This window comes from Bradyrhizobium sp. Bra78, assembly GCF_024519855.1.
Lineage (GTDB): Bacteria > Pseudomonadota > Alphaproteobacteria > Rhizobiales > Xanthobacteraceae > Bradyrhizobium > Bradyrhizobium japonicum_G.
Map to the genome: position 1 here is coordinate 1 of NZ_JALJRE010000014.1, position 113,055 is coordinate 113,055.

Annotated in this window: 107 protein-coding genes and 2 tRNA genes (1 of these 109 only partly in view); 49 read left to right on the forward strand and 60 right to left on the reverse strand. The window is 64.5% G+C overall.

The window, feature by feature from the left end:
• Positions 1-262: 262 nt before the first annotated feature.
• The 12 genes from OC450_RS26995 to OC450_RS27050 all read right to left on the reverse strand — a co-directional run bounded on the left by OC450_RS26995 (position 263) and on the right by OC450_RS27050 (position 13,554).
• Positions 263-1,348, reverse strand: coding sequence for a phospholipase D family protein (locus tag OC450_RS26995; protein ID WP_262048976.1), 1,086 nt, complete (start codon positions 1,346-1,348; stop codon positions 263-265).
• Positions 1,342-4,590, reverse strand: coding sequence for a hypothetical protein (locus OC450_RS27000; protein ID WP_262048977.1), 3,249 nt, complete (start codon positions 4,588-4,590; stop codon positions 1,342-1,344). The genes OC450_RS26995 and OC450_RS27000 overlap by 7 nt, the downstream gene beginning before the upstream one ends.
• Entirely contained in the window at positions 4,587-6,707 is a 2,121-nt protein-coding gene (locus tag OC450_RS27005) for an SAM-dependent methyltransferase (protein WP_262048978.1), read from the reverse strand. The genes OC450_RS27000 and OC450_RS27005 overlap by 4 nt, the downstream gene beginning before the upstream one ends.
• Positions 6,694-8,553 carry a DNA methyltransferase gene (locus tag OC450_RS27010; RefSeq protein ID WP_262048979.1) on the reverse strand — a complete coding sequence of 620 codons (1,860 nt, stop codon included), beginning with the start codon at positions 8,551-8,553 and terminating at the stop codon, positions 6,694-6,696. Before OC450_RS27010 ends, OC450_RS27005 begins: the two co-directional genes overlap by 14 nt.
• A 29-nt stretch (positions 8,554-8,582) precedes the next feature.
• Positions 8,583-8,804: a ribbon-helix-helix domain-containing protein gene (locus OC450_RS27015; RefSeq protein WP_262048980.1), complete on the reverse strand. Its 222-nt coding sequence runs from the start codon at positions 8,802-8,804 to the stop codon at positions 8,583-8,585.
• 447 nt (positions 8,805-9,251) lie between these two features.
• Positions 9,252-9,340: transfer RNA gene (locus tag OC450_RS27020), tRNA-Met, on the reverse strand.
• 65 nt (positions 9,341-9,405) lie between these two features.
• Positions 9,406-9,482 (reverse strand) — tRNA-Arg (locus OC450_RS27025).
• Positions 9,483-9,586: 104 nt separating this feature from the next.
• Positions 9,587-10,543 (reverse strand): tripartite tricarboxylate transporter substrate-binding protein, encoded by a 957-nt coding sequence (locus OC450_RS27030; protein WP_262048981.1) that lies wholly within the window; start codon positions 10,541-10,543, stop codon positions 9,587-9,589.
• A gap of 47 nt (positions 10,544-10,590) precedes the next feature.
• Positions 10,591-10,962 carry a dimethylsulfonioproprionate lyase family protein gene (locus OC450_RS27035; RefSeq protein ID WP_211386194.1) on the reverse strand — a complete coding sequence of 124 codons (372 nt, stop codon included), beginning with the start codon at positions 10,960-10,962 and terminating at the stop codon, positions 10,591-10,593.
• Positions 10,963-10,989: 27 nt separating this feature from the next.
• Entirely contained in the window at positions 10,990-11,628 is a 639-nt protein-coding gene (locus tag OC450_RS27040; RefSeq protein WP_211386193.1) for an RraA family protein, read from the reverse strand.
• A gap of 15 nt (positions 11,629-11,643) precedes the next feature.
• On the reverse strand, positions 11,644-12,369 hold the full coding sequence (locus OC450_RS27045; protein WP_262048982.1) for an AMP-binding enzyme: 726 nt from the start codon (positions 12,367-12,369) through the stop codon (positions 11,644-11,646).
• A gap of 156 nt (positions 12,370-12,525) precedes the next feature.
• The gene (locus OC450_RS27050) at positions 12,526-13,554 is read right to left on the reverse strand and encodes an alpha/beta hydrolase (protein WP_262049045.1); all 1,029 of its coding nucleotides are present in this window, start codon (positions 13,552-13,554) and stop codon (positions 12,526-12,528) included.
• A 209-nt stretch (positions 13,555-13,763) separates the two neighbouring features.
• Between OC450_RS27050 and OC450_RS27055 the strand changes: the two genes are divergently transcribed.
• The gene (locus tag OC450_RS27055; RefSeq protein ID WP_211386191.1) at positions 13,764-14,396 is read left to right on the forward strand and encodes a hypothetical protein; all 633 of its coding nucleotides are present in this window, start codon (positions 13,764-13,766) and stop codon (positions 14,394-14,396) included.
• Between the two features lie 120 nt (positions 14,397-14,516).
• Here OC450_RS27055 and OC450_RS27060 read toward each other — a convergent pair whose 3' ends face one another.
• A complete protein-coding gene (locus tag OC450_RS27060; protein WP_262048983.1) occupies positions 14,517-14,729 on the reverse strand; it encodes a hypothetical protein in 213 nt (70 codons plus the stop codon).
• A 25-nt stretch (positions 14,730-14,754) separates the two neighbouring features.
• Positions 14,755-15,756 carry a 2-dehydropantoate 2-reductase gene (locus tag OC450_RS27065; RefSeq protein ID WP_256805497.1) on the reverse strand — a complete coding sequence of 334 codons (1,002 nt, stop codon included), beginning with the start codon at positions 15,754-15,756 and terminating at the stop codon, positions 14,755-14,757.
• A gap of 144 nt (positions 15,757-15,900) precedes the next feature.
• Here OC450_RS27065 and OC450_RS27070 point away from each other — a divergent pair, with 144 nt between their 5' ends.
• Together OC450_RS27070 and OC450_RS27075 are read left to right on the forward strand one after the other, a co-directional pair.
• On the forward strand, positions 15,901-16,503 hold the full coding sequence (locus tag OC450_RS27070) for a YidB family protein (protein WP_262048984.1): 603 nt from the start codon (positions 15,901-15,903) through the stop codon (positions 16,501-16,503).
• 42 nt (positions 16,504-16,545) lie between these two features.
• Positions 16,546-16,818 carry a GlsB/YeaQ/YmgE family stress response membrane protein gene (locus tag OC450_RS27075; RefSeq protein WP_211386187.1) on the forward strand — a complete coding sequence of 91 codons (273 nt, stop codon included), beginning with the start codon at positions 16,546-16,548 and terminating at the stop codon, positions 16,816-16,818.
• 155 nt (positions 16,819-16,973) lie between these two features.
• Here OC450_RS27075 and OC450_RS27080 read toward each other — a convergent pair whose 3' ends face one another.
• Complete coding sequence (locus OC450_RS27080; RefSeq protein WP_256805495.1) at positions 16,974-17,759, reverse strand: SDR family NAD(P)-dependent oxidoreductase; 786 nt, start codon at positions 17,757-17,759, stop codon at positions 16,974-16,976.
• A gap of 247 nt (positions 17,760-18,006) precedes the next feature.
• On the opposite strand from OC450_RS27080, the gene OC450_RS27085 reads away from it, so the two are divergent.
• From OC450_RS27085 to OC450_RS27095, 3 genes are read left to right on the forward strand one after another with little or no spacing between them, the layout of a single operon-like run.
• Positions 18,007-19,071, forward strand: a complete 1,065-nt coding sequence (locus OC450_RS27085; protein ID WP_262048985.1) for an acyl-CoA dehydrogenase family protein — start codon at positions 18,007-18,009, stop codon at positions 19,069-19,071.
• Between the two features lie 18 nt (positions 19,072-19,089).
• Positions 19,090-20,250 carry an acyl-CoA dehydrogenase family protein gene (locus OC450_RS27090; RefSeq protein ID WP_211386184.1) on the forward strand — a complete coding sequence of 387 codons (1,161 nt, stop codon included), beginning with the start codon at positions 19,090-19,092 and terminating at the stop codon, positions 20,248-20,250.
• Between the two features lie 16 nt (positions 20,251-20,266).
• Positions 20,267-21,079 (forward strand): enoyl-CoA hydratase/isomerase family protein, encoded by an 813-nt coding sequence (locus OC450_RS27095; protein WP_211386183.1) that lies wholly within the window; start codon positions 20,267-20,269, stop codon positions 21,077-21,079.
• 93 nt (positions 21,080-21,172) lie between these two features.
• On the opposite strand, the gene OC450_RS27100 is transcribed toward OC450_RS27095, so the two are convergent.
• The 4 genes from OC450_RS27100 to OC450_RS27115 all read right to left on the reverse strand — a co-directional run bounded on the left by OC450_RS27100 (position 21,173) and on the right by OC450_RS27115 (position 26,265).
• Complete coding sequence (locus tag OC450_RS27100; RefSeq protein ID WP_262048986.1) at positions 21,173-23,287, reverse strand: acetate--CoA ligase family protein; 2,115 nt, start codon at positions 23,285-23,287, stop codon at positions 21,173-21,175.
• Between the two features lie 58 nt (positions 23,288-23,345).
• A complete protein-coding gene (locus tag OC450_RS27105) occupies positions 23,346-24,098 on the reverse strand; it encodes a hypothetical protein (RefSeq protein ID WP_211386181.1) in 753 nt (250 codons plus the stop codon).
• Between the two features lie 2 nt (positions 24,099-24,100).
• Complete coding sequence (locus OC450_RS27110; RefSeq protein ID WP_211386180.1) at positions 24,101-24,892, reverse strand: enoyl-CoA hydratase; 792 nt, start codon at positions 24,890-24,892, stop codon at positions 24,101-24,103.
• Positions 24,893-25,059: 167 nt separating this feature from the next.
• Positions 25,060-26,265, reverse strand: a complete 1,206-nt coding sequence (locus OC450_RS27115) for an ABC transporter substrate-binding protein (protein ID WP_211386179.1) — start codon at positions 26,263-26,265, stop codon at positions 25,060-25,062.
• 251 nt (positions 26,266-26,516) lie between these two features.
• On the opposite strand from OC450_RS27115, the gene OC450_RS27120 reads away from it, so the two are divergent.
• Both OC450_RS27120 and OC450_RS27125 read left to right on the forward strand, forming a co-directional pair.
• The gene (locus OC450_RS27120; protein WP_262048987.1) at positions 26,517-27,368 is read left to right on the forward strand and encodes a thermonuclease family protein; all 852 of its coding nucleotides are present in this window, start codon (positions 26,517-26,519) and stop codon (positions 27,366-27,368) included.
• A gap of 134 nt (positions 27,369-27,502) precedes the next feature.
• Positions 27,503-28,894, forward strand: a complete 1,392-nt coding sequence (locus OC450_RS27125) for a M48 family metalloprotease (protein ID WP_249129490.1) — start codon at positions 27,503-27,505, stop codon at positions 28,892-28,894.
• 30 nt (positions 28,895-28,924) lie between these two features.
• Here the strand turns inward: OC450_RS27125 and OC450_RS27130 are convergent, their stop codons facing one another.
• The 3 genes from OC450_RS27130 to OC450_RS27140 all read right to left on the reverse strand — a co-directional run bounded on the left by OC450_RS27130 (position 28,925) and on the right by OC450_RS27140 (position 32,848).
• Positions 28,925-30,592 (reverse strand): PAS domain-containing protein, encoded by a 1,668-nt coding sequence (locus tag OC450_RS27130; protein WP_211386177.1) that lies wholly within the window; start codon positions 30,590-30,592, stop codon positions 28,925-28,927.
• A gap of 182 nt (positions 30,593-30,774) precedes the next feature.
• Positions 30,775-32,436, reverse strand: coding sequence for a pilus assembly protein TadG-related protein (locus OC450_RS27135; RefSeq protein ID WP_262048988.1), 1,662 nt, complete (start codon positions 32,434-32,436; stop codon positions 30,775-30,777).
• A 1-nt stretch (position 32,437) separates the two neighbouring features.
• Entirely contained in the window at positions 32,438-32,848 is a 411-nt protein-coding gene (locus tag OC450_RS27140; protein WP_256805489.1) for a TadE/TadG family type IV pilus assembly protein, read from the reverse strand.
• A 243-nt stretch (positions 32,849-33,091) separates the two neighbouring features.
• Between OC450_RS27140 and OC450_RS27145 the strand changes: the two genes are divergently transcribed.
• On the forward strand, positions 33,092-33,988 hold the full coding sequence (locus OC450_RS27145) for a LysR family transcriptional regulator (RefSeq protein ID WP_211386174.1): 897 nt from the start codon (positions 33,092-33,094) through the stop codon (positions 33,986-33,988).
• Positions 33,989-34,033: 45 nt separating this feature from the next.
• Here OC450_RS27145 and OC450_RS27150 read toward each other — a convergent pair whose 3' ends face one another.
• The gene (locus OC450_RS27150) at positions 34,034-35,362 is read right to left on the reverse strand and encodes an MFS transporter (RefSeq protein WP_211386173.1); all 1,329 of its coding nucleotides are present in this window, start codon (positions 35,360-35,362) and stop codon (positions 34,034-34,036) included.
• Between the two features lie 180 nt (positions 35,363-35,542).
• On the opposite strand from OC450_RS27150, the gene cyoA reads away from it, so the two are divergent.
• From cyoA to OC450_RS27185, 7 genes are read left to right on the forward strand one after another with little or no spacing between them, the layout of a single operon-like run.
• A complete protein-coding gene (gene cyoA, locus OC450_RS27155; RefSeq protein WP_211386172.1) occupies positions 35,543-36,703 on the forward strand; it encodes a ubiquinol oxidase subunit II in 1,161 nt (386 codons plus the stop codon).
• Between the two features lie 39 nt (positions 36,704-36,742).
• Positions 36,743-38,740, forward strand: coding sequence for a cytochrome o ubiquinol oxidase subunit I (cyoB, locus tag OC450_RS27160; protein WP_211386171.1), 1,998 nt, complete (start codon positions 36,743-36,745; stop codon positions 38,738-38,740).
• Complete coding sequence (gene cyoC, locus OC450_RS27165; RefSeq protein ID WP_256805486.1) at positions 38,741-39,370, forward strand: cytochrome o ubiquinol oxidase subunit III; 630 nt, start codon at positions 38,741-38,743, stop codon at positions 39,368-39,370. It abuts the gene before it with no gap.
• Positions 39,367-39,747: a cytochrome o ubiquinol oxidase subunit IV gene (gene cyoD, locus OC450_RS27170; RefSeq protein ID WP_262048989.1), complete on the forward strand. Its 381-nt coding sequence runs from the start codon at positions 39,367-39,369 to the stop codon at positions 39,745-39,747. Before cyoC ends, cyoD begins: the two co-directional genes overlap by 4 nt.
• Positions 39,744-40,592 carry an SURF1 family protein gene (locus tag OC450_RS27175; protein ID WP_262048990.1) on the forward strand — a complete coding sequence of 283 codons (849 nt, stop codon included), beginning with the start codon at positions 39,744-39,746 and terminating at the stop codon, positions 40,590-40,592. Before cyoD ends, OC450_RS27175 begins: the two co-directional genes overlap by 4 nt.
• Entirely contained in the window at positions 40,564-41,943 is a 1,380-nt protein-coding gene (locus OC450_RS27180; RefSeq protein WP_211386167.1) for an ATP-binding protein, read from the forward strand. Before OC450_RS27175 ends, OC450_RS27180 begins: the two co-directional genes overlap by 29 nt.
• Complete coding sequence (locus OC450_RS27185; protein ID WP_211386166.1) at positions 41,933-42,466, forward strand: response regulator transcription factor; 534 nt, start codon at positions 41,933-41,935, stop codon at positions 42,464-42,466. Before OC450_RS27180 ends, OC450_RS27185 begins: the two co-directional genes overlap by 11 nt.
• 304 nt (positions 42,467-42,770) lie before the next feature.
• Here OC450_RS27185 and OC450_RS27190 read toward each other — a convergent pair whose 3' ends face one another.
• From OC450_RS27190 to OC450_RS27210, 5 genes are all read right to left on the reverse strand, one after another.
• Positions 42,771-43,634: a CarD family transcriptional regulator gene (locus OC450_RS27190; protein ID WP_262048991.1), complete on the reverse strand. Its 864-nt coding sequence runs from the start codon at positions 43,632-43,634 to the stop codon at positions 42,771-42,773.
• A 344-nt stretch (positions 43,635-43,978) separates the two neighbouring features.
• Positions 43,979-44,317: a ferredoxin FdxA gene (gene fdxA / locus OC450_RS27195; RefSeq protein WP_211386164.1), complete on the reverse strand. Its 339-nt coding sequence runs from the start codon at positions 44,315-44,317 to the stop codon at positions 43,979-43,981.
• A gap of 132 nt (positions 44,318-44,449) precedes the next feature.
• Positions 44,450-44,719 (reverse strand): RNA-binding S4 domain-containing protein, encoded by a 270-nt coding sequence (locus OC450_RS27200; protein WP_256806189.1) that lies wholly within the window; start codon positions 44,717-44,719, stop codon positions 44,450-44,452.
• Positions 44,720-44,740: 21 nt separating this feature from the next.
• Positions 44,741-48,139 (reverse strand): helicase-related protein, encoded by a 3,399-nt coding sequence (locus OC450_RS27205; RefSeq protein WP_262048992.1) that lies wholly within the window; start codon positions 48,137-48,139, stop codon positions 44,741-44,743.
• Positions 48,140-48,750: 611 nt separating this feature from the next.
• Positions 48,751-49,614, reverse strand: a complete 864-nt coding sequence (locus tag OC450_RS27210; protein ID WP_211386294.1) for a DUF3108 domain-containing protein — start codon at positions 49,612-49,614, stop codon at positions 48,751-48,753.
• A gap of 435 nt (positions 49,615-50,049) precedes the next feature.
• Between OC450_RS27210 and rpmB the strand changes: the two genes are divergently transcribed.
• The 3 genes from rpmB (at position 50,050) to OC450_RS27225 (ending at position 51,642) form a co-directional block, all read left to right on the forward strand.
• A complete protein-coding gene (rpmB, locus tag OC450_RS27215) occupies positions 50,050-50,361 on the forward strand; it encodes a 50S ribosomal protein L28 (protein ID WP_211386162.1) in 312 nt (103 codons plus the stop codon).
• A gap of 181 nt (positions 50,362-50,542) precedes the next feature.
• Positions 50,543-51,247 carry a hypothetical protein gene (locus tag OC450_RS27220; protein WP_262048993.1) on the forward strand — a complete coding sequence of 235 codons (705 nt, stop codon included), beginning with the start codon at positions 50,543-50,545 and terminating at the stop codon, positions 51,245-51,247.
• Positions 51,244-51,642 (forward strand): hypothetical protein, encoded by a 399-nt coding sequence (locus OC450_RS27225; protein ID WP_262048994.1) that lies wholly within the window; start codon positions 51,244-51,246, stop codon positions 51,640-51,642. The genes OC450_RS27220 and OC450_RS27225 overlap by 4 nt, the downstream gene beginning before the upstream one ends.
• Positions 51,643-51,747: 105 nt before the next feature.
• Here OC450_RS27225 and OC450_RS27230 read toward each other — a convergent pair whose 3' ends face one another.
• The 3 genes from OC450_RS27230 to OC450_RS27240 all read right to left on the reverse strand — a co-directional run bounded on the left by OC450_RS27230 (position 51,748) and on the right by OC450_RS27240 (position 52,783).
• The gene (locus OC450_RS27230; RefSeq protein ID WP_262048995.1) at positions 51,748-52,026 is read right to left on the reverse strand and encodes a DUF1488 domain-containing protein; all 279 of its coding nucleotides are present in this window, start codon (positions 52,024-52,026) and stop codon (positions 51,748-51,750) included.
• Positions 52,027-52,226: 200 nt separating this feature from the next.
• Positions 52,227-52,523, reverse strand: coding sequence for a hypothetical protein (locus OC450_RS27235; protein ID WP_211386158.1), 297 nt, complete (start codon positions 52,521-52,523; stop codon positions 52,227-52,229).
• Positions 52,520-52,783 (reverse strand): hypothetical protein, encoded by a 264-nt coding sequence (locus tag OC450_RS27240; RefSeq protein WP_211386157.1) that lies wholly within the window; start codon positions 52,781-52,783, stop codon positions 52,520-52,522. Before OC450_RS27240 ends, OC450_RS27235 begins: the two co-directional genes overlap by 4 nt.
• Before the next feature lie 326 nt (positions 52,784-53,109).
• Between OC450_RS27240 and OC450_RS27245 the strand changes: the two genes are divergently transcribed.
• The 3 genes from OC450_RS27245 (at position 53,110) to OC450_RS27255 (ending at position 55,490) form a co-directional block, all read left to right on the forward strand.
• Complete coding sequence (locus OC450_RS27245; protein ID WP_211386300.1) at positions 53,110-53,451, forward strand: hypothetical protein; 342 nt, start codon at positions 53,110-53,112, stop codon at positions 53,449-53,451.
• A 265-nt stretch (positions 53,452-53,716) separates the two neighbouring features.
• Entirely contained in the window at positions 53,717-55,075 is a 1,359-nt protein-coding gene (locus tag OC450_RS27250; RefSeq protein ID WP_262048996.1) for a DUF2235 domain-containing protein, read from the forward strand.
• Between the two features lie 169 nt (positions 55,076-55,244).
• Complete coding sequence (locus OC450_RS27255; protein ID WP_211386155.1) at positions 55,245-55,490, forward strand: PilZ domain-containing protein; 246 nt, start codon at positions 55,245-55,247, stop codon at positions 55,488-55,490.
• 177 nt (positions 55,491-55,667) lie between these two features.
• On the opposite strand, the gene OC450_RS27260 is transcribed toward OC450_RS27255, so the two are convergent.
• From OC450_RS27260 to cobS, 6 genes are all read right to left on the reverse strand, one after another.
• Positions 55,668-56,075 carry a hypothetical protein gene (locus tag OC450_RS27260; RefSeq protein WP_211386154.1) on the reverse strand — a complete coding sequence of 136 codons (408 nt, stop codon included), beginning with the start codon at positions 56,073-56,075 and terminating at the stop codon, positions 55,668-55,670.
• A gap of 132 nt (positions 56,076-56,207) precedes the next feature.
• Positions 56,208-57,320 (reverse strand): NADH:flavin oxidoreductase/NADH oxidase, encoded by a 1,113-nt coding sequence (locus OC450_RS27265; RefSeq protein WP_262048997.1) that lies wholly within the window; start codon positions 57,318-57,320, stop codon positions 56,208-56,210.
• Positions 57,321-57,549: 229 nt separating this feature from the next.
• Positions 57,550-58,623, reverse strand: coding sequence for an esterase-like activity of phytase family protein (locus OC450_RS27270; protein WP_262048998.1), 1,074 nt, complete (start codon positions 58,621-58,623; stop codon positions 57,550-57,552).
• Entirely contained in the window at positions 58,620-60,527 is a 1,908-nt protein-coding gene (gene cobT, locus OC450_RS27275) for a cobaltochelatase subunit CobT (protein ID WP_211386151.1), read from the reverse strand. The genes OC450_RS27270 and cobT overlap by 4 nt, the downstream gene beginning before the upstream one ends.
• A complete protein-coding gene (locus tag OC450_RS27280; RefSeq protein WP_211386150.1) occupies positions 60,524-60,934 on the reverse strand; it encodes a GNAT family N-acetyltransferase in 411 nt (136 codons plus the stop codon). The genes cobT and OC450_RS27280 overlap by 4 nt, the downstream gene beginning before the upstream one ends.
• 4 nt (positions 60,935-60,938) lie before the next feature.
• Positions 60,939-61,922 carry a cobaltochelatase subunit CobS gene (gene cobS / locus OC450_RS27285; protein WP_372702951.1) on the reverse strand — a complete coding sequence of 328 codons (984 nt, stop codon included), beginning with the start codon at positions 61,920-61,922 and terminating at the stop codon, positions 60,939-60,941.
• Positions 61,923-62,244: 322 nt separating this feature from the next.
• Between cobS and OC450_RS27290 the strand changes: the two genes are divergently transcribed.
• Positions 62,245-62,904: a DedA family protein gene (locus OC450_RS27290; RefSeq protein ID WP_262048999.1), complete on the forward strand. Its 660-nt coding sequence runs from the start codon at positions 62,245-62,247 to the stop codon at positions 62,902-62,904.
• Between the two features lie 137 nt (positions 62,905-63,041).
• On the opposite strand, the gene OC450_RS27295 is transcribed toward OC450_RS27290, so the two are convergent.
• Positions 63,042-64,268: a citrate synthase family protein gene (locus tag OC450_RS27295; protein WP_211386147.1), complete on the reverse strand. Its 1,227-nt coding sequence runs from the start codon at positions 64,266-64,268 to the stop codon at positions 63,042-63,044.
• Positions 64,269-64,346: 78 nt separating this feature from the next.
• Here OC450_RS27295 and OC450_RS27300 point away from each other — a divergent pair, with 78 nt between their 5' ends.
• Positions 64,347-65,441, forward strand: coding sequence for a citrate synthase/methylcitrate synthase (locus OC450_RS27300; RefSeq protein ID WP_262049000.1), 1,095 nt, complete (start codon positions 64,347-64,349; stop codon positions 65,439-65,441).
• A gap of 454 nt (positions 65,442-65,895) precedes the next feature.
• Here OC450_RS27300 and OC450_RS27305 read toward each other — a convergent pair whose 3' ends face one another.
• Positions 65,896-66,531, reverse strand: coding sequence for a J domain-containing protein (locus OC450_RS27305; RefSeq protein WP_211386145.1), 636 nt, complete (start codon positions 66,529-66,531; stop codon positions 65,896-65,898).
• Between the two features lie 180 nt (positions 66,532-66,711).
• On the opposite strand from OC450_RS27305, the gene OC450_RS27310 reads away from it, so the two are divergent.
• Positions 66,712-66,990: a BolA family protein gene (locus OC450_RS27310; RefSeq protein WP_410050526.1), complete on the forward strand. Its 279-nt coding sequence runs from the start codon at positions 66,712-66,714 to the stop codon at positions 66,988-66,990.
• A gap of 29 nt (positions 66,991-67,019) precedes the next feature.
• Here OC450_RS27310 and OC450_RS27315 read toward each other — a convergent pair whose 3' ends face one another.
• From OC450_RS27315 to OC450_RS27325, 3 genes are read right to left on the reverse strand one after another with little or no spacing between them, the layout of a single operon-like run.
• Positions 67,020-68,324, reverse strand: coding sequence for an HlyC/CorC family transporter (locus OC450_RS27315; protein WP_211386143.1), 1,305 nt, complete (start codon positions 68,322-68,324; stop codon positions 67,020-67,022).
• 44 nt (positions 68,325-68,368) lie between these two features.
• The gene (gene aroB, locus OC450_RS27320) at positions 68,369-69,517 is read right to left on the reverse strand and encodes a 3-dehydroquinate synthase (RefSeq protein WP_262049002.1); all 1,149 of its coding nucleotides are present in this window, start codon (positions 69,515-69,517) and stop codon (positions 68,369-68,371) included.
• Positions 69,514-70,137 carry a shikimate kinase gene (locus tag OC450_RS27325; RefSeq protein ID WP_256805468.1) on the reverse strand — a complete coding sequence of 208 codons (624 nt, stop codon included), beginning with the start codon at positions 70,135-70,137 and terminating at the stop codon, positions 69,514-69,516. The genes aroB and OC450_RS27325 overlap by 4 nt, the downstream gene beginning before the upstream one ends.
• 170 nt (positions 70,138-70,307) lie before the next feature.
• On the opposite strand from OC450_RS27325, the gene OC450_RS27330 reads away from it, so the two are divergent.
• From OC450_RS27330 to OC450_RS27345, 4 genes are all read left to right on the forward strand, one after another.
• Positions 70,308-70,454, forward strand: a complete 147-nt coding sequence (locus tag OC450_RS27330) for a histidine kinase (RefSeq protein ID WP_211386140.1) — start codon at positions 70,308-70,310, stop codon at positions 70,452-70,454.
• Positions 70,455-70,471: 17 nt separating this feature from the next.
• Positions 70,472-71,443, forward strand: a complete 972-nt coding sequence (gene xerD / locus OC450_RS27335) for a site-specific tyrosine recombinase XerD (protein ID WP_256805467.1) — start codon at positions 70,472-70,474, stop codon at positions 71,441-71,443.
• A gap of 309 nt (positions 71,444-71,752) precedes the next feature.
• Positions 71,753-72,715 carry an acetyl-CoA carboxylase carboxyltransferase subunit alpha gene (locus tag OC450_RS27340; RefSeq protein ID WP_211386138.1) on the forward strand — a complete coding sequence of 321 codons (963 nt, stop codon included), beginning with the start codon at positions 71,753-71,755 and terminating at the stop codon, positions 72,713-72,715.
• A 375-nt stretch (positions 72,716-73,090) separates the two neighbouring features.
• Positions 73,091-74,614: a murein L,D-transpeptidase family protein gene (locus OC450_RS27345; RefSeq protein WP_262049003.1), complete on the forward strand. Its 1,524-nt coding sequence runs from the start codon at positions 73,091-73,093 to the stop codon at positions 74,612-74,614.
• 248 nt (positions 74,615-74,862) lie between these two features.
• Here the strand turns inward: OC450_RS27345 and OC450_RS27350 are convergent, their stop codons facing one another.
• The 7 genes from OC450_RS27350 to OC450_RS27380 form a co-directional block, all read right to left on the reverse strand.
• The gene (locus OC450_RS27350; RefSeq protein WP_211386136.1) at positions 74,863-75,558 is read right to left on the reverse strand and encodes an ABC transporter ATP-binding protein; all 696 of its coding nucleotides are present in this window, start codon (positions 75,556-75,558) and stop codon (positions 74,863-74,865) included.
• Complete coding sequence (locus tag OC450_RS27355; RefSeq protein WP_262049004.1) at positions 75,551-76,285, reverse strand: ABC transporter ATP-binding protein; 735 nt, start codon at positions 76,283-76,285, stop codon at positions 75,551-75,553. Before OC450_RS27355 ends, OC450_RS27350 begins: the two co-directional genes overlap by 8 nt.
• Positions 76,272-77,378: a branched-chain amino acid ABC transporter permease gene (locus tag OC450_RS27360; protein WP_211386134.1), complete on the reverse strand. Its 1,107-nt coding sequence runs from the start codon at positions 77,376-77,378 to the stop codon at positions 76,272-76,274. The genes OC450_RS27355 and OC450_RS27360 overlap by 14 nt, the downstream gene beginning before the upstream one ends.
• 6 nt (positions 77,379-77,384) lie before the next feature.
• Positions 77,385-78,602: a substrate-binding protein gene (locus tag OC450_RS27365; protein ID WP_211386133.1), complete on the reverse strand. Its 1,218-nt coding sequence runs from the start codon at positions 78,600-78,602 to the stop codon at positions 77,385-77,387.
• 4 nt (positions 78,603-78,606) lie between these two features.
• Positions 78,607-79,464 carry a branched-chain amino acid ABC transporter permease gene (locus OC450_RS27370; RefSeq protein WP_028141883.1) on the reverse strand — a complete coding sequence of 286 codons (858 nt, stop codon included), beginning with the start codon at positions 79,462-79,464 and terminating at the stop codon, positions 78,607-78,609.
• Positions 79,465-79,500: 36 nt separating this feature from the next.
• Positions 79,501-81,015 carry an amidase gene (locus OC450_RS27375; RefSeq protein ID WP_256805464.1) on the reverse strand — a complete coding sequence of 505 codons (1,515 nt, stop codon included), beginning with the start codon at positions 81,013-81,015 and terminating at the stop codon, positions 79,501-79,503.
• A 157-nt stretch (positions 81,016-81,172) separates the two neighbouring features.
• A complete protein-coding gene (locus OC450_RS27380; protein ID WP_211386131.1) occupies positions 81,173-82,357 on the reverse strand; it encodes a substrate-binding domain-containing protein in 1,185 nt (394 codons plus the stop codon).
• A 178-nt stretch (positions 82,358-82,535) separates the two neighbouring features.
• On the opposite strand from OC450_RS27380, the gene OC450_RS27385 reads away from it, so the two are divergent.
• Positions 82,536-82,973 (forward strand): MarR family winged helix-turn-helix transcriptional regulator, encoded by a 438-nt coding sequence (locus OC450_RS27385; protein WP_211386130.1) that lies wholly within the window; start codon positions 82,536-82,538, stop codon positions 82,971-82,973.
• A gap of 162 nt (positions 82,974-83,135) precedes the next feature.
• Here OC450_RS27385 and secA read toward each other — a convergent pair whose 3' ends face one another.
• On the reverse strand, positions 83,136-85,976 hold the full coding sequence (gene secA, locus OC450_RS27390) for a preprotein translocase subunit SecA (RefSeq protein ID WP_262049005.1): 2,841 nt from the start codon (positions 85,974-85,976) through the stop codon (positions 83,136-83,138).
• A gap of 354 nt (positions 85,977-86,330) precedes the next feature.
• Between secA and OC450_RS27395 the strand changes: the two genes are divergently transcribed.
• The 3 genes from OC450_RS27395 to OC450_RS27405 all read left to right on the forward strand — a co-directional run bounded on the left by OC450_RS27395 (position 86,331) and on the right by OC450_RS27405 (position 89,083).
• A complete protein-coding gene (locus tag OC450_RS27395; protein ID WP_211386128.1) occupies positions 86,331-87,290 on the forward strand; it encodes a peptidylprolyl isomerase in 960 nt (319 codons plus the stop codon).
• A 130-nt stretch (positions 87,291-87,420) separates the two neighbouring features.
• Positions 87,421-88,662, forward strand: coding sequence for a bifunctional glutamate N-acetyltransferase/amino-acid acetyltransferase ArgJ (argJ, locus tag OC450_RS27400; protein ID WP_256805462.1), 1,242 nt, complete (start codon positions 87,421-87,423; stop codon positions 88,660-88,662).
• 10 nt (positions 88,663-88,672) lie between these two features.
• Complete coding sequence (locus OC450_RS27405; RefSeq protein ID WP_262049006.1) at positions 88,673-89,083, forward strand: (deoxy)nucleoside triphosphate pyrophosphohydrolase; 411 nt, start codon at positions 88,673-88,675, stop codon at positions 89,081-89,083.
• 115 nt (positions 89,084-89,198) lie between these two features.
• On the opposite strand, the gene OC450_RS27410 is transcribed toward OC450_RS27405, so the two are convergent.
• Entirely contained in the window at positions 89,199-90,092 is an 894-nt protein-coding gene (locus OC450_RS27410; RefSeq protein ID WP_262049007.1) for a class I SAM-dependent methyltransferase, read from the reverse strand.
• 19 nt (positions 90,093-90,111) lie between these two features.
• Here OC450_RS27410 and OC450_RS27415 point away from each other — a divergent pair, with 19 nt between their 5' ends.
• Genes OC450_RS27415 through OC450_RS27430 form a run of 4 tightly spaced genes read left to right on the forward strand, consistent with a single transcriptional unit; the run spans position 90,112 to position 92,590 of the window.
• Positions 90,112-90,909, forward strand: a complete 798-nt coding sequence (locus OC450_RS27415) for a ComF family protein (protein WP_262049008.1) — start codon at positions 90,112-90,114, stop codon at positions 90,907-90,909.
• 48 nt (positions 90,910-90,957) lie between these two features.
• A complete protein-coding gene (grxC, locus tag OC450_RS27420) occupies positions 90,958-91,233 on the forward strand; it encodes a glutaredoxin 3 (RefSeq protein ID WP_211386124.1) in 276 nt (91 codons plus the stop codon).
• Entirely contained in the window at positions 91,230-92,108 is an 879-nt protein-coding gene (locus tag OC450_RS27425) for a carbon-nitrogen hydrolase family protein (RefSeq protein WP_211386123.1), read from the forward strand. Before grxC ends, OC450_RS27425 begins: the two co-directional genes overlap by 4 nt.
• Positions 92,105-92,590 (forward strand): DUF1178 family protein, encoded by a 486-nt coding sequence (locus OC450_RS27430; RefSeq protein ID WP_211386122.1) that lies wholly within the window; start codon positions 92,105-92,107, stop codon positions 92,588-92,590. Before OC450_RS27425 ends, OC450_RS27430 begins: the two co-directional genes overlap by 4 nt.
• Before the next feature lie 13 nt (positions 92,591-92,603).
• Here the strand turns inward: OC450_RS27430 and OC450_RS27435 are convergent, their stop codons facing one another.
• The 3 genes from OC450_RS27435 to OC450_RS27445 all read right to left on the reverse strand — a co-directional run bounded on the left by OC450_RS27435 (position 92,604) and on the right by OC450_RS27445 (position 94,953).
• Positions 92,604-93,503 (reverse strand): EamA family transporter, encoded by a 900-nt coding sequence (locus tag OC450_RS27435; protein ID WP_211386121.1) that lies wholly within the window; start codon positions 93,501-93,503, stop codon positions 92,604-92,606.
• A gap of 194 nt (positions 93,504-93,697) precedes the next feature.
• Positions 93,698-94,471 (reverse strand): bifunctional 2-polyprenyl-6-hydroxyphenol methylase/3-demethylubiquinol 3-O-methyltransferase UbiG, encoded by a 774-nt coding sequence (gene ubiG / locus OC450_RS27440; protein WP_211386120.1) that lies wholly within the window; start codon positions 94,469-94,471, stop codon positions 93,698-93,700.
• A gap of 14 nt (positions 94,472-94,485) precedes the next feature.
• Positions 94,486-94,953 carry a PH domain-containing protein gene (locus OC450_RS27445; protein ID WP_211386119.1) on the reverse strand — a complete coding sequence of 156 codons (468 nt, stop codon included), beginning with the start codon at positions 94,951-94,953 and terminating at the stop codon, positions 94,486-94,488.
• A 146-nt stretch (positions 94,954-95,099) separates the two neighbouring features.
• Here OC450_RS27445 and OC450_RS27450 point away from each other — a divergent pair, with 146 nt between their 5' ends.
• The 5 genes from OC450_RS27450 to OC450_RS27470 all read left to right on the forward strand — a co-directional run bounded on the left by OC450_RS27450 (position 95,100) and on the right by OC450_RS27470 (position 102,191).
• Positions 95,100-96,356, forward strand: a complete 1,257-nt coding sequence (locus OC450_RS27450; RefSeq protein ID WP_262049009.1) for an aspartate kinase — start codon at positions 95,100-95,102, stop codon at positions 96,354-96,356.
• 269 nt (positions 96,357-96,625) lie between these two features.
• On the forward strand, positions 96,626-98,893 hold the full coding sequence (ptsP, locus tag OC450_RS27455; RefSeq protein WP_262049010.1) for a phosphoenolpyruvate--protein phosphotransferase: 2,268 nt from the start codon (positions 96,626-96,628) through the stop codon (positions 98,891-98,893).
• 57 nt (positions 98,894-98,950) lie between these two features.
• Positions 98,951-100,036 carry a peptide chain release factor 1 gene (gene prfA, locus OC450_RS27460; protein WP_262049011.1) on the forward strand — a complete coding sequence of 362 codons (1,086 nt, stop codon included), beginning with the start codon at positions 98,951-98,953 and terminating at the stop codon, positions 100,034-100,036.
• 7 nt (positions 100,037-100,043) lie between these two features.
• Positions 100,044-100,925, forward strand: coding sequence for a peptide chain release factor N(5)-glutamine methyltransferase (gene prmC, locus OC450_RS27465; RefSeq protein ID WP_211386115.1), 882 nt, complete (start codon positions 100,044-100,046; stop codon positions 100,923-100,925).
• 465 nt (positions 100,926-101,390) lie between these two features.
• Positions 101,391-102,191 (forward strand): DUF4167 domain-containing protein, encoded by an 801-nt coding sequence (locus OC450_RS27470; protein WP_262049012.1) that lies wholly within the window; start codon positions 101,391-101,393, stop codon positions 102,189-102,191.
• Positions 102,192-102,265: 74 nt separating this feature from the next.
• Here the strand turns inward: OC450_RS27470 and OC450_RS27475 are convergent, their stop codons facing one another.
• Positions 102,266-103,012 carry a methyltransferase domain-containing protein gene (locus tag OC450_RS27475; protein ID WP_211386113.1) on the reverse strand — a complete coding sequence of 249 codons (747 nt, stop codon included), beginning with the start codon at positions 103,010-103,012 and terminating at the stop codon, positions 102,266-102,268.
• 108 nt (positions 103,013-103,120) lie between these two features.
• Here OC450_RS27475 and gloB point away from each other — a divergent pair, with 108 nt between their 5' ends.
• Positions 103,121-103,888, forward strand: coding sequence for a hydroxyacylglutathione hydrolase (gene gloB, locus OC450_RS27480; RefSeq protein WP_256805456.1), 768 nt, complete (start codon positions 103,121-103,123; stop codon positions 103,886-103,888).
• A gap of 9 nt (positions 103,889-103,897) precedes the next feature.
• Positions 103,898-104,320: a cupin domain-containing protein gene (locus OC450_RS27485; RefSeq protein ID WP_256805453.1), complete on the forward strand. Its 423-nt coding sequence runs from the start codon at positions 103,898-103,900 to the stop codon at positions 104,318-104,320.
• Between the two features lie 48 nt (positions 104,321-104,368).
• Here OC450_RS27485 and OC450_RS27490 read toward each other — a convergent pair whose 3' ends face one another.
• From OC450_RS27490 to OC450_RS27500, 3 genes are all read right to left on the reverse strand, one after another.
• A complete protein-coding gene (locus OC450_RS27490; RefSeq protein WP_256805452.1) occupies positions 104,369-105,238 on the reverse strand; it encodes a DMT family transporter in 870 nt (289 codons plus the stop codon).
• Positions 105,239-105,369: 131 nt separating this feature from the next.
• On the reverse strand, positions 105,370-106,095 hold the full coding sequence (gene phbB / locus OC450_RS27495) for an acetoacetyl-CoA reductase (protein WP_027515120.1): 726 nt from the start codon (positions 106,093-106,095) through the stop codon (positions 105,370-105,372).
• Positions 106,096-106,333: 238 nt separating this feature from the next.
• Complete coding sequence (locus tag OC450_RS27500; RefSeq protein ID WP_211386109.1) at positions 106,334-107,512, reverse strand: acetyl-CoA C-acetyltransferase; 1,179 nt, start codon at positions 107,510-107,512, stop codon at positions 106,334-106,336.
• Between the two features lie 302 nt (positions 107,513-107,814).
• Here OC450_RS27500 and phaR point away from each other — a divergent pair, with 302 nt between their 5' ends.
• Positions 107,815-108,414: a polyhydroxyalkanoate synthesis repressor PhaR gene (phaR, locus tag OC450_RS27505; RefSeq protein WP_211386108.1), complete on the forward strand. Its 600-nt coding sequence runs from the start codon at positions 107,815-107,817 to the stop codon at positions 108,412-108,414.
• 107 nt (positions 108,415-108,521) lie between these two features.
• The gene (locus OC450_RS27510) at positions 108,522-109,142 is read left to right on the forward strand and encodes a class I SAM-dependent methyltransferase (protein WP_256805448.1); all 621 of its coding nucleotides are present in this window, start codon (positions 108,522-108,524) and stop codon (positions 109,140-109,142) included.
• 30 nt (positions 109,143-109,172) lie between these two features.
• Here the strand turns inward: OC450_RS27510 and OC450_RS27515 are convergent, their stop codons facing one another.
• A complete protein-coding gene (locus tag OC450_RS27515) occupies positions 109,173-110,060 on the reverse strand; it encodes a branched-chain amino acid aminotransferase (protein WP_256805446.1) in 888 nt (295 codons plus the stop codon).
• Positions 110,061-110,174: 114 nt separating this feature from the next.
• On the opposite strand from OC450_RS27515, the gene OC450_RS27520 reads away from it, so the two are divergent.
• On the forward strand, positions 110,175-111,110 hold the full coding sequence (locus tag OC450_RS27520) for an alpha/beta hydrolase (RefSeq protein WP_262049013.1): 936 nt from the start codon (positions 110,175-110,177) through the stop codon (positions 111,108-111,110).
• A 9-nt stretch (positions 111,111-111,119) separates the two neighbouring features.
• Here OC450_RS27520 and OC450_RS27525 read toward each other — a convergent pair whose 3' ends face one another.
• On the reverse strand, positions 111,120-111,368 hold the full coding sequence (locus OC450_RS27525; RefSeq protein WP_211386104.1) for a hypothetical protein: 249 nt from the start codon (positions 111,366-111,368) through the stop codon (positions 111,120-111,122).
• Between the two features lie 204 nt (positions 111,369-111,572).
• On the opposite strand from OC450_RS27525, the gene OC450_RS27530 reads away from it, so the two are divergent.
• Positions 111,573-112,439 (forward strand): hypothetical protein, encoded by an 867-nt coding sequence (locus tag OC450_RS27530; RefSeq protein WP_262049046.1) that lies wholly within the window; start codon positions 111,573-111,575, stop codon positions 112,437-112,439.
• Positions 112,440-112,674: 235 nt separating this feature from the next.
• Positions 112,675-113,055, forward strand: partial view of a sensor domain-containing diguanylate cyclase gene (locus OC450_RS27535; protein ID WP_262049014.1) — the 5' portion only. It continues 1,203 nt past the right edge of the window; 381 of the gene's 1,584 nt are visible here — the first part of the coding sequence; its start codon is at positions 112,675-112,677; the stop codon falls past the right edge of the window.

A 113,055-nucleotide genomic window follows, 5' to 3' on the forward strand; every position in this document is an offset into this window, starting at 1 on the left:
GACTCCGCCGTCCACGTTTCTCTTTCTTCATCTTCACTTGTCAAACAGCCCGGGATCCGAAGAACCCATCTCCCTGGACGGGAGTCTTGAAACTCTCACTCCACGACAAACACAACCGATAGCTATCGGATGTTAGCTTGCTCATCGCAATGAGAAACTCACGGTGCCTTAGCCGCCCGAAGGTCAAGCAATGCCGCACCGGAGTGGGCGGTTTATATGCCTGCCGAACTCGGCTTGTCAACCAACGAAACGCCGCCTCGCGCTAAAGCAAACCGACAACCCGGTTCGTGGCAATCGAGCCGAGCCGGAAAAGCGTATTGCGCTGTGCCGATGCCTGCCGCCAAGAACGCGCAAGGTCGGAATCCCAGGGTGTGACGATTAATTCAAACGAGCCGTCCGCCAAGCGGCGGAACATGACAGCCGTGTCAGCATAGTTGAATCCGCCCTGCGCCGCGGTCGGCAGGTTCATGCGTTCCATGCCGTTATTGCCATGCCAGGTGAGGCGCCTGTCCGTCCAGACATGGGCACCGCTGCGAAGGACCGGCAGCCCGATTTTCAGGTTGTCGGGATAATCATACTGGTTGAACACAAAGCCGAAGAACCGGTGTCCACCGCGCGGTAGCTCCAGCTGATTGCGTGAGCCGCCCTGAAGGGCTTCTCCTTGCACCCACATGGCATTGAAGTTCCCGGGATTAATCGTGCCGTTCGCAATCGCCATCCGGAAAAGCGGCGTCGCCGCTGCAACCGGCGGCGCTGGCGCGGCTACTGGTTCGGCTTCCTGCTGGATTTCGCGCGGCGGCGGCTGCGCGATGCGCAAGCGTTCGTAAGTTGCCAGAAGAGCCTCCGTCAGGAGCACGGTTTCAAAGCCTGCACTTGTGAAGGCCGCTTCGATCTGCCGGCGCGGTATATCGCGCTCCGCCCACGCGGCTTCCGTATTCACGCTGAAGCCACGCGAAGTAAGATTGGCCGAACCGATAAGCGCGTTGCAATGCTGGGCATCGATACTGAACGCATAGAGCTTGGGATGAAACGCCCGCGCCGGCAAAAGAGAGCCTTCCAAGAGCCTTTGTGCTCCCGACACCCGCACCTCAGTATTCGGCAAGGCCTGCCACTGGCGCAGGGCCTGGGGCTCCGTAAGGCCAAAGTCAAAGGAGGTAACGAGGACTTTGGGCATCGCCGTGAACGCAGCTTGGCCGGCCGCATTCTCAAGAGCTGCAAGCAAGATGCCCGATCCGCCCTGGGTCACATAGGCTGCCGCAACCTGCATCGAGATCGGTGCAGGCGCGATTAAATCAACGATGGCATTGCGGATGGCCGCGGGCTCTGCCGCACTTTGAACGATCAGCAACCCGGATCTCCTGTCGAATCGTCTTCAGCCTTCACGGTTACGCCAAGAGCCGCCCCTGCAAGCCCTTCAATCGCCGAAACCAGCGGTGACTTTGCTAAGAAGTCCCGCATCTTGCGGCGACGGGCCGTCAGCGCTTTGGTGGGATCGCACAGGTAGGGATTGGTTTGAGCCTGCGCTGTCGCCACACTGGCAATTTCCTCGGCCAGCTCGGCGATCCTGACATGGTCGGCGTTCCCCGGATCGTAGATCGGCATTAGGCGATAGGGCAGGGTATGGATGTGCCGCTCGCTAAAATCGCCTTTAGGGTTGAAAGGCAGCGTCGCCGCTGTAAGGGCGCGGCTGTTCAGCATCCCCACCTGAAACCAAGCCTCTCCTTTGCCTTTAATGACTTTCCAATACAAAGTCTGGTCAACCACCAGGTCCTTCGCCTCAGACGTCGGTACACAGGCGGCACAGATATTTTTGCCGCCGGCACCCGCCAGAATGATGAATCCTTCGGATCCAAAGACCTGCTTTGCCAGCTTTCCGCGCTCGTCTACGCGCTCCTGTATGGTTTTGCCCTTGCCTACGGTCTCCAGCTTCTTGTTAATGGCGGCGAAGCGGCGGGCTGTTTGGATCAGGCCGAGCTTTCGTATCTCAGCCTCATCAAGAACCACCCACGACCCGTTATCCAAACGGATCGCCGGGAGGGCGAGCGGTGCCCGGTGGCTTCCGAGCACATAGGGAAGAAGATTCTCCGACTGCGCCATCTTGTAAATGAAGCGCGGCGCGGCGTAGCCGGGGAACGTCTCCTTGGCCATTTCCTTGGCCGACTTCACCGTGAACCGCCAGGGCGACGCGGCACCGGGCGTGTCCACGCGATATTCAGCGCCCGCATCGTGCAAGACCTCGATGCAGACGGCTGTACGCGGCATGAGGTCCGCCCCTTGCTGCGGCAGATCGGCCATCCCCCCACCCGCTGCCGGGCCGCCGCCTTTTTCCAGCACCCACGCGCTCCGCGTATTGCCCAATTTTCGTATCGAGAAATCGACCTCTTCAAGGCCAGTGGATGCCGCCAAAACGCCGGAAAAAGTTGGCAACGGCAGCGAAGCCGTCCCTGATCTTTTATGGCCGATCAATGCCGCGCCGGGGTATTTGAAGGTGCCCGGCGCCACCTGCCAGACCTCGGATATTTCAAACGGCACGGGTCGCTCGCTGCCAAGAAAGTCATGCCGGCGCAGCCTCTCATGGTGATTGCCGTTCAAGATAGTGCCCGGCACCAGGCAGGCGACCGAAGCATCCGTGCCGAGGTAGCGGTCAATCGCATGCAACAGATGCATCGTACCCAGTTCCAGATGAAGGAACGACTGGCCTGCTGGCTGGATGCCGTAGAGCTTGGCGCGTCCTCTCAGCAATTCCTTATAAGGATTGTCCGCAAGCCCGCTCATCGCCAGCCACGGCGGATTTGATACGAGGCCATTGAAATGCCCGGTGAGAAGGCCAGGCCGGTACGTATTGCGCAGGATGAACGCCCAAATACCATTTCTACCAGTAACCGCCAGCTCCGCCATTCGATGTGCGAGCGGATAAAGGCCCTCGGAAAGCTGCGTGTATAGTGCCGCCGGGAGCGTGATCCCAAACGCGATAATAGCGCCGTCAAGAAAACTGTCCGCATCGCTCTTGGCAAAAGGCGCAACAGCGCCACGCGCCTGCGCATCTCTCGCCTCATCATAGGCCCAGTCGACGATGCGATCGAAAAATTCGCGGTATTTCGGCTGAACAAGCGCCGTAGGCAACTGCACTGTCATGCCGTCAAGCGAAACCGGGATAGTGTCGTTATCTAGCGGCACAGACTCCGAAAGCGGCGTGACGGCGAAAAGCGAGTCCGCGTGGTAAATCGGAATGACAATCGGCTTGGTAGCCGCCTTAATCTCTCCGGCAAGGCTGACAACCCATGTCGTCTTGGCAAGGTTGACGGCGAGCGGATCGATATCAAAGCCGGTGGCCACTTCGCCGAGTCTTGCAATATCGGTAAATCCGAACCGCAGGCGCGTGGCTTTTATGATCTCGGCTACTATAGTGCCCGAGCCGCAGCACATATCGACAAGACGCGGCGGTTCTCCTGCAGGGAGGCCGTCAAGACAGCGGTCGGCAAGAAGGCGTGCGAGCCAGTGGGGCGTCCATTCCTGCCCCAAAAGCTTGCGCTGGCTGCGGCGGGCGAGTTGCGCCATCAGGCGGCCGAACAAATCTTCCTCGGCCAGCCACCCGAAATCATAGGCGTACAAATCCCGCTGCAGATCGCGAGCGATTACAGCCAATTTGTCGATATACGGGGCATTCAGAAGCCAGCCGAAATAGTCCTGTTCAACGACATTTTCCAGCTGATACCGGTGGCGAAAGAAGTCCCCGTTGAGGATCGTTCGCAGCTCATCGTCCGCGCTTAGAAGCGCCTTGCCCTGAAGGACGTTTGCGCTCAGAAGACGCGCCAGCAACGTAACGTAAACCTCATCGACATAGGCCTCTGTGCGGAATGTCCCGGATGATCCCTCCAGATGGTCCACGAAATGCGACCATAGCTCGGTGGCGAGGCTCGCTGTGGGATAGGAGGCTCGCCCGTCATCTACAAGCTTGGCCAGAAGCGCGGCGCTGCTCTTATAGGTCAGCGACTCCATCCCAAGATCAGATGCCAGAAAGTCTGCCCGCAGCGGCCGGGACTGCTCGCGGGCCAGATGCTTTAGCATGAACGCGCCCAGGCGCTCCGCCGAAACCTTGCCGTCATCCAAAAGCTGCAATTCGTCAATCTGAACGAGCGTAATATCTTCTGCCGTGCAAAACGCGCTGTCCGCGCCCGGTGCCAGAACCGCGTCATACGCGTACCAGTCCACCGTATCAGATAGTACGCCCCTAACTGATGTCAGGGGCACCCCGCTACGGATCAGCCCTGCAGCCTGCTCGCGCACCTGAAGATAACCGGTATCGCGCTTGGTCATAATCCGCAAATCAGACTCGTACTCAATCGTCGTCGAGCCCACCAAATTGTCGATGAAGCGCGAGGCGGTCTTGCCGGACGCAACGCCTACCTTAGTGTGGGCCTCGGCACCTTCTGTATAGTTGTTGATCCAGCTAACATGGGACGTGTCCGGGAACATAAGCCGTAGCCGCCCCTGAAGCTCGCTACGCAGCACGGCTTCCACATGACCAGCATCCCGCAGCATACGGCCGCGGGCGATTGTTTGACGAATATTGTCGATATCGGCGCTCAAGACGCAATCCTCTGCCGGGCGGAAGAAGAGGCGCCGAGTTGCGCTCCCATATACCGGGCATAGTCCTTCAGGGCGGCTTCATTTGCTGACGGAAACGCGGCTGCAAGCACGAGTTGGTTGATATCGGCGAGCGCCGAAGAATCCGCCCCTGCTAGGCGATGCCCCAGCGCACCGAGCTTTTGGCAATCAGCGTCTGAAAAAACCGGAACCGGTATCTGGCGAATATGTGTCGCCTCCAGCTTGAGCGCTCCGCCGCCCAGCGGCGTCCCGAGGGCCTCCATCCCGGCGCGACACCAGACGCTGCTGAACAACCCGTAGAGGCCAAAGTTTGTCCATCGTGGGCCTTCCGGCCACAGGGTCGAGAAATTCGCATCAATCAGGATCGGCGGCAGAACATTCAATGAAGCCGCCGGTGCCCCGTGATTGATCCGCGGGATGAACATCGCCGGCAAATGCCGGGCGGAAAACGCCGGCAGCATGTACCAAAAACCAGGAATTTGATTGGCTCTGCCCGGCAGTTTCACATTGGTGCGAACAGCCGAGAGATCAGGAATGAGCCGTGACGGCGCGTCGGGATCAAGCGCAAGAAGGGAGGCACGGCGCACAAAGGCGGCAAGCTCTGAAGGCATCTGCCGGGGTAGTGATCTGCCTACTTTACGATAGGCCCGCTCGTGCTTCAGCACCGCTTCCAGATCTTCAGGCAGCACCCAGCGCGATAGATCAAGAACACGCGTACGAGGTACCTGGTCGCGCGCGAAGCCCGGAATGTCTGTCTGCCGATGCAGTACGGGCCGCAAAGCCTCCTTCGGCACCTTGAACCGCAGCCTTTGAAAACTTTCTGACGCCTCGACCGTGGCTGTGCCGTCATCGTGCTCGGCCAGCATTGTCATGTAGAAAAATCGGTTGCAGCCCGTACGCAATCCCTGGCTGACCCTGATCTGCGCGTCTGTGAGTGTCTGTAAATCGGCGAGAGCGCTCCCTGCGGGCATCAGCGCCCGCAGCGGTTCAGGAACATCCGCCGCTCCACGACCTTGCGCGCGAACTGCAGCGCGCGAGGTCACCCCTTCCACCTTCAGGAACCAACGTTTACGACGCAGGCGGTGCTCCAAAGTTTTCCATTCGTCAACAAGAGCGAACGCGCGATTGTCGATATGCGGGAGAGCGCGGCCGCCGGACCTCGCCCATAACGCGAAGGCCGTATCGGGATGAAGCTCAGAAAACTCCGCGCCAACGAGCGATTCAGCGTTCGCCGCCATGGGCGCAATCTGGAGCCACCGCGGATTTGCCCATGAGGTCCGCTCTGTGAGCGGCACCGCTGTCTGATCGACTGTTAGGCGTCTTGCGACGATTAGGTTTGTGCGGACCAGCGCGTCCGAAAACCAACCCGGCTGCGTGTCGTCGACGATGAATTCAAGCGCGAAAAGGCGCAACAGGAGGTACCGAACAATGTCCGCATAATCCCGGGAACGCCATGTTGCCGGGGCCACGATTGCAAGTCGGCCGCCGGGCCGCGTCAGGACTGCCGACAAGATCCATGCCGGCACGGAAAGGTCGGCAAGGCCAGAATATCCTGCGGCAAGAATCTGCCATAGTGAGCGCTCGGCTCCCCTCGTCCGCTCGTCGATAATGGTGCGCAGACCTTCGCGGACTGCAGCAATGCCGTGGTTATCGCCCTTCTGAGACTGGTATCTGACATAAGGCGGATTGGTGATGACCAGATCATACCCCTGTGGCCTTAACTGACGGATCACCGCGGGATCGAACGCGCTGCCCGCTATGATCGCGCTCTTCACATCTGCCATGCGGCTCCGATGAACATCCGCCCGCCGTCGGCAATAGGCAGCAGTGGTGTCTTCGACTTCAATGCCGTCGAGCTGCGCTACCGCAATGCCGCGTTCCTGCGCTGCGGTTGCGGCAGCGTCCAGCAGGTCGCCATTTCCGGCCATGGGATCGAGAATCGTGACGCTCTCGCTGCTGAGCGAGAGATGAGCAAGCAAACGTCCCAACGGCAGGCCCGTAAAGAATTGCCCTAGGCGTTTGCGCTGGGCCGGAGGCAAATTTTCTTCGAATAGCCGCGCGGCCGTTCGGATGTCAGCAAGCGCATCACTCGCCAGCACTGACCAGCACTCCCTGCGGTGATTGCTCCGCAAACCAGCGGTAGAAAACGTCCGCATCAAGCGGCACTTGCTGCTGGCGGCTAAGGAAGTAGTTCACAAAGCGCGAGTAAAGACGCGGCGCAGTGAACTCCGCCGGATCACAGGCTACAGAGGCCTCACTGTGCAAGGCTGCCGCGATGCTCCAGACGTTTTCCACACTATGGCCTGCGCTGCAACGCCGCGGACCCAGAAGAAGTACAGGATCGCCCCTCACGGCACCTTTGGTCGTCACCTGCTTGAAGCTTCCTTGCGTTTTGTTCAGAACGCCGGCGTGTTCAACGTCAAAGCCGGCGTCTTGGTAAGCCCGCTGCAGGGCATTCCAAATCTCGGCCGACGCCGAGTGAAACACCATAGTCGCTTGACCAGTGGGCTTCAAAATCCGGCGCGCTTCGCTGAAAGAGCGGGTCAACAACTCGCGATACGAGTCGACTGATTTTTCTTGTTTGGGGCTGACGATGGCTTCGTCAGTCCTGTCGGTGAATCTCCTGAGCCAGGCCTCGTTTATGAAATTCAGCTCCGCATACGGAATGTTCGCGCCGAACGGTGGATCGGTAAAAACATAGTCGATACTGCCGGACGGCAGATCGACATTGCAGCTTGAGCCGTTGATGACTTTGACATTCCCGCTGCCGCCGTGGATCAATTCGAACGCCTGCGCGATTGTTGAGAGCTTGCGCTTTAATCCCGCAAACAGATTCTTCTCGACGGGAAGGCCGCTGATATAGAGAACGCCCGGCTGCGCGCTGGTTACAACGAGGTCTTTTTGACCGGTTTTGGCTACAACTCGGGTCATGATCGTGCCGTGCGAGGCATTATAGCTAAGAAGCCAGAACCGCAGTCCCTCGCGCAACGCCCCCTTATAGCATTCAGCCCGCTTCCACATGCGCGCGAAGACGATGAGGTTGCGCCGTGTATAGAAGTGATGAACGTGAGAAATTCCCAAATGGTACCCTTTTCTATAAAGATCACCCCAGGGAATCAGAGCCTTAGGAACGCACGAAGGAAGCGGCTCTGATGCAATCTTTTTCATCAGAGCTAGGTCTGATGAATGAGGCGCGCGCGACCATCGTTTACCACCTGTGGAGCCATAAATGCGGGCAGGTGTGCGGTGGCGTAGTTCCCGGTCTTCGCCAAGAACATCATCAGCCTCTGTCACCGTAACGCGCTGAACTTCATCTAGTGCGCAGATGTGATCGCATTTGGGGCACGAAAACGTAGACGAAATTTCAGCCGGCTCAAGAGAGACGCAGGCATCCCACAGCGCGACCGCCTTCCGACAGCTCGGGCACCGGAGGCTGTCGCTCCAGATCATGTGACGAAGGGAGCCTTTGCCACCGGACGGATCACGCGCCTCATACATCCAGCCGTCCTGCTTTTCGGCTGCGGCCAACACGTCCTCCGCGGCCTTTCTGAAGGCCACGGGGTCGGGCGGATTGGTGAGGGTGCGGCTCACGAAAGCGCCGAGCGTGCCCAGCTCGTAAAGAACCGCGTTGCGCGGGCCCCATTGGACGTCCAGCGCCAAGCGTTTGGCCTCGGCACGTAGCGCATCGCTGGGCCGTTCGCAAAGCAGAGCCGCAAGACCAGTCGAACCGCTGCCGCCGAACCCGTCAAAGACGGTGTCGCCGGGACGAGTATGCGCAGCAATGTAGAAAGCAACAGCATCAGGAGAAATTTTGGTTGGATAGGGGAACGCACCAAAAAGGGAGCCGGAACGGTTGGCAGCCAACGGGCGTCGATAAAGCGCGTTGAGAGATGCTTCGAGAACGACCTTGGCAGGCTTCCGCTGCCTCGAACTTGAGTCACGCATAAGAAGAACTTCCCCCCAGGATGTTGCTTTCAGGCACGTTCAGAGACGCCCGGGCGCCGCTCTTGCGTCGTCTGCTGTGGATCGGGATGTCGCCGGAGATATTCGTCGATGGCGCGCCTGACCACCCATGAAACAGACACGTCGTCCCGTCCGGCAATAACGTTAAGAGTGTCATAGTCCCGGGCAGTGACACTGACGGTTACGCGTGGACCGAACTTTTTTAATTTTTCACTCATGGCGGCGCGGTCCATGTTCTCGTATTGTTCACAGTAAGAGCACGCGATTCACTTTGCAACAGGCTGCATCACTTTGAGTCAGCCGTCGAGCCGTCCGCAGGGCGCTTCGGCGAGTTGACAACATCGTTCGCGAGCGGGCAGCTATGGGCGCGCGAGGACCACTACCGACTTCGTTAAGGGATTCACCACAGCGGGGCAGATTGTGGCCTGCTCGTGCAGCAATCGCGGCCACACTGGATGCTGCGAAAGAGACCCGGCGCGCGCAACCCTACCGGTTCAGTCTTGATCTTCGCCAAAGTCCAAACTTGGCGATTCCTGCGATCTCACGCGCAGCACGTGAGCGCCACAAGGCGGCCGGCTGATCAACGGCTCTGAAATAGCGTCAACCGCGGTCACTCCGTCAGGGCACGTTACTCGGATTGCTCAGGCCTCAGTCGAGAAATCCCCCGCCTGGGGGTCGGTTGCGGGAATAGGATTTGAACCTAATGACCTTCAGGTTATGGGCCTGACGCATTGTACCCAAATTGACAATTTCGATGCGCTACCCCAGCCGTTACCCAAGCCTGCGCTAGATCGTGCCTGACCCCACGAAAACCAACTAAGTTGTTGTTTTTGTTGGCGATCCCGGCATGACTCGAACATGCGACCTACGGTTTAGGAAACCGCCGCTCTATCCGGCTGAGCTACGGGACCGCGGAACCCGCCGGCTGGCAGGTTACCTGGAGCTGTACATACCAAAGCGGTAGCGGGACCGGAAGCCCTTCGCTCGGCCGAATGCGGATATCTGCCGGCGGCCTCTACGCCCTGATATTGTTGTCCTTCACCACCTTGCCCCAAGTGGCGACCTGCTTGTCGAAGAACGTCTTGAAGGCGGGGCCGTCCTCGAGCAGCAACGTCATCTGCTGCGTCTCCTTGAGCTGGGCGGCGGTCGCGGGCTCGCTCAGGATCTCCCTGGACGCCGTCGCCATGGCGGAGACGATGTCGGGCGGTGTGCCTGCGGGGGCGAAGATGCCCCACCAGGTCAGTGTCTCGAAGTCCGGAAAGCCCGCCTCGATCGCGGTCTGCGTATCCGGCAGGCCCGGCAGCCGCTCGCGGCCGAGCTGCAGGATCGGACGGAGCATGTTGGTGCCGAGCTGGGCTGCGACCAGCGCCGCCGATCCCGCGATCAGGTCGACATGGCCGCCGAGCACGTCGTTCATGGCCGGGCCGCCGCCGCGATAAGGCACGTGCATGATCTCGACGCCGGCCTTGTTGCCGAGCACGGTCATGGCGAGATGGCCGAGCGTGCCGATACCGACGGAGGCGTATTTCACCGCACCCGGGATTGCCTTGCAGGCTGCCACCACGTCGGCAAAGCTCTTGTAGGGACGGCCCGCACCCGCCGCGATCACGTAAGGCGCGGTACCGATCAGCAAGACCGGCGTCAGCTCGCGCTCGACATCGACGGGCGGCTTGTCGAGGATGGACGGGATCACCGCGTGGGAATCGAAGGTCACCAGGAACGTCGAGCCGTCCGGCGGGCTCTTGGCGACTTGCGCCGCGCCGAGCGCGCCGGCGGCGCCCGACTTGTTCTCGACAATGACGATGCGGTTGAGCTTCGTTTGCAGATGGCTCTGGAGCAGCCGCGCCATCGCATCGGTCGATCCCCCTGGTGGAAACGGCACCACCAGCGTGATCTTGCCGGCTTGCGCCGCCGCCGGTGCGATTGCGAGGATGGCCGGCGCGGCCAGCAGCGTGCGTCGTGTGATCGTCATGGTCCCCTCCCTTGGGTGTGCTGCGCCCGGCTTTTGCTCTTTGGCGCTTAGGTCGTCCCGAAACCCGACCCCGCTTTTTTGTATTCTGGCCGCGGCGGACTGAAGATGTCCAGCACGCGGGCGCCGTCGGGCCCGGCGCGCATGGTGTGCGGCACGTTGCCGGGCGTGCGCCAGAAATCGCCCTTCTTCACGGCAATCTCCTCCTCGCCCTGGACGCGGATGGCGGAGCCGTCGAGGAGCACGCCCCATTGCTCCTCGGGATGATGATGCAGGGTGCCCTGCGCATGCGGCGCCAGCGTCACCACCGACAGCATCGCCTGCTCGCCGGAGAAGATGCGCGTGGTCACCCCCGCGGCGAGTTCGCGAAACAGCCCGTCGCCGGGATTATCGATATTGTGGAATTCGTCCTTCTGGCTCACGCTACTCTCCCCTTCGTTTCGGTCTTGTCAGGATTTTCCATACGAGCCCTGGTAGCGGCCCTCGCGGATCGCCTTCAGCGTCTCTTCCTCACGCGCGACCTGGGCGCGGACCGCTTCCAGCAGCGCCGCCGCGCCGGCCGCGGGAAACGACACCACGCCATCCTCGTCGCCGACCACGATGTCGCCGGGCGAGATCACGCTACCACCGACAGAGACCGGCACGTTGATCTCGCCGGGGCCGTTCTTGTACGGCCCGCGGTGGATCACCGCGCGGGCGTAGCAGGGAAAATCGTCGCCGGCGAAGGCCGCGACGTCGCGGATCGCGCCATCAATCACATAGCCTTCCGCTTTGCGCCATTGCGCGATGTTCTTCATGATCTCGCCGACCAGCGCCCGCGTCTCGTCGCCGCCGCCATCGACCACGATGACGTCACCCGGACCGACCAGCTCGAGCGCACGGTGGATGGCGAGATTGTCGCCGGGACGGGTGCGCACGGTGAAGGCCGTGCCCACCAGCTTGCCGCCGCGATGATAGGGCTTCAGCCCCACCGCGCCCGGCAGCCGGGCGAGATTGTCTGAAATGACCGAGGTTGGCGCACCGCGAAAGCCCTCGATGATCTCGGCGGGCGGCTTCGGCACGCTGTTCGTTGCGATCGTGATCGTCATATCCAGGAATCCTTATTATTCGGCGTGCGCCCGCGCTTTCGCCGGCATGATCCGGAAGGCGCGCCCTTCCTTCATCCACGCTGCGCGCTCGTCGCGCAACAGCGTGCGGCGGACTTTTCCGGAATCATCGCGCGGCGGGGCGCCGACGATCTCGAAACTCTCCGGGTGCTTGTAGCGGCTGAGCCTGTCCTTCAAAAAGTCCGCCATGCCGTCGGCGATGGCCTGACCGTCCGCGCCGGGCTCCGGCTCGATGATGGCATGCACGCGCTGGCCCAATTCCGGATCGGGCAGTCCCACCACCACGCAGGAGCGCACGCCGGGACACTCGGAGACCGCGGCCTCGACCTCGGCCGGATAGATGTTGGCGCCGCCGCGCAGCATCATGTCGGCGAGCCGGTCGCCGAGATAGAGGTAGCCTTCCGCATCCAGCCTGCCGATATCGCCGAGCGATTCCCAGCCGTTGGCGCGGCGCTTCGGCTCGGCGCCGAGATAGTGATAGGTGGCGTCCTTGCCGTCATTGTTGAGGAAATATGTCTCGAAGAACGCATTGCCGTTGGGCAAACCGATCGCGACGAAGTCGCCGGGCTTGACGCCCTTGGCGGCAAACGCCCGCGCGCGCCGGTTGGCGCCGCGCTCGAGCTCGTCCCATGTCAGCGTGTCCTGCCCGTGACGGACGGCGATCGTGCCTTGCGGCTTGCGCTCGGCGTACCAGCGCGGCACATCGGACAGGGGCAGCAGCATCAGGCGTTTCCACTTCGTCTTCTTGGCGTCGCCCCAGGGCGAGGCGATCACGGGATGAAGTGTAACAGCCGGGGCCAACCCTTCAAGACGCAAGCCTTCAAGAAGCAAGCCTTCGAGAACCAAGCCTTCGAGACGGAGACCTTCAAGACATCCGCATCAATGCTCTGCACCGCAACCCGGACTGTCGAACAGCGCCGCAAGGCCGCATTTGGACGTCAGCATCTTGTCGCCGTCATGCCCGACGCCGGCCACGTCCCATACCTTGTGATTGGGCGTGCCGTGGTCGCGCTTGGCCATCGCATCGACATAGGCATGGCCGCGGGCGTAGCGATACGGCCCCTGCGCTTCGGCCATGCAGCTCTTGTCCAGCGCGGAATGTTTCGGATTGGTGTCGAGGGTGCCGAGCAGGTAGATCACCTCGCGATCGACATATCGCTGCTCGAGCGCGGCCGGTGTCGCGTCCGCGAGATAGGGCGGGCGCGCGTCCATGCCGTATTTCCAATTGTTGAAGCCCGCGCAGGATGCGGCGATGGCCGGTACGGGCCGCGCATTGCTGAAATAGGCGTAGGACGAAGGATTGGCGACGACGTAGCGCACTTCGATGTGCTGGCGCGACAGCGCCGCCTCGCCCTTGCCGGCGATGGCGTAGCGCTGCGCGACCTGGCCGCCGCCGGAATGGCCGGCGACCACGACCTGTTTCAGGTTCGGGAAAATGCGCCGGTCCGAGAGTTTTGCCAGGATCGCATCGAGCGCCTCGAAGGACGACACCGGGTTCGGCGCCAGCGCGGCATCGCCACCCTCCCATCCCTCCAGCGACCAGCGCAGCGTGTCCGCAGGCAGCTTGTGCGCGACGACATCGATCTCTGCCAGGAACTGCGGCACGATCATGAGCGCGCTCTTGCCGTCGTCGCCCGCTGCGATCTGCGCGGAATGGGCCGAGATATAATATTCATCGGCATTGCGCAGGCGCCCGTGCAGCACGATGATCGCGCGCGAGATCGCCGGCAGCGGCAGCGACCAGTCGCTGGAGAGATAGAGCGGCAGCATGCCCTGGCCGCCGACCGGGAGCCGCGCGTCGGCGATCGCTCTCACGGGCTTGCGGTTGGGCGCATCCTCGTCGGCTGCGAACGCATGGCTGGACACGAGCGTCAGCGCGATTGCAGCGAGACAGGCCAGCGCTCTCATGACGAACATTCCCCTTCGAATTCAAATCGATAAAAGTCTAAGCGCATCCCATGCCGCTCGGCTGTGACTCCCGGGCCACGTCAAGCAAAAAATGTCAGCATTGCAGCCATGAAATTCCCGGGTTCCATGGGTGACAAGCCGGCGATAAAGGGGCAAAAATCCGGCTCGACTCAGTTCGGGTTGAGTTTTGCAGGGAATGCTCTCGTAGAATGTCGAACGCAGTTGCATCGCGTCGTGCGGCGCTTGTCGTTGCCGCAGCAGGATTTTCCCTGCTGACGACGTCGCATGCCCATGCGCAATGGTGGAAGCGCGCGCCGGTCGATTTCGAGGAATGCGCCGACGCCGCCGAGAAGGCCGCGACCAAGGCCGAAAAGACATCCGCGCTCGCCGACTGCAACGCGAAGTTCGCCGGCCGGCGCAAGACAGGCGGCGGCTATTCCTATTACGACTTCCTCCAGGACCGCACCTTCGACATCGCCGGCCCCAATCCGACGCCGGAGGAGCAGAAGAAGATCGACGAATCCTATACCGCCTATCTCGCCAATCAGCGCCGCAGCAATGAGGCGGCCCGGGCCACCGCGCGCCAGCAGCGCGAGCAGCAGGAACAACAGGCGCAGCAGCTCCAGCAGATCGCGCTGCGCACCGAGGTCGCGCGCGTGCCGGTCCCGGTCGAGCGGCCGAAGGTGCTGCAGGCTGCGGTCGGCGAGACGCGGCCGCGGCCGAAGGGCGCGCCCTGCATCAAGGGCTCGTTCTCCTGCGAATGGCCGCGGCTTTCGGATGGATTGAACGAGCTGAAGAAGCTGTTCAACCCGACGCCGAGCAAGCCCGCGAAGAAGGGCTGAGCCAGCCACAACCGTCATTGCGAGCGCAGCGAAGCAGTCCAGATTTTTTCCGCGGAGGGATTCTGGATTGCGTCGCTGCGCTCGCAATGACGGGTTGGATGTAGATTCGCACCTACATTCTCAGTTCGGATGCTTCTTCTTGCTGCGCTTGGGAGTCGCGACCGGCGCATTCGTTGGCGCCGTCGCCGGTGAACTGCCCAACTGCGACCTGCTCTCCTGCAATCGCCTGTCATAGCCGGGAGAATTCATGACCGTCGGCGGCCTCGCAAAGGCGAGCGTCGATCCGCAGCAGAGCCCGGCCAGCGCGAGCCCGATCATCAAACAACGCCTCATCGCGTTCCTCCCTCGCACTCATGCGCTACCCGCGTATCTGTTGCGGTGTCAGCCCGGGCGGACCCTTGCCCGCGACTTCAGCTTCCTTGATCAGCGCAACAATGCGGCGCATCAGCGGCACGTCGATGTTGTTCTGCTCCGCGAGCGCGATGACTGCGCCCTGGAGATAGTCGATTTCGGTCCTGCGGCCCTGCTTCAGATCCTGCCACATCGAGGAGCGCGCCTCCGGATCGATCTTCATCGTGCGTCCCAGGATCGCGTTGAAGATCATGTCGGGCAGCCGCAGCAAGGTCGGCGTCCACCTCATCGGGATCGGCGTCGCCGAAACCGGATTGATGCCGGCGGCCTTCATCGCAGCCAGCCCCTCCGCCATCTGGTCGGCGAACAGCTTTCGCCAGTCGCGGTTCGCCAGTTGCGCGGCGAGCGGCATGTCGGACAAGGCGCTGAGCGCGTTGTTCAGGTTGATGATCAGCTTGCCCCATTGCACGCCGGCGATGTCGCGGCTCGCGCGCAGGGTGAGCCCCGGCACCGACAGCGCGGCAGCCGTATTGTCCGCGTCCTCGCCAATATGGATGTCGCCGGAGGTCGAACGGTGGAAACGGCCCTCGCCCATCGCGATGACGTTGAAAGGCACCATGCCGGCGAGCACGCGCCGGTCGCCGAGGCGTTCGCGCAGCACCGCGACATTGCCGACACCGTTTTGCAGGGAGACGATGACGGCGTCCTGCGGCGCATGCTGCGCGATCTGATCCGCCACTTCGGCGGTGTCGGCGCTCTTCACCGTGACCAGCACGATGCCGGCGCTGTGGAAGATCGCGGGATCTTCCGACAGCGCGAACTGGCCCGCCTCCAGCTTCTTCCCGGAGCCGTCGAAATCGGTCAGAAGCAGGCCGAACCGCTCGATCTCGGTCTTGACCCGCGGCCGCACCAGCAGCGCGACGCGGCGGCCGCCGGCCGCCAGCATGCCGCCGGCGAAACAGCCGATGGCGCCCGCGCCGGCCACCACGATCGATCGATCCGTAACCACCAGACCTTGCTCCCTGAACGACCCGCCTTCGATAGCAGAGGCGAGGCCGCCTGCCCATGGAACGGTTGCGGTGCAATCGCCTTGTAACCGTCATGAGAGCCTCATATGTTTTTGAACGGGGCTTGTTATCGGCAGGAGAACGCCATGGGTTTGCTCGACGTCCTCAACGGAATGCAGAACGGCCCGCGCGGCCCGAGCACGCCAAGTTCTGAGAAATCCTCCAGCGGCATGTCGCCGATGACCATGGCGCTCCTCGGCCTGCTCGCCTGGAAGGCTTTCAAGCATCTGACAGCCAACCAGTCCGGCAGCGCGCCACAGCCGTCCCCGACGCCGACGCAGCCCCCCCCGCCGGTGAATGCAGGCCCAGGTGGTGGCCTCGGAGGAGCACTTGGCGGAAGCGGCGGCCTCGGTGACCTCTTGAAGGGCGGCCTTGGCGGCCTGCTCGCGGGCGGCGCGGCCGGCAGCGTGCTCAGCGGCGGGCTCGGTGATCTCCTCAACCAGCTCCAGCAGGGCGGCCATGGCGAGACCGCAAGCACCTGGGTCGGCAAGGGTGAGAACAAGGCGATCGCGCCCGGCGATCTCGCCAAGGCGCTCGGCGCCGACCAGATCGAGAGCCTGTCCGCCCAGAGCGGCCTGTCGCGCGAGGAGCTGCTCTCCGGCCTCAGCCAGTACCTGCCGCAGGTGGTCGACCATCTGACGCCGGACGGGCGGCTGCCGACCGAGAACGAGATCTCGGGCAGAATCTAGTCAAATTGTGATCTACGCGTTCTCGGGAAGGGAAGCACTGTCATGAGTTTCGGCGGCCTGTTGTGGATCATCGTCGTCGGCTTCATCGCCGGCCTCATCGCGCGCTGGCTCGCGCCGGGACCGAACAACCCGAGCGGCTTCATCCTCACCACCATCCTCGGCATCGGCGGGGCGTTTCTCGCAACTTTCATCGGCCAGGCGATCGGGCATTACGGCCCGGACCAGGGCGCCGGTTTCATCATGGCCACGATCGGCGCGGTGGTGGTGCTGTTCATCTGGCACCGCCTGGTGGCCAGCGGCGTGATCAAGGGGTGACGGCGCTAACCGTCGCGTGAGGAGGCTCATCTGCCTCCTCATCGTCATCGCGAGGAGCGAAGCGACGAAGCGATCCAGAATGTTGCCTTGAATGTTGCCTTGAATGTTGCCTTGGAGGCAGCCTGGATTGCTTCGCTTTGCTCGCAATGACGAGTTCACGTAACCAAATGCATCCCCGCGTCCATGCGCACGACCTCGCCGGTCATGTTGCTGGAGGCCGGCATCGCCAGGAAGCAGACCAGCTGGGCGATGTCTCCAGCGGATGACGCAACCTTCAGCGGCACCTTCGCCACCACGCTGTCGCGGACCTGCTTGGCCTGTGCCTCGCCGCGGCCCTTGGTGAACCAGGGCGTATCGATATAGCCGGGACACACGGTGTTGACGCGGATCAGCGGCGCCAGCGCGCGCGACAGCGACAGCGTCATGGTGTTGAGCGCGCCCTTGCTAGCGGCATAGGCGATCGACGAGCCGACGCCGCTGATGCCGGCAACCGAGGATATGTTGACCACGGCGGACGGCCGCTCCGAAGCCTTCGCACCCGCCTCGAGCAGGCTGCGGGCGGCGCGCACCATCTGAAACGGGCCGATGGTGTTGACGCCGTAGAGACGCTGGAAATCGTCCGCCGACAATCCGTCGAGATCGGCATGAGCGACATGCTTGGTCGTACCGGCATTGTTGACGAGCACGTCGAGCCTGCCCCAGCCGCTTGCGGCCGCAACGATCCTGCGGCAATCGTCATCCTTCGAGACGTCGCCCTGGGCGACCAGCACCTCGGCCGCGCCCGCCTTGCGGCAGAGCTCTGCCGTCGCCTCGGCCTCCTTCTGACTGGACGAATAGTTGATCACGAGCCGCGCCCCGCTTCGTGCGAGAATTTCCGCGGTCGCAGCGCCCAGGCCGGAGGCGGACCCCGTCACGATTGCGCACAGACTGTCTTTTGCCATCCGGATTTCCTTCCCCGTTATTAAGTTGCTGGCCCTGTTTAGCGAGTTTGCCGCGCCCTGCAAATCGAGCAAACTCCGCTAAGCGGAATTAGTCCAGATCGGTTGTTGCGCCCATGCCCGCGCCGCAGGTTGACCTGCGATCAACGCTTGTCAGGGCCATGGCTTTTTCGGATCATCGGGCGCAAGAAGAACCTGCGCGCCTCGCCCGCCGGGCCGGACGCGCCAATGGCAAAACACGGGGAACGCTGTGGCGGAGAGTGACAATATCGTCGTCGAGACCGCGGAGAAAATCTTCGCCGATCTCGCCGATCCGCAAACCATCAACAACGACAGGAAGGATTCGTGGCAGGCGCCGTTGTGGCAGGCGCTGAGCGAAGCCGGCCTGCCATTGTCCTGGGTGCCCGACGATCTCGGCGGCTCCGGCGCGAGCCTTGCCGACGGCTTTGCGCTTCTCAACGCCGCCGGCCGCTTCGCGGTCGCGGTTCCCCTGGCCGAGACCATGCTAGCGGGCTGGCTGCTGGCGCAGGCGAAAATTGCTTCTCCCGAGGGCGAGATGACGGTGCTGCCGGCATCCCCGAAGGATCGCATCGCGCTCGCCGCCGACGGCTCGCTCTCCGGCCGCGCCCGCGGCGTGCCGTTTGCGAAAGCGGCCAAGCACTTTGCTGTGCTGGCGCACGGCAGGGACGGCGCCTCGATCGCGCTGGTCGATGCGAGCAAGGGCCGGATCGAATCCGGACTCAATGTCGGCTACGACCACAGCGACACCGTCACGCTCGACAAGGTCCAGCCCGTCACCCTCAGGCCCGCGCCGAAGGGTTTTGACCAGACCACAATGATGCTGATGGGCGGCGTCGCGCGCAGCCTTCAGATCGCGGGCGCGCTGGAAGCGATGCTCGACATCTCCGTGCGCTACTCCAACGAGCGCGTCGCGTTCGAGAAGAAGATCTCGAAGTTCCAGGCGGTGCAGCACAATCTCGCCCGTCTTGCCGGTGAGTCCGCCGCCGCGCTTGCCGCCGCGACCTCCGCCGCCGACGCCATTGCCAACGCAAGGACGTTCGACGACGAGGTCTATCTCGAAGCCGCTTCGGCCAAGATCCGCTGCGCGGAAGCCGCCGAAAAAGGCGGCGCCATCGCGCATCAGGTGCATGGCGCGATCGGCTTCACCTTGGAGCACATCCTGCACCGCTATTCGTTGCGGGCGCTGGCCTGGCGCGACGATTTCGGTTCGGAGAGCCACTGGGCCGTCGAGCTCGGCAAGCTCATTGCCAATCGCGGCGCCGACGAATTGTGGCCGCTCGTGGCTTCGCGCTGATCAGGGGACGAGACAACAATGACCGCTGCCCTTCGTTTCGATCCGATCCGCCTGCCCGAGAAGTGCGAGCAATTGCGCAAGGAGGTGCGCGCGTTCCTTGCCGAGGAAATCGCCGCCGGCACCTTCGATCCGCACAAGCCCAACCGCGAGGACACCGACGCGCCGGAATTTTCCCGCCGGGTCGGCGCCAAGGGCTGGCTCGGCATGACCTGGCCGAAGAAGTATGGCGGCCAGGAGCGCTCGTTCCTCGAGCGTTACGTCGTGACCGAGGAGATGCGCGTCGCCAATGCACCGACGCGACGGTTCTTCGTCGCCGACCGCCAGAGCGGACCGGTGCTGATCAAATACGCGCCTGAGCACATCAAGATGGACATCCTGCCGCGCATCTGCCGCGGCGAGATCTGCTTTGCGATCGGCATGAGCGAGCCGAACTCCGGCTCGGACCTGTTCGCGGCAAAAACGCGCGCGACCAAGACCGACGGCGGCTATCTCATCAACGGCACCAAGATCTGGACGTCGTCGGCGCACATCGCCGACTACATGATCGCGATCTTCCGCACCTCGCCGCCGACCAAGGAGAACCGCCGTCACGGCCTGACGCAGTTCCTGGTCAAGATGAAGCAGCCGGGCATCCAGGTGAACCCGATCGGCCAGATCACCGGCCAGTACGAGTTCAACGAGGTCGTCTTCACCGACTTCTTCGTGCCCGACGATCACGTGCTCGGCGAGGTCGACGGCGCCTGGAAGCAGGCGACGAGCGAGCTTGCCTATGAGCGTTCGGGTCCCGAGCGTTTTCTGGAGACTTACTACGTGCTGACCGAGCTGGTCCGCGCGGTCGGTCCGAATCCAGACACGCGCAGCGCCGAAGGCATCGGCCGCCTGGTCGCGCAGCTCCACACCATGCGCCGCATGTCGGTCTCGGTCGCCGGCATGCTGCAGGCCGGCAAGGAGCCCGTGGTGGAAGCTTCAATCGTCAAGGACATCGGCACGGTCTGGGAGCAGCAGCTTCCGCACCGCGTCCGCGATCTGGCGGCGTTCGTCGAGGAGACCGCGACCAACCGCGAGACGCTGGAGCGACAGCTCGATTTCGCCATCAAGACCGCGCCGAAACTCACGATCCAGGGCGGCACCACCGAAGTGCTGCGCGGCATCATCGCCCGCGGGCTTGGTTTGCGCTAATTCAATCGAGGACATCATGAGCACCTATCAAGATATCGGCGTCGAGAAAGTCGGCCACGTCGGCACCATCGAGATCCGTCGCCCGCCGCTCAACTTCTTCGACATCTCGCTGATCAACCAGATCGCGGACGCGCTCGACGAATTCGACCGCGACATCGAGATCCGCAGCTCAGTGCTTTCGGCACAAGGCAAGGCGTTCTGCGCCGGCGCCAATTTCGGTGATCCGGCGCGGCAGGCGCAGGAGGCGCGCGAAGCCGAGAAGAAGGGCGATCCAGCCGACAATCTCGGCCCGATCAACCATCTCTACATCCAGGCCGTGCGTATCTTCCGCGCCAAGAAGCCGATCGTCGCCGCCGTGCAGGGCGCGGCCATCGGCGGTGGCCTCGGGCTTGCGGTCTCCGCGGACTTCCGCGTCACCTGCCCAGAAGCGCGCTTCTCCGCGAATTTCACCAAGCTCGGCTTTCATCCCGGCTTCGGCCTGACGACGACGCTGCCGGAACTGATCGGCAAGAACAACGCCGAGCTGATGTTCTACACCAGCCGCCGCGTCACCGGCGAAGAAGCCGTCAAATGGGGCCTCGCCAACGAGCTGGTGCCGCAGGACCAGGTGAAATCAGCCGCGATGAAGCTCGCGGGCGAGATCGCCGAATGCTCCCCGCTCGGCCTCCTCTCCACCCGTGCCACGATGCGCGCCGGCCTCGCCGACCGCGTCATGGCAGCAACCAACCACGAGCTCGCCGAACAGACCCGCCTGCGCGCGACGGAAGATTTCAAGGAAGGCGTGAAAGCCACGGAAGAGCGGCGCGCGGCGAATTTCAAGGGACGGTGATTTAGTTTGCGCTTCGCCGCGTGGCTCCGCCATCGCCGCATACTCTGGGGTCTTCCCGGCCTTCGCCGGGTTGACAGTTTTGCTTGTTGCTCGCTATTTCCGCCCCACCACCAGCGCATCCACGATCGTCACACCCTGCCCCTCCGGATGCACCAGCACTGGATTGAGCTCGATCTCCGCGATCTCGGCCGCATGGCGGGCTGCCAGCACCGAGACGTCGGCGATCAGTTGCGCCAGTGCCGCGACATCCGCCTTGGCCGCCCCGCGAAAGCCGCTCAGCAGCGGCGCGGCCTTCAAGGCGTTTAGCATCGCGTCCGCCTCCTCCGCGCTTACCGGCGCCGGGCGGTAGACGACATCGCGGAACAGTTCCGTGGTGATGCCGCCGAGGCCAACCATCACCATCGGCCCGAACGTCCCGTCCGTCATCGTGCCGACGATGATCTCGACGCCCCGCCTCGCCATCGGACCGACCAGCACGCCCTGGATCGCGGCCTCCGGCCGATGCTTGCGTGCATTGTCGAGCAGGGCCTCAAAGGCCAGGAACACCTCGCCCTTCGTCGTGATGTTGACGCGCACGCCGCCGACCTCGCTCTTGTGCGCGATATCCGGCGACTGGATCTTCATCACCAGCGGAAAGCCGACGCGGGCGACGGCTTCGTCGAGCCCGCCCTTGTCCTCCACCAGCACCTCATCCGGCAGCGTGATGCCGGCGGTGCGGAGCAACGCCTTGCTGTCGGCCTCGGACAGCGCGGGCGACTTGAAATATGCCGAAAGATCGTGCGCCGGCGGCCGCGCCTCGTCCGCTGGCCCCGGCAGCCTGAAGCTGGCATAGTCGACGAGTTGCCGCATCGCGACTCCGACATGAGTCAGGCCCGTGAGCACCACCACGCCGGATCTGGCGAGCTCGCGCCGCGCGAAATCGGACGGCACGGTGTAGGAATAGAACACCACCGGCTTGTGCTGCGCCGCCAGCGCCGGCGTCAGCTCTTCCTCTTTGAACGGCTTGCGCACCTCGCTCGAGAGCGACAGCACGACCAGGATCGCGTCGACTTCGTCGCAGGCGGTGAGCAGATCGACGCTCTTCTGCAGGCCACCCGAGGTCACGCCCTGTGCGGTCACGTCGATCGGATTGCGCGCGGTGCCGTAGGACGGCATCAGCTGCTTGATCCCCGCCTGGATCGGCTCTGAGAGCTCCGGCACCCGCAAGCCTTGAAGGGCCACAGCATCCGCGCCCCAGATGCCCGCACCGCCGGAGACCGTGACGACGGCAACGCGATCGCCCTTCGGCAGGGGATTGCTGGCGAGCACCGCGGCGATCGTCAGCGCTTCGTCGAGATCGTTGGAAACAATCAGGCCATATTTGGCAAACACCGCATCATAGGCCGCCGACCAGCCGGCCATGCTAGCGGTGTGCGACGCCGCCGCGCGTTGACCTGCGCCGGAGCGCCCGACCTTGGTGACGATGACAGGCTTCTTCAGCTCAGCTGCCCGCCGTGCAGCGGCAAGGAATTTGTCGACGTCGCGGATGCCTTCGATGAAGAGCAGGATCACATCCGTCGAAGCGTCCTGCACCAGATAATCCAGAAATTCGCCGGCGCCGAGATCGGATTCATTGCCGGTGCTGACGACATAGCTCACGGCGACGCCGATCGCCCTCGCACGGTGGTAATAGGCAAAGCCGATGCCGCCGCTCTGCGCGACGATGCCGATCTGCTTCGCCGTCGCGACGAGCGGCACCACGCCCGGCTTGACGTCCACGGCAGGACTGAACGTTGCCGCCACGCGCTGCATCTGGCTGAAAAAGCCCTCGGCGTTCGGACCGGAAATTCGCATGCCCGTGCGTTTGGCCAGCGTTGCGATCGAATCCTGCATCGCTGCGCTGTCGCCGCCCTCCTCGGCAAAGCCGGAGGAGATGATCACGGCGTTCTTCACGCGGGCGGCGGCGCATTGCTCGAGCGCGGGAAGGACCGCGCGGGCGGGGATGACGATGACGGCGAGATCGATCGGCACGCCGATCTCGGCGACCGACTTGAAGCAGGTGAGCCCGTCGATCTCCGCGCAGTTCGGGTTTACCGGGTAGATCCTGCCGGGATATTCGTTCTTTCGCAGCATCGCGAGCAGCCGGCCCGGAATCTTCTCGTGATCGCGCGAGGCGCCGATCAACGCGATGCTGGCGGGTGCGAAGAAGCTGTCGAGCGGATGCGGCATGTTGAATCCCTGCTCTTATGTTTATCCGCCATCCCTGCGCAGCGACGAAGTCAAGAGCTCAAGCCGCGATCCGGAACGTCACACCGCCGAGCAGGAACTCGCTCCCCGCAACCGCGAGCCCCTTCGCCCTCGCCGCATGCAGCACGCGCGCGACATCGGCCACCCGAAACTCAAGCGCGCTCATGATCTCGCTGGCGCCCTTGACGAAACGGAAGGTCGCGTTGGGCAGCTTCAATTCGGCATCGTGGCTCGGCGCAACGCCGATGATCCTGCCCCAATGCTCAGCCAGCCCTTGCGGATCCGGACTCTGCATCTCCACGCAGATCAGCGCCTGCGTCACGTCCTTGCGAATGAACTTCTGCCAATCGGGTCCCGCAGGAGGATAAGCACCCAGAATGTCGTCACTGCCTTCGGTGTGGTTGAACTCGATGAAGGCGGCGCGGCAGTCACGGGGGTGGAGCTGCACGCCGTGATAGGGCGCGTGGTCGATGACGTTCGCGGTGCGCACGCCCATCGCATTGGCGTTGCGGCCGCGTTCGTCAGGATCATTGCAGCAGAAGATCGCCATGTAACCGCCGCGGCCGCCGGACTTCTCGATGAAGCGGCCGGCCGTGGTGCCGTCCTTGAACGGTGCCACCACCTCCAGCAGGATCGTGTCGACCGGGAGCAGCGCGTTCTCCAGGCCGTATTTCGCAACGTTGCCGTCGCGGTAACAGACGGCGAGGCCCATGATTTCCGCGATATCGGAGATCACGGGTGCGAGCTGCGGCGCGACCAGACAGATCTGCCGCAGCCGGATATAGGGCGCCATCGTCATGCGCCCTTGAAGGCCGGCTTGCGTTTCTCGACGAAGGCTTTTGCAGCCTCCTTGTGGTCCTCGGTGTCGCTGCAGCGGGTGTGGTGGATCGCCTCGCCGTCGAAGCAATCCTCCAGCGCCAGATGCTCGGCATTGTTGATGTTGCGCTTGATGAAGCCGAGCGCGATCGAGGGCCCCTGCGCCAGCGACAGCGCGAGCTCGTGCGCGGCGGCGTCGATCTCGGCGTCGGGTACGACCTTCGTCACCATGCCGATCGCATGGGCCTCCTTCGCCGTGAGCACCGGCGACATCAGATAGAGCTCGCGTGCCCGCGCGCTGCCGAGCAGCTGGGTGAGGAAATAGGTGCCGCCGTAATCGCCTGAGAAGCCGACTTTGGCGAAGGCGGTCGTGATCTTGCAGGATTCGGAGGCGATGCGCAGGTCACAGGACAGCGCCATAGAGAGGCCGGCGCCGGCCGCCGCGCCGTCGAGCTGCGCCACCACGGGTTTCGGCATCTGGTGCAGGATGCGCGAGACCTCCATGCCGCGGCGCAAATTCGCAAGCTTCTGCTCGAACGGCAGCGGCGCGCGCCCTGCCGCCATCGACTTGACGTCGCCGCCGACGCAGAAGGAGCCGCCGGCGCCCTTGAACAGCACCGCGCGCACCTCCGGATCGTCTGCGGCGCGCCGCGCCGCCTCGACCAATCCGGCGACCATCTCGGGGTTGAGCGCGTTCTTCCGCTCCGGGCGATTCATGGTGATGGTAAGCAGCCCGCCTTCGAGCTTTTGCAGGACCATGTCGTTACTCATGGAGGCGTCTCCCTTCGTTGTTTTGTTCGGTCTATCGCCACACTGGTCATTGCGAGCGACTTGTCCGTCGAAGCTCGAAGAGCGGAGGCGGAAGCGAACAATCCAGAGATGTTTCCGCGGAGACAGTCCGGATTGCTTCGTCGCTTCGCTGCTCGCAATGACGGTCTTTATTTCTTCACCAGCGGACAGCGCGACTGCTCCAGCGACTGGAACGCTTCGCTGCCGGGCACAGTGGCGAGAAGCTTGTAATCGTCCCAGCGGCCCTTGGATTCCGACGGCTTCTTCACCTCGAACAGGTACATGTCGTGGACCATGCGGCCGTCCTCGCGGATCTTGCCGTTCTTGGCGAAGAAGTCGTTGATCGGCGTCTCCTTCATCACTTTCATGACGGCTGCGGAGTCCGTCGTGCCGGCCGCCTTCACCGCCTTCAGGTAATGAGTCACGGAGGAGTAGACGCCGGCCTGCGCGGAGGTCGGCGGCCGCTTCATGCGCTCCTGAAAGCGCTTCGAGAATGCGCGGGTGTCGTCATTGAGATCCCAGTAGAAGGCTTCCGCCAGCAACAGGCCCTGCGCCGTCTCCAGCCCGATCGAGTCGATGTCGGTGACGAAGGCGAGCAGCGGCGAGACCTTCTGGCCGCCCTTGGTGATGCCGAACTCGGCCGCCTGCTTGATGGCGTTGACGGTGTCGCCGCCGGCGTTGGCCAGCCCGATCACCTTGGCCTTGGAGGCCTGGGCCTGAAGCAGGAACGACGAGAAGTCCGACGTGTTGAGCGGATGGCGCACGCTGCCGAGCACCTTGCCGCCGGTCTTGGTGACGACGGCGCTGGTGTCCTTCTCCAGATCCTGGCCGAAGGCGTAGTCGGCGGTGAGGAAGAACCAGGTGTCGAGGCCCGACTTCACGGCGGCAAGGCCGGTCACGTTGGCCTGGCCGTAGGTGTCGAACACGTAGTGGACGGTGTAGGGACCGCAGGCCTCGTTGGTGAGACGGATCGAGCCCGGGCCGTTGAACATGATGATCTTGTTGCGCGCCTTCGCGATCTCGCCGGCGGCCAGCGCCGTCGCGGAAGCCGCGACGTCGTAGATCATCTCGACGCCCTGGTTATCGAGCATGTCGCGGGCGATGTTGGCGGAGAGATCGGCCTTGTTCTGATGGTCGGCGGCCAGCACCTGGATCTTGCGGCCGAGCACCTCGCCGCCAAAGTCTTCAACGGCCATCTTGGCGGCGGTCTCGCTGCCGGGGCCGGTGATGTCGGCATAGAGGCTCGACATGTCGAGGATGCCGCCGATCTTCAGCGGCGGCTTGTCCTGGGCCTGCACGGCGCTCGCACTCAGGGCAAACGCTGCGGCAAAAATGCCCGACAAAATATGCTTCATCGAAAAAGACCTCCCTTATCGCGCCGTACTCTGATGGCGGCTTGGTTATTGCTCTTGGTTGAACTTGTTGCCGCGATCATGCCGCATGCGCGGGAGGGCAGCAAGCGCGAGCTGCGACGCAGGTCGCGCTTGCATCACGCGTTTTCCGCAAAACGGAATGGCTCGGTGCGGATAAATGTTTCCACGTCATTGCGAGCGCAGCGAAACAATCCAGAGTCCTTCCACGGAGACGGTCTTTCGCTGCACTCGCAATGACGGAGTGCGACGAAGCCCCTTCGCGCGCAGCCACGCTTGGGTTAAAAGTGACGCTCAACGCAACCTCTCCGGGTCACGTGACGCAACGGCCTCACCTCATCATCGCAATTTTTCTCGTCGCGGGGCACAGCGCCTTCGCGAGCCCGTGCCAGTTCGAGTCCCAAGGCGAAGGCCGTGTCGCAGCCATCGTCGACGCACGCAGTGTCCGTCTCGACGACGGCCGCGAAATCCGCCTCACCGGCATCGAGTCCACGGCGGGGACGAAGCCGGCACTGACCTTGCTGCTCGGCGGCCGCGACGTGATTCTGAGGAGCGCTGACGACACACCAGACCGCTACGGCCGGCAGGGGGCGCTGGTCTTCATCGGCGAAATCGAGACTTCGGTACAGGCGATGCTGTTGGCCCAAGGCGACGCCATCGTCTCCGCCGAAGTCACCGACAAGGACTGTGCGGCCGCCCTGATGTCGTCGGAGGCCGAGGCACGGCGTCAAAAAAAGGGCAACTGGGCTGACCCGTCGGCCATAAAAAACGCGGAAAGTCCGGACGATATTTTGGCGGGGATCGGGCGTTTTACGGTGGTCGAGGGCAAAGTCCTGTCGGTCCGGCAAGCTGGGGCAATGACCTACCTCAACTTCGGACGGAACTGGACACGCGGCTTTGCCGTGACTATTTCAAGACGCACGTTACCGGCGTTCGAAAGCGTGGGCATCAACCTTAAGTCCCTGGAAAATAGACGTATTCGCGTTCGGGGCTGGGTTGAGGGGAACACGGGGCCGCGAATCGACCTGCGTCTCTTGGGACAGGTTGAATTGCTGGGCGCAAACGAGCCTATTGGGGTAAGGCCTTAAAGCAGGCCGGGCACGGGTTAAGCGACGTGAATGGGGTGCCAGAACAGCACTGGAAGGGTGAAGGTCGCCGCCTGCGGGCTGCGTCGGCCGTGCTATGCCTCGTGCTGGGTTCAGCCCTTGCCGGTTGCGGCGATATGGGCCGGTTCCAGGCCGCGGCGACCCCGCCGACCGTCGCCATGCCGAAGCCGAAGCCGGCCGTGGCGCAGACCCCCGCGACCGAGAAGGAGCACGAGCGCATCCTGGCGAGCTATGGCGGCACCTATGACGATCCCCGGCTCGAATCGCTCGTCAGCAAAACCGTCGACCGGCTGGTTGCCGCCTCGGACCGTCCCGACCAAGGCTACAGGGTCACGATCCTCAATTCCGGCGCGGTGAACGCTTTCGCGCTGCCGAACGGCCAGCTCTATGTCACGCGCGGACTTCTTGCGCTTGCGAGCGACACCTCGGAATTGTCCTCGGTGCTCAGCCACGAGATGGCGCACGTGCTGTCCAAGCACGCCGCGATGCGCGAGGATCAGGCGCGCCAGGCCGCTATCGTCACCCGTGTCGTCACCGACATGAGCAACGACCCCGACCTCACCGCGCTCGCGCTCGCCAAGACCAAGCTCACCATGGCGAGCTTTTCGCGCAACCAGGAGTTCGAGGCCGACGGCATCGGCGTCGCCATTTCCGCGCGCGCGCATTTCGACCCGTATGGCGCCGCCCGCTTCCTTTCGGCGATGGAGCGCAATGCCGAGCTGAAGGTCGGCAAGTCCTCGCTCGATCCGCGCGCGCAGGATTTCACCTCGTCGCATCCGGCAACCCCGGAGCGCGTGCAGAACGCGCAGACCATCGCGCGGCAGTACGTCGCCCCGGAAGGTGGCGAGCGCGATCGCGAGAGCTATCTCGCCGCGATCGACAACCTCGTCTATGGCGAAGACCCCAGCGAAGGTTTTGTCCGCGGCCGGCGTTTCCTGCACCCCAAGCTCGGCTTCACCTTCCAGGCGCCGGACAATTTCACGCTCGACAATACCGCGCAGGCGGTGATCGGCGTGCGCGACGGCGGCTCGCAGGCGATGCGCTTCGACGTGGTGCGGGTGCCGGCCGAGCAGTCGCTCGGCGACTACCTCAACTCCGGCTGGATGGAAGGCGTCGAGAAGGCGTCCACCGAAGACATCACCATCAACGGCTTCCCGGCAGCGTCCGCGACCGCCAAGGGCGACCAGTGGCAGTTCAAGGTCTATGCGCTGCGCTTCGGCAGCGACGTCTACCGCTTCATCTTCGCGACACGGCAGAAGTCGACCGAAAGCGAACGCAACGCGCGCGAGACCGTCAACTCGTTCCGCCGCCTGACCCTCGACGAGATCCAGGCCGCGCGCCCGCTGCGCATCAAGGTCATCACCGTGCAGCCCGGCGACACCGTGGAATCGCTCTCCCACCGCATGGCCGGCGTCGATCACCCCGCCGAGCGTTTCCGCGTGCTCAACGGCCTCGATCGCAACGCGCAGGTGAAGGTGCGCGATCGCGTGAAGGTCGTGGCGGATTGACGATGTAGCGCGCCGCCCGCCCGCGCGATCTCACGCCAACTCGGCCGCAGCTCGCTGCATGTTCGACGCGATGTCGTTGGTGACCGCACTCTGCTCCTCGACCGCCGCCGCGGTATTCGCGACATACTCGCTCACATGCCCGATGGCGGAGCGGATCGCCGCCAGCGAGCCCGCAACGTCGCCGGAGACGGCGTTCAGAGCCTCGATCTCGCTCGTGATCTTCTCGGTGGCCTGCTTGGCCTGGCTGGCCAATCCCTTCACCTCGGACGCGACGACCGCAAAACCCCTGCCCGCATCGCCGGCCCTTGCCGATTCGATCGTGGCATTCAGCGCCAGCAGGTTGATCTGCCCGGTGATGTTGCCGATCAGGTCGACGATACCGCTCATCGATTCGGCGGCGGAACTCAGCCGCCTCGCCTGCGTGTCGGCCGCCTCCACCTGATTGACGACGTTCGTCGTGGTCTGCCGCGACTTCACCATCGTCTCCGATATCTCCCGGATGGACGCGTTCATTTCCTCGCTACCCGCAGCAACCGAGTCGATCAGTTCTCGCGCCCGCTCGGCCTTCATTCGTGCGACCGCCTGCGCGGTGACATCGCTTGCATACTTCACGATTTTGAAGGGCTTTCCATTGAGATCCATGATGGGATTGTAAGACGCCTGGATCCAGATCTCCCGCTCTCCCTTGGCAAGTCTCTTGTACTCGGCGGCCTGGAACTCGCCGCTATTGAGCTTCCGCCAGAATTCCGCGTACTCGGGCGAGTTGCGGTAGGCGGCTTCGACAAACATGCCGTGATGCCGTCCCTGAATCTCGGACAGCCCATACCCCATCGCGGCGAGGAAATTCTGGTTCGCCCAGCGAATGGTGCCGTCGATATCGAATTCGATCACCGCCTGGGATTTCTTGATGGCTTCGATCTGGCCGTTGGTATCGGCCGCTCTCAACTTCTGCTCGGTAATATCGGTCGCGAACTTGACCACCTTGAAGGGCTTGCCGGTCTCGTCGAGGATCGGGTTGTAGGATGCGAGGATCCATATCTCCCTCCCACCCTTGCCGAATCGCTTGTATTCGGCCGAAAGGTGTTCACCCCTGTTCAGCGTCGCCCAGAATTCGCGATAGGCGGGGCTTGCAGCCTGGCCCGCGTCGACGAAGATGCTGTGATGCTTGCCGATGATTTCGTCGAGGCCATATCCCATCGTCTTCAGGAAATTGCCGTTTGCCGCAATGATCGTTCCGTCGAGGTTGAACTCGATCACGGCCTGGGCACGGTCGATGGCCGCAATTTTTCCGGCGTCCTCCATCGCCTTGATCTTTCCCGCCGTGATGTTTGTGGCAAATTTGATCACGGAGACCGGCTTTCCGGACTTATCGAAAACGGGATTGTAGCTCGCCTGGATCCAGATCGGCGTGCCGTCCTTCCTGACACGCCTGTATTGCGCCGACTGGAATTCGCCCCGCTTCAGCCGCGACCAGAACTCGCGATACTCCGCCGTGTCACGCTCCGCTGCAGGCAAGAAGATGCTGTGGTGCTTCCCCCGGATCTCGTCGAGACCGTACCCCGTCGCCTGGAGGAAGTTCTCGTTTGCGGTGATGATCGTCCCGTCGAGCTTGAATTCGATCACTGCCTGCGACTTGTTGATGGCTTCGACCTGCGCGAACGCATGATCGACGTCGCTCCGCTTGCGCATTCCCAGCATCCGACTTATCCCCCATGGCCGTCATGTCATTGCAATCATCGTTGCAAACAGAAGCTAACGACTATGCGCAGGGCTTCATCATCATCCGTTATGCCCCATTCAGATCGCGTGAAATCGTCGACCGTGAGGTGCGCCGCATCAACATGACGCGCGACCAGGTCGAGCGCAGCCCTGCGAACGAGCTAGTTGACGAGCACCGCGCCGTCGCAACGGATTCCGGAAACCCAGACATCGGCTTGACCGACTCCGACGCCGAGCGTCGACAAGGTGGAGACGATGAGTTGATCGATCGAACCGGTGGCTCCGGCCAGGGTGCCGCTGACCGCCGACGTCAGGCCCGGAATCGGAAGGCCGACGCCATTGACGCTGAGCGAGAGGTCGCCCAACAGGCTGGACGTCAACGACGACGTGAAGTTTTGCGTCAAGACCGTCTTCGCCAACTGAGACTGGATGTCGACATAGGTGAAGGTCACCGGCGTCGCCGACGTATTGCCCATCGCCGCATGCGCGCGGCCGGATACGTTCAGCCCACCTACGCTGACCAGAACCGCAGCCGGCGGGTTCGGCTTGCTGGTGAAGTTCGTCATGTCGGCCATGGATACATTCCCGATCCAGGCATCGACAATGCCGGGCGTCACGCCGAGCGTGACCGTCGAATTGCTGACGTCCGGATGACTGCAGGAAATATTGTTGAGCGTGGCCGTTCCCTGGGCAATCTCGACGTAGAGCGGAAGATTGACCGCCGGAACGATGCCGCTTCCTCCGACCTGCACCGTGAGCAGGATTCTGGTCTGGGCGGTGTGAACGCTCGCGCCTTGGGCGCCGACCGCAACCCACCCCGACCCGACGGGCCTTTCCCCGATCGTCGCAACCAGGCTGGCGTTCAAGATCCCGGGCAGTCCGAGATTGACCGATGTTGCGACCTGATGCGTGCCATTTGCCACTTCCGCGATCGCTGACAGCAGGCTGTACACCGAGACGCTGACGCCGACCTTCGGCTTCTGGCCGACGGTGAGGCCGCTATAGGGGCCGAGATCGATCAGCGAGGCGAGGTTGACCTTGGTCGAGAGGCTGGACACAGCCTGCGATATGGTCGATAGCGCAATCGTCGCCTGGCTCGCCCCATTCGTGTTCTGCTGCGCGGCAAGCGCTGCTGCGATCGCGTCAGACATCCTGATGTTGTCCGATAGAATGCTGTTGTACGTTACGCCTGTCAGGCTCAAGCGTGTCGCCAGCGCGGACATGAAGTCGAAGGCGTCGACCCTGGCATTGATCAACGACTGGTAGTCCATCGCCGACAGCGAGAGGCTGGTACCGAGCATGCTGCCAAGCATGGCGTTCAGAAGACCGCCATTGATCGAGGCCAGCCGCGAGCCGATTGCGAATGAGGCCAGCGCAGTGCTGGAAGCTGTCGCCGTCGTATTGATCGTGAATTGGTCACGGCCGGTGAAATAGCGCGCAAAATAGAGCGGCGTCTGGGTCTTCAGCGTGACCCGCGCTGCGTTTGCTGATCCGGTCGCGGGCGTCACGAAGCGAGCCTGCGGTAATGCGGCAGAATTCGGAGTATAGGTGCCGAGGTCCACGGCAACGAGCGAACTGGCCGAATATTTGTTCTTCACGACGGTTGCGGATGCCGCATTATAGGCATTGCTGAGATTGCTGGCCGCAACGATCGCGGCGAGATCGGCCGCACTCTGCGCCTTTCGCCTGTCGGCGAAGATTGCGCCAACGTCGACGCCGAGGGCGGTGCAGCCGATGACGAGTGTCATGAGCCCCGCAGCCATGATCGTGAAGTTGCCCGAGCTATCGGCACCAAAGCGACGAACGACCGACTCGCGTCTCATTCTAGAACCCTCCGTAAGGAATTACCGCCGACCGTGTGATCGGGAAGGGCATCGGCGGTGTGAACGGTAGCGTGAATATAAAGTTGGACGACGCGTCGTATTGGACCGTCACGACATAGACATTCGGGTCCGACCCGGATGGGGCAGCAATCACATTGACTTTCGCAGGTTCAAGCAGAGGATAGCCGGCGACGTTGGTCGTGACGTAGGAAGTCGCAAGGTTATTGCGCTCGCTGTTGGTCAAGCCTGCTATCGATGTTCTCGCCGCCTCGGCTGCGAGCTGCTGAACACCGTGGACCATCGTGAGATAGGATCCGAATACCACGATACCGAAGATGATTGTCAAAAACGCCGGAAGCAAAATGGCGAACTCGACAGCCGATGCACCGCTCTGATTTGAAAGAAAACGCATTCGACCCGCCTCTCTGCTCGAATTCTCCGCAGCTTGACGGAAGGCGTTTTTACGAAGCGTATAATTGAAGCACGCGGAGGTTGAGGGATGTATAGATACTTATAGAGCCATAGATTCGGCTCAGGCGGCGCCATCGGCGAGCGCAGCAGGTTTAACCAAAGAGCTACGAAAATTGTACAAAATGGACAGCGCACCATCGAGTTGAGAGACAAGTCGCGATCAAGCTCGATTGCAGGAGACCGGATGCTTCGACACCAGCCCCTCAATATCCCCATGGAAATTGTGCGGACGGTCGTCGCCATTGCTGAAACGGGCAGCATGTCGAAGGCGGCCGAGAGGCTGTATCTCAGCCAGCCCGCGATCAGCGCTCAGGTGAAGCGGCTCCAGGGGCTCGTCGGCGGCGAACTGTTCACGCGGACCGCAAACGGAACGGTCCTGACCGAACTCGGCAAGCTCGCACTTCTGCAGGCCCGTCGAATCATCGACGCCAATGACCAGCTCCTCAGGCTGGGGGGATCGGACAAGGCCTCCGCGCGCCGCCTCGGCGTGAGCCAGCTATTTGCAAAGGCGCTCTTCGATGACTTCAACCGGGAGGATCTCTCTACCGTCTTCGTTCTGGCGGAGCATTCCAGCGAGATCCGACGGGGTCTCTGCGAGGGATTTATCGACGTCGCGTGCCTGTTCCTGCATGACGGCTCCGACCCGGACATCGAACGCTTGATCGTCGACGAAGTCGTGTTCGAAACAACCTGGGTCAAGTCTCAGGACTTCGTCACGAGGCCCGGCGCGCCGGTGCCGATCGTCAGTCCCCCGGAGGACAGCTGGATGCTTGGCCCGCTGGATCGGAGCGGAATTGCATACCGCATCGTGCTTCGAAGTTCCGATTCGGCGGTTCGCGAAAGAGCCATCATGGCCGGCTTGGGCATATCGGCCATGCCTGGCGTGCTGGCGCCTTCAGGCATAGTAAAATCGAGAGATTACTATCTTCCCGCTCTCGCACCGTCTCGTGGCGTCGTGTGCGTTCGCGAAGGTTTGACGACCACCGACGTCAAGCAGCTGGCCAGACGACTTTCCTCGCTTCTCGTGGGCCTGAGTGGCAACTCACCTGCAGCTGGGCATCAGGCCAGCTCAAGCGGATGAGTCTTCCCAACCGGCTGCACGCCAGTCGACCGCCGGCGAATGGGCTCAACCGCCCGCGTCCATGTCGCCGGCCTCGCGCTGGCCGCTGAGCCAGAGCGCGAGCAGGGTCCAGAACGCGCCGGAGAGCAGGTACGCACCCGAGGCGATGACGCCGAGATTGGTCGCAAGCAACAGAGCGACGAGCGGCGCAAAGCCGGCACCGAACAGCCAGGCCATGTCCGAGGTCAGCGCCGAGGCGGTGTAGCGATACGTCTGCCTGAAGTTGGAGGCGATCGCGCCCGACGACTGGCCGAACGACAGGCCGAGCAGGATGAAGCCGATCACCATGTAGATGGTCTCGCCGAACGCGCCGGCGTCGAGCAGTTGCGGGGCGAAGCCGCTGTAGATCGCGATCGCGATCGCCGATCCCATCAGGAGCGACTTGCGGCCGACGCGGTCGGCGATGACGCCGGAGAGCACGATCGCAACGACACCGAACACGGCGGCGACGATCTCGATGATCAGGAAGCGCACCGGGCTTTCGCGGGTGAACAGGAACACCCAGGACAGCGGAAACACCGTGACCATGTGGAACAGCGCGAAGCTGGCCAGCGGCGCGAACGCGCCGAGCATGATGTTCTGGCCTTCGCGCGCGACCGTCTCGGAGATGCGCGAGGGCTGCAATTCGCGGGTCTCGAACAGCGAGGCATATTCCTCCGTCGTCACCATGCGCAGGCGGGCGAACAGCGCCACGACGTTGATGGCGAAGGCGACGAAGAACGGATAGCGCCAGCCCCAGTCGAAGAAATCGTCGGCCGACAAATTGCCGGCGAAATAGGCGAACAGCGCGCTCGCCACGATCAGCCCGAGCGGGGCGCCGAGTTGCGGCACCATCGCGTACCAGCCGCGCTTGGAGGACGGCGCATTCAGCGCCAGCAGCGAAGCCATGCCGTCCCAGGCGCCGCCCCAGGCCAGACCCTGCGCAATGCGCGCCAGCGCCAGCAGCCAGATCGCGGCAACGCCGATCTCGTGATAGCCGGGCAGGAACGCAATCGCGACGGTGGCGGTGCCGAGCAGGAACAGCGCCGAGATCAGCTTGGCCGTCTTGCCGTACTCGCGGTCGACCGTCATGAAAATGACGGTGCCGATCGGCCGGGCCATGAAGGCCAGCGCGAAGATCATGAAGGAATACAGGGTGCCGGTCAGTTCGCTCGCGAACGGGAACACCAGGCGCGGGAACACGATCACCGAGGCGATCGCGAAGACGAAGAAGTCGAAGAATTCCGAGGTGCGGCCGATGATGACGCCGATGGCGATCTCGCCGGGACTGGCCTGGTCGTGGCCGTGCTCGCCCGAGTGGAGGTCTGCCATTGCGGGGGTCTGTGCCGTCGCCATTCGTGTGCCCTTAACGTCCTGAAAACCAAAGCCGACCGCCCGGCGGGCGCCAGGCAATCTCGACCTGTCTGGCCCAACATTCCGCACTGCAACATTGGACAAATTGTCCAATGTCCGGATTGCTGCGCCGCAGCTACCCGTTGGCCTCGCAAAGGAAACTCATTCTCAAAGGCTCGGCCCGTGTCCCGTCTCAAGATCCTGGCGCTGCTACCCCTGGCGGTTGCGCTCAGCGGCTGCAACTACGTCGTGCTGGCGCCGGCCGGCGATATCGCCGCGCAGCAGCGCGACCTCGTCATCATCTCCACCGTCCTGATGCTCCTGATCGTCGTCCCCGTGATGGCGCTGACGGTGCTGTTCGCCTGGCGCTATCGCCAGTCCAACACCGAAGCCCGCTACGAGCCGGAATGGGACCACTCGACCAGCCTCGAGCTGGTGATCTGGTCCGCACCGCTTTTGATCATCGTTTGCCTGGGCGCGCTGACCTGGATGGGCACGCATCTGCTCGATCCCTATCGCACGCTCGGCCGCATCCATGCCGACCGTGCCGTGGACCAGTCCAAGGCACCGCTCGAGGTCGACGTCGTCGCGCTCGACTGGAAGTGGCTCTTTATCTATCCGGACTACGGCATCGCCACCGTCAACGACCTCGCGGCTCCGGTCGATCGTCCGATCAATTTCCGCATCACGGCGTCCTCGGTGATGAACTCGTTCTACATCCCCGCGCTGGCCGGCCAGATCTACGCGATGCCGGGCATGGAGACCAAGCTCCACGCCGTCGTGAACCACGCCGGCACCTACAAGGGCTTCTCGGCGAACTACAGCGGCGCCGGCTTCTCCGGCATGCACTTCAACTTCCAGGGGCTCGACGACAAGGGCTTCGATGCCTGGATCGCCAGCGCCAAATCCGCGGGCGGCTCGCTTGGCCGCGCCGAATACCTCCAGCTCGAGAAGCCGAGCCAGAACGAGCCGGTGCGCCGCTACGGCACGATCGACTCCGATCTCTACCGCCTGATCCTCAACATGTGCGTCGAGACCGGCAAGATGTGTCAGAGCGAGATGATGGCGATCGACGCCAAGGGCGGGCGCGGCCATGAGGGCCTGAACAACACCCTGCCGCTGGCCTACGACAAGTACGCCCGCCGCGGCACCGCGCTCGGGCCCGAACCGACCTTCGTCGCCGGCACCTGCACGCCTGAGGCCCCGCAGGGCAAGACCACCGCGTCCATCACGGCGCCCATCGACACCACGCCACTGCTCGGCGCCGGCCTGAAGCGGCCGACCTTCACGCCGCTGAAGGCCTCGTCCTTCTTCCTCGGACAACGTCCCAAGTCAGACTCCTGAAGTCAGACTCCTGAAGTCAGCCTCCTAAAGAGAGCTCGCATGTCTCCTGATCTTCTCAAGCTCATCTTCGGCCGTCTCGGCATCGATTCGCTGCCGCTGCACGAGCCGATCCTCGTCGGTACCTTCGTGATGGTCGCGCTCGGCGGCATCACGCTGTTCGCCGGCGTGACCTATTTCCGCCTCTGGGGCTATCTGTGGCGCGAGTGGTTCACCACCGTCGACCACAAGCGCATCGGCATCATGTACATGATCCTCGGCATCGTGATGCTGCTGCGCGGCTTCGCCGACGCACTGATGATGCGCGCGCAACAGGCGCTCGCATTCGGTGGCTCCGAGGGTTTTCTGCCCGCCCATCACTACGACCAGGTCTTCACCGCCCACGGCGTGATCATGATCTTCTTCGTGGCGATGCCGCTGGTCACCGGCCTGATGAACTATGTCGTGCCGCTCCAGATCGGCGCGCGCGACGTGTCGTTCCCGTTCCTGAACAATTTCAGCTTCTGGATGACGGTCGGCGGCGCGGTGCTGGTGATGGCTTCGCTGTTCATCGGCGAATTCGCCCGCACCGGCTGGCTGGCTTACCCGCCGCTGTCGAACATCGGTTACAGTCCCGATGTCGGCGTCGACTATTACATCTGGGCGCTGCAGGTCGCGGGCGTCGGCACGACGCTGTCCGGCATCAACCTGATCTGTACCATCGTCAAGCTGCGGTGCCCCGGCATGACCATGATGCGGATGCCGGTCTTCACCTGGACCTCGCTCTGCACCAACATCCTGATCGTCGCCTCCTTCCCGGTCCTGACCGTCGTGCTCGCGCTGCTCTCGCTCGACCGCTACGTCGGCACCAACTTCTTCACGAACGATTTCGGCGGCAGCCCGATGATGTATGTGAACCTGATCTGGATCTGGGGCCATCCCGAGGTCTACATCCTGGTTCTCCCCGCCTTCGGCATCTTCTCGGAAGTCACCTCGACCTTCTCCGGCAAGCGCCTGTTCGGCTACACCTCGATGGTCTACGCCACCGTCGTCATCACCATCCTGTCGTACCTGGTCTGGCTGCACCACTTCTTCACGATGGGCTCGGGCGCCAGCGTCAACTCGTTCTTCGGCATCACCACGATGATCATCTCGATCCCGACGGGCGCGAAGATGTTCAACTGGCTGTTCACGATGTATCGCGGCCGCATCCGCTTCGAGCTGCCGATGATGTGGACCATCGCGTTCATGCTGACCTTCGTGCTCGGCGGCATGACCGGCGTGCTGCTCGCAGTGCCGCCGGCCGATTTCGTCCTGCACAACAGCCTGTTCCTGATCGCGCACTTCCACAACGTAATCATCGGCGGCGTGGTGTTCGGCGCGTTCGCCGGCATCAACTACTGGTTCCCGAAGGCGTTCGGCTTCAAGCTCGATCCGTTCTGGGGCAAGCTGTCGTTCTGGTTCTGGGTCACCGGCTTCTACCTCGCCTTCATGCCGCTCTACGTGCTCGGTCTGATGGGCGTGACCCGCCGCCTGCGCGTGTTCGATGACCCGAGCCTGCAGATCTGGTTCGTCATCGCCGCGATCGGGGCTGGCTTGGTCTTCCTCGGCATTCTCAGCATGCTGATGCAGTTCGCGGTCTCGTTCCTCAAGCGCGAGCAGCTCGAGGACGTCACCGGCGATCCCTGGGATGCGCGCACGCTGGAATGGGCGACCTCTTCGCCGCCGCCGGACTACAACTTCGCCTTCACGCCCGTCGTTCACGACAATGACGCGTGGTGGGACATGAAGCGCCGGGGCTACCAGCGTCCGCTCACCGGGTTCAAGCCGATCCACATGCCGAGCAGCACCGGCACCGGCATCATCCTCGCCGGCTTCGCCACCGCGATGGGGTTCGGCCTGATCTGGTACATCTGGTGGCTGGCGGCTGCGAGCTTCATCGCGATGCTCGTCGTCGGTATCGGCCACACCTTCAACTATCACCGCGACTTCGACATTCCGGCTGACGACGTCATCCGGACCGAGGACGCGCGCACCAAACTGCTCGCCGGAGCCAAGTAAATGACTGTCGCTGTCAATCCCTCGCAAACCGGCGAGCCGGTCTTCTATCTCGCCGACGAACACCCGCATCCGGAAGGCTACAGCACCTCGCTCGGCTTCTGGATCTACCTGATGAGCGACTGTCTCATCTTCGCGATGCTGTTCGCCACGTTCGGCGTGCTCGGCGCCAATTACGCCGCCGGCCCCGCGCCGAAGGACCTGTTCGACCTCGACCTGGTCGCGGTGAACACCTCTATGCTGCTGCTCTCCTCGATCACCTATGGCTTCGCCATGTTGACGATGCAGCAGAACAAGATCGCCCAGACCCAGATGTGGCTGGCGATCACCGGCCTGTTCGGCCTCGCCTTCATCGGCATCGAGCTCACCGAGTTCGCCCACATGATCCATGAAGGCGCCACGCCGCAGCGCAGCGCCTTCCTGTCCGCCTTCTTCACCCTGGTCGGCACCCATGGCCTGCACGTCTCCTGCGGCCTGATCTGGCTGGTGACCCTGATGGTGCAGGTCGGGAAATTCGGCCTGATCGAGGCCAACCGCCGCCGCCTGATGTGCCTGTCGATGTTCTGGCACTTCCTCGACGTGGTCTGGATCGGCGTCTTCACCTTCGTCTATCTCCTGGGAGTTCTGCGATGAACACCGACACCCATGCCGCCCACGCGGACGACCATCACCACGGCGACGGCCACGCCCACGGCTCGTTCTCGACCTATATGCTCGGCTTCGTGCTCTCGGTCGTGCTGACCGCGATCCCGTTCTGGCTTGTGATGAGCGGCGCGCTTCCGAGCAAGCAGATCACCGCGCTGGTCATCATGGCCTTAGCGGTCGTGCAGATCGTCGTGCACATGATCTACTTCCTGCACATGAACACGACGTCCGAGAACGGCTGGAGCATGATGGCGCTGATCTTCACCATCGTCATGGTGGTGATCGCGCTGTCCGGTTCGCTGTGGGTAATGAACCACCTCAACAGCAACATGATGCCGATGCACGAAATGACCGGGATGAAATGAGCGAGTTGGGGACCGTGACAGGCAAGGCAACGGGCGCTGGCCGCAAGGCCGGGCGTCCGTCCTTGTGGCTCGCGGTCCTCTCGCTCACGGCCTTCGTGCTTCTGATCGCGCTCGGCGTCTGGCAGATCGAGCGCCGCGCCTGGAAGCTGGCGCTGATCGACCGCGTCGAGCAGCGCATTCATGCACCGGCCCAGCCGGTCCCCTCGCCCACGTCATGGCTTGCCGTCTCCGCCGCGAATGACGAGTACAGGCACGTCAGCGTCGCAGGCCGCTTCCTGCATGACCGCGAGACGCTGGTTCAGGCCGTCACCGAGGAAGGCGCCGGCTATTGGGTCCTGACCCCACTTCAGCGCAGCGACGGCACGACGGTCCTGGTCAATCGCGGCTTCGTGCCGTCCGAGCGACGCGACGCATCGACCCGCCGGGACGGCAATCCCGAAGGTGCGGTCGCAATCACCGGGCTCTTGCGCATCACGGAGCCGAAGGGCGGATTCCTCCGGAACAACGTGCCTCAGCACAACCGCTGGTACTCGCGGGATGTCGCCGCGATTGCTGCGGCACGCGGCCTCGATCACGTCGCGCCCTTCTTCGTCGACGCCGACGCCGGATCACAATCCGGCGGCGGGCCAATCGGCGGATTGACCGTGGTCCGCTTTCCCAATAACCACCTGATCTACGCGCTGACGTGGTTTGCCCTGGCATTCATGCTGGCGGGTAGACTCTTCGTCACCTTCGGCGGCGGGCTGTTCCGTCGCAGGCGCTTCGTCCACGAACCGGCCGGCGGGTCCGATACCGTCGCCCGCAGGACGGGATCAGATGCTGGAACGATCGTCGAGCCGACCTGACGACGGAAGAACGCACGGCGTCGTCACGCTGCAATCGCAGGCGGACGCGCGCAGCGAGCTGATCGGCGCCGCGCCCACCGACGACGAGACCAACCGCAAGAACATGGCGCTGCTGATCCAGCTGCGCTGGACCGCGGTGGTCGGCCAGATCGTGACCATCGGCGGCGTGCATTTCTGGCTCGGCATTCCCCTGCCCCTCACCCGCATGGGCGCGGTGATCGGCGCGCTGGTCTTTCTCAACGTCTCCAGCCTCGTCTGGGTGCGTCATCGCGCCGCGATCACCAACAACGAGCTGCTGGTCGCCCTGATGCTGGACGTCGCGGCGCTGACCGCGCAGCTCTACCTCAGCGGCGGCGCCACCAATCCCTTCACCTCGCTGTTCCTGCTTCAGGTGACGCTGGGCGCGGTGCTGCTCGATGGTCGCTCGACCTGGTCGCTGGTCGCGCTGACCTGCGCGAGCTTCATCTGGCTGACCCTGGCCCACCGGCCGCTCGAGCTGCCGCCGAATCCGCTGAGCGAGACCTACAGCCTCACCGTGGCCGGCATGCTGCTGGGCTTCATGCTCAACGCCGTGCTGCTGGTGGTGTTCGTCACCCGCATCAATCGCAACCTGCGCGAACGGGATGCGCATCTGGCGGCGCTGCGCCAGCATGCCGCCGAGCAGGACCATATCGTGCGCATGGGCCTGCTCGCCTCCGGTGCGGCACATGAGCTCGGCACGCCGCTCGCTTCGCTCTCGGTGATCCTGAGCGACTGGCGCCGCATGCCGGATCTCGCCGCCGACCAGGAGCTCGCCGAGGATCTCGCCGAGATGGAGACCTCGCTGCAACGCTGCAAGTCCATCGTCACGGGCATCCTGGTGTCGGCCGGCGAAGCGCGCGGCGAGGGCTCATCGCCGACGACGGTGACGGCCTTCGTCACCGCGCTGGTGGAAGAGTGGCGCGACGCGCGCTCGGCCCGCACGCTCTATTTCGTCAACACCTTCGGCGAGGACGTCGCGATCGTCTCCGACGTCGCGCTGAAGCAGGTGATCTTCAACGTGCTCGACAACGCCTACGAGGTATCGCGCGACTGGGTCGAGCTCGTTGCCGAGCGCGAGGGCGACAACCTCGTGCTGTCGATCAGCGACCGCGGTCCCGGCTTTGCGCCGGAAATGCTGGCGCAGCTCGGAAAGCCCTATCAGTCGAGCAAGGGCCGCACCGGCGGCGGGCTTGGCCTGTTCCTGGTGGTGAACGTGGTGCGCAAGCTGGGCGGCAGCGTGACCGCCGAGAACCACAGGAAGCGCGGCGCCACGGTCCGCCTCACGCTGCCACTGGCTACGCTTGCGATCGGAGGCAGCTTTGACGCCTGACCGTTCGCTCATCGTCGTCGAGGACGATGCCGGCTTCGCGCGCACGCTGAAACGCTCGTTCGAACGCCGCGGCTACGACGTCGTGCTGGCCGCCTCGATCGAGGACGTCCGCAAGGTGCTGGAGGAGCGCTCGTTCGGACATGCCGTAGTCGACCTCAAGCTTGGCGGCGCCTCGGGCCTCGCCTGCGTCGAGCTTTTGCACACGCACGATCCCGACATGCTGATCGTGGTGCTGACGGGCTTTGCCAGCATCTCGACCGCCGTCGAAGCGATCAAGCTCGGCGCCTGCCACTATCTGGCAAAGCCGTCGAACACAGACGACATCGAAGCCGCCTTCAACAAGGCCGAAGGCAACACCGAAGTCGCGCTCGATGCGCGGCCGACCTCGATCAAGACGCTGGAATGGGAACGTATCCACCAGACGCTGATCGAGACGGATTTCAACATCTCGGAAGCCGCGCGGCGGCTCGGGATGCACCGCCGCACGCTGGCACGGAAACTGGAAAAGAGGCCGGTGAAGTAGGCCTGGAGCATGATCCGGAAAAGTGCGAAGCGGTTTTCCGAAAAGATCATGCTCAGCAGCTTCCGGACCGGAGACTTGTTCGCCTTGTGGTGAGCGACAACGAGGTCGAGCGTGGGTGCCTCTCCGCGCACAGGTCGGGTGGTGACCGTCTCCGGCAAATATCGCTTGGTATAGGCCGGCAGCAGCCAGGGCAGAACCGAGACCAGCTCGTCAAACAATCGACCACGGCCATAGCTGATCCGAAAACAAAAAGCCCGGCCGCAAGGCCGGGCTTTTGATCTGTTGCGATCGACGCGCGAGACGCTTACGCCGCCTCGTCGGCGACCGTGGTGCCGTCGCCCTCGGTATCGTCGCTATCGCCCTCGGCATCCGTGTCACCCTCGCCTTCGGCGGCTTCGGACTTGGCACCGGTGCGGCGCGGGCTCTTGGCGAGCTGGGCTTCGATCTCCTTGACCGCTTCGGTCTCGGTCGAGTGCTGCACCACCGCGATCTCGCGGGAGAGACGGTCGAGCGCCGCTTCGTAGAGCTGGCGTTCGCTGTAGGACTGCTCGGGCTGCGACTCGGAACGATAGAGGTCACGCACGACTTCCGCGATCGCGACGATGTCGCCCGAATTGATCTTCGCTTCGTATTCCTGGGCGCGGCGCGACCACATGGTGCGCTTGACCCGGGCGCGGCCCTTGAGCGTCTCGAGCGCCTTCTTCACCAGCGCAGGCTCGGACAGCTTGCGCATGCCGACATTGGCGACCTTGGCGGTCGGCACGCGCAGGGTCATCTTGTCCTTGATGAAGTTGATGACGAACAGCTCGAGCTTCGCGCCAGCGATCTCCTGCTCCTCGATGGCCAGGATCTGGCCGACACCGTGAGCGGGATAGACGACGAATTCGTTGGCCTTGAAGCCCTGACGCTGGGTCACGACCTTCTTTTCCTCGAGCTTCGGCGCAGCAGCGGCGGGCTTCACGGCCGGCTTGGCGGCGGCAACGGGGGCTTTGGCAGGAGCAGCAGCAACAGGGGCCTTCGGCGCAGCGGGCTTGGCAGCAGGGGCCTTGGCAACGGCAGGCTTGGCAGCAGCAGGCTTGGCAGCAGCAGGCCTGGCAGCAGCAGGCCTGGCAGCAGCAGGCTTGGCAACGGTCGCTTTCGCGGCCGGTTTGGCAGTCTTGTTAGGCATTGCGCTTCTTTTGTTCTTCGAGGACTTTGCAGCCGGTGCCTTCGTCGCGGTCCGACCCTTGGATGCGCTACGGCTGGCCGCGGCGACTTTTTTGGGCTCCTTATGGGAGGCCCTCGCTGAAGTACTCTTTTTACGCGTTTTCTGTGACACAGCCTGCGCGCGGAAACTGCCACGCCCCTGTTCGACATTTGGTTTCACGGGAACCCAGCGGGGCCAACGGGGCTGACAGGGTTCGGCTTAATGTGCCCAATATAGCACATTTCCCGCAAAAATCAATGATTTAGGGGTGATGAGGGCTGGTTTTCGGCGGCAACGCCGCTATTAGGGTTAAGTTTAAGCCCGAATTAGTCGCCTGAGCCGGGGTTCGGAGAAAAATATTTCTCGAACTTGCCTTCCTGGCCGTCGAAATCCTTCGCGTCGGCAGGTGATTCTTTCTTCTGGGTGATGTTCGGCCAGCTCTTGGCGTAGTCGGCATTGACGGTGAGCCATTTTTCCAGGCCCGGTTCCGTGTCCGGCTTGATGGCGTCGGCGGGACATTCCGGCTCGCACACACCACAGTCGATGCACTCGTCAGGATGGATGACGAGCATGTTCTCGCCCTCGTAGAAACAGTCGACCGGGCAGACCTCGACGCAGTCGGTGTACTTGCACTTGATGCAGGCTTCAGTGACGACGTAAGTCATCCAACGCTCCGAAAAGCTCTTTCAAAAGTCGCGGCTTGCGTAGCGCGGATGGCCCGGCGCTGCAAGGTCGGGAACGGTCGATCATGACGGCTTTATGTGCTCGATCGACCAAGAAATGAACTCAAAGCGCAATTAATTGCGCCGAGAGTTTGGATCACCGTCGCCGACCTCTTCGTAGAGCACGCGCGCCGAGGCTGCATCGCCGCGGCGCTCGTTGAAGGCGGTGACTTTCAGGACCCGCACGGTGCGATCGAGCGCGATGGTGAGGACGTCACCGATCTTGATCGCATGTCCCGGCGATCTCTCGCGCGCGCCGTTGACGCGGACGTGGCCGGATTCGACGAGTTCAGCGGCGGAGGTGCGCGCCTTCACCACCCGCGCGTGCCACAGCCATTTGTCGATGCGCTGCCGCTCGGTCGTGGGTCACTCCTTACGACCGGACAGCTGCTCTTTCAGCGCAGCGAGTTTTGCGAAGGGCGAGTTCGGATCGACCGGACGATCGCGCTCGCGCGGGGTCGCGCTCGAGGCGTAGGGCCGCAGCGATGGACCGCCCTGGCGGTCACGGCCCTTGTCGCGGTCGCGGCCACGGTTGTCGCGGCCCTTGTCGCGATCGCCGCCGAACTTGCCCTTGTTGCGATCGCGATCCTTGTTGTCGCGGTCCTTGCCCTCGAAGCGGCGGTTCTTGTCGTCACGTCCCTCGGGACGCGGCGCAGCTTCGCCACCACCTTCGCGCGGCTTGCGGAAATCCCTGCCGCCATCTCTGCGATGACCACCATGACGATGGCGCTCGCCCGGCTTCGCGCCTTCGGCAGCTTCGCCGGGCGCAGCCTCGGCGGGCGCGGCGCCGGCTTCGGCACCGGCCTGCGGACGCTGGTGATGACGCTGGTGGCGATGGCGCTCGTGGCGCGGCTTGCGGTCCTCGTGACGGCCGCCGGGACGCCAGACCTCGACGAGCTCGGGCTCGGCGGGCGCAGCTGCAGCCTCCGCAGGCGCAGCAGCATCGGCGGATGCGGCAGCTTCCGTAGCAGCGGTCTCCGCGGGAGCGGTTTCGGCAGCTTCAACGGGTGCAGCAACTTCTTCTGCCGGCGGTGCGATGCCGGGAGCATCTTCCGGCGTGACGGGAGCTTCGGGCGACGCTTCCAGGGCCGGCTCTTCATGCGCGGGCTCGTCGTGCAGCTCCATGCCGGGCGCGTCCTCGACGGTGACCGGCTCTGCTGATACAGCTTCGATCGATGCGGCTGCCTCTTCAGGCAGGCCGGCAACGGCCTCGGCCGCGGTCTCGCTCGATGTGTCGGCGCTGCCCTCCGCAGGCGATGTCTCTGCGGCGACCGTCTCGGCCACGACCGGCTTCTGCGGCAGCGGCGGACGCTTCTCCATGCGGTAGCCGAGTGCGCGCAGCACGGAGGCGAAATCCTCGCCGGCCGAGCCCGTGAGCGAGGTCATCGCCTGCGTCACGACAAAGCAGCGGCCGTCGAACGCGCCGGCGGGCTTTTCGCCGGGCGAATTGTCGCGCCAGGCCAGCGCGGGGCGGATCAGATCGGCCAGGCGCTCCAGGATGTCGACGCGCACGGCACGCTCGCCGGCCTGCTTGTAGCCGAGCACGCGATAGGCATCGCGCGGCAGCTGCTTGTCGACCGGGAACGAGGTGCGGCCGGAAGATGCCAGATGCTGCGCGCCCGACAGCGACGACAGATCGACATTGTCCTGCTTCAGCGCCCAGAGCAGCGCGGCCAGCGCACGCGCGGCGGGCTTCAAGAGGCCGGGGAAATAGAGGTGATAGGCGCCGAAGCGGACGCCGTATTTGCGCAAGGTCGCGCGCGAGGGCTGGTCGAGATCCTTCAGCTCGTTGGCGATCTTGGGCCGTTCGAGCACGCCGAGCGCCTCGACGAGCTGATAGGCGATGCCGCGGGCGATGCCGGTGACGTCCTCGGCCTTGGACAGCTCGAACATCGGACCGAGCAGCTTTTCGATATGCGTCTTGAGCCAGAGCTCGAGCCGGGCCTGCACCTTGTCGCGTGGGCCGCCCGTGAGACGCTCGTCCGAGATGATGCGGATACGCGGATGCAGCGCATCCTCTGCGGCGGACAGCCGCGCCACGGCATCGCCGGTCCAGCGGATGGTGCCTTCTGAGGTCAGCACGAACTGATCGTCCGGCGCGTTGCCCAGTTTTTCGGCGCGCGCGTTGATTTCGCCGGCGAGCACCGCTTGCGCGGCAGCCTGCAAGGCTTTCGCATCGGAGCCGGCTTCCGCCGCATCCGGTGCAAAGGTGAAGCCATCGAGACGGCCGATGACATGGCCTTCGACGATGACTTCGCCGGTCTTGCCGATTTCCGTATTCAAGCTCGTGTTCTCCCGCAGGCGGCGCATCAATACACTGGTCCGGCGATCAACGAAACGCTCAGTCAAGCGTTCATGGAGCGCATCCGATAATTTATTTTCGACCTCCCGCGCGATCCCCTGCCAGCGTTCGGGGTCTTTCAGCCAGTCCGGGCGGTTAGCAACGAAGGTCCAGGTGCGAATCTGCGCGATCCGGGCCGACAGCGTGTCGATGTCGCCGTCGACGCGGTCGGCCTGGTCGATCTGGGCCGCGAACCAGGCATCGGGAATGCATCCCTTCTTCATCAGGAAGCCGTAGAGCGTCGTCACCAGCTCGGCATGGGCCGCCGGCGACAGTTTTCGGTAGTCGGGGACCTGGCAGGCCTCCCACAGCCGTTCCACCGCTTCCTTGCCATGTGCGGTATCGCGCACCTCGACGTCGCGGGCGGCGTGGTCGAGCACGCGCATGTCCTCGGCGATCGGCGCGCGCGTCAGCGCCTCGTGGCCGGGCGACTGGTTCAGCGAGACCTGGAGCGCGCCCAGCGAGGTGAAATCCAGCCTCGAATTGCGCCATTGCAGCATCTTCACGGGATCGAAGGTGTGGTTCTGCAGCGCGTTGACGAGCTCGGGCTCGAACGGCGCGCAGCGGCCGGTGGTGCCGAAGGTGCCGTTGCGGGTGGCGCGGCCGGCGCGGCCGGCGATCTGCGCGAATTCGGACGGCGTCAGCCGGCGGAACTGGTAGCCGTCGAACTTGCGGTCGGAGGCGAAGGCGACGTGGTCGACGTCGAGATTGAGGCCCATGCCGACGGCGTCGGTGGCGACGAGATAGTCGACCTCGCCGTTCTGGAACATCTCGACCTGCGCGTTGCGCGTGCGCGGCGAGAGCGAGCCCAGCACCACGGCGGCGCCGCCGTGCTGGCGGCGGATCAGTTCGGCGATGGCGTAGACCTCGTCGGCGGAGAACGCGACGATGGCGGTGCGGCGCGGCTGCCGCGTGATCTTGCGGTCGCCGGCGAATTCGAGCTGCGACAGCCGCGGCCGCGTGATCATGGACACGCCGGGCAGCAGCCGCTCGATGATCGGGCGCATCGTGGCAGCGCCCAGAAGCAGCGTCTCGTCGCGGCCGCGGCGGTTGAGGATGCGGTCGGTGAAGACGTGGCCGCGTTCGAGATCGGAGGCGATCTGGACCTCGTCGACGGCGAGGAACGAGACGTCGAGGTCGCGCGGCATCGCCTCGACGGTCGAGACCCAATAGCGCGGGCTCTTCGGCTTGATCTTCTCCTCGCCGGTCACAAGCGCGACGGCTTCGCTGCCGACCCGCGCGGCGATCTTGTTGTAGACCTCGCGCGCGAGCAGGCGCAGCGGCAGGCCGATCATGCCGGAGGGATGCGCGAGCATCCGCTCGATGGCGAGATGGGTCTTGCCGGTGTTGGTCGGGCCGAGCACCGCAGTGACGCCGGCGCCGGGGAGCCGCTCGGAAGCGAAGGGGGAGGAAGAAAAGGGCATCTGGGAGATTAGGTAATGGCGGATTGGGGCGAATGTCAGTGCCGTTGTGCCGACCCTCATCCTCGGGAGCGCGTCAGCGCGTCTCGAAGGATGAAGGCCCGGATGGTGCCATGGAGGGAGCCGGGCCCCTCGCCCTTCGAGACAGCCGCTTGTGCGGCCTCCTCGGGGTGAGGGGATCAAACCGCGGAGAGCGTGGCGCCGCTCCCCAAATCCCGCGCAACTGTCTCACTTTGCGACGCTTTTCCCTGTGTCCTTAAACTTCGGAACGACTCTAGAACGAATCGCGGCCGAATCGCTGACTCCGGCCAGAGTCCTGTTCCGTTCACTCAACATGTCGCGGGAGGCTTATTGGCTGTGCACTAGATGAAGTTTTGGGCTGCCGCACAAGCGACGTTTCGGTGGCGGATTCGTTAAAGCTGGGGACGGCGCGGAGTCGAATCAGAATCGGGGAGGAGTCAAATGGATTCCCGGCACCGGGCCCCTCCAAGACAAAACTGCGAAAACAACCCCATGCACAGTAGAAACGGGCCCGCGGCGGGGGACCGGGCGATCTGGCATAACGTATTGATGTTGCTATCTTTATTACCCTTCCCTGGTGGGGAGGGTCAAGGTCACTGCGTCTTGGCGACCCTGGGCGGCTGCGCCGAGGTGATGAAGCTGGTGGCTTCCAGCATGGCCGGGCCGAGCGGTGTCGGGACCTTCAGCCAGAACGGCACCAGGATGCGCGTACCCGCGATCGGCGCGAAGGCGACCTCGATGTTGCGCTGGGCGGCGAGGTATTTGATCACGGGGCGGTCGGGGATGTAGCCGGCGACGGGCACGAAATACATCGAGCAGACCACGACGGGGCCGCGATAGCCCTTCTCCGCCTTCACGGTCTCCATGCGCTTGAAATCGAGCTTCAGCTCGTAGCGCATGCGGCCGTCGAACACCGGCGCGGAATTGTGGCAGGCATCCGGCCCCACGGGATCGCCGGTGCCGGGCACGCGCAGCAGCGAGGCCGTCATCGGGTCCCAGACGCCGCGGCGATGCGCGTCGGTGACGAGGATGCGGTCGGGATCGACCGGCGGCTCCGGCTCGATGCCGAACTCCTTCACATTGCCCTTGTCGAGGGTGATGTGGATATTTTCCGTCTTCTTCGAGGTGGTGGTGGAGGCCTGGTAGCCGGTCGCGACCAGCGCGCCGTTGACGACGCGCCCCTGCGAGGCGCCGGTGCCGGACCCGCCCGCGAACGATTTCAAAAGCCCCGTGGTGCCGCCGCTGGCCGCGGCCGCGAACACGTCGTCCTGGATGTCGATGTTCCAGGCGCCCTTGCCGACGGGAATGCCCGCCAGCGTCGCCTCGTACTGCGCCTCGAGCTTGCCCTGCGCCGCCACGGGATCGGCCACCCACGCCAGCGCCAGCCCGCAAAGGGCGGCCGTGGCCAGCCGGCCGGCAGAGCGCGGACCGGCCGCGCGCGGCTCCGTTGAGCGCAGGCCGGGCGCAGGATGGGGCGTTGTGAGCACGAAACAATCCAATCGGGGCGCGAACGGTTGTTACTTAAGCCAAAAACCGCGGCACACAATGTGTCCGGGCATGTCAGGCGCGGAACTCCACCCGATATTTCGGGTGCGAATACGCCCTTTATGTGATGGTAAGGGGTTTTAAACATTGCCGTTTTGGTGATCGGCGGGCGCCGCGGCCACGAACACCTCTCCCGCTCTCGTCCGCCGAAGTTTCGGCGAAGGCGGACGCGGGAGAGGAGGCCCACCGCCGCCGGCTCGGGCCGCCAAAACCCGCCCCAAAACCTTGACGGCCCGCCCCTTCCCCCCTATACGTCCGCCGCTCCCTGCAAGGACGAAAGAATTAGCCCCCGTGGCGCCCCGGATGGCGGCCGCACTCGTTGGGGGCTCGAACCAAGGATTTTTGCCATGTCTCGCCGCTGCGAACTGACGGCCAAGGGCCCCCTCGTCGGCCACAAGGTCAGCCACTCCAACATCAAGACCAAGCGCCGCTTCCTGCCGAACCTGGTCAACGTGACCTTCATCAGCGAAGCGCTGGGCCGCAACGTGCGCCTGCGCGTCTCCACCAACGCGGTCAAGAGCGTCGACCACAATGGCGGCCTCGACCCCTATCTGCTCAAGGCCAAGGCCGACGTGCTGTCGCCGCGCGCCCTCGAGCTGAAGCGCGCCATCCAGAAGAAGGTCGGCCCGACCCCCGCGCCGGAGAAGAAGGCGAGCTAAGCGAGTTTTGGAATTGGGCGAGGGCTTGCGTCGGGTGGCGTAGGCTTGGCCGGATAGAGTTTTGCGTGACGGCCGGATCGGAAGATCCGGCCGTTTTTGTTGATGCGCGCCGAATACTTCGTAAACCCAAGGCAGCCACCCATATCTGGTCTAAGGGCAGCATCCACGTTATTGTGCAACCATGCTCCAAACCGCCGTCCATAAAGACTCACCAACTCTTGGGATCGGGTTTTACACCGTTCCTGAGGCGGCGAGGCTGCTGAAGATCCGCCCGCTTAACATTCGGCGCTGGCTGGGTGGGTATAGTTACACCCAGGGCGAAAAGACTATCGACATGCCGCCCCTGTGGACACCCCAGCTTCCGTCCTACGACCATCACATCGAGCTTGGGTTCCGAGATCTGATCGAGTTGCGCGTCATCAAGAGTTTTCTCGACGCTGGTCTTTCAATTCTGACCGTTCGCAACTGCCTTGAGTATGCTCGCGAATGCGCCAGCGACGACCGACCATTTTCTACCCGCCGCTTCCGAACGGATGGCCGCACCATTTTCCTGGAGAGCCTGCGGCGGACGGGCGAAGATGAGGTTCTCGACCTCAAGAGCCATCAATACGCGATCAAGAAGGTAATCGACCGGACCTTCAAAGATCTAGATATCTCTCGCGACATCGTCACCCGCTGGCGACCGTTCGAGGGCAAGCAGAGCATAGTAATCGATCCGAAGCGCGCCTTCGGCCAGCCAATCGCAAACAGCTACGGCGTCCCGACTATAGTGTTGGCTGACGCCATGAAGGCTGAGGGATCTGTTGAGCACGTGAGTAGACTCTACGACGTGTCACCGTCGGCTGTTAGAGACGCCGTGAAGTTTGAACAATCACTCGCTGCGTGAAGCTCTTTTTTGACCACAACATGTCCCCCGCGATGGCCCGAGCCTTTCGCGAACTTTTCAAAGGCGAGCATGAGGTCACCTACCTGGCGGAAAAATTTCCTCGCGACATTAGTGATGTCGATTGGATCGCAAGCCTAAGCAAGGACGGGCAGTGGGTCGTCATTTCCGGTGATCGCCGGATCACGAGGAACCGTGCCGAGTATCATGCTTTCCGCAATTCCAACCTAATCGGTCTCTTTCTCTCGCACGGGCTATACAAGGCCCCCGTTGCAAAGCAAATGGAGCGGCTCCTTGCGTTGTGGCCGATCATCCAAACTGTTCCTGCAACTATTCAGGGCGGAGCCATGTACGAGTTGCCCGTAAAGAGCACCAAGCTCCGCCAGCTCAAGATCTAATGATTAGCCCTTAGCGTCATAACCACTGCGCATCGCCGGCCCGACATACGCGACTCAGCGCGGCACGGCCTTGAGTCTGCGTTTCGCAGCAGCTGCCCCCTCCCCCTACCCCCGAAAATCAATGCTCCGCAGCACGATCCCCGGCGGGGTGCCCTCGAACTCCGTCGCCTGATATTTCCGTCCGGTGCAGGCTTCGATGCGCTCGCGCAGGCGGGTGAACTGGGCTTCGCGCTCGTTGGGCCTGGCGCGCGGGCCGCGCTCGAGGTCGTCCATCGCGGAGGTCGAGATCGCGCAGGCGATCTCCTTGGCGCCGTCCTGCATCGAGAACTGGACGATGCCGCGGTCCTGGTCGTGGCCGATGAAGCGGCTGGTGGTGAGGGTCATGGGGCGTTCCTTTGCGAGATGGGTGTGCTCCCTCTCCCGCTTGCGGGAGAGGGTTGGGATGAGGATGTCTCCGCAAGCGAGAGCCCCAACGAGGAGAGAGCCCTCTCCCGGCGTGCGGGGACGATGCTTCGCATCGCCCGGACGCGCCGACCTCTCCCGCTCGCGGGAGAGGTGGAGCGAGACCGCGATCGCGGCCGGTTTCAGCCTTCGCCGCCGAGCCGCACGAAATCGTCCAGCAGCGCCGTCACCAGCGCGCGGTGCTTGGTGTCCTCGACCGGCAGGCTGGCGGCGTAGAGGTTGAGCAGATGGCGCGCCTTCACCGCGGCCTCCGGCCACGACATCGCCGGCACCGTCATCATGCGATGTTCGAGATCGGCCTCGCGCTCGCGCAGCTCCCGAACCTGGGATTCGACGTCGGCCAGCGCGCGGCGCAGATCGGTCGCCTTCTGCGCGGCCATGCCGCGATGCTTGTCGAGATCCACGGGGTAGTCGCTCATGGGGCGGCACTCGCATCGAGGCGCTGCGCATCGGCAAGGTCGACCGAGCCGATCGACAGCAACTCCGTCGCGCCTTGCACGCCTTCGGACGGCACCGTGATCATGGTGGCGACGCGGCGATATGACGCGAACGACAGGCCCTCGATCATCTCCTCGTCGGTGACGACCTCATAGGCGCCAGCGGGCAATTCGCGCTCGACGCCGCGGATGTGGAACGGATGCTTGAAGGTGATTGTTTCTCGCCGCGAGCGGATGGTCATGCGCGCCTGCCTTTCGCAAAGAGGGGCCCCAACCGACGCCGACGTAAGGCGACCATGCGCTTGTTGCGCGGCAATAGCCAGCATTATCGCGGCCGCGCTGCAGCGCGGCGCGCATTAGGTCTCGCTATTGGCGGGCCGCAGGCGTAGGCTCGCTGCATCACCGCGACATCCGACGGCTTCGACCGGTGACTGGGGTCAGTTGCGCTCCCGCCGACAGACCCGCAGGGAACGTTCGATGTCGCGCCGTCGCATCCTGGAATGGATCGTGCCGCTGGCGGTCATGCCGCTGTTCCTGCTTCTTCTGCTGCGTGGAGCCGCGATCCTCAATGGCTAGGGCCATGCGCGTGCCTTATCTGGTCAGCGGGACCAACGAATATGGCAGCGCCAATCTCGGCCGCGGCAGCGCCACGGTCGCACTGCGCCTCGCGCGAAAACTGCTGCGCGACGGCTACATGGACGTGCGCGTCTGCACCCCGCGCGGCCGCGTGCTGCAATCGGACGAACTCGACGACCTCAAACCACCGGAGAGCGACATGAGCAAGGGCCAGCAACGCAGCAATCGCGAGATCAAGAAGCCGAAGAAGGACAAGACCAAGGTGATCGCCGCGGCACCGACCCGCAAGGACGCCAACTGGCAGCCGGATTTCGGGCCCGCGAAGAAGAAGTAGCGGGCGGAGACGAGCGCTACCTTCCCTTCTCCCCTTGTGGGAGAAGGTACCTTGCCGAAGGCAAGGCGGATGAGGGGTTGTGTCCGGGAATTCCGACGCGACAGATTAGCGCGCGGAGAGAAACCCCTCACCCGTCTCAATCGCGCTTAGCGCGATTGATCCACCCTCTCCCACAAGGGGAGAGGGTGAGAAGCACCATCGTCTCCTCGCCGTCGCGCTTTTTTGCTATACTCGTCCCGGTAGCATCACCGGGAGGGGCCGACCTGTGGAGTCCGAGCGCAACACCGACCACAAAGCCGAGCCCAAGGCCGAACCCAAGGCCGAGCCGAAAAACCTCGTCATCTGCTGCGACGGCACCGGCAACGAGATCTCGGAGAACATCTCCAACGTCCTGAAGCTGTATCGCTGCCTGCGCAAGACCGACAAAACGCGGCCGCGGCAGATGGTGTTCTACGATCCCGGGGTCGGCACGGTGACCGAGCCGTCGACGTGGCACCGCATCAAGGCCGACGTCAACCTGGTGCTGGGGCTCGCCACCGGCTACGGGCTCGATGACAACGTGCTGTCGGCCTACTGCTTCCTGGTCGAGCATTACGCGCCGGGCGACAAGATCCATCTGTTCGGTTTTTCGCGCGGTGCCTACACGGTCCGCGTGCTGGCGGGGCTGATCCACAAGATCGGCCTGATCTCGCCGGAGCAGTCCAATCTCGCAGGGTCCGGCCTGGTCGCCTACAAGCAATATTCCGGCACCGGGCGCGGCAACGATTTCGAGGACCTCAAGGACGTCGCGACCGACGAGAGCGGGCCGCTGCCGAAGGACGAATTCGACCTCGCCGCGCAGTTCGCGCGCATCACCTCGACGCGCTGGGCGACCATCCACTTCATCGGCGTCTGGGACACGGTGGCGAGCGTGATCGTGCCGCGCCCCGACCGGCTGTATTGGCCGAGCGTCGAGGAGCTGGCCTTCACGCTGCGCAATCCCAGCGTCAACATCTTCCGCCAGGCGATCGCCATCGACGAGCGGCGCTGCATGTTCCGCCTCAAGCAGTATGAGGAGCCGCAGGATTATTGGCGCAACCGCTACGTGCCCGACGAGAAGAAGGAGCCGCAGGACATCATGCAGGTGTGGTTCGCCGGCGTGCACAGCGACGTCGGCGGCGGCTATGCGGAGGCCGAGAGCGGCGAGTCCAAATATCCGCTGATCTGGATGATCGAGGAAGCCGCGAAGGCCGGGCTGAACTTCAACCCGCGCACCGTGAACCAGCTCGCCTGGGGCATCCAGCGCAAGAACTCGCCGTTCCAGTACGTCGCGCCCGCCTATACCGGCAAGACGGGCATGCTGCACGATTCCATGACCGCGCTCTGGCGCGTGCTGGAATATCTGCCGAAGAGCGCGAAGTACAAGGAATGGCCGGAGCGGAAGGTGTTCCTGGGCTTCTACATCCCCGATAGCGAGCCGCGCCCGATCCCCGAAGGCGCGCATGTGCACGAGAGCGTGCTGAAGCGGATGGCGGTGGAGCCGGGCTACCGGCCGGTGAACCTGCCGAAACTGTACGAGACGGTGCCGATGCCGGTACAGCCGCATACGGGGGTGGAGACGGCGGGGGAAGTCGTGACGGGGTGAACCCACTGCCACCCTCCCCTGGAGGGGGCACCCCGTTACCGCCGCTTTCTCCATTCGCCGCCACTTTTCGTTAAAATTCTCGGCCCCGCCTTAGCCGGTTCGCATCCTCTCCCGTTCATCATGGCCGGCAAGCCCGCCGCGAGACCTGCGGAATTGGAGGAGAGTGCCAATGCATCCGCGCCGACATGCCCGCGTGAAGCCTGCAGGCCTGGTGTCCCGCCAGGCCAAGATCATCACCGACAAGAGCGCGCCGGTGATCGTGTGCACGCTGATCGACTATTCGCCCGGCGGCGCGTGCGTCGATCTCGGCGGCCAGGTGAATATCCCCGACAGGTTCGAGCTGCTGCACGTCAACACCAGGAAGCGCTGCCGCATCGCCTGGAAGCGCGGCACGCGGGTCGGCGTGGTGTTCTAGAAATGGGTTAGCTTGCTTACCCTCTCCCCTTGTGGGAGAGGGTGGCTCGCCGCTTAGCGGCGAGACGGGTGAGGGGCGTGCCTCCGCAATCTCATCTTTCACAGCTGAATTCGCGGTGGCACACCCCTCATCCGGCGCTTCGCGCCACCTTCTCCCACAAGGGGAGAAGGAATCGAGCTACTTCCGCATCCGCGCTTTCGCGCCCGCGACGATCTGCATCGCCACACCGGCGATCCAGCCGAACAAGGCGAGCCAGGTCCAGGCCATGTGCGGCTCCAGGCGGAGCACGATGACGGCGACGGAGGCAAACGCCGTGAGCGTGGCGCAGAGCGTGCCGGCCGAGCTCAGCAGCTCCGCGGCGTCGATTTCGCCATGGGCCTCGTCGAAGGGCAGCTGCGGCGTGTCGATGCCGAGATAGAAGCCGGCGAAGCCGAGCACCATCATCAGCAGCAGGAAGCCCTGCGTGGTCAGCGTGGGAATCGCCGATCCCACATAGGCGCCGACGAACAGCCCGCACGCCGCGCCTGCCATCGCAAGTCCCACGCGCTCGATGACGTGGGCAGCCTTCCGGACACGAAATCGCATGGCGGGCCTCCGCGAGGAGTTAATGCGGCAGAGGTTAGGCCAGATTTGCGGGGGGTGGAAGCTGAGGAGATTTACGGATGCGTGGGGCGGCGCGTCGCCTCCCTCTCCCCGCAGGCGGGCGAGGTCAAGAGCCTACCGCGCCCCGAACGTGGTCTTGCCGAACAGCGCCTTCTGCGTCGAGGGCTGCGAGCGCCAATATTGCGGCGGGGCCTCGACCTCGCCGCCGAGCTCGGCGGCGGCATGCCAGGCCCAGCGCGGATCGTAGAGCATGCCGCGGGCGAGCGCGACCATGTCGGCCTTGCCGGAGGCGACGATCTCCTCGGCCTGCTTGCCTTCCGTGATCAGGCCGACCGCGATGGTGGGCAATCCCGTTTCGCGCTTGATGGCCTCCGCGAACTGCACCTGGTAGCCGGGGCCGAGCGGGATCTTCTGCAGCGGCGAGACGCCGCCGGAGGACGCGTCGATCCAGTCGACGCCGCGCGCCTTCAGCGCGTTCGCGAATTCGATGGTCTGCGCCAGGTCCCAGCCGCCCTCGACCCAGTCGGTCGACGACACCCGCATGCCGACCGGCTTGTCGTGCGGGAACACGGCGCGCACCGCGTCGTAGACTTCCAACGGGAAGCGCATGCGGTTCTGCAGGGACCCGCCATATTCGTCGGTGCGCCTGTTGGAGATCGGCGACAGGAACTGATGCATGAGATAGCCGTGCGCGCCGTGCAGCTCGATCGCGTCGATGCCGATGCGGTCCGCGCGCCTGGCGCTGTCGACGAAGGCCTCGCGGATGCGCTTGAGGCCGGCGCCATCCAGCGCCAGCGGCGCCGCCTCGCCCTCCTTGTGCGGCAGCGCCGACGGCGCCACCGTCTGCCAGCCGCCCTGGTCGAGCGGAATCAGCTGGCCGCCGTCCCAGGGCCGCGCGCTGCTCGCTTTCCGGCCCGCATGCGCGAGCTGCATCGCCACCGCGGTCGAGGAATGCTTGCGCACCGAGGCGAGGATCTGCTTCAGCGCGGCTTCGGCGGCATCGCTGTAGAGCCCGAGGCAGCCCGGCGTGATGCGGCCGATCGCCTCGACATGGGTCGCCTCGATGCAGAACATCGCCGCGCCCGACAGGCTGAGATTGTTGATGTGGGTAAAGTGCCAGTCGGTGGGAACGCCGTCCTCGGCCGAATACTGGCACATCGGCGACACCACGATGCGGTTCTTCAACGTCAGGCCGCGCAGCTTGATCGGGGAAAACAGGGCGCTCATGCGGGGAGTTCCGGGGGATGGAGGGATGGAAGCGATTGCATGAAGTTTAGTAGCTCGATGGCGAATTGCCAGCTGCGCGAGGGACATGGCCGACCGGGACGGCATGCATTGCGGTCAGGGTTTAGTGGAAATCCGTCTCCACTCGTCATTGCGAGCGGCTTGTCCGCCATAGCTCGAAGAGCGACGGCGGAAGCGAAGCAATCCAGAATCTCGCCGCGATGACAGTACCTCACTCCACCAGCGCGAACTGCAGCAGCAGCGTGCGCTGGAGCATCGAGAAATTGTCGTCCGACACCAGCGTCAGAACGGTCTCGCCCTCCGCGGTGACGTGGGCGTCGATGCCTTCCATGTTGTCGATCTCCTGGCCGAGATCGGCCTTGAACAGCGCGGGGCCGTCGACCACCGCGTTCGGCGCGATCGACTTCAGCGGAATCGCGCGGATGCGGATATCGACGCCGGTGAACCAGGAGAACTTGCGTTCGAGGATCAAGAGATCGCCCGAGGGCAGCAGCACGGCGTCGCTGATGTCGAATTTTTCGGTGCGGCGGACGCTGAACTGGCCGGGCGTGGGGCCGCCGATCAGGAACGCGACCAGATTGCCGTTCGCATCCAGCCCCTCCTCGGAGAACGCGATCAGGGTGCCCGCCAGCGGCTCGCCTTTCGGCACGAACACGAGCGCCTCGAGCCCCTTGTTGTAGGGCAGCTTGCGCAGCGCGGGCGGCACGGCGAGCACCTCGCCGCGGGCGCGGGTGCCGTCGCCGGTGAAATCGAACCGCATGATCTGGTTGACGCGCTCGAGCCCGACATAGACGAGGTTGCCGTCACGCGCGATCGACTCGGTGTCGTACCACAGCCGCTTCTCGGTGATCGGCCGTCCCTCCGCATTGAGGACCGGCGCCGCCTCGACATCGTCGAGGCCGACCATCTTGCCGCCGGAATAGCGGATGGTGCCGGTGAACCACGTGCCCTGGTCGGACAGCGCCAGGAAGCGCTCGCCCTTGCTGTCGAGGAAGCGGAAGCCGGACAGGCCGCCAAAACGCCGATGCGGCGAGGTCAGCACGAGGCCGCTGCGATATTCCAGCGAGCCGAAGCGCGTGCGCGAACGGTCGCGCGGCTCGAAATCCGGAATCGGCCGCGCGTTGACCTCGATGCCGACCGGCGCGGCGACGCCGTGATCGATCTGCGCCGCGCGTCGCGGCGGCGCGGGCGTGCCTTGCGCGTTTGCCAGGCGAGGGATCGCGAAAGCGGAAAATCCCGCCGCCGCGTGGCCGATAAAGCCGCGGCGGGATAGAGGTGCGCTCACGAATGCAATTTGCGTCGCGGGCGACCGGCCGGCTGCGTCGGCGCGGTGTTGGTTTCGCTGAACAGCTCGGCGAGCTTTTCGGTAATGGCGCCGCCGAGCTCCTCGGCGTCCACGATCGTCACCGCGCGGCGATAGTAGCGGGTGACGTCATGGCCGATGCCGATCGCGATCAGCTCGACCGGCGAGCGGGTCTCGATCTCCTCGATGATGTGGCGCAGATGCCGCTCGAGATAGTTGCCGGGATTGACCGACAGCGTGGAATCGTCGACCGGCGCACCGTCCGAGATCATCATCAGGATCTTGCGCTGCTCGGGCCGTCCGAGCAGGCGCTTGTGCGCCCAGTCGAGCGCCTCGCCGTCGATGTTCTCCTTCAGCAGCCCCTCGCGCATCATCAGGCCGAGATTCTTTCGCGCACGGCGCCAGGGCGCATCCGCCGACTTGTAGATGATGTGCCTGAGATCGTTGAGGCGGCCGGGACTGGCCGGCTTGCCGGCGGCAAGCCACGCCTCGCGCGACTGCCCGCCCTTCCAGGCGCGCGTGGTGAAGCCGAGGATCTCGACCTTGACGCCGCAACGCTCCAGCGTGCGGGCGAGGATGTCGGCGCAGGTCGCCGCCACCGTGATGGGGCGTCCGCGCATCGAGCCGGAATTGTCGAGCAGCAGCGTCACCACGGTGTCGCGGAACGTCGCCTCCTTCTCGTGCATGAAGGACAGCGGGTGATGGGGATCGGTGACGACGCGCGACAGGCGCGCGGGGTCGAGAATGCCCTCTTCGAGGTCGAACTCCCAGGCGCGGTTCTGCTGCGCCATCAAGCGCCTCTGAAGCCGGTTGGCGAGGCGGGCGACGATGCCCTGCAGATGCGCGAGCTGCTTGTCGAGATAGGCGCGCAGGCGCTCCAGCTCGTCGTGGTCGCAGAGGTCTTCGGCGGCGATGATTTCGTCGAATTTCGGGGCGAACGCGTGATATTCCGGCCCGCGCGGCTCGTTCTTGCCGTGCGAATTCGGACGCGTCGCCTCGCCCGGCGTCTCGTCGTCGCCGAGCTCGCCATCGTCGAACGTGTCGGAGGTCGAGGCCTGCGCGCTTTCCATCGCGCTCTCGCTCATCTCCTCCGAGCTCGCCTGCGCCTGGTCGGCGCTCATCTCCTGCGCGGCATCGGAATCGGGCGAGCCTTCGGCGCCGGACTGGTCGTTGTCGCCGTCGCGATTTTCCTCGTCGTCGTCATTGTCTTCGCTGTCGGCGCTGCGCTCGTCGCCGAGCTCGAGCGCGGTCAGCAGATCATGCACGGCGTCGCCGAACCGGGTCTGGTCCTCGACCAGCGTATCGAGCCGGTCGAGCCGCTTGCCGATCTTGTCTTCGAGTATGGGACGCCAGAGATCGACCATTTTCTTGGCGGCCGTCGGCGGCGCCATGCCGGTGAGACGCTCGCGCACCAGCATCGCCAGCGCGTCGGCGAGCGGCGCATCAGCGCGGTCGGTGATCTCGTCGAACTTGCCGCGGTGAAAGTGGTCGTCGAGCATCGCGGTGAGGTTCTTGGCAACGCCCGCCATGCGGCGCGCGCCGATCGCCTCGACCCTCGCCTGCTCCACCGCCTCGAACACGCCGCGCGCCTGCGGATTGCCGGGCATCAGCTTGCGATGCAGCTTGGCATCGTGACAGGCGATCTTGAGCGCGATGGAATCGGCGTGGCCGCGCACGATCGCGGCATCGCGCTTGGTCATTTTTCGCGCGGGCTCCGGCAGCCGGGCCTTGCCGGGCGCGAGACCGGGCCGCTCGGCGGCGAAGCTGACGTCGAGCTCGGGCGATTTCGCGATCGCCTTCAGGCAGGACGCGACCGAGCGCTTGAACGGCTCGGTCGGCGCTTCCTTGGTGTTACGGAATTTGGAGTTGGATGATGATGTGCTCATAGCGACTTCGTAAACGAATGGCGCGTCACGCCGCCGGGATAGCCTTTGAGGGTGCCGAATTCCTCGTACCCGCAGGAACGATAGAAGCCCGGCGCCTGGAAACTCATGGTGTCGACATGGGCCTGGACCGCGCCCTGCCGTCTTGCCTCGTCCTCGATCGCCGCGATCAGCTTCGTCCCCAAACCCTTGCCGCGCTGCTTCTGGTCGATCCAGAAATACTGGATGAACAGAACCGTGGCCCAGAGGTGCCCGACGATGCCGCCGACGATCTTGCCGCGGTCCTTCAGCGAGACCGCGACACTCTTGAACTTCTGCTTCCCAAAATGCTCGTCGTTGTAGGCGCCGAGCCCGGCGAGCACAGCCTTCTTGGTCGTCCCAATGGTGCGCTCGACGGTGATGTTGGCCATGGGGTCAGCTGAGCGCCACGTTCACCGAGGATTCCGGCAGCTCCGCGTTGAAGCAGCGCTGGTAGAACTCGGCGACCAGGGGACGCTCGAGCTCGTCGCATTTGTTGAGGAAGGTGACACGGAAAGCAAATCCGATATCGCCGAAGATGTCGGCGTTCTCAGCCCAGGTGATCACCGTGCGCGGGCTCATCACCGTCGACAGATCGCCGTTGGCGAACGCGTTACGGGTGAGATCGGCAAGGCGCACCATCTTGTTGACGATGTCGCGGCCCTCCTGGGTGCGATAATGCTTGGCCTTCGCCAGCACGATCTCCACTTCCTCGTCATGGCTGAGATAGTTCAGCGTGGTGACGATCGACCAGCGGTCCATCTGGCCCTGATTGATCTGCTGGGTGCCGTGATAGAGGCCCGAAGTGTCGCCGAGGCCGACCGTGTTGGCCGTCGCGAACAGGCGGAAGCACGGATGCGGCTTGATCACCTTGTTCTGGTCGAGCAGCGTCAGGCGGCCAGAGACCTCCAGCACGCGCTGGATCACGAACATCACGTCCGGGCGGCCGGCGTCGTATTCGTCGAACACCAGCGCGACGTTGTGCTGGAGCGCCCAGGGCAGGATGCCGTCACGGAATTCGGTGACCTGCTTGCCGTCGCGGACCACGATCGAGTCCTTGCCGACGAGGTCGATACGGCTGATGTGGCTGTCGAGATTGACGCGCACGCAGGGCCAGTTCAGGCGGGCGGCGACCTGCTCGATATGGGTGGATTTGCCGGTACCGTGATAGCCGGTCACCATCACGCGGCGGTTCCTGGCGAAACCGGCGAGAATGGCAAGCGTGGTGGCACGGTCGAAGCGGTAATCGGAATCGACTTCAGGCACGTGAGGATCGACGGCGGAATAGGCCGGCACTTCGAGATCGCTGTCGATCCCAAAGACCTGGCGCACCGACACCTTCATGTCGGGCAAACCGGAAACTTCCTCAACTTTGGACATGGCGGCGGTCGTCATCAATCCTCCGAGGTCCCGGGCGATCCCGAGACCAGTTATTTGCACGGTGGCTGCGGCTGGGTGCACCTGCGAACCTATCAGAGACAACGTGCCGGCAGAAGCCCGCCCCCCAATCAAAGTTCCGTTGTCTTTTCATTTAGATAGGCAAGGAACGCGATTTTTGGAAGGCTGCTCTGCGAATCGCGCCCGAATTTCGTGCGGGACCTACGGCCTGCCCACCTGAGTGGCACTTTTACCGCCTCTGCTTACTTATGTAGGGTCTGAACCCGCTCTGAACCCGCCTGGCCCCACCCACCACAGAGACCATGTGACGTCCTTTCTCGATCCCTTCATCGCGTTCGTTTCGGCCCATGCGTGGCTGGCCTACCTGACCCTGTTCCTGGCGGCGCTGCTGGAAGCCGTTCCGGTGGTTGGCTCGGTGGTGCCTGGCTCGACCATCATCCTGGCACTGAGCGCCCTGGTCCCGGGCGGGGAATTGAAGCTGCAATGGGTGCTGCTGGCGGCAGTGATCGGTGCGGTACTCGGCGACGGGTCCGCCTACTGGATCGGGCACCGGCAGCAACGCGATATCCTCAACACCTGGCCGCTGACCAATTATCCGCGCCTGGTCGAGGAGAGCGAAAGCTTCTTCCACCGCTTCGGCACCTGGGCCGTGTTCTTCGCCCGCTTCGTGCCACCAATCCGCGCCTTCGTGCCGGTGACCGCCGGTGCGCTCGGGATGGCGCCTGCGAAGTTTTACGCGATCAACATCCCCGCGATCCTGGTCTGGGCGCCGGCGCACGTGCTGCCTGGCGTGCTGGCGGTGTCGGCCCTGCACGAATATGCCGGCCTGCACCACCATGGGCACGTCGGCAAGCACATCTGGATCCTGACCGTGATCGCGGTCGCGATCGTGCTGGGCGCGGCCGTGTGGCTCGTCCGCCGCCGGAATGGCGGTGGTGTCGTCGAAGCGAAGCCACCGGTCTGATCGGCTGCATCAGAGCACACCGCCCTCATCCTGAGGGCCCGCCAACGGCGGGCGTCTCGAAGGATGGCCGCGGGCGAGAGGCCTGCATGGTTCGAGACGCGCGCGAAGGGCGCGCTCCTCACCATGAGGGTGTAAATTTAGCTCTTCGGCTCAGCCCCCGTTCTCCGCCCCGGCGCCGGCCCCACATAGCGCGCCCGCGGGCGGATCAGCTTGCCGAACTGCAATTGCTCGCTGGCATGCGCGATCCAGCCGACGCTGCGGGCCATCGCGAACAGTGCGAGCTCGCTGCCCGCGGGCAAGCGCAACGCATGCACGAGCACGGCGAGCGCGTAGTCGATATTGACGAACTCGCCGGTCGCCTCCGCGATCCGCTCCGGCACTTCGCGCGTGAATTTTCGCGGCGCGCCGGCGCGGGCCAGCGCATTCAGCAGCGACTGCGCGCGGGGATCACCACGCTTGTAGACGCCATGGCCGAAGCCGGCAAAGCGCTCGCCGAGCGCAACGCGCTCGCGGACCATGGGCGCGACATCGCGATCGACCAGCGTCTTGACGAGCTGCGAGGCCAGCACGCCGGCGCCGCCGTGCTTGGGGCCTTTCAGCGCGGCGAGGCCGGCGATGACGGCGTCGTAGAGGTTGAGGCCGGTCGAGGCCGCGCAGCGCGCGGTGAAGGTCGAGGCGTTCAATTCATGATCGGCGAGCAGAACGAGCGCGCGGCGGATCAGATCGGGCGCGTGCTTGTTGTCGGGCGCCCAGGCTCTTGCGATCTCCTGATGCAGCGCCCCGGCCGACGGCTCGGCATTGAGCATGGTGGCAACCAGCAACCGGACGATGCGCGCGCCAACCATGGCGCGGCCATCGGGCGCCCGGGTGAAAGCGCGGGGGTCGGCGCTCGCGGCCAGCGCGAGCACGGCGATGGCGCGGTCGATCGGCGCCGCCCGGCGCGCGGCATCCGCGATCATGCGCATCTCCTCGGAGATCGCGGGCTGATTGTCCGGATCGAACGGATCGACGCCGGAGACGTCCCACAGCAGCGTCGCTGTGTGCTCCAGCGTGTCGTTCTCGGCGAGATCGACGCAATTGACGCCGCGATAGATCGCGCCGTCCTCGGTGATCGTCGAGATTTCCGTGTCCATCACGGGCAAATCGGCGTCGAAGCTGCGCAGGCCGCGCGGCTCCGGCGACGGCACCCGGCGCTCCTTGAGCGAACGGACATCCTCGGCGCGGTAGCGGTTCTTTCGCGAGTCCGGCGTCGGCTCGGAGCGGATCAGGCCTCGGCTGACATAGGCGTAGAGCGTGGCCGGCGAGATCGCGAGCTCGGCGGCGGCCTCCCGCGCGGACAGGTACAGGCCTTCCGAATTTTTCATATTGATTTATGTAATCAAGATTGATCAATCTGTCGAGAGGCCCGACCTTTCCCCTGCGTAGAACAGGAGATTTGGGCCATGAACATCCACCTCACCAAGAGCCAGATCGGGCTGGACGGCGTTCCCGCGGCCGAGACCGTGCTGAGCCATGTCGACGGCGAGCGCGGCGAACTGATCATCGCCGGCGAGCATGTCGGCCGACTGGCCAGCCAGTCGAGCTTCGAAGGCGTCACCGCCCGGCTCTGGAACGGCGCTAGCCAGACCAGCTTGAGCGAAGCCAATGTGCGGGCGAGCCTGGGGGCGGCGCGCGAGCGCGCCTTCGCGCGATTGCCGGGCCTTCTGCCGGTGACGAGCGGCATGGGCATCGTCGACGGGTTTCGCGCGGCGGTCGCCGGGCTTCGCGCGGAGCACGGGCTGGAGCACGAGGCGACCATCGTCGGCGCCTTTCCGGTGATCGCAGGCGCGCTGGTCCGCCGCGCCAAGGGGCTCGATCCGGTTGCGCCCGATCCGAGCGCGAGCCACGCCGCCGATACGCTGCGCATGCTGCACGGGCGCGCGCCTGAAGCACGCGAGGTCAGCGCGCTCGACGCCTATCTCGTCACCGTCTGCGACCACGGCATGAACGCCTCGACCTTCACCACGCGCGTGGTCGCCTCGACGCAGGCCGATCTGTTCGCCGCCGTCACTGCCGGCTATTGCGCACTCACGGGTCCCTTGCATGGCGGCGCGCCGGAGCCGGTGCTGGAGATGCTCGATGCGATCGGCTCGCGCGAGCGCATCGAGCCCTGGGTGGACGCGGCGCTGGCGCGCGGCGAGCGGATGATGGGGTTTGGTCACCGCGTCTACCGCGTGCGCGATCCGCGCGCCGACGTGCTCAAGACCGCCATCGAGGCGCTGGCCTCAGACGGCGCCGGCCTGCCGTTTGCCGGCGAGGTCGAGGCCTATATCCGCAGCGCCCTGCGCAAGAAGAATCCGGAGCGGCCGCTGGAGACGAATGTCGAGTTCTTCACCGCGATCCTGCTCGATGCGCTGGCGATTCCGCGCCAGGCCTTCACGCCGATCTTCGCTGCCGCGCGCGCCGCGGGCTGGACCGCACATGCGCGCGAGCAGCAGCGGACCGGTCGGTTGATCCGGCCGAGTTCGTCGTATGTGGGGGCCATGCCCGCAGATTGAACACGTGCGGGCTAGCCGCGCTCGCTAGAGCTGGATTTGGTGGGGCTTTTTGCCCATGCGACCCAGCGACCCAGCGACAAGCGGGAACAAAAGTATTGGCCACGCATTCAAGCTCGCCCCCACGAAAGTCATCGGGGGCGGACAAGAAAAGGAATGATAATGAAGAAGCTCTCCTACGCCCTCGCTGCAGGAACGCTGCTCGCTCTATCGTCACTCGCAGCACCAGCCAATGCGCTGCCGGCTCACCCTCTCCCCAGCGCAACGGTTTCCGGGGACGTCGTGAACGCACGCTTTCATTACGCTCCGCGAAGAGTCTGCACCGTACGCACCGTCATCACGCGCGGCTATCATGGACGCCGCATCGTCAAGCGCGTCCGTGTCTGTCGGGGAAGGTAACGTTGAAGGTGCCGTCCGCTTCCGAGCGGGCGGCATCCAATCGTCGCGCGGTGAGGCCCTACGCCTCCCGCACCACCGTCTTCAGATAATTATACGCCTTGATGATCTCGATCAGGCGGTCTTCGGTGGAGCGGTCGCCGCCATTGGCGTCGGGGTGGTGCTGCTTCACCAGCGCCTTGTACTTGGTCTTGACGTCGGCGAGCGTGGAATCGGGGCCGAGACCCATGACCTGAAGCGCCTTGCGCTCGGCATTCATCACCTTGCGCGTTTCGGCCTTGGGCGCCGCCTCCGGGCCCTTCCGCCAGCCGGAGCGGCCGTTGAGCTCCGCGAACATGCTGAACGGATCGAAGGCGCTGTCGATCTCGGCCTCCGCACCCTTCTTGACGCCGCCATTGGCGCCCATCTTCCAGGTCGGACGGTGGCCGGTCAGCGCATCCTTCTGGTAGCGCGCCACGGCGTCGGCATTCATGCCGGAGAAGAAATTGTAGTTCTGGTTGTACTCGCGCACGTGATTCAGACAGAAGTGCCAGTACTCGCGCGAATTCTCGCGACCCTTGGGCGCGCGGTGGGCGCCCTTGTTCTGACACCCGGTCCATTCGCAATTGACCACGGTGTCGCGCGGCTTCACGTCCGGCTGCTTGCCTTTCGGCTTGACCCGGATGGAGTCGAAGAATTTTGATGAATCGATCGGCATGGCCAACTTTGACTACGCAATGCAAAAACCTTCAAGTCTTGACATTGCAATTTGGTGAGAACCCATAGCCGAAGCTTCGCTTCGGCGTCCTTAAGACCGGCCGAAGCTCCGCTTCGGCGTCCTCAAGAACGGCCACCTAAAGGTGGCCTATGCATTGACGGAGTGCGATCGGGTACCTTAATGGCTCACATGGCTACCAAAGACATTATCAGCAACAAGTTGCAGGAAGCTTTCACACCGGAAAGCCTGCAGGTCGTCGACGAGTCCCATTTGCATGAGGGCCATTCCGGCCATCGGCCGAGCGGCGAGACGCACTTTCGCGCTTATATCGTGTCGCAAGCCTTCAAAGGGAAGAGCCGGGTCGACCGCCACCGCATGATAAATTCTGCGCTGGCCGCGGAACTTGCGGGTGGTGTGCATGCACTCGCGATCCACGCGCAGGCGCCGGGGGAAGGGTGATGCACTTGCCCTCCCCTGGAGGGTAGGAATCAAAACGACGTCCCGGCCCGCCTCGGCTTGGCTTCCTCCATTTCCGCCTCGCGCGGCACCGGTGAAATACGGAGTGCGGTGATGCGGTTGCGCTCGCGGCGGAGGACGCGGAAGCGGAAGCCGTGGAAGGTGAAGCTCTGGCCGCGATCGGGGATCGAGCGCGCCTCGTGAATGACGAGGCCGGCGACCGTGGTTGCCTCTTCATCGGGCAGATGCCAGTCCATGGCGCGGTTGAGGTCGCGGATCGGCACCGAGCCGTCAACCACGACCGAGCCGTCCGGCTGGGCACGCACGCCGGCGACCACGACGTCGTGCTCGTCGGAGATGTCGCCGACGATCTCTTCCAGGATGTCTTCCAGCGTCACAAGACCTTCGACTTCGCCGTACTCGTCGACGACGAGCGCGAAATGAGTCTTGCGGCGGCGGAACGCCTTCAGCTGCTCGGAGACGGGGCGCATCTCCGGCACGAACCAGGGCGGCAGCGCGATGGTGGACACGTCGATGCGCGAGGTGTCGCCGTCGGAGGCGCGGATCGCGCGCAGCAGATCCTTGGCATGGAGCACGCCGATGATGTTCTCCGGCTTCTCGCGCCACAGCGGAATGCGGGTGTATTCGGTCGCCAGCACCTCGCGCACCAGTTCCTCCGGCGGCAGGTCGGCGTTGATCATCATCATCTCGGTGCGATGGATCATGACGTCGGAGACCTGGAGCTCGCGCAGGTCGAGCAGGCCTCCGAGCATGTCGCGGTCCTGCTTCTCGAACTTGCCCTCGTGATGCAGCAGGTCGACCGCGCCGCGCAGGCGCTCGGTCGGCGACAGGATCGCCTGGTGCTCGCCGGCAAGACCGAACAGGCGCATCAGCAGGCGCACGATGACTTCCACGATCTTGAGCAGCGGCCCCAGCACGTACATCGTCAGCCGCATCGGGCGCGCGACCGCAAGCGCCATGCGATCGGGCGCGTTGATGGCGATGGTCTTCGGCAGCACCTCGGCGAAGATCACGACCAGCGCGGTCATCACGCCGGTGGCATAGAGCACGCCGACATCGCCGAACCATGCGGTGAAGATGCTGGTGGCCAGCGCGGATGCACTGATATTGGCGATGTTGTTGCCGAGCAGCAGCGCGCCGATCAGGCGCTCGCGCATGTCGAGCAACTGCGAGACCACGTCGGCGTCGCGATTACCCTGCTTGGAGAGCCGCAGCATGCTGGCGCGCGAGGCGCCGGTCAGCGCGGTCTCGCTCGCGGCAAAGAAGCCCGAGACGAGCAGGCAGAGAATGACGATGGTGAATCCGAGCCAGTCCATGCACCACTCTGGTTTCTCGATTTGATGCGACGTTCAGCCCCGCGTCAGGCCTTTTGCGCGAGCTTGTCCTTGAGGAAATTACGCACCGGCGCCGGCTCGACGTCCTTCGCGATCACGGCGCGCCCGACGGCCTCCAGCAGGATGAAGGTGAGCTTGCCGCGCTTGACCTTCTTGTCCTGCGCCATCAGCGTCATCAGCGCGTCAGCGTCGGCAAGACCTTCCTGCGTGAAGCCAGCGATGTCCTGCAGGCGCGTCGGCAAGCCCGCTTCGATGAGGTGACGCTCGACGCGCGCCGCGTCCGCCTCGCCGATCATGCCGAGCGTCGCGGAAAACTGCGCCGCCAGCGTCATGCCGATCGCAACGCCCTCGCCGTGGAACAGGCGGTCGGAGAAACCGGTCGCCGCCTCCAGCGCGTGGCCGAAGGTGTGGCCGAGATTGAGCAGCGCGCGCTCTCCGGTCTCGCGCTCGTCGCGCGAGACGACGCCGGCCTTGGCGCGGCACGAGGTCGCGATCGCGTGTTCGCGCGCCGAGCCGCCCTTGAAGATGTCGGAATGGTTCTTTTCCAGCCAGGTGAAGAAGGCCTCGTCGCCGAGCACGCCGTATTTGGCGACCTCGGCATAGCCGGCGCGGAATTGGCGCGGCGACAGCGTGTCGAGCACGGCGGTATCGGCGATGACCAGCACCGGCTGGTGGAAGGCGCCGAGCAGGTTCTTGCCCTGCGGCGAGTTGATGCCGGTCTTGCCGCCGACGCTGGAATCGACCTGCGCCAGCAGCGAGGTCGGCACCTGCACGAAATCGACGCCGCGGCGCAGGATCGCGGCGGCAAAGCCGGCGAGATCGCCGACCACGCCGCCGCCGAGCGCGATGACGAGATCGTTGCGCTCGATCCTGGCGGCGATCAGGGCTTCGCTGACCTTTTCGAGGCCCGCATAGGTCTTGGAGATCTCGCCTTCCTCGACCACGATTCGCGAGGTCGGAATGCCGGCGGCCGCGAGCGAGGCCTCGGCCGGCTCGAGCCAGTACTTTGCGACGGTGCGGTCGGTCACGATCGCGGTGCGCACGCCGGGCCGCAAAGCTGCGACCCGCGCGCCGAGCGAGGCCAGCACGCCGCGGCCGATGACGATGTCATAGGCGCGATCGCCGAGCGCGACGTCGACATTGACGGGGTCGGAATGTTTCAGTGGCGCGGTCATCGTACGGCACTCGCGACGTCGGCGGGAGGTTGGGATGCCTGGTCGCCGCAGAGATGGGCGCGCAGCGTCTCGATGGCCTCCTCGACGATCTTGTCGTGCGGCACCTCGCGCGAGGCGATGGTGAGGTCGGCACTGCCATAGACCGGCTCGCGCTCGGTGAGGAGGCGCGTCACGGTCCCTTCGGGATCGGCGGTCTGCAGCAGCGGACGGTCGGCACGGCGGCGCACGCGGCGCATGATGACGTCGTGGTCGGCCTTGAGCCAGATCGAGATCGCCTTCGCCGCGATGCGGCTGCGCGTCTCCTCGCGCATGAAGGCGCCGCCGCCGGTCGCCAGCACGATGGGACCGCCGTCGAGCAGACGCGCGATCACGCGGGCCTCGCCGTCGCGGAAATGCGGCTCGCCGTGGCGCTCGAAGATTTCCGGTATGGTCATGCCGGCCGCGGCCTCGATCTCGGTGTCGGCGTCGACGAAGGGCAGCTTGAGCCGGGCCGCCATGCGGCGGCCGATGGTGGATTTGCCCACCCCCATCATGCCGACGAGCACGATCGAGCGCGCACCGAGCGCCGACAGGATGTCGGCCTCGGGCGAAGCTTGTATCGGCAACGCGGCGTCGGACATGGATCTCGCTCGATCTGCCGCCAAAGGCGGCACGCTTTGGCCACCTATACGACCCCGCAGGGGCCCTCGCCAGAGGACTCTTGCCACGAAACGGCGAACATGTTGGATGATTTCATTGGTTAATTTGCCCGCCAAGTCCCCTTACCGAGACCCTCTCCGAGATCTTGCCGATGCCCAGCCTGTTCCGCTTCCTGACGGTCGTCGCCGTGATCGCCGGCATCGTCTATGGCGTGATCTTCGCACTGGCGAATTTCGTCAATCCCAAGCCGCGGGAAATGACGGTGACGATCCCGGCGGATAAATTTCTCAAGAAATAGGAGCTAGGCTGCGGGGCATGCGCGCCAGACCTTCCGCCAGCAAGCCCTCGGATGCCAAGCTCGCCGGCCTGTTCCTCGACATGCTCGCGGCGGAACAGGGCGCCGGACCCAACACGCTCGATGCCTACCGCCGCGACCTCACCGATTTCTCCGAGTTCCTCGGCCGCGTCGGCCATACTTTTGCGGACGCGGAGACGCAGATCCTGCGCGACTATCTCGCCGATCTCGACACCCGCGGTTTCAAATCCACCAGCGTCGCGCGGCGGCTGTCGGCGATGCGGCACCTCTATCGCTTCCTCCTGAACGAGCGGATCAGAACCGACGATCCCGCGGCGATCCTGTCCGGCCCCAAGCGCGGCCGCGGCCTGCCGAAGGTGCTGTCGATCGCGGACGTCGACCGCATGCTCCGCCGCGCCAAGGAATTGAGCGAAGCGCAGGATGCCTCGCCCGCCAGGGGGCTGCGCGCCTTGCGGCTCTATTGCCTGCTCGAGGTGCTCTACGCCACGGGCCTGCGCGTCTCCGAGCTGGTGGCGCTGCCGCGTTCGGCGGCCAAGCGCGACGCCCGCATGATCTTGGTGCGCGGCAAGGGCAACAAGGAGCGGCTGGTGCCGCTCAACGAGGCCTCGCGACAGGCGATGGCGGATTATCTCAGCGCAACGGAAGCGGCAAAGGCCGACAAGAAGAACAGTGTCGCCGCCTCGAAATGGCTGTTCCCCTCGTTCGGCGAGAGCGGGCATCTGACGCGGCAGCATTTTGCCCGCGACCTCAAGGAGCTCGCAATTGCCTCCGGGCTGCAGGCCCGGCTGGTATCCCCCCACGTGCTGCGCCACGCGTTTGCCAGCCACCTGCTGCACAACGGCGCCGACTTGCGCATCGTGCAGACCCTGCTCGGCCACACCGACATCTCGACCACCCAGATCTACACCCATGTGGTGGAGGAGCGCCTGAAGAGCCTGGTGCGCGACCTGCACCCGCTCGCGGAGAAGTAGATTTTGCGAACGGTGCGCTCCCTCTCCCGCTTGCGGGAGAGGGTCGGGGAGATGGCGTCTTCGCAACGGGACAATCCCCCAGAGGATAGAACCCTCACCCGGCGCTTCCCGCCGACCTCTCCCGCAAGCGGGAGAGGTGAACCAACCGCCTTGACTTCGACCACATCTCCGCAGAAAGAGCCGGGGCCTCACGGATGATTTGGCGGGTTGCCCAGGAGCCCACAAGCCAACCCATTGAAGAAGCTACACTTCTTTTTGCAGGTCCAAATCCGCTTCGCCGCTTCGCCCCGTCCTCCCTATATTGAGTTGATGCCAGACCAGATGCGCAGCTATCTCGACTTCGAAAAGCCGGTCGCCGAGCTCGATTCCAAGGTCGACGAGCTGCGGACGCTCGCCGCTTCCGGCACCGACATCAGTGATGAGATCGGGCGGATCGAGGACAAGGCAGCGCAGGCGCTGGCCGACCTCTATCTGAACCTGACGCCGTGGCAGAAGACGCTGGTCGCGCGGCATCCGCAGCGGCCGCATTTCAACGACTTCATCAAGGGCCTGATCACCGAGTTCACCCCGCTCGCCGGCGACCGCAAGTTCGGCGAGGACGAGGCGCTGGTCGCGGGCTTCGGCCGTTTCCGCGGCGAGGCCATCTGCGTCATGGGCCAGGAAAAGGGCGATTCCACGGAGAGCCGCATCAAGCACAATTTCGGCATGGCGCGGCCCGAGGGCTATCGCAAATGCGTGCGGCTGATGGAGATGGCCGAGCGCTTCGGCCTGCCGGTGCTGTCGCTCGCCGATTCCGCCGGCGCCTATCCCGGCATCGGCGCGGAAGAGCGCGGCCAGGCCGAGGCGATCGCGCGATCGACCGATGCCTGCCTGGCGCTGACCGTGCCGAACGTCGCCATCATCACCGGCGAGGGCATGTCGGGCGGCGCCATCGCCATCACCACCGCCAACAAGGTCCTGATGCTGGAGCACGCGATCTACAGCGTGATCTCGCCCGAGGCCGCCTCCTCGATCCTCTGGCGCGACGGCACCAAGGCGCAGGAAGCCGCCAACAACATGAAGATCACCGCCCAGGACATGCTGCGCTTCGGGGTGATCGACAGCATCCTGAAGGAGCCGGTCGGCGGTGCCCATCGCGACCCCGCCGCCATGATCGCCACCACGGGCGATGCCATCGCCAAGGCTTTTGACGAGCTCCGGGGCCTCGACGGGGATGCCGTCCGCAAGCATCGTCGGCAGAAATTTCTCGATATCGGCCGGAAACTGAGCTGATTCGACCGGTTTTGATGCCGTAACGGCGGTACGCACCCTCCCCGCAGGCGGGGGAGGCGAAGAGCCCCCGGTAACCCCGCGTTAACCCTTTTTTTGCCCAAATCGGCGATCTCAGTGGTGGTTTGGCCCGAGGGCCCAAGTAAAGCCTGAAGTTTAGTCTCTGTTGACCATGCTACTGGGCCAACGGGCTCGTGATCCCCGCTCGGGTTGCGACCACATGACCCAGAGGTTAGAATTTTAATCAATGGCTTCAGGGCATAAGCGCTGGAGCGTGATTGCGAAAAAGCCCGTCACGACGGGTCCGGTTCTCCGGTCGGATCATGCTTCAAGGAATTGGGGTTCGCGCTGCTTGCCCGGCACGGTGTGGGGTCCATCTTGATTTCTCGTTCGCTTGTTCGCGCGCTTTTGGCTCCGGTTGCGCTCGCCGCCAGCATTCTGCTGGCCGGCTGCGACACCGACCAGGTTTCGCTTGCGACCAATGCCAAGGCCAACCAGCCGGTGCCGCCAAAGCTTCTCGCCGCGATGGTCGAGAAGGACATGGACCTGCAATCGCCGATCCTGATCCGCCTGTTCAAGCAGGAGGCCGAGCTCGAGGTCTGGAAGCAGACCCGCAACGGCCAGTTTGCGCTGCTCAAGACCTATCCGATCTGCCGCTGGTCGGGCGACCTCGGACCGAAGGTGCGCGAAGGCGACCGGCAGGCGCCGGAGGGATTCTACTCGATCAATCCGAGCCAGATGAATCCGCAATCGGCCTATTACCTGTCCTTCAACACCGGCTATCCCAACGCGTTCGACAAGGCTCTGGGGCGCAGCGGCTCGCAGCTGATGGTGCACGGCGATTGCTCCTCGCGCGGCTGCTACGCGATGACGGACGAGCAGATCGCCGAGATCTATTCGCTCGGGCGCGAATCCTTCTTCGGCGGCCAGAAGGCGTTCCAGCTCCAGGCCTATCCGTTCAGGATGACGCCGGTGAACATGGCCAAGCACCGGAACAATCCGAACATGCCGTTCTGGAAGATGATCAAGGAAGGCTATGATCATTTCGAGGTGACGCGGCAGGAGCCGAAGGTCGATTTCTGCGAGAAGAAGTACGTGTTCGACGCGGCCAAGGCGCCCGACGCGAAGCGCGATCCGGTGTTCGACGCGTCCGCGAAGTGCCCGGCCTATGTGATCCCCGAGGAAATCGCCAGCGCCGTGCGCGAGAAGGAGGCCCGCGACCAGGCCGAGTACGCCAAGCTGGTCTCGCGCGGCACGCCGGTTGCGCGCATGAACACCGGCATCGACGGCGGCATGAACAAGATCTTCGCCGCGAAGATTCCGGAAGGATCGACCGGCCTGTCGGAGGGCGCCGAAGGCACGACCCTGCAGATGCTGGCGATGGCGAAGGCGCCGGGCACGATCCCCGGCCACGTCAATCCGCCCAAGCCGAACCTCGATGCGGCCGCGCCCTCGCCGCAGGAAGAGCCCGTCGTCGCCGTCAGCGCGCCCGCCGCCAACGCCCGCGTCGCCACCGCCGCTCCCGCCGAGAAATCCGGCTTCTTCTCCAACCTCGGCCGCAAGATGGGCCTGGGCAGCGCCGACACCACGGCAACCACGCCGCCGCCGCCGCAAGCCACGGCGTCCGTTGCTCCCGCCACGACACCGCCGACCGCAGCGTCGAGGCTGAAGGCTGCGGTGACCCGGTTCGTGCCGGGCCATGACAAGTCCAAGGATGCCCCGAAGCAGGCCGTTGCAGCGAAGCCGGTCGAGCCGGCGAAGCCCGATACGCGGCTTGCCGCGACGCGCCCCGCACTGAAGCCGTCAGTATCGGATGGCGCCGGTGAAGCCACCCAGATCATGGGCGCCGCGCCGGTGGTGCAGTCGAACTCGTTCGACAGCCGGTTTGGGGCGGTGAAGTAAAGGGCGACTGCGATCGCCCCATTCAATTCAAGTTCGAAGCTGTAGTTTCTCGCAACAGCGTATCACCGTCACCCTGAGGCGGCCGCTTCTTGAGCGGCCCTCGAAGGGCGACGGCCCGGCTGGCCGGCTCGGCCGGGCATCGTTCGAGGCTCGTGGCGCGATGCTATGCATCGCGCCACGAGCACCTCAGGATGACAGGGCTGAAGCGTGTAGGCTGCGAGGAAAACACGCGGTAGTGACACACGCCCCTACGGCGCCAGATATCGCAGCAGTTCCGGATTGCCTCGCACCTGGCCCGCTTCCCCCTGCAGCGCGACGCGGCCGCGGTCCAGCACATAGGCATAGTCCGCAACACGCAGCGCGAGATCGAGATGCTGCTCGACGATGATCACCGCAATGTTCTTCGCGAGCTCGATCAGGCGCTCGGTGATCTCCTCGATGACGCCGATCCAGACGCCCTCCGTCGGCTCGTCCAGCAGCAACAGCTTGGGATCGCCCAGCATGGCGCGGCCGATCGCGAGCATCTTGCGCTCGCCGCCGGAGAGGGTGCCGGCGGGCTGATCGAGACGCTGGCCGAGTTTCGGGAAGATGGTCAGCACGTGGTCGACGGCGTCGGCCTTCTTGCTCGCGAGCGAGCCGACGGCGAGATTGTCGCGCACCGACAGGCGCGCGAACACCGAATGCTCCTGCGGGACGTAGCCGATGCCGGCGCGGACACGCTCTTGGGTCGCGCGGCGGCTGATGTCGCGGCCGTCGAAGGCGACCTCGCCCTTCCACGCCGGCAGCTCGCCGACGATGGTCTTCATCAGCGTGGTCTTGCCGGCACCGTTGCGCCCGAGCACGGCGACGCCGCCGCGCCAGGGAATGCCGAGGTTGACGTCGAACAGGACCTGGCTGCGGCCATAGCCGGCGTCGAGATGCTTGATGTCCAAAAATTCAGGCACGGCGCAGATAAATCTCCTGAACGGCCTTGTTGGCCTGGATCTCCGACACCGTGCCCGACGCCAGCGCCTTGCCCTGGTCGAGCACGGTGAGGCGATCGCAGATGTCGCGGATGAAATCGAGGTCGTGCTCGACGATGACCAGCGAGCAATGCTTTTTGATCGGCTGCAGCAATTCGCCGGTGACGCGGCGCTCCTCCAGGCTCATGCCGCCGGTCGGCTCGTCCAGCAGCAGCAGTTTCGGCTTGCCGGCGAGCGCCATCGCGATCTCCAGCCATTGCTGCTGGCCGTGCGACAGGGCCGCTGCCGCATCGAAGGCGCGATCGGCGAGGCGGAACTGGGTCAGCATGGTCATGACCTGGTCGTGCAGCAGCCTGCGCGTCCGCGAGAACACGAGGTCGACCAGCGAGGACTGCGCCTGCAGCGCGAGCAGGATGTTGTCGTAGAGCGTCAGCGTCGGCAGCACGCTGGTGATCTGGAATTTCAGGCTCATGCCGGCGCGGGCGCGCTCGGTCGGCGTGAACGCGGTGATGTCGGTGTTGATGAAGGAGACCTTGCCCTGGGTCGGCACCTCGGCGCCGGCGATGCACTTCATCAGCGTGCTCTTGCCGGAGCCGTTCGGCCCGATCAGGCCGTGAAACTCGTTCTCGCCGACGGTGAGCGCCGCACCGTCGAGCGCGGTGAGCTTGCCGAAGATCTTCTTGACGTCGGTGGCTTCAAGGAGCGGCATTGCGCTTCTCCTTGTTGGTGTCCCCTGGCTCCGCACCGAAGCTTCCGACCCGCTCGCGCTCGCCGAGCACGAAGCTGATCAGGCCGAGCGGCCGGAACAGGATCACCAGCAGCAGCAGCAAGCCCAGAATGATCGGCCAGATGTCGCGATAATTGTCCGACAGCCAGAAGCTGACACCCTCGACGATGACGGCGCCGATGACGGCGCCGATCAGCGTGCCGGAGCCGCCGAACAGCACATAGAGCACCACTTGCGTCGAAACGACGACGCCGACCATGTTGGGCCAGACGAAGCCCTCGTGGAAGGCATAGAGGCTGCCCGCCATCCCCGCGACGGCGCCGCCGATCGCGAAGATGATCGCTTTCAGATGCTGCGCCTTGTAGCCGAAGAAGGCGATGCGCTGCTCGTTCTCGCGCAGGCCCGCGAGCGCCAGCCCGAATTGCGATCGCACCAGGAAACGGCAGAGCAGGTAGACCACGACGAGGATGCCGAGCACGAGATAGTAGAACGCCGGTCCTTCCGTGAACTCGTAGCCGCCGAGCGTCATCGGCGCGATCGAGGGGATGCCGTTCTGGCCGCCGAGATAATACCAGCCGCGGGCGAGCCGATCGGCGGCATAGGAGCCAGTCAAGGTACCCAGCGAGACGAAGATCACGCTGGAGGGATGCCGGCCCAGCAGCAGGAAGCCGCCGAGCAAGAGCGCGAAGGTGAGACCGATGATCGTGCCCGCCGGCAGCACCAGGAAAATGTTGGTGATGTCGAGGTCGCGCGCGAGCAGCGCCACGCCATAGCCGGCCGAGCCGAAAAACAAGGCCTGGCCGAAGCTCATGATGCCGGCATAGCCCCAGACCAGGTCGAACGACAGCGCGAACAACGCCAGGATGATCACGCGAGTCGCAAACACCGTGAGATAGTCCTGCAGCACCAGCGGCGCGAGCAGCGCAGCGACAAGCACGACGCCCTCCACGATCGGCAGGATTTTTCGCCCCGAACCGGCTCGCTCTGCTGATCCGTGTTCAACCATGACGACGTTCTGCTCCCCGCCGATCTCGGCGGGGACGGCCTGATTCACTACGCCCATCGCTTTCGGCATTCGACTCTAGCATTCCTTGGGATCGACGAGGCCGTCGCTGCGGCCGACGATCTCGTAGTTCCCGCCCTTGGCGACCGCGGTGTACATTTTCATCTTGCAGTGCCGCTTGCCCGGCACCATCTCGGCGGGTCCGCCCGGGCCTTCGGCGATCTTGGCGTGGTCGAGCGCGGCGGCAACCGACTCGCGATCGATCTTGCCGGCCTCCTTGACGGCGGCTTCCCACAGCTTGAGGCCGCGGTAAGTGCCGGTCGCAGCACTGCCGGCGGCGAACAGGAAGTTGCCGGGGAAATCCTTTTCGTAGGCCGCCTGGATTTTCGCGTCGAACGGGTTCTCCTTGGTCAGCACCTTGAAATAGTCGAGGCAGCTGGCGAGGCCCTCGATCTCGGCGGCTTGGTTGATGTTGAGCGTGTTCTCGTCATAGTAGACGCAGGCGAGCCGACCGCCGTTCTTGAGGAAGCCCGCTTCATAGAGCTGCTTGAAGAACGGGCCGACACCGGGCGGAATGACGGTGTTGAAGACGACGTCGACCTTGTTGGAGATGATGCGGTTGACGGTGGAGGAGAAGTCGACCTGGTCGAGCGGGTAGTATTCCTCGAACACGACTTCGCCGCCGTTCGCCTCGATCACCTTGCGGGCGTAGACGTTGAGCGTGTGCGGCCAGACGTAATTGGCGCTCGGCAGCGCGAACTTCTTGCCGCCGTTCTTGATCAGCCACGGGATGAATTCGTCGCATTGCTGCGCCGGCGTCGGACCGGTGCAGAACAGATAGGGCGTGCACTCCTTGCCCTCGTAGAGTTGCGGATAGATGTAGAGCGTCTTGCCGCGCGCCACGATCGGGTCCTTGATGGCGTTGCGCATCGACGAGGTGATGCCGCCCAGCACCATGTCGACCTTGTCGCGCTGGATCAGCTTTCGCACGTTGCCGACGGCGACGGATTCGTTCGAGGCGGTGTCCTCGATATAGAGCTCGAGCGGGCGGCCGAGCATGCCGCCGGCGGCGTTGATCTCCTTGATCACCATCTTCGCGACGTTGGCGTCGGCATTGCCGGCGTAGGCGATTGGACCGGTGAGGTCGGTGGCGATGCCGACCTTGATCGGCGCTTCAGCCGCATTGGCCCAGGGCGCCGGGATCACCCAGCTGCCGACGCCGGTCGCGACCGCGCCGGATGCAAAAGCGAAATTAGAAAGAAAGCGGCGGCGTGAAAGCTGCGTACGATCGAACATGTGACTAAACCCCTTTTCCAGCGATGAGGCCCTGCGGGCGGAATTTGATGAAGACGATGGCGAGCACGAAGACGAGGACATCGGCGACGACGGGTGCCATTACCCACGGCAGCGCGGCGCTGAGCGTGCCGATAACGCCGGCGCCTGCGACCGGCCCGATGAAGGAGCCGACGCCGCCGACCATCACTGCGACGAAACCCTGGATCAGGAAGCGCAGGCCGAGATCGGCATAGAGGCTGAACACCGGCACGATCAGCGCGCCGGCAAGGCCGGCGAGCGCGGAGCCGAATGCGAAGGTGGCGCCGTACATCAGGGGCGTGGAAATGCCCGAGGCCCGCGCCAGCGACGGATTTTCGAGCGTGGCGCGCATGCGCAGGCCAAAGTTGGTGCGCGACAGCAGGAGATAGCAACCGGCCATCACAAGCAGCGTGATGACGATGATGGTGAAGCGCCAGGCCGAGATGTGCATGGCGCCGATGTCGATCGAGCCGCCGATCGGCTCGGGCACGGTGAGATAGAAGCCGCCGATCAGGCCGCGCACGGATTCGCGGATGATCAGGCCGAGCGCATAGGTGCCGAGCATGGCCACGATCGGCGCGGCGTAGAATCGCCGGATGATGAGCGCCTCCAGCACGAAGCCGAGCGCGCCGACCACAAACGGCGCCGCGACCATGCCGGCCCAGATCGGCAGGCCCTTGGCGTAGGCGAGATAGGTGATGTAGGCCCCGAGCAGGACGAACTCGCCTTGCGCGAAGTTGAAGATGCCCATCATGCTGGCAATGATCCCGAGCCCCAGCACGATCAGGACGATGATCGCGCCGAAGCTCAGGATCTCGAACGCCGCGACGAACGCGTTAGCCATACCTTGCTGCCCCGTCCGCCTGCATCGATGCCGCGCTCACATCTTTTTCCAGTCGCCGATCTGCTCGAACGCATGCGCGGCGCGATAGATGGTGGATTCCTCGAACATGCGGCCGACCAGCATCAGGCCGACGGGCAGGCCGTCCACCATGCCGCAGGGCAACGACATCGCGGGATGATGGGTGATGTCGAACGGGGCGGTGTTGGCGATCATCTCCAGTGCGCGGGCGACATAGTCCTCGCGGCTGGCGGTCGGCTCCGGCAGCTTGGTCGCCTTCATCGGCGTCGTCGGCAGCAGCAGCAGGTCGTAGTCCTTGAAGGCCTTGTCGTAGGCCGCGGTCAGGCGGCGCGAGATGTTGAGCGCCTTGCCGTAGTAGCGCGGGCCGAAATTGTTGTTGATGTAGGTGCCGAGCAGCAGGAACAGTTTTGTGGTCTCGGATAGCGAATCCGCCTGCCGGCGCCAGCCGCGATGAAAATCCATCAGCGAGGTGGAGTAGAGATCGGAGCGGCTCAGGCCATAGCCGTCGCCATACATCATGGTCTGGGTCATGCCTTCGGTGCCGATCGGGGTCCAGATCGCGGGACCGAGGAGATGCATCGGGATCGAGACGGTCTCGACCGTCGCACCCAGGTCCTTGAAGCGCTTGGCGGCCTCGCGAACGCTTTCGTTGACGGCGGCTTCCGCGGTCGGCTGCTCAAAGCCTTCTTTCAAAATGCCGATCTTCATGCCCTTGACGCCCTGGCCGAGCGCCTTGGTGTACTCCTCGACCTTCGGCGCCTTGATGCGGGGATCATAGCCGTCGTCGCCGGCCAGCACCTCCAGCAGCAGCGCGTTGTCGGCAACGGTTGCCGTCATCGGGCCGGTGTGGTCGACGAAAATCTCGATCGGCATGATGCCGGTGTAGGGCACGAGGCCCCAGGTCGGCTTCATGCCGTAGGTGCCGCAGAACGAGGACGGCATGCGGATCGAGCCGCCCTGGTCGCCGCCGATCGCCATGTCGACCTCCCCGAGCGCGACGACGACGCCAGAGCCCGAGGACGAGCCGCCGGCCGAATAGCCCATCTTGTGAGGGTTATGCACCGCCCCGACCGCGCCGGTGTGGCTGCCGCCGGACATGCAGAAGGATTCGCAATGCACCTTTCCGGCGATCTCGGCGCCGGCATCGAGCATGCGGGTGACGATGGTGGCGTCGAAATCGGGGATGTAGCCTTCCAGCGTCGCCGAGCCGTTCATCATGGGAACGCCGGCGAGCATGATGTTGTCCTTGAGCGCGACGGTCTTGCCCTTGAGCTTGCCGCTGGCGGCGCCCTTCACGGTCGACTTGCGGTACCAGGCGTTGCGCGGGTTCTCCTCCGGCGAGGGCCGATAGCCCGGCGTGCGCGGGTATTTGACCTCCGGAACTTCGTCCGGCATGGCGCCGACCAAATTGTAGGCCTCGATCGAGCCCTGCATCAGGCCGCGGAACGAGGCGACGTCTTCGTCGGTCAGCGCGAGGCCGCACTGCTCGGCGACGCTGCGCAATTGGGCAGGCGTGGGAAGGGCAACTGTCACGGCGCTCTCCTGGAGTTTCTTGATCCCTGGCGTTGGAGCCTCTTGAACGCGCCTGCGGGGCGCGAACCAGTCGGCTTCACGTCGATATTACAGACGGAAATATTTTCCTTTTCAAGTATTATTTCGAGGATCTGCCGTCCGGAGGGACAACTGGCGTTCAGATGGTCCCGATCAGCTTGAAGTCGAGACCGTCCGCCTCGGCGAGGTACATCGGCATCTCGGCGCGGCCATCGCGGATGGTGACGGGACCGCGGCCCGCCGAATAGACGGTGTTGCGCGCCGCCCTCAGCAGCGGGCGAAAGGCCAACGAGCCGGCACGGTTGGCCACAGACTCCAGGAACCGCAGCCCCTCGTAGTTCGACTGGCCGACCGAGCCGACCGGCGGGGCGTGCGGGCCGAACATCGCTTGGTAGCCGCTGAGGAACTCGTCATTGGCCCGCGAAGCCATGCAGTTGAAATAGCCGGAGGCGCAGAACAAATTCTCGGTGTTGTCGGCGCCGATGCCGAGAAGCACGGTCTCGTCCATCGCGCCCGCAAGCCGCAGCGTCGAAGTGGCCAGTCCCGCCTCCGCAAAAGCGCGGTTGAAGGTGATGCTGTCGGTGCCGATCAGCGAGATCAGCACCACGTCCGGCTTGGCGGCGCGGATGCGCGCCAGATGCGGCTCGTGGTTGTCTTCGCCGACTGGGACGAACTCCTCGCCGACGACCAGACCGCCGGCCTCCTTGATGTAGCGCTTCACCGCGCGATGAGACTGCCAGGGCCAGACGTAATCGCTGCCGATCAGATACCAGCGCGCCGCCTTCTTGACGTCCGCGAGCCAGTGAATCGACGGCCGGCTCTGCCAGCGCGGCGTCTCGCCGATCGCCATCACGCCCGGCGTGCGCTCGCCGCCCTCATAGACCGGCGTGTAGATGTAGGGGATGCGGCTGCCGGTGACCTTGCGCAAGGCGACACGGACCGCGCTGATATGAGAGCCCATGATGAGGTCGACCTCGTCGAAGGCGATCGCCTGCTCGGCGCGCCGCACCACCTCATCGATCGGGCCGCCGGAATCGTAGATCGACAGTTCCAGCTCTCGCCCCAGAATGCCGCCGCGCTTGTTGATCTCGGCGACCGCCAGCATCGCGCTGTTGGTCGAGGTCGGGCCCCAGATCCCGGGCGAGCCGGTGAAGGTGAGGAAATTGCCGATCCGGAGCTTGTTGCGCGCGCCGCGGCGCTTCATGAAATGCGCGTCGATCGGAGACAGGTCGAAGTCGGTCGCGACGGGCGACAGATTCCTGAACAGCATGGACGGCGGCAACGCCGGGCCGCCGTGAGCCGGGAAGTTTACCGTCGCGCGCACGCCAACTCCTGTCTGGCACCAGACTTGAAAGCACATTCAGCAGGCGGTCGCGGCATCCGCCCTTTTGTTAGGCAACGATCCTATTGGAAAATATTGAATGTTCAAGGATTGAAGTGCATATAGATGCAGCATTAGTTGCAAGACATTCGCTCATTTGCACCGATACGAAGTCTCAGCCGTGGCCAAACCGCAGAACTCACCTATCACCGAACACCTCGCTTATCTGCTCGCGCAGGCTAACCGGGAAATCAACCGGCAGCTGGAACTGCGCCTGAGCAAGGAAGGCGTTCCCGTCGAGCAATGGCGCATCCTCAAGGTGCTGTCGGACGGCGATGGCCACTCGATGGGCGAGCTCGCGGACGCCGTGCTGCTCAACCATCCGACGCTGACCAAGATGATCGACCGCATGGTCTCCGACACGCTGGTCTATCGCGTGCAGGACCCCAACGACCGCCGCAAGGTGCTGATGTTCATCTCCGACCGCGGCAAGGTGCTGAGCAAGAAGCTCAACTCGCTCGCGGCGGATCAGGAGGAGCACATCCTCGAAAGCTACGGTGACAAGTCGACGAGCGAATTGAAGCGGTTGCTGGAGAGCCTGATCGACAGCTCGAATTGAGTGGGCTTGGCGGGCTCTATCAACGCCTCGTCCCGGACAAGCGGAGCGCAGATCCGGGAGCCATAACCACAGGACGTGGTTGTTTCAAAGATTGGTCGTTGCGATTGTTCGCAGCACGACGGTAGAGAGTGAGGCGCCGACGTCGCGCCTCACACCTGGTCGCTAGGCATACCGCCCGTGGCAGTGCTTGTACTTCTTGCCTGAGCCGCAGGGGCAGTCCTCGTTGCGGCCGATCTTGCCCCAGGATGCCGGGTTCTTTGGATCGCGCAGCGCGGCGTCCGTGGCCTGCGCTCCGAGCGTGACGCTGGCGAGCGCCATTTCGTCCTCGCCCGTGTTGGGGTCGAACTTGTGCGCTTCCATCGGCGGCAGCACCGGGGCTTCCTGCTCCGGCGGGACAATCTCGACCCGCATCAGCTGCGCGGTGACGGCCTCGCGCAAATGAGCGCTCATCTCCTGGAAGAGATTGAAGGCCTCGGTCTTGTACTCCTGCAGCGGATCGCGCTGACCATAGCCGCGCAGGCCGATGACCTGGCGCAGATGGTCGAGCATGATCAGATGCTCGCGCCAGAGATGGTCGAGCGTCTGGAGCAGGATGGTCTTCTCGACGTAACGCATCACGTCGGGACCCCATTGCCCGACCTTGGCCGCCATATGCTCGTCGGCGCGGGTCTCGATGCGCGTGAGCAGCTCCTCGTCGGCGATGCCCTCTTCCTTGGCCCAGTCGTCGACCGGCAGGTCGAGATCGAGCACTCGCTTCAGCTCTTCCTTCAGGCCGGCAACATCCCACTGCTCGGCATAGGCATGCTCGGGCACGTGCTTGGCGACGAGGTCGTCGATGAAGGCATGGCGCATGTCGGTGACGGTCTCGGCGACGCTGTCGTCCTTCATCAGATCGACGCGCTGGTCGAAAATCACCTTGCGCTGGTCGTTCTGGACGTTGTCGAACTTGAGTAGGTTCTTGCGGATGTCGAAGTTGCGGGCCTCGACCTTCTGCTGCGCCTTCTCCAGCGCCTTGTTGATCCAGGGATGGATGATGGCCTCGCCCTCCTGCAGGCCGAGACGCTGCAGCATGCTGTCGAGGCGATCCGAGCCGAAGATGCGCATCAGATCGTCTTCCAGCGACAGGAAGAACTTCGAGCGGCCGGGGTCGCCCTGACGGCCGGAACGGCCGCGGAGCTGGTTGTCGATGCGGCGGGATTCGTGACGCTCGGAGCCGATGATGTAGAGGCCGCCGGGCTTCTTCACGGTCTTGGCGGGCTTGCTGCCCTTCGCCGGTTCGATCTCGACGGTCTCTTCCGCCTTCAGCACGATATCGCGGAAATGCTCGATGTCGGCCTTGATCTGCTCGATCTTCTTGGCCTTCTCGGCCTCGTCCTCGATCCCTGCGGTCTCCTGCTGGATGCGCATCTCGAGCGAGCCACCGAGCTTGATGTCGGTACCGCGGCCGGCCATGTTGGTCGCGATCGTGATCGCGCCGGGGACGCCGGCTTCGGCGACGATGTAGGCTTCCTGCTCGTGGAAGCGCGCGTTCAGGACCGCGAACAGCTTCGCCGGCTTGTTGGCGCGCGCCGCGGCGTACAGCTTCTGCATCGAATTCTCGTTGCCGAAATCGATCTGCCGGTAGCCGTGCTTCTTGAGATATTCGGCGATCACTTCCGACTTCTCGATCGAGGCGGTGCCGACCAGCACCGGCTGCAATCGCGAATTGGCGCGCTCGATCTCGGCCAGGATCGCGGCGTATTTCTCGTTCTGGGTGCGATAGACCTCGTCATCCTCGTCCAGACGGGCGACCGCCAGATTGGTCGGGATTTCCACGACCTCGAGCTTGTAGATGTCGAACAGTTCGTCGGCTTCCGTCAGCGCAGTGCCGGTCATGCCGGCGAGCTTTTCGTACATCCGGAAATAGTTCTGGAAGGTGATCGAGGCCAGCGTCTGGTTTTCCGGCTGGACCTGGACGTGCTCCTTGGCTTCCAGCGCCTGGTGCAGGCCTTCGGAATAGCGCCGGCCGGCCATCATGCGGCCGGTGAACTCGTCGATGATCACGACCTCGTCGTCGCGGACGATGTAATCCTTGTCGCGCGTGAACAGCGTGTGGGCGCGCAGGGCCTGGTTGATGTGGTGCACGACGGAGACGTTCTCGACGTCGTAGAGCGACTCGCCCTTGAGCTGGCCGGCGTCGCGCAGCAGCCCCTCGATCTTCTCCATGCCGGCTTCGGTGAGCGTCACCGTGCGCTGCTTCTCGTCGACCTCGTAGTCGGTCTTGTCGAGCCTGGGCAGGAACGAGTCGATGGTGTTGTAGAAATCCGAGCGATCGTCGAGCGGGCCGGAGATGATCAGCGGCGTGCGCGCTTCGTCGATCAGGATGGAGTCGACCTCGTCGACGATGGCGTAGAAGTGCGGCCGCTGGACCATGTCCTCGAGCCGGTACTTCATGTTGTCGCGCAGATAGTCGAAGCCGTATTCGTTGTTGGTGCCGTAGGTGATGTCGCAGGCATAGGCCATCTTGCGCTCGGCATCGTCGAGACCGTGCACGATCACACCGGTGGTCATGCCGAGGAAGCCGTAGATCTGGCCCATCCAAGCGGAGTCGCGGCGGGCGAGGTAGTCGTTGACGGTAACGACGTGGACGCCCTTGCCGGCGAGTGCGTTGAGGTAGACCGCGAGCGTTGCGACCAGCGTCTTGCCTTCGCCGGTCTTCATCTCGGCGATGTCGCCCTCGTGCAGCACGATGCCGCCGATCAGCTGGACGTCGAAATGGCGCTGGCCGAGCGTGCGCTTGGCCGCCTCGCGCACCGTGGCGAAAGCGGGGACCAGGAGGTCGTCGAGCGTCTTGCCCTCGGCGAGTTGCTGCTTGAACTCGGCGGTGCGGGCCTTGAGCGCCTCGTCGGAGAGTTTCGAGACCTCCGGCTCCAGCGCGTTGATCGCGTTGACGCGGGATTGGTATCCCTTCACCCGCCGGTCGTTGGCGGAGCCGAAAAACTTGCGGGCGAGCGCGCCGATCATGCCTTGTTCCTGTGTTCGCGATTCAACCGCGTTGCAGCCAAGAGGTTGTCACCCGCCTGCCTATCAACTCACCGTGACGCCTGCTGGCGCCAGAGCCCGGACTGCGGGAGGTCATCCGCCATATGGGTGGGAATTGGGCAAGTCTGGGTTCAACGGCCAAAAACGCAGCAAAATAAACGCCATCGCCATGGTCGCGACCGCGCAGAGATATGGCCCGGTCAGGGCCTTGTCAACGGCGGGCGCATTGCGGCCAAATCATCATTTTGACAGACTTTTCGCGTTGCCAAGCCCCCCTGAATTGGGCGAGTGTCCGCCCCGCTCGAGCAGCCCCCTGCTTCAACAAAAGGATTTTCCATGACCACCTCGTTCCCGGTAACCAAAACCGGCCTGCGCTTCGGCCTCGCCACCGCCCTCGTGGGCTGCCTTGCGCTGGCGCTGATCGCGGGTCCCGGCCGGGCTGCCGACGATCCGGTGCTGGCGAAGGTCAATGGCGCTGAAATCAAGAAGAGCGACGTCGCCATGGCCGAGGAGGAACTCGGACCGAGCCTCGCCCAGATGGACCCGGCGACCAAGGACGAGAACGTCCTGTCCTTCCTGATCGACATGAAGATCGTCGGCAAGGCGGCCGAGGACAAGAAGATCGCCGACGGCGAGGAGTTCAAGAAGCGCCTGGCGTTCGCCCGCAACCGCCTCCTAATGGACAGCCTGCTCGCGGGCGAAGGCAAGGCCGCCACCACCCCCGACGCCATGAAGAAGGTCTATGAGGAGGCCTCCAAGCAGATCACCGGCGAGCAGGAAGTGCGCGCCCGCCACATCCTGGTCGAGACCGAGGACGAGGCCAAGGCGGTGAAGGCCGAGCTCGACAAGGGCGCTGATTTCGCCGAACTCGCCAAGAAGAAGTCCAAGGATCCGGGCTCGGCCGACGGCGGCGACCTCGGCTTCTTCACCAAGGAGCAGATGGTGCCGGAATTCTCCGCCGTCGCCTTCGCGCTTGAGCCGGGCAAGATCTCCGACCCCGTGAAGTCGCAGTTCGGCTGGCACGTCATCAAGGTCGAGGAAAAGCGCAACCGCAAGGCGCCGGACTTCGAGCAGGTCAAGGCCCAGATCGAGCAGTACGTGACCCGCAAGGCCCAGGCCGATTACGTCGCCAAGCTGCGCGCGGAAGCCAAGGTCGAGCGCATGGACCAGGCCGACGCGTCCAAGGACGCCAAGCCGGCCGACGCGGCCAAGCCTTCCGATGCCAAGCCTTCCGATGCGAAGCCTTCCGATGCGAAGCCGTCCGACAGCAAGATGGCGCCGCCGGCGAAGAAGTAAGAATTCGCTGTCACTTCACGGACGCCAATAGTATCTAACGTCGCAATGGCCGGGCAGAAAGTGCGAAGCACGTCTTCGCACTGGATGTCCCGGCCATCTGCATATCCAGACCTCACCAAGGCGCCCCGCGATGTCCTCCTCCGTCTCCCCCCTCGCCCCGAAAAACGTTCCCGACATGCCCGTGATCGCGGGCGTCCGTCTCGCGACGGCCGAGGCCGGCATCCGCTACAAGAGCCGCACCGACGTGCTGCTGGCGGTGATGGACAAGGGCACCGCGGTCGCCGGCGTCTTCACCAAGTCGAAATGCCCCTCCGCCCCGGTGGAATGGTGCCGCGCCAAGCTGAAGGGCGGCAAGGCGCGCGCCCTCGTCGTCAATTCGGGCAACGCCAATGCCTTCACCGGCAAGACCGGCCGCAGCTCCACCGCACTGACAGCGAAGATCGCAGCCAAGGCCGTCGGTTGCAGCGAAAGCGAGATCTTTCTCGCCTCGACCGGCGTGATCGGCGAGCCGCTGGACGCAACCAAGTTCGACGGCGTGCTCGGCCGCCTCGCCGAGACTGCCGAGGCCGGCGATTATCTCGCTGCTGCCAAGGCGATCATGACCACCGACACCTTCCCGAAGGTCGCGACAGCGACCGTGAAGCTCGGCAAGGCCAGGGTCACCATCAACGGCATGGCCAAGGGCGCCGGCATGATCGCGCCCGATATGGCGACGATGCTGTCCTTCATCTTCACCGACGCGCCGATCGCGCCCGCCGCGCTGCAGGCTTTGCTCAAGAGCGGCGTCGAGGACACGTTCAACGCGGTGACGATCGACGGCGACACCTCGACCTCGGACACGCTGCTGGCCTTCGCCACCGGCGCTGCTGCAGAACACGGCGCGCCGAAGATCAGCCGCGCCAGCGATCCACGCCTGAAAGCCTTCGTCAAAGCCTTCAACCAGGTGCTCGCCAATCTTTCCGAGCAGGTCGCTCGCGACGGCGAAGGGGCGCGCAAGCTGGTCGAGATCACCGTCGAGGGCGCCAAGACCAAGGCCTCTGCGCGCAAGATCGCGATGTCGATCGCCAACTCGCCGCTGGTCAAGACGGCGATTGCCGGCGAGGACGCCAATTGGGGCCGCGTCGTGATGGCGGTCGGCAAGGCCGGCGAGCCGGCCGACCGCGACAAGCTCTCGATCTCCTTCAACGGCATCCGCGTCGCCAAGAGCGGCGCGCGCGATCCCGACTACGACGAGGCGCAGGTGTCTGAGGCGATGAAGGCGCCGGAGATCGCGATCAAGGTCTCGCTCGGCCTCGGCAAGGGCCGCGACCGCGTGCTGACCTGCGACCTCACCAAGGAGTATGTCGCGATCAACGGGGATTACAGGTCGTAAGCGGACGCCGATGGCCGATCTCAAACTCACACTGGTGGTGGCCTGCGCGCTCGTCGACGCCGACAAGCGCGTCCTGATCGCGCAGCGCCCCCCGGGCAAGACGTTGGCCGGCCTCTGGGAATTTCCCGGCGGCAAACTCGAGCCCGGTGAGCGGCCGGAGCAGAGCCTGATCCGCGAGCTCCACGAGGAGCTCGGCATCACCGTCGCCGAGCCGTGCCTGGCGCCGTTGACCTTTGCGAGCTACGGCTACGAGACCTTCCACCTCCTGATGCCGCTCTACATCTGCCGGCGCTGGGAGGGACAGGTCACGCCGCGCGAAGGCCAGACGCTGGCCTGGGTCCGCGCCAACAAGCTGCGCGACTACCCGATGCCGCCGGCGGACATCCCGCTGATCCCGCATTTGATCGATTTGCTGATGTGAGCTGCGACCTCATCCAGAGGAGACCGCGCAGCGGTCGTCTCGAAGGATGGCTGCGGATGAGAGCGGGGCCTGCATGGTTCGCGACGGCGCTGACGCGCCTCCTCACCATGAGGAGCTACGTCTCTCCCGCCTTCTTCACTGCCTCCGCCAGGCTCGCCTTGGCCGATCCCGGCTTCAGCGGCTGCTGCTGGCTCGCGTGGGGGGCCCAGCCGGAGAGCCAGATGATGTCGAACGTGGCACGGATGCGGCCGTCGGCATCGGCAAAGCGTTCGGCATAGATTTCGGCCATGTGCAGCAGCGTCGCGCGCCGGCTCGGTGTGCGGCGGCGTTCGATCAGCACATTGGCCGCGCCCATGCGGCGGAGGTCCTGCATCAGCGCGAACGCGTTGGAATAGCGCACCACGACGCGATCGACGTCGGTGACGGGCAGCGCAAAGCCGGCCCGCTGCAACAACGCGCCGATGTCGCGCAAATCGGCGAAAGGCGCGACGCGCGGCGACACGCCGCCCTCGCATTCGGCTTCCGCCGCGGCAAACGCCTGGCGCAGCTCGGTCAGGCTGTCGCCGCCGATCATCGCGGCGAGCAGCAGTCCGTCCGGCTTCAGCGCGCGGCGCACCTGCGCAAGCACGCCCGGCAGGTCGTTGACGAATTGCAGCGCCAGCGCCGAGACGACGAGGTCGAGGCTCTCGGGGGCGAAGGGCAGCTTCTCCGAACCGGTGACGCCGAGCGCGATCCGTTCGATGGAAGGCACGCGCGCGCGCAAAGCCGCAAGACCTTCGCCGGGTGTCCAGAGATCGGCCGCCGCGTGAAACTCGCGCATCACCGCCGCGAGCCGGTCGGACATGTCCTCGGCGACCCGATCGAGTAGGAATGTCACCCCGCCCTGCGCCTGCGCGCGCCGCTGCCGCGCATGCAGCAAGGCGCGATCGAACAAAGCGGGCGGGGTCTGCGGGTCTTGGGCCATGCCGCTGGTTACGCCGATCTCGACGGTTCTGGCAATCCGGCGCATGCGGAGCTAGCTTTCGGCCATGGAAGCCGACGCCGCCCCTTCCCGTTCCATCGCCGCCCCCCTGCGTACCGCATGGACGGCCGGCCGCCACGTCCTGTCGCGCGCGGCGCGGCTCGCGCTCGACATTGCGCTACCGACCCTGTGCGTATCCTGCCGCGAGCCGGTCGATGGCGAGGGCGTGTGCGCGGCCTGCTGGGCAAAACTGTCGTTCATCGAGCGGCCCTATTGCCCGCGGCTTGGCATCCCTTTCGTTTATGACCCCGGCCCCGACATGCTGTCGATGGAGGCGATCGCGAGCCCGCCCGCTTACCAGCGAGCCCGCGCCGCGGTGCGCTATGACGATGTCGCCCGCACATTGGTGCATGCGCTCAAATACCAGGACCGCACCGATCTGGCGCCCGCGATGGGCCGCTGGATGGCGCGCGCGGGCGGCGAGCTGCTCGCCGGGGCCAACATGCTGGTGCCGGTTCCCCTGCATTGGCGGCGGGCCTGGCGGCGCCGCTACAACCAGTCCGGCGCGCTGGCGCGAATCATCGAACGGCAGAGCGGAGTGAGGTTGCGGGGTGAGGTGCTGCGCCGGGTGCGCGCCACCGAGCAGCAAATCGGCCTGTCGCGGGCCCAGCGCGCCACAAATGTGCAGGGAGCATTCCAGGTATCTCCCGACCGTCAGGCTGAGGTACAGGGCCGCCGCATCATCCTGATCGACGACGTCCTGACGTCAGGGGCGACGCTGGACGCCTGCGCCCGTGCCTTGCTGCGCGCCAAAGCGGCCCAGGTGGACGTGCTGGTCTTTGCCCGGGTTGTGGAGGTCAGGTGAAGTCCCATATAATTCAATGAATTTCATGACATGAGAGCGCCAGGCGACATGACCGCTGCTGTCGAGATCTACACCAGGCCGGGCTGCGGCTATTGTTCCGCCGCCCGGTCACTGCTGACCCGCAAGAAGGCGACCTTCACGGAATTCGATGTCGCCAAGAACCCGGACTGGCGCCAGCAGATGTACGATCGCGCCGGCGACGGGGCGACCTTCCCGCAGATCTGGATCGGCGGAACCCATGTTGGCGGCTGCGACGAGCTCTATGCACTCGACCGCGAGGGCAAGCTCGACGGCATGCTCGAAAACGTCAAGGCGGAGTCATGAGCGACAACAGGACCTTCACCGCCGCGATGGTGCAGATGCGCACCGGCCTGATGCCGGAGCCGAGCCTCGCGCAGGCTACCCGGCTGATCCGGCAGGCTGCGGCCAACGGCGCCGACTACGTGCAGACGCCCGAAGTCAGCAACATGATGCAGCTGAACCGCAAGGCGTTGTTCGAGCACCTCCAGAGCGAAGAGGACGACAAGTCGCTCGAGGCCTATCGCGCGCTCGCGGCCGAGCTGAAGATCCACATCCATGTCGGCTCGCTGGCGCTGCGCTTCTCGGAAGAGAAGGCGGTGAACCGCTCCTTCCTGATCGGACCCGAGGGCAATGTGCTCGCGAGCTACGACAAGATCCACATGTTCGACATCGAGCTGCCGGACGGCGAGAGCTATCGCGAATCCGCCAATTACCAGCCGGGCGAGACGGCCGTGATCTCCGACCTGCCCTGGGGCCGGGTCGGGCTGACGATCTGCTACGATGTGCGCTTCCCCGCGCTCTACCGCGCGCTGGCCGAAAGCGGCGCGTCCTTCATCACCGTGCCCTCGGCCTTCACCCGCAAGACCGGCGAAGCGCATTGGCACATCCTGCTGCGCGCCCGCGCCATCGAGACCGGCTGCTTCGTGTTCGCTGCGGCGCAGGCAGGCACCCACGAGAACAAGCGTGAGACCTACGGCCATTCGCTGATCATTGATCCCTGGGGCGAGATCCTCGCGGAGGGCGATGTCGAGCCCGGCATCATCATGGCCAGGATCGATCCGGCCAAGGTCGAGACCGCGCGCCGCGCCATCCCCTCGCTCCAGCACGGCCGCCGCTTCGGCGTGGCCGATCCCAAGGCCGGACCGGACCATCTGCACCTCGTGCGGGGATCGGCATGATCCGCTACGCGCTTCACTGCGACCGCAACCACGACTTCGAGAGCTGGTTCCAGAGTTCGTCGGCCTATGATTCGCAGGTGAAGCGCAAGCTGGTGACCTGCCCGATCTGCGGTTCGGCCAAGGTCGACAAGGCGATCATGGCCCCGCGCATCGTCGGCAAGAAGGGGCGCGGACCCGCAACGCCGCCGCCCGAGCTCGCCACCACGACCGCGGCGCCCGAGGCTGCGCCATCCGGACCGACCTCGCTGATGATGGCGCAGGAGCGCGAGCTGCGCGCCAAGCTGAAAGAGCTGCGCGATCACATCGTGAAAAACGCCGACAATGTCGGCGAGCGCTTCGCCAACGAAGCCCGCGCGATGCATTACGGCGACAAGGAGCACCGCCCGATCTATGGCGAGGCCTCGCCGGATGAGGCCAAGTCGCTGATCGACGAAGGCATCGAGGTCTCGCCGCTCCCGACGCTGCCGGAAGACCGGAACTGACGCGCGAGGTGCGTCAGACTCCCACCAACACCGCCACGCCGATGACAATCAGCGCAATGCCGATGATTTCGCGCGGCGCGATCGGCTGCTTGAACGAATAATAAGCCACCGCCTGCGCGAACAGCACCTCGATCAGAGCGAGCGTGCGGACGTTGGCGGCGGCCGTTAGCGCGAACGCTAGGAACCAGAACTGCGAGGCGAAGGCGCCCATGAAGCCGGCCAGCAGCGACGGCTTCCACAATCCCAAAATCGACTGAAGCACCTTTGGTGCGCGCCAGAGCAGATAGATCGTCAGGATCAGCGTCTGTACGAACAGGCCGAGCACCAGCGTGAACGATGCCGCCGTCACGAACGAGACATCAGGCACATTGATGATGGCGCCGCGAAAACCGACCGCAGAAAGCGCGAAGGCTGCAGCCGCGACGAGGCCGGTGATGGTCGGCTTCAGCTCGGCAAAGCTCTTCTCGCCGCCGGGCCGCAGCGCCGTGATGACGACGCCGATGGTCGCGATCACGATCGCGAGCACCTTCAGCCAGGTGAGATGATCACCGAGGAAGACGAAGCCGAAGATCGCGGTCTGGATCGCCTCGGTCTTCAAATAGGCTGTCGTCACCACGAAGGAACGATCGTTCATCGCGAGCAGCATCAGGCCGGTGGCGACGATCTGGCTGAGTGCGCCGAGCAGGAGCCACGGCCAGAACACGGTCGGCGGCGCGTTGAGATGATCGCCGGTCGCCACCAACACCGCAGCCAGAAACAGCAGCGAGAACGGGAAGCCGAACAGGAAGCGGATATTGGTCGCGCCCCAGGTCCCCAGCGGCTTCGTCAGCGACCGCTGCATCGCATTGCGCGCGACCTGACCTAGCGCGGCGACGATTGTGAAGGGAATCCAGAGGTTGGCGACAGTGAGCATGGGTGGGGCTGGAGGCTGCTAATGCGGGAAAGGCACAGCTAACCTGCAAGCTACCGTCTACGCGGTCAACCACACGGGCGTCATGGGAGCGATGCTCTCGCAACACGCAGGCTGTCGTCCCGGCGAAGTCCATGCGCTCGCAGGGACGACAGCGTCTGTGGAGGAGCAGCTCTCACCTCACCCACACCCGCCCCTCACACCATCCGTTCCGCCACGACCATGTAGTTCACGTCCATATCTGACGAGAGCGTCCATTTGTCGGCGAAGGGGCTGTAGACGACGCCGGTCTGCTCGGTGATGACGAGGCGGTTGTCGAGGAGATATTTCGTCAGCTCGTCCGGCGTGACGAACTTGTTCCACTCGTGGGTGCCGCGCGGCAACCAGCGCAGGACATATTCGGCGCCGACGATGGCGAGCGCAAAGCTCTTCCAGTTCCGGTTCAGCGTCGAGACCACCATGAGGCCGTTCGGCTTCAGCATCGCGGCGCAGCGCTTCAGGAAGACGCCGACGTCGACGACGTGCTCGACCACCTCCATCGCCAGCACGATGTCGAAGCGCTCGCGCGGGTCGATCTCCTCCACCGTGGTGCAGCGGTAGTCGATCGCAAGATGGCCCTTGTCGGCATGCAGCTTCGCCGCGGCGATGTTGCTCACTGAGGGATCGACGCCGATGACCTGCGCCCCGAGGCGCGACAGCGGCTCGCACAGCAGGCCGGCGCCGCAGCCGATGTCGAGCACCCGCAGACCGCCAAGGCAATTGAGGCTGCGCACATTGCGCTCGAACTTGCGGCAGGCGGCGTCGCGGATGTAGCCGAGCCGCAGCGGGTTGATCCGGTGCAGCGGCGCCATCTTGCCGTTGGGATTCCACCATTCGGCCGAGAGCTTCGAGAATTTCGCGATCTCGGCGGCGTCGACGGTCGAGCCCGGCTGGGAGGCGGTGGTTGCGGAAGTATCTTGCTGCATGCTCATCGCTGGGCGCGGTCCTACCGCGTGGTGATCGAACTACGGAAGGCGAGGGGTGAGGCGATGGTCGAGATGGTCTCGCGACCTTCGCCAACGCCGTTGATGGTCACGTCGCCGTAGTTGAGAATTCGTCCAAGAATGGTCTGATTGACGTCGACGCTCTCGACCTTGTCCAGCGCCATCTCGAAGGTGCGGCGCTTGATGAATCCGGTCTTGTGCACAACCCTGAGATTGGTGACGTCGGTCTCGGTGGTGAAGCGATGGAACCAGCCCTTCACGGTCCAGTACAGCGCAGCCAGAGCCACCAGGCCGGAGCCGATGAGACAGAGCAGGACCAGCCCCTCGACGGCGGTTTGCCGGGACAAGACGAACAGGACCAGGGCCGCGATCCAGGCCAGGATCGCCGGAAAATAGAAGATCCAGTGCGCATTGGTCGAATACAGCACCTTCTCGCCGGGCTGCAGGATCTCGTCGATATAACGCGCCATGATCTCGGTTAACCCACTACCCCCGCACCCTGCCCCCGCAGGAACCTGCTTGCCCCCGGCCCCGACGCTCTGTATACGCGCGTTCGGAATCCGCGGGACCACGTGGGTCACCATACTGATCCTTAAGAGGGAATGCACGCGTCGTCATGAGCCGCCTCGTGATGAAATTCGGCGGCACGTCCGTCGCCAATATCGACCGTATCCGCAACGTCGCACGCCATGTGAAGCGTGAGGTCGACGCCGGCCATGAAGTGGCTGTGGTCGTCTCCGCGATGTCCGGCAAGACCAACGAGCTGGTGGCCTGGTGCACCGAGGCCTCGCCGATGCACGACGCGCGCGAATATGACGCCGTGGTCGCCTCGGGCGAACAGGTCACTTCCGGCCTGCTCGCCATCGTGCTTCAGGGCATGGGCATCCAGGCCCGTTCCTGGCAGGGCTGGCAGATCCCGATCAAGACCAGCGACGCCCATGCGTCGGCCCGGATCGAGGACATCGACGGCAGCGAGATCATCAAGCGCTTCCAGGAGCGGAAAGAGGTCGCTGTTATCGCCGGCTTCCAGGGCATCAACCCGGAGACCAATCGCATCACCACGCTCGGACGCGGCGGCTCCGATACCTCGGCCGTGGCGATCGCCGCCGCCGTCAAGGCGGACCGCTGCGATATCTACACCGACGTCGATGGTGTCTACACCACCGACCCGCGAATCGTGCCGAAGGCCAAGAGGCTCGACAAGATCGCGTTCGAGGACATGCTGGAACTGGCCTCCCAGGGCGCAAAGGTGCTCCAGGTCCGCTCGGTGGAACTCGGCATGGTCCACAACATGCCGATCTTCGTCCGCTCGAGCTTCGACAAGCCCGAGGATATCGACCCGCATGCCAACCAGCCGCCCGGCACGCTGATCTGCAGCGAGGAGGAGATCATGGAAAGCCACGTCGTCACCGGTATCGCGTTTTCGAAGGACGAGGCCCAGATCTCGGTGCGCCAGATCGAGGACAAGCCCGGCGTTGCGGCCTCGATCTTCGGCCCGCTGGCCGACGCCAACATCAACGTCGACATGATCGTGCAGAACGTCTCCGAGGACGGCAAGACCACCGACCTCACCTTCACGGTGCCGGCCGCCGACTACATCCGCGCCAAGGACACGATTACCGCCGCCAAGGGCACGATCGGCTATGCGCGGCTCGACACCGCCACCGACGTCGCGAAAATCTCGGTGATCGGCAGCGGCATGCGCAGCCATGCCGGCGTCGCCGCCCAGGCGTTCTCGGCCCTCGCGGGGCGGAATATCAACATCCGGGCCATCACAACCTCCGAGATCAAGTTCTCGGTATTGATCGACACCGCCTATACCGAGCTTGCGGTGCGCACCCTGCACACGCTCTACGGTCTCGATCAGGTTTAGACGAATTTTCTCTTAGCGGTCGCAGCAAACGCGAAGGTGTCCACACTTTCGCGTTTGGCAGGCGTTTTGCTTGGCAAAACAAGCCCCAATTCGCTATACGGCGAACAGGGTGGGCTGCCGGAAACTGTGCCCCAGTTCAGGCGGTGCTGATTCGGCTCAGGCAACCGCCGGGGGCCGGCGCCGGACGAGCATATTTGTTGTTTTTCTGGATTTCTGGGCGAGCCGCCGTGGCCCTTTCGGTCCCGGCAGACGGAGGAGATTGACGGTTCATGCGGAGCGCGTCGGGAGGTCCCCGCGTCTTGTTGAGACGGCTCCGCGAAACCATGGCGGAGCAGGTCTCGGCCCAGGAGCGGCTGGACAAGATCGTGGTGCTGATCGCCGCCAACATGGTGGCCGAGGTCTGCTCGGTCTATGTGCTGCGCATCGACAACACGCTCGAGCTCTACGCCACCGAAGGCCTCAACCGCGAGGCGGTGCACCATACCGTGCTGACCGCCCATGAGGGGCTGGTCGGCCTCGTCGCGAGCGAGGCGACGCCGCTCAATCTGAGCGACGCGCAGAGCCATCCGGCCTTCTCGTTCCGCCCCGAGACCGGCGAAGAAATCTACCACTCCTTCCTCGGCGTGCCGGTCCTGCGCGCCGGCAACACGCTCGGCGTGCTGGTGGTGCAGAACCGCGCCAAGCGCAACTATGTCGAGGAGGAGCTCGAGGCGCTGCAGACCACCGCGATGGTGCTGGCGGAGCTGATCGCCTCCGGCGAACTGTCCGCGCTGGCCCAGCCGGGCCAGGAGCCGGCCGCGCGCCATTCGGCGCAGAAGGTCGGTGCCATCCTGTCGGAAGGCATCGCGCTCGGCCATGTCGTGCTGCACGAGCCGCGCGTCGTCATCAAGGACTACATCGCCGAGGACCTGCCGAAGGAGATCAAGCGGCTCGACACCGCGCTCGCCAAGCTGCGCGCCGATCTCGACCGCATGCTGGAGCGCGGCGACGTCGCCGAGGGCGGCGAGCACCGCGAGGTGCTGGAAGCCTACCGCATGTTCGCCAACGACCAGGGCTGGTCGCACAAGCTGCACGAGGCGGTCGCCACCGGCCTCACGGCGGAAGCCGCCGTCGAGCGCGTGCAGTCCGACACCCGCGCACGCATGCTGCGCTCGACCGATCCCTATCTGCGCGACCGGCTGCATGATCTGGAGGATCTCGGCTACCGCCTGATGCGGCAGCTGGTCGGCCAGGATCACGCGCCTTCACGTGAACAATTGCCCGACAATGCCATCGTCATCGCGCGCGCGATGGGCCCGGCGGCGCTGCTCGATTACGACCGCAAGCGCCTGCGCGGCATCGTGCTGGAGGAAGGCACCGCCAACTCCCACGTCTCGATCGTGGCGCGCGCGCTCGGCATCCCCGCGGTCGGCGAAGTCCCGAACGCGCCCGGCATCGCCGATCCCGGCGACGCCATCATCGTCGACGGCACCTCCGGCTCGATCTATGTCCGGCCGTCACAGGAGGTCGAGGCCGCCTTCGCCGAGCGCGTGCGCTTCCGCGCCCGCCGCCAGGCGCAGTATCTGGCGCTGCGCGACCTGCCCTGCGTCACCAGGGACGGCCAGAAGGTCGAGCTGATGATCAACGCCGGTCTTGCGATCGACCTGCCGCACATCGAGGACACCGGCAGCGCCGGCATCGGCCTGTTCCGCACCGAGCTGCAATTCATGGTCGGACAGAGCCTGCCGCGCACCAGCGACCAGCTCGCACTCTATCGTACCGTGCTGGATGCCGCCGGCACCAAGCCCGTCACCTTCCGCACCCTCGACATCGGCGGCGACAAGGCGCTGCCCTATATGGAAGCGGTGATCGAGGAAAACCCCGCGCTCGGATGGCGCGCGATCCGGCTCGGGCTCGACCGTCCCGGCCTGCTCCGCGGCCAGATCCGCGCGCTGCTGCGCGCCGGCGGCGGCCGCGCGCTGCGCATCATGTTCCCGATGATCTCGGAGGTCGCCGAATTCGATTCGGCGAAGGCGCTGGTCGAACGCGAGCTCACCTATCTGCGCCAGCACGGCCACACGCTGCCGGAACGGATCGACATCGGCACCATGGTCGAAGTGCCCGCCCTGCTCTATCAGCTCGACGAGCTCCTGAAGAAGGTCGACTTCATCTCGGTCGGCTCCAACGATCTGTTCCAGTTCCTGTTCGCGGTCGACCGCGGCAACGCGAAAGTCTCCGAGCGCTTCGACACGATGTCGGCGCCGATTTTGCGCGCGCTTCGCGACATCGCGCGCAAGTCGCAGGCCGCGAAGAAATCGCTGTCGCTGTGCGGCGAGATGGCGTCGAAGCCGATCGGCGCGCTGGCGCTGATCGCGATGGGCTACCGCTCGCTGTCGCTTTCGGCGACCGCACTTGGTCCGGTCAAGGCGATGGTGATCGATCTCGACGCGAAGAAGGCCGAAGCGATGCTCGGCCCCTTGCTGGACGCACCCGCCGGGAGCGTCTCGATCCGGCAGAAGCTGACGGAATTTGCCGAGGCCGAAGGCCTGGCGTTGTAGCGGGCCTGCCGCCGCTTCCCGCCGCCTCGCCCTTTTCCGCATTTTGAGACCGAACCGATGTCGTCACTTCCCGAAGCCAAACTGGACATTCTGCTCGCGCATCACGCCTCGCTCGAGGCCGAATCGCTTGGCCAGCTCGCCTCCGAGCGCTATGTGCAGATCACGCGCGAGCTCGCCGAGATCACGCCGCTGATCGAAGCGGTCAAAGCCTATCGCTCCACCGTCAAGGAGCTTGCCGACACCGAGGCGCTGATCGCCGATCCCGCGACCGATGCCGAGATGCGGAGCATGGCGGAGGCCGAGCGCGACGAGCTCAATCCGAAGATCGAAGCGCTGGTCCAGGAGATCCGCGTCGCGCTGCTGCCCAAGGACGCCATGGACGACCGCAACGTGGTGCTGGAAATCCGCGCCGGCACCGGCGGCGACGAAGCCTCGCTGTTCGCCGGCGACCTGTTCCGGATGTATGAGCGCTTCGCCAGCTTGCAGGGCTGGAAGGTCGAGGTGATCTCGGCGAGCGAAGGCACCGTCGGCGGCTACAAGGAGATCATCGCGGAGGTACAGGGCCGCGGCGCGTTCTCCAAGCTGAAGTTCGAATCCGGCGTGCACCGCGTGCAGCGCGTGCCCGACACCGAGACGCAGGGCCGCATCCATACGTCCGCCGCCACCGTCGCCGTGCTGCCGGAGGTCGAGGACGTCGATGTCGACATCAAGAATGACGATCTGCGGATCGAGACCATGCGCGCGCAGGGCGCCGGCGGCCAGCACGTCAACAAGACGGAATCGGCGATCCGCATCACCCACATTCCGACCGGCATCGTGGTGATGATGCAGGACAGCCGCTCGCAGCACAAGAACCGCGCTTCCGCCATGAATATCCTGCGCTCGCGCATCTACGACGCGGAGCAACAACGCCTTGACGCCGCACGCTCCGCCGAGCGCAAGGAGAAGGTCGGCTCCGGCGACCGCAGCGAGCGCATCCGCACCTACAATTTCCCGCAAGGGCGCGTCACCGATCACCGCATCAATCTGACGCTCTACAAGCTGCCGCAGGTGATCGCCGGCGAAGCGCTCGGCGAATTGGTCGACGCGCTGACCACCGAGCACCAGGCGGCGCAGCTCGCTGCCCAAGGCGTGGCGGCATGACGGGCACGTGAGCAATCCCTTCACCGGACTATCGATCGAGAGCGCGCGGCGCGCGCTGGCGGCAAAACTGCGATCGGCACAGCTCGACGACGTCGAGCTCGACGCCCGCATCCTGCTAGGTGCGGCGCTCGGCCTCGATCTGACCGGTCTGATCGCGCAGGGCGCCCGCACCCTCGGCGAAGCCGAGGCGGCGCGGCTCGCGCAGCATGCCGAGCGCCGGATCGCGGGCGAGCCGGTGGCGCGCATTCTCGGCACAGCCGAATTCTGGGGCCTGCCGTTTCGTCTGTCGGAAGCAACGCTGGTGCCGCGTCCCGATACCGAAACCGTGGTCGAGCGCGCGCTCGAGCTGTTTGGCGAGCGGCAAATATCTCATCCGCCGCGAATCGCGGATGTCGGCACCGGGTCGGGCGCCATTCTGCTCGCGCTGCTGCACGAAATTCCCGATGCCTTCGGTGTCGGCACCGATCTCAGCCCGAACGCCCTCGACACCGCGAGGAGCAATGCCGCAGCTCTGGGCCTCGCGGGCCGCGCCGGCTTCGTCGCCTGCTCCTACGCGGCGGCGCTCCGGGGACCGTTCGACCTCATCGTCTCGAACCCGCCCTATATTCCCTCGGCCGAGATTCCGAAACTGAGCGTCGAGGTGCGCGAGCACGATCCACATCTGGCACTCGACGGCGGCAATGACGGCTATGATGCCTATCGCGCCTTGATCCCTCAGGCGAGCGAACGACTGGCCCCCGGCGGAGCGCTGATCGTCGAGGCCGGGCAGGGCCAGGCCCGGAATATTGAAACCTTGATGACGGCTGCCGCGTTGGTTGTGGACAGGCCGCCCAGGGCCGATCTGGCGGGTATCCTGCGGGCGGTTTCGGCCCGAAAAATGCCCCCATAAAAGCCGGATTGGACTGCAAAAAACCTCTTGGAATATCCCTTGGGAACGACTACGTTCCGATCAACACATCGGTGCCGGCCCCGTAGATCTACGGACGAAAGCCGGGCTCTCGGGCGAGAGCTTTACTGATTTAAAGGTTCCAAGCCGCAGGTCCTGTGAAGCGCGATGGCCATTGGAGCTGCGCTGCTCTCCGACCGCAAAGTGAACGAAAGCCTGATATTGCGCTTGAAGACTTACGCAACACAGCTGGGCTTGTTTCGGCAGGCGAAATGAATGGGTTCGCTGGCGATCAATGCTGGCGGGTGGGGAACGCGTCTTTGTTGAACGCGACGGTCGACGAACATCGGCAGGGATCAATTCCGCGCTCGCGCGCGGTGCGCGCAAGCGGTGTGAACCGCTGTCATCGGGTCACTCCTAGCAATCAGTAATGCGTGCAACCTTTAGGGCTGGAATTAAAGGCAGGACATGAGAAACGGTCAGAACAAGCAGCGGATGCGCAACCGCAACAACAACAATAACAACAATAATAATAACAACCGACGCGGCCAGAACCCGATGACCCGGGTCTACGAGTCCAACGGACCCGACATCAAGATCCGCGGCACGGCTTCGCATATTGCTGAAAAATATCTGCAGCTCGCGCGCGACGCGCGCTCGTCAGGCGATCCCGTTGCGGCCGAGAATTACTACCAGCACGCCGAGCATTATTTCCGCCTGATCGCGACGGCCCAGGAACAGTTCCGCCAGAATCAGCAGCCGCGCGGCGACGAGCCGATCAGCAACAACAGCGGCGACGACGGCGAGGACGACGGCGAGAATTTCTCGAATTTCGGCCAGGAGCCGGGTTTCGTCCCGCAGCCGCCGCCGCAGCAGCAACCCTTCATGCGCGACCGCGACGGCCAGCGCGATCATCACCAGCGTGACCATCAGCCTCGCGAAAACCAGCCCTATCAGCGCGAGAACCAGCAGCCGCGCGAGCACCGTGAACGTGAGCACCGTCCGCAGCCGCAATACCAGCCCCAGCCTCAGCCGCTCCCGCTGAACCAGCCGCAGCCCGTCGTTGCCGACGCCGGCAGCGTCGACCGTCTGCCCTCCTTCATCACCGGCCCGCAGCCGCAAGTGAATGGTGGCGCGAATGTCCCGGGCGCCTTCGAAGGCGGTGGTGCCGGTGAACGCTTTCCGCGGCGGCGCCGCCGGCCGCATGGCCCGCGCCCCGAGCGCGAAGCTGCTCCGGCCGCATCGAGCGACGAAGTGGCCGGCGAGTAGGCTGCAACGCCGTCGCCAGACTGAACCAGATATCCTGAACTGAATCGTCCCGGCCTCGCCGGGACGATTTGTTTTCAGCCGCGCGTCGCCGTCGTCGAGGACGGCACCAGCACCGGCTTGGCCAGCGAGGGAATCAACCGCGCCCGCTCGCGCTTGGCGGGGATGGCGCGGTAGACCTGCTTGGTGGCCTCGACGATGTGCACGCCGGCGAAGGGCAGCGACAGCGCCGCACCGGCGCGCTCCCACATCTGCGCGGATCTCAGCACCCAGCCGCCGGCATAAGGCGGCATGAAAAGCGCCTCGCCCCAGGCGGTCGGGGTGAACCAGGTCTGGCGCAAAAGGTCGGTGATCTGCGAGCGCGAATAGGGGCGGCCGTGACCGAACGGCGTGCTGTCGGTGCGGGTCCACACCCCGCGCCGGTTCGGGATGACCGCGATCACGCGGCCGGATGGCGACAGCACGCGCCACACCTCGCGCAGCAGCGCGGCTGGATCGTCCGACATTTCCAGCGCGTGAATCAGAAGAATGCGATCCACCGCAGCGTCAGGGAGCGGCAGCGAGAACTCATCCACCAGCGAGGCCAGCGCCGGCCGTCCCGTCGGCCATTTCAAGACCCCCTGCGCCGAGGGCATGAAGGCGATGCAGCGCTCGGCATCTTCGCGGAACAGGCCGAGATAGGGCGTGGGATAGCCGATGCCGAGCACGCGCTGGCCCCCGGCACGCGGCCAGCGTTCCCTGATGCCGCGATTGATCATTTGCCGCGCCACGATCCCGAGGCGGCGGGAGTAGAATTCGCGGAGGTCGACGACATCAATGGTCATGACGGCAATGTAACATGCACGAGGCAGCTCCCGCGCGCGGAATATTGCATTGCCTGCGCAACGTTAAGGCCATATTTGTCTGGCGGGGCTGAGCCCGATGGAGATGACATGGCCGCCGAAATTCGTACTTTCAACTGTTTAAACGACAATTTCGGTTATCTGATCCACGATGTGGAAACCAAGGCGACGGCGTCGATCGACGCTCCGGAGGCCGGTCCCATCCTGAAGGCGCTGGAGCGCGAGGGCTGGCAACTCACCGACATCCTGATCACCCATCATCATGGCGATCATGTCGGCGGCGTCGCCGAACTCAAGCAGAAATACAATTGCCGCGTCGTCGCGCCGCACGACAAGACGACGAAGATCGCAGACGTCGACCTGCGCGTCGCCAATGCCGAAATCGTCAAGGTCGGCAGCCTGCTGGGGCGCGTCCTGGAGACGCCGGGCCACACGCTCGACCACATCTCCTACGTGTTCGACACCGAGAAGACGGTGTTCGCCGCCGACACGCTGTTCTCGATCGGCTGCGGCCGCGTGTTCGAGGGCACCTATCCGATGATGTGGGATTCGCTTTTGAAGCTGCGTGCCCTGCCCGACGACTTCAAGCTCTATTGCGGCCATGAATACACGGCGTCCAACGTCAAATTCGCGCTCACCGTCGACCCCGACAATGCGGCGCTCCAGGCGCGCGCGGCGGAGGTGGCGAAGCTGCGGGCCGAGAACAGGCCGACCATTCCCTCACTGCTTGGTGACGAGAAGCGAGCAAACGTGTTCCTGCGTGCTGACGAACCCTCGGTCGCAGCCAGGCTGCACATGAAGGGTGCGGATGCCGCCGCGGTGTTCGGCGAGCTGCGCGAGCGCAAAAACAAATCCTGACGGGGATCGATGCCGACCGCAGCCGAGATCATCGCGCGCCTCGAACTCCGCCCGCATCCCGAAGGCGGGCATTACCGCGAGACGTTTCGCGACCAGGCCGCGGACGCCAATGGCCGGTCGCGCTCGACCCTCATTTACTTCCTGCTTGCGCGCGACGAACGTTCGCAGTGGCATCGCATCGATGCGGTCGAGATCTGGCACTATTACGCCGGCAGCCCGCTGACGCTGCGCATCGCCCATGAGGGCTGCTCGCAGCACGAGGTGAGGCTCGGCACCGACCTCGTGAACGGCGAGCGGCCGCAGGGAATCGTGCCGGCGAATGCCTGGCAGATGGCGGAGACCACCGGGGAATGGACGCTGGTCGGCTGCACCGTGGCGCCGGCGTTCGAGTTCGCGAAATTCGAACTCGCGCCGAAGGGCTGGGAGCCTTAAACCAAATTGTCGTTCCGGGCCGCGCGGAGCGCGAACCCGGCATGACAGTTACCGCTTCCGCAGCACCATGTCCTTCGCCGCGATCAGGCCGCCGCCGGCGATCAGGACCGCGGCAATGGCGATGTTGGCGCTGGCTTTCGCGAAACCGGCAGCGATGAGGAAGCCGGTTGAGAGCAGCGGCGTCGCGTAGGAGGCTGCGCCGAGCACGCGGATGTCACCGCGCTTCATGCCGATGTCCCAGGCGTAGAATGCCGCACCGACAGGGCCGATGCCGAGCGCGATGACGGAAAGCCATTGCAGCGTGGTCTCCGGCCACACGGTGGTTTCCAGTGCGGCATGCATCAGCGCGGCCAGCGCGGCCGTGGCAAGGCAGAATCCCGCGACCGCATCCGTCGGCACCGCCTTGAGCCGGCGCGACAGCACAGAATAGGCCGCCCAGACGAACGCCGCGACGAACGCGGCAATCAGTCCCGGCATCTGGCCCGGCGCGAAGCCGGAGGTGCTTCCGGCGAACAGCAGCACGGTGCCGACGAGACCGAGCACCGCGCCGATGATGTGATGTATGGCAAGCCGCTCGCCCGGCAGGAACGACGAGAACAGCACGATCAGCAGCGGCCACATGTAATTCAAAAGGCCGGCTTCGGCCGGCGGCGCAAAGCGCAGCGCCAGGAAATAGAGCGCGTGATAGCCGAACAGGCCGCCGACGCCGACAATCCACACGACCAGCGGCTGAACCAGGCTCTTGGCCGCATCGCCGCGACCGATCCAGGTGAGGAGGCCGACGAGTCCGCCGATCGCGAACGTCATCGCGGCGAGCTGGAACGCCGGGATCTTTCCGGTCGCCACCGTCATCACTGACAGCAGCGACCACATCAGGATCGCGGTCAATCCGATCAGCGTCGCGGTGCGGGGAGTCATCAATCAAAAGGCTCTGAGGACGTTTATGCCCGGCACGAGGCCGGGCATTTTCGTCTTCACTATCGCCTTGTCGCGCCCGAAGCTACAGGCATTTGGCTCAAAGGATTTGAGCCAAGAGAACTGGCGCCACTTCAGGCCTGATATTGGCCGCCATTGATGGTCAGCGTCGAGCCGGTGATGAAGCCGGCCTCGTCGGCGGCCAGGAACACGACCGCGCGCGCGATCTCTTCCGGTTCGCCGAGCCGGTTGACCGGGATCTGCGGGATCACGTTCTTTTCCAGGACGTCCTTGGGCACTGCCTGCACCATTTCGGTGTTGATGTAGCCGGGGCAGATCGCATTGACGGTGATGCCGCCCTTGGCGTTCTCGAGTGCGAGCGCCTTGGTGAAGCCGATGTCACCGGCCTTCGCCGCCGAATAGTTGACCTGGCCGAACTGTCCCTTCTGGCCGTTGATCGACGAGATAGAGATGATCCGGCCGAATTTGCGGGCACGCATGCCTTCGATCACCGGGCGCGTCATGTTGAACAGCGAACCGAGATTGGTATTGATGACCGCGTTCCACTGCTCGAGCGTCATCTTGTGGAAAGCGGTGTCGCGGGTGATGCCGGCATTGTTGACGAGCACGTCGATCGGGCCGACCTCGGCCTCGACCTTCTTCACGCCCTCGGCGCAGGCGTCGAAACTGCTGACGTCCCATTTGTAGACGGCAATGCCGGTCTCGGCCTTGAACTTCTCCGCCGCCGCATCGTTGCCGGCGTAGCTCGCCGCAACCTTGTATCCCGCCGCCTTCAGCGCCTTGCTGATCGCCGCTCCGATGCCCCGCGTACCACCCGTGACCAATGCAACACGTGCCATGTCGTATTCCTTCCCTTGGACTCTTCGGACGTTTCTGAGTGATCGTTTTTAGATGCGGATTATGCGGGACGTTTGACGGACATCAAGAACAAAACGCCCGGCGTTGAGCCGGGCGTTTCTCTTTAGTCGAGGCGTGCACGGTTGCGAAGAATATTTGATTTGCAACCGCCGCCTTTTTAATCGCGTGCAATGCACTCACCATGTGTGCAGCGCACGCGCAGATTACGCGTCAGCTCTCTCAGTCGCGTGCCAGACACATTGCGATACCCATGCCGCCGCCGATGCACAGCGTGGCGAGGCCCTTCTTCGAATCGCGCTTCTGCATCTCGTGCAGCAGCGTCACCAGCACACGCGCGCCGGAGGCGCCGACCGGATGGCCGATCGCGATCGCGCCGCCATTGACGTTGACCTTGGAGGTATCCCAGCCGAGGTCCTTGTTGACGGCGCAGGCCTGCGCCGCGAAGGCTTCGTTGGCCTCGATCAGGTCGAGGTCACCGACATTCCAGCCGGCCTTCTTCAGCGCGGCGCGCGAGGCCGGGATCGGGCCGGAGCCCATGATCTTCGGATCGACGCCGGCCTGAGCCCACGACACGATGCGCGCGAGCGGCTTCTTGCCTTCCTTGGCAGCCTGCTTTGCGGTCATCAGCACCACGGCGGCAGCGCCGTCATTGATGCCGGAAGCAGAGCCCGCGGTGACCGTGCCTTCCTTCTCGAAAGCGGGACGGAGCTTCGCCATCGCATCTAACGTGGCGCCGTGGCGCGGATATTCATCGGCGCTGACGACGACATCGCCCTTGCGGCCCTTGATGGTGACGGGGACGATCTCGTCGTTGAACTTGCCGGCCTTCTGCGCAGCTTCGGCCTTCTGCTGCGAGGCGACCGCGAACTCGTCCTGCTGGGCGCGGGTGATCTGCCACTGGCGCGCGACGTTCTCGGCGGTGTTGCCCATATGGTATCCGTTGAAGGCATCCCACAGGCCGTCCTTGATCATGGTGTCGATGAACTCGACCGGGCCCATCTTGACGCCGCCGCGCAGGTACTGGGCGTGCGGAGCCATGCTCATGGATTCCTGGCCGCCGGCGACGACGATCTCGGAATCTCCGTTGAGCAGCGCCTGATAGCCGAGTGCAACGGTGCGCAGGCCCGAGCCGCAAAGCTGGTTCACGCCCCAGGCCGGGCTCTCCACCGGAATGCCGGCGGCGATCGAGGCCTGGCGGGCCGGGTTCTGGCCTTGGGCAGCGGTCAGGATCTGGCCCATGATGACTTCGGAGACCCGGCCAGGCTCGATGCCACCACGCTCCAGCGCGGCCTTGATGGCGATGGCGCCGAGGTCATGGGCGGGAAGGGTCGCGAACGCTCCGTTGAAGCTTCCGACCGGGGTGCGGGCGGCGCTGACGATGACGACATCGTCTGACATGGGCAACTCCTGGGGTTGAATGGGGGCAGACGGGGCTGGGAAAAGGCTCGCCAGTCTCGAACGGCATCCTGTTAACGTCGTTGAGGCATGTCAATCGGCTGGTGACCGAATTGATGCCGCAGCGCATTCAAAATAGCGTTCTTGGCGCTTTCGCAAGCAAGATTTTGCTCCGCAATTAACCGTGGCGCACAAAACGGTAGCGTGACCCCTTTGAAAATGCTTATTTTGTTGCGTTGCGTACTCTTCCCGCCCTGCGGCATAGCCCGCCGGGTTCCCGTTCTCCGCGTTGCAAGTGAGAGCCCATGGCGAAATCAGACCAACCCACCACCATCAAGAAATACGCGAACCGACGGCTCTATAACACCGGAACGAGCACCTATGTGACGCTGGAAGACCTCGCCGCCATGGTCAAGGACGGCGAAGATTTCCTCGTCTACGACGCCAAGACCGGCGACGACATCACCCGCTCCGTGCTCGCCCAGATCATCTTCGAGCAGGAAAACAAGGCCGGGCAGAACCTGCTCCCGACCACGTTCCTGCGCCAGCTGATCCGCTTCTACGGCGACAGCATGCAGATGGTGGTGCCGAAATATCTGGAGCAGGCAATCGCGTCGCTGACCCAGGAGCAGGAAAAGTTCCGCAAGCAGATCGCCAACTCACTCTCCGGAACCCCGTTTGCGCCGCTGGAAGAACAGGTCCGCCGCAACATGGAGCTGTTCCAGCAGACCTTCTCGATGTTCAAGCCGTTTGTCCCCACGGCAGGCCGCCCGGCGGCGACCACCACCGAGCCCGAATCCGATGCGAGCGCGGAGCCGGCCAAGGACACCAACATCGACGACTTGCGCCAGCAGATGAAGGACATGCAGGAACGCCTCGAGCGCATGTCGAAAAAGGACGAGTAGGTCTTTCGTTCGCACCGGCGCGCCCGCATGCAGCGGGTGCGCAAACGACCGATTGATCGTGGCGTCCTCATTTATGCGCCGCCGTCCCGGCCATGGCCGGAGCCCCCATGTCTGACCGCACCACGCACTGGGACACCGTCTACGCCACCAAGGGTGAAGCCGAGGTCAGCTGGTTTCAGGACAGCCCGGCGATTTCGCTCGAGATGATACGCGCGGCCAATCCGGACCATGACGCCGTCATCATCGACATCGGCGGCGGCGCGTCGCGGCTCGTGGACGCGCTCCTGCAGGACGGATACCGCACTCTCGCGGTACTGGACCTCTCCGCCAACGCGCTCCAGAAAGCGAAGACGCGAATCGGCCAGGCCGCCTCAACGGTCGACTGGATCGTTGCCGACGCCACGGCATGGCGACCGACGAAGACCTACGACGTCTGGCACGATCGCGCCGCGTTTCACTTCCTGACGGATCCGCGCGACAGGGCGGCTTATGTCGAACGCCTGCGGTCGGCGATCGCACCGGGCGGACACGTCATCATCGCCACGTTCGCACTCGACGGTCCGGAGAAATGCAGCGGCTTGCCGGTGCAGCGCCACGACAGCGCAAGCCTCTCAGCCGAGCTCGGGCGGGATTTCGAGCTGGTGGAGGTGCGGAGCGAGATTCACCACACACCGTGGCAATCGACGCAGGCGTTTCAGTTCAGCCGGTTTACGCGACGGCGCGCATAAGCGCGCGTCGAAGGACGGAGAGGGCTCTGGCTACGCCGCCAGCTTCACCGCATGCGCAAAGTCCCAATAGAGTTTTCGCGCCTTGGTGTAGAACGGGCCTGGCTTCAGCTCACGATCGTCGATGCGAATCACCGGCGCGACCTTGGCGAAATTGCCGGACGAGAAGATCTCGTCGGCGGCAAGGAAATCCGCATAGCGCAGGGTCTTCTCGACGACGGTAATTCCGTCGCCGCGAAGCAGACTGATGACACGCTGGCGTGTGATGCCGTTCAGGAAGGTGCCGTTCGGGACCGGCGTGTAGACCACGCCGTCCTTGGCCATGAACACGTTGGAATTGCCGAACTCCGCGACATTGCCGAGCATGTCGAGCATCAGCGCGTTCTGGAAGCCGCGCGAGGCGGCTTCGGCCAGCGCGCGCGAATTGTTCGGATAGAGACAGGCGGCCTTGGCATCGACCGGGGCGCATTCGGCCGTGGGCCTTCGGAACGGCGACAGCGTGATGGCGTTGCCGACGGGCTTCGGCATCGGTGCCTCGTAGGTGCACAGGCACCAATTGGTGGTCTCGGCGTCGAACAGCACGCCGCCGCCCGAGCCGTTCTGCGCCCAGTACATCGGACGGACGTAAAGTTCGGCATTGGCCGCGAAGCGCGCGATTCCTTCGTTTGCCAGTGCCAGCCAGGTGCCGGTGTCGACCACCGGCTTCAAACCAAAATTGATCGCAGACTGATTGGCGCGGGCGAGGTGACGGTCGAGATCGGGCGCCACGCCCTCGAACGCGCGGGCGCCGTCGAACACGACCGAACCGAGCCAGGCCGCATGCGTGCGCGGGCCCATGATCGGCACGTTGCCGTCATGCCATTTGCCCTCGAAGAAGGTCCAGCTCGGCGAATATTCGATGGGCTTTTTGATCTCGGCCATGACCGGCCTCCCCTTGGCGTGGTGCCGTAATATAGCAACACATTGGTCGTAAATTCTAAATGATTCCCTGCGGAAAGATGGTGAGTTACCCTCTTCCACAAGGGGAGAAGGAACATGCCGCTCGATCCGCTCGCAAAGCGCTTGTTGACCATGATGGCCGCGGCCGCGCCGCAGGCGCGGAGCCGGCCGAGCGTGGAGGCACGGCGCCAGTCACTGGCAAAGCTGATGCAGTTCGCGTGCGCCGATGCCCCGGATGTGGTGAGGTCCGATGGCCTCCTTCCCGGTCCAGGCGGCGAACTGTCCTACCGCCTCTATGCGCCTGCAAGCGCCGGTGCGCGCGTGCCCGGCTTCGTATTCTTCCATGGCGGCGGCCTCGTTGCCGGCAGCATTGCCACGCATGATCGGATCGCGGCGGCGCTGGCGCATGCGACCGGCTGCCGCCTCGTCTCGGTCGATTACCGGCTCGCGCCCGAGCACAAATTCCCCGCCGCCGTGGACGATGCCGTCGCCGCCACCGAATGGGTGGCGCGCGAGGCCTCGTCGCTCGGCATCGACGCCGAACGTCTGGTGCTCGGCGGCGATTCCGCCGGTGCAACGCTCGCTGCGATCGTGTGCCAGGAGGCGGCGCAGAGCGCCGGTCTTTCCATCGTCGCGCAATGCCTGATTTGCCCGGTGCTGGATTTCGAGGAGACATCACCCTCGCGCGAAGAATTCGCCGAAGGCCATCTGATCGACCGCATCACGATCGAGGCCGATCTCGCCGACTATCTGGCCGGCGACATCGACACCGCCAATCCGCGCGTTTCACCGCTTCGCGCAACGCGGCTTGCAGGTCTGCCGACGGCCATCATCCACACCGCCGAATTCGACCCGATGCGCGACGAGGGCAACGCCTATGCACGCAAGCTGCTCGCCGCGGGCGTCGCCGTCGAGCATGTCTGCCACGACGGCATGGTTCACAATTTCCACGCGATGGGCGCCATCCTGCCGCAGGCGCAGCTCGTGCTGTCGCAGATCGGTGAGCAGGTGCGGCGGGCGGTGGGGGAGTAATAGCGCAGATCACACGCGCGCATCGAGCACGGCCCTGGCTGCCACGACATAGTCCGGCCAGTGCGCATCCGCGTAGCGTTCAGCTTGCCGCGCACACGTGACATCGGGCGCATGCGCGACGGCAATCACGCGCGCGAAGCGCTCTTCGGCCACCGTCACGTCGTCAGGCGCGGGCGACGGAACAGCGGCGGCCACAGCGGTCGGAGCAACAGCGAGCCCAGCCAGGCCAGTGAGCAGGATGCGGCGCGACGTGTTCATGGCTGTTGTCCTTCCATTGTCCAGCGTGCACTCTGGCCGGCGAGTGTGTCAGTGCGATCACCACAGGGTAACCGTGCACATCCGTGCCGTCCATCGCCTGCGGATAGCGCTTGACCTCACCAGCGATCAGGTTCCATCTAGCGACGGTTCCGCCATCAATCGGATTGCTCCGTGGCCCAGCACAGCCAATTGCATAGCCTGGCTTTGCGCGCTGTCGCGCTGGGGCTGCCTTGTCTGACGATTTTTGCCAGCGCCGCCTCCGCCTCCGACGACGACGCTCCGGCAAAACCGTCCGTTCCAAACATCTATCTCGATCTGCGAACGATCTATGCGACGATTCCTGCTGGCACGCTCGGGCTCGGCTTCGGCAGCACGTCATTGTCGGCTGCGTTCGAAGCGCTGGCGTCACGCCGGGGCGCGAGCTTGCCGAATGGTCTGCCGGCCGCGAAATCGATCGCCGTCGACCTGCCCCTGACCGTCGACGTCAACGACCGCGTCTCGCTCTATGGCGGCGTCTCGGGCTCGACGACGGACATCGGCGGCGGCTGGTCGGCGTTCGACGTCACGAGCTGGAACATCGGCGTGCAGGCCGACCTCTATCAGCAGAACGGCGGCACGATCCCGACGATCACGCTGCAATCCACCCTGACGCAGTCGGTGCCGAACGAGCAGGGCATGACGAACTCGTTCAACAACATCCTGGAGTTCGATTACGCGCTGGACGTGGACGAGACGCGGGGCTGGCTCGCCGGCGTACAATACACCACCACGAACGTCGCCAGCCAGATCGCCAGCATCCGGCCGAATACGATCCTCTATGCCGGCGGCTATTATCAATGGCCGAGCAACTGGAAATTCACGGGCCGGCTCGGCGTGCAGTCATTCGGCGGCGCACAGCTCGGGGGCCGCAGCCTGGCGGAGCCCTTCACCCAGCCGATCCTGCGGCTCGACCTCGACCGCATGGACGACAATGACAACCGCCTGTTCGGCATCACCGCGCAGATCGCCTGGATGCCAAAGCCGTCCTACCAGGTGACGCTGCGCACGCCGCTCTACGCGGTGCGCAACTGACCGCGATCGTGGTGGATTTTCGGTGAAGCGGGGCTGCCGCATTTTCACGAATATCGGCGCAACGGCTGCTACCGCTCATCGTTGAGAACGAAGGGCTTTTCGTGTTCGTCGCCGCCCTGCCACGACGCCTGCTGCGTGAACCAATTGTTAGCCCTCCCGCACGATCGCCCACCACCTTACCTCTCGGCAAATAAGCTTGCGGCAGACTGGTCCGGCTTCGCCTGGGAGGTTGTGAATGCACCGCTTGATATCGGAACGAACGTTTCTCGCCGGCAAGATCATCTTCAACTTCGGTCAATCGACCATCGATTGCGTCGTGCGCCGGATGTCCGAGGATGGCGCAACGCTGGAGATGCAGAGCAGCCTCGGCGTGCCCGAACGGTTCCAGCTTCGGCTCGCAAGCCAGGAGATCCTCGCCTGCCGTGTGCTCTGGCGGTCGGACCGTCAGGTCGGGGTTGCGCTCGGGGCGGAAGATCATGTCGAACCAAAGCCCGGGGACGAGCAGGGGCGGCCGGCCGACTCGCTGATGCGCGGACAGATGCTCGCGCTTCGCGCGGCACTCGATTTCGTCCCGCTCGGCATCGTGCTGCTGGATGCCAATCTCCGCGCGCAGCTG

Bases quoted from the DNA above. Each gene is read 5' to 3' on its own strand.
- OC450_RS27265 (WP_262048997.1), bottom strand. From the start codon at position 57,320: ATGAGCGCCCTGTTTTCCCCGATCAAGCTGCGCGGCCTGACGTTGAAG.
- cyoC (WP_256805486.1), top strand. From the start codon at position 38,741: ATGACTGTCGCTGTCAATCCCTCGCAAACCGGCGAGCCGGTCTTCTAT.
- OC450_RS27080 (WP_256805495.1), bottom strand. From the start codon at position 17,759: ATGGCAAAAGACAGTCTGTGCGCAATCGTGACGGGGTCCGCCTCCGGC.
- gloB (WP_256805456.1), top strand. From the start codon at position 103,121: ATGGCCGCCGAAATTCGTACTTTCAACTGTTTAAACGACAATTTCGGT.
- OC450_RS27525 (WP_211386104.1), bottom strand. From the start codon at position 111,368: ATGAACACGTCGCGCCGCATCCTGCTCACTGGCCTGGCTGGGCTCGCT.
- fdxA (WP_211386164.1), bottom strand. From the start codon at position 44,317: ATGACTTACGTCGTCACTGAAGCCTGCATCAAGTGCAAGTACACCGAC.
- phbB (WP_027515120.1), bottom strand. From the start codon at position 106,095: ATGGCACGTGTTGCATTGGTCACGGGTGGTACGCGGGGCATCGGAGCG.
- OC450_RS27070 (WP_262048984.1), top strand. From the start codon at position 15,901: ATGGGTTTGCTCGACGTCCTCAACGGAATGCAGAACGGCCCGCGCGGC.
- cyoD (WP_262048989.1), top strand. From the start codon at position 39,367: ATGAACACCGACACCCATGCCGCCCACGCGGACGACCATCACCACGGC.
- xerD (WP_256805467.1), top strand. From the start codon at position 70,472: ATGCGCGCCAGACCTTCCGCCAGCAAGCCCTCGGATGCCAAGCTCGCC.
- OC450_RS27100 (WP_262048986.1), bottom strand. From the start codon at position 23,287: ATGCCGCATCCGCTCGACAGCTTCTTCGCACCCGCCAGCATCGCGTTG.
- OC450_RS27500 (WP_211386109.1), bottom strand. From the start codon at position 107,512: ATGTCAGACGATGTCGTCATCGTCAGCGCCGCCCGCACCCCGGTCGGA.
- OC450_RS27425 (WP_211386123.1), top strand. From the start codon at position 91,230: ATGAGCGACAACAGGACCTTCACCGCCGCGATGGTGCAGATGCGCACC.
- OC450_RS27280 (WP_211386150.1), bottom strand. From the start codon at position 60,934: ATGGCCAACATCACCGTCGAGCGCACCATTGGGACGACCAAGAAGGCT.
- OC450_RS27330 (WP_211386140.1), top strand. From the start codon at position 70,308: ATGCCCAGCCTGTTCCGCTTCCTGACGGTCGTCGCCGTGATCGCCGGC.
- aroB (WP_262049002.1), bottom strand. From the start codon at position 69,517: ATGACCGCGCCACTGAAACATTCCGACCCCGTCAATGTCGACGTCGCG.
- OC450_RS27235 (WP_211386158.1), bottom strand. From the start codon at position 52,523: ATGAGCGACTACCCCGTGGATCTCGACAAGCATCGCGGCATGGCCGCG.
- OC450_RS27135 (WP_262048988.1), bottom strand. From the start codon at position 32,436: ATGAGACGCGAGTCGGTCGTTCGTCGCTTTGGTGCCGATAGCTCGGGC.
- OC450_RS27120 (WP_262048987.1), top strand. From the start codon at position 26,517: ATGACGGAGTGCGACGAAGCCCCTTCGCGCGCAGCCACGCTTGGGTTA.
- OC450_RS27305 (WP_211386145.1), bottom strand. From the start codon at position 66,531: ATGCCGATCGATTCATCAAAATTCTTCGACTCCATCCGGGTCAAGCCG.
- OC450_RS27010 (WP_262048979.1), bottom strand. From the start codon at position 8,553: ATGCGTGACTCAAGTTCGAGGCAGCGGAAGCCTGCCAAGGTCGTTCTC.
- OC450_RS27145 (WP_211386174.1), top strand. From the start codon at position 33,092: ATGCTTCGACACCAGCCCCTCAATATCCCCATGGAAATTGTGCGGACG.
- OC450_RS27445 (WP_211386119.1), bottom strand. From the start codon at position 94,953: ATGGCGCGTTATATCGACGAGATCCTGCAGCCCGGCGAGAAGGTGCTG.
- OC450_RS27435 (WP_211386121.1), bottom strand. From the start codon at position 93,503: ATGCTCACTGTCGCCAACCTCTGGATTCCCTTCACAATCGTCGCCGCG.
- OC450_RS27310 (WP_410050526.1), top strand. From the start codon at position 66,712: ATGGCTCACATGGCTACCAAAGACATTATCAGCAACAAGTTGCAGGAA.
- OC450_RS27045 (WP_262048982.1), bottom strand. From the start codon at position 12,369: ATGCTGCTGCCCCTGTCCGATGTGCCGCGCTGGTACGCCGAGCGCAAG.
- OC450_RS27040 (WP_211386193.1), bottom strand. From the start codon at position 11,628: ATGACGATCACGATCGCAACGAACAGCGTGCCGAAGCCGCCCGCCGAG.
- OC450_RS27240 (WP_211386157.1), bottom strand. From the start codon at position 52,783: ATGACCATCCGCTCGCGGCGAGAAACAATCACCTTCAAGCATCCGTTC.
- OC450_RS27055 (WP_211386191.1), top strand. From the start codon at position 13,764: ATGTCGAACGCAGTTGCATCGCGTCGTGCGGCGCTTGTCGTTGCCGCA.
- OC450_RS27365 (WP_211386133.1), bottom strand. From the start codon at position 78,602: ATGTTCGATCGTACGCAGCTTTCACGCCGCCGCTTTCTTTCTAATTTC.
- OC450_RS27110 (WP_211386180.1), bottom strand. From the start codon at position 24,892: ATGAGTAACGACATGGTCCTGCAAAAGCTCGAAGGCGGGCTGCTTACC.
- OC450_RS27430 (WP_211386122.1), top strand. From the start codon at position 92,105: ATGATCCGCTACGCGCTTCACTGCGACCGCAACCACGACTTCGAGAGC.
- OC450_RS27255 (WP_211386155.1), top strand. From the start codon at position 55,245: ATGCATCCGCGCCGACATGCCCGCGTGAAGCCTGCAGGCCTGGTGTCC.
- OC450_RS27510 (WP_256805448.1), top strand. From the start codon at position 108,522: ATGTCTGACCGCACCACGCACTGGGACACCGTCTACGCCACCAAGGGT.
- cobS (WP_372702951.1), bottom strand. From the start codon at position 61,922: ATGTCCAAAGTTGAGGAAGTTTCCGGTTTGCCCGACATGAAGGTGTCG.
- OC450_RS27060 (WP_262048983.1), bottom strand. From the start codon at position 14,729: ATGAGGCGTTGTTTGATGATCGGGCTCGCGCTGGCCGGGCTCTGCTGC.
- cyoB (WP_211386171.1), top strand. From the start codon at position 36,743: ATGTCTCCTGATCTTCTCAAGCTCATCTTCGGCCGTCTCGGCATCGAT.
- ubiG (WP_211386120.1), bottom strand. From the start codon at position 94,471: ATGAGCATGCAGCAAGATACTTCCGCAACCACCGCCTCCCAGCCGGGC.
- OC450_RS27030 (WP_262048981.1), bottom strand. From the start codon at position 10,543: ATGACGATCACACGACGCACGCTGCTGGCCGCGCCGGCCATCCTCGCA.
- prfA (WP_262049011.1), top strand. From the start codon at position 98,951: ATGTCGTCACTTCCCGAAGCCAAACTGGACATTCTGCTCGCGCATCAC.
- OC450_RS27405 (WP_262049006.1), top strand. From the start codon at position 88,673: ATGGCCGATCTCAAACTCACACTGGTGGTGGCCTGCGCGCTCGTCGAC.
- OC450_RS27325 (WP_256805468.1), bottom strand. From the start codon at position 70,137: ATGTCCGACGCCGCGTTGCCGATACAAGCTTCGCCCGAGGCCGACATC.
- OC450_RS27370 (WP_028141883.1), bottom strand. From the start codon at position 79,464: ATGGCTAACGCGTTCGTCGCGGCGTTCGAGATCCTGAGCTTCGGCGCG.
- OC450_RS27520 (WP_262049013.1), top strand. From the start codon at position 110,175: ATGCCGCTCGATCCGCTCGCAAAGCGCTTGTTGACCATGATGGCCGCG.
- OC450_RS27485 (WP_256805453.1), top strand. From the start codon at position 103,898: ATGCCGACCGCAGCCGAGATCATCGCGCGCCTCGAACTCCGCCCGCAT.
- OC450_RS27230 (WP_262048995.1), bottom strand. From the start codon at position 52,026: ATGACCCTCACCACCAGCCGCTTCATCGGCCACGACCAGGACCGCGGC.
- OC450_RS27150 (WP_211386173.1), bottom strand. From the start codon at position 35,362: ATGGCGACGGCACAGACCCCCGCAATGGCAGACCTCCACTCGGGCGAG.
- OC450_RS27220 (WP_262048993.1), top strand. From the start codon at position 50,543: ATGCTCCAAACCGCCGTCCATAAAGACTCACCAACTCTTGGGATCGGG.
- phaR (WP_211386108.1), top strand. From the start codon at position 107,815: ATGGCGAAATCAGACCAACCCACCACCATCAAGAAATACGCGAACCGA.
- OC450_RS27395 (WP_211386128.1), top strand. From the start codon at position 86,331: ATGACCACCTCGTTCCCGGTAACCAAAACCGGCCTGCGCTTCGGCCTC.
- OC450_RS27190 (WP_262048991.1), bottom strand. From the start codon at position 43,634: ATGCCTAACAAGACTGCCAAACCGGCCGCGAAAGCGACCGTTGCCAAG.
- OC450_RS27300 (WP_262049000.1), top strand. From the start codon at position 64,347: ATGAACATCCACCTCACCAAGAGCCAGATCGGGCTGGACGGCGTTCCC.
- OC450_RS27475 (WP_211386113.1), bottom strand. From the start codon at position 103,012: ATGACCATTGATGTCGTCGACCTCCGCGAATTCTACTCCCGCCGCCTC.
- OC450_RS27175 (WP_262048990.1), top strand. From the start codon at position 39,744: ATGAGCGAGTTGGGGACCGTGACAGGCAAGGCAACGGGCGCTGGCCGC.
- OC450_RS27205 (WP_262048992.1), bottom strand. From the start codon at position 48,139: ATGCCCTTTTCTTCCTCCCCCTTCGCTTCCGAGCGGCTCCCCGGCGCC.
- OC450_RS27490 (WP_256805452.1), bottom strand. From the start codon at position 105,238: ATGACTCCCCGCACCGCGACGCTGATCGGATTGACCGCGATCCTGATG.
- OC450_RS27340 (WP_211386138.1), top strand. From the start codon at position 71,753: ATGCCAGACCAGATGCGCAGCTATCTCGACTTCGAAAAGCCGGTCGCC.
- OC450_RS27115 (WP_211386179.1), bottom strand. From the start codon at position 26,265: ATGAAGCATATTTTGTCGGGCATTTTTGCCGCAGCGTTTGCCCTGAGT.
- grxC (WP_211386124.1), top strand. From the start codon at position 90,958: ATGACCGCTGCTGTCGAGATCTACACCAGGCCGGGCTGCGGCTATTGT.
- OC450_RS27415 (WP_262049008.1), top strand. From the start codon at position 90,112: ATGGAAGCCGACGCCGCCCCTTCCCGTTCCATCGCCGCCCCCCTGCGT.
- OC450_RS27245 (WP_211386300.1), top strand. From the start codon at position 53,110: ATGGCTAGGGCCATGCGCGTGCCTTATCTGGTCAGCGGGACCAACGAA.
- secA (WP_262049005.1), bottom strand. From the start codon at position 85,976: ATGATCGGCGCGCTCGCCCGCAAGTTTTTCGGCTCCGCCAACGACCGG.
- OC450_RS27140 (WP_256805489.1), bottom strand. From the start codon at position 32,848: ATGCGTTTTCTTTCAAATCAGAGCGGTGCATCGGCTGTCGAGTTCGCC.
- OC450_RS27180 (WP_211386167.1), top strand. From the start codon at position 40,564: ATGCTGGAACGATCGTCGAGCCGACCTGACGACGGAAGAACGCACGGC.
- OC450_RS27015 (WP_262048980.1), bottom strand. From the start codon at position 8,804: ATGGACCGCGCCGCCATGAGTGAAAAATTAAAAAAGTTCGGTCCACGC.
- OC450_RS27130 (WP_211386177.1), bottom strand. From the start codon at position 30,592: ATGCTGGGAATGCGCAAGCGGAGCGACGTCGATCATGCGTTCGCGCAG.
- OC450_RS27450 (WP_262049009.1), top strand. From the start codon at position 95,100: ATGAGCCGCCTCGTGATGAAATTCGGCGGCACGTCCGTCGCCAATATC.
- OC450_RS27360 (WP_211386134.1), bottom strand. From the start codon at position 77,378: ATGCCGAAAGCGATGGGCGTAGTGAATCAGGCCGTCCCCGCCGAGATC.
- argJ (WP_256805462.1), top strand. From the start codon at position 87,421: ATGTCCTCCTCCGTCTCCCCCCTCGCCCCGAAAAACGTTCCCGACATG.
- OC450_RS27050 (WP_262049045.1), bottom strand. From the start codon at position 13,554: ATGAGAGCGCTGGCCTGTCTCGCTGCAATCGCGCTGACGCTCGTGTCC.
- OC450_RS27260 (WP_211386154.1), bottom strand. From the start codon at position 56,075: ATGCGATTTCGTGTCCGGAAGGCTGCCCACGTCATCGAGCGCGTGGGA.
- OC450_RS27125 (WP_249129490.1), top strand. From the start codon at position 27,503: ATGGGCCGGTTCCAGGCCGCGGCGACCCCGCCGACCGTCGCCATGCCG.
- OC450_RS27410 (WP_262049007.1), bottom strand. From the start codon at position 90,092: ATGCGCCGGATTGCCAGAACCGTCGAGATCGGCGTAACCAGCGGCATG.
- OC450_RS27315 (WP_211386143.1), bottom strand. From the start codon at position 68,324: ATGGACTGGCTCGGATTCACCATCGTCATTCTCTGCCTGCTCGTCTCG.
- OC450_RS27470 (WP_262049012.1), top strand. From the start codon at position 101,391: ATGAGAAACGGTCAGAACAAGCAGCGGATGCGCAACCGCAACAACAAC.
- OC450_RS27090 (WP_211386184.1), top strand. From the start codon at position 19,090: ATGACCGCTGCCCTTCGTTTCGATCCGATCCGCCTGCCCGAGAAGTGC.
- OC450_RS27095 (WP_211386183.1), top strand. From the start codon at position 20,267: ATGAGCACCTATCAAGATATCGGCGTCGAGAAAGTCGGCCACGTCGGC.
- rpmB (WP_211386162.1), top strand. From the start codon at position 50,050: ATGTCTCGCCGCTGCGAACTGACGGCCAAGGGCCCCCTCGTCGGCCAC.
- OC450_RS27355 (WP_262049004.1), bottom strand. From the start codon at position 76,285: ATGCCGCTCCTTGAAGCCACCGACGTCAAGAAGATCTTCGGCAAGCTC.
- cobT (WP_211386151.1), bottom strand. From the start codon at position 60,527: ATGAGCACATCATCATCCAACTCCAAATTCCGTAACACCAAGGAAGCG.
- ptsP (WP_262049010.1), top strand. From the start codon at position 96,626: ATGCGGAGCGCGTCGGGAGGTCCCCGCGTCTTGTTGAGACGGCTCCGC.
- OC450_RS27295 (WP_211386147.1), bottom strand. From the start codon at position 64,268: ATGAAAAATTCGGAAGGCCTGTACCTGTCCGCGCGGGAGGCCGCCGCC.
- OC450_RS27515 (WP_256805446.1), bottom strand. From the start codon at position 110,060: ATGGCCGAGATCAAAAAGCCCATCGAATATTCGCCGAGCTGGACCTTC.
- OC450_RS27105 (WP_211386181.1), bottom strand. From the start codon at position 24,098: ATGGCGCCCTATATCCGGCTGCGGCAGATCTGTCTGGTCGCGCCGCAG.
- OC450_RS27075 (WP_211386187.1), top strand. From the start codon at position 16,546: ATGAGTTTCGGCGGCCTGTTGTGGATCATCGTCGTCGGCTTCATCGCC.